The sequence below is a fragment of the Janthinobacterium woesei genome (assembly GCF_051380875.1).
Lineage (GTDB): Bacteria > Pseudomonadota > Gammaproteobacteria > Burkholderiales > Burkholderiaceae_D > Janthinobacterium.
Genome location: NZ_JBNYXW010000013.1, coordinates 57,672 through 173,014, shown reverse-complemented (window position 1 = coordinate 173,014; position 115,343 = coordinate 57,672). Strand labels below are relative to the sequence as shown.

General features: G+C 62.2%; 91 protein-coding genes and 3 tRNA genes (2 of these 94 cut by a window edge). 39 read left to right on the top strand and 55 right to left on the bottom strand.

Annotated features, from left to right (window positions below):
- On the top strand, positions 1 to 386 hold the final stretch of the coding sequence (locus ACQ4W6_RS16920; RefSeq protein WP_436568321.1) for an NAD(P)H-hydrate dehydratase. It extends 1,192 nt beyond the left edge of the window; the window shows 386 of its 1,578 coding nt (coding positions 1,193-1,578); its start codon lies off the left edge, out of view; its stop codon occupies positions 384 to 386.
- A 4-nt stretch (positions 387 to 390) separates the two neighbouring features.
- Here ACQ4W6_RS16920 and ACQ4W6_RS16915 read toward each other — a convergent pair whose 3' ends face one another.
- Positions 391 to 1,143, bottom strand: coding sequence for an ABC transporter ATP-binding protein (locus ACQ4W6_RS16915; RefSeq protein WP_436568320.1), 753 nt, complete (start codon positions 1,141 to 1,143; stop codon positions 391 to 393).
- On the opposite strand from ACQ4W6_RS16915, the gene ACQ4W6_RS16910 reads away from it, so the two are divergent.
- Positions 1,142 to 1,831, top strand: coding sequence for an arylesterase (locus tag ACQ4W6_RS16910; RefSeq protein WP_436568319.1), 690 nt, complete (start codon positions 1,142 to 1,144; stop codon positions 1,829 to 1,831). The two genes, ACQ4W6_RS16915 and ACQ4W6_RS16910, sit on opposite strands and share 2 nt — an antisense overlap.
- Before the next feature lie 69 nt (positions 1,832 to 1,900).
- Here ACQ4W6_RS16910 and ACQ4W6_RS16905 read toward each other — a convergent pair whose 3' ends face one another.
- The 11 genes from ACQ4W6_RS16905 to ACQ4W6_RS16855 all read right to left on the bottom strand — a co-directional run bounded on the left by ACQ4W6_RS16905 (position 1,901) and on the right by ACQ4W6_RS16855 (position 16,713).
- Positions 1,901 to 3,823, bottom strand: a complete 1,923-nt coding sequence (locus tag ACQ4W6_RS16905; protein ID WP_436568318.1) for a SurA N-terminal domain-containing protein — start codon at positions 3,821 to 3,823, stop codon at positions 1,901 to 1,903.
- Positions 3,824 to 4,269: 446 nt separating this feature from the next.
- Positions 4,270 to 4,346: transfer RNA gene (locus ACQ4W6_RS16900), tRNA-Asp, on the bottom strand.
- Positions 4,347 to 4,363: 17 nt separating this feature from the next.
- Positions 4,364 to 4,440, bottom strand: a tRNA-Asp gene (locus tag ACQ4W6_RS16895).
- A 125-nt stretch (positions 4,441 to 4,565) separates the two neighbouring features.
- Entirely contained in the window at positions 4,566 to 4,838 is a 273-nt protein-coding gene (locus tag ACQ4W6_RS16890; RefSeq protein ID WP_010398442.1) for an HU family DNA-binding protein, read from the bottom strand.
- 204 nt (positions 4,839 to 5,042) lie between these two features.
- Positions 5,043 to 7,454 carry an endopeptidase La gene (gene lon / locus ACQ4W6_RS16885; RefSeq protein WP_436568317.1) on the bottom strand — a complete coding sequence of 804 codons (2,412 nt, stop codon included), beginning with the start codon at positions 7,452 to 7,454 and terminating at the stop codon, positions 5,043 to 5,045.
- Positions 7,455 to 7,725: 271 nt separating this feature from the next.
- Positions 7,726 to 8,994 carry an ATP-dependent Clp protease ATP-binding subunit ClpX gene (gene clpX, locus ACQ4W6_RS16880; RefSeq protein ID WP_010398446.1) on the bottom strand — a complete coding sequence of 423 codons (1,269 nt, stop codon included), beginning with the start codon at positions 8,992 to 8,994 and terminating at the stop codon, positions 7,726 to 7,728.
- Positions 8,995 to 9,191: 197 nt separating this feature from the next.
- Positions 9,192 to 9,809: an ATP-dependent Clp endopeptidase proteolytic subunit ClpP gene (clpP, locus tag ACQ4W6_RS16875; RefSeq protein WP_436568316.1), complete on the bottom strand. Its 618-nt coding sequence runs from the start codon at positions 9,807 to 9,809 to the stop codon at positions 9,192 to 9,194.
- An 84-nt stretch (positions 9,810 to 9,893) separates the two neighbouring features.
- On the bottom strand, positions 9,894 to 11,234 hold the full coding sequence (gene tig, locus ACQ4W6_RS16870; protein WP_436568315.1) for a trigger factor: 1,341 nt from the start codon (positions 11,232 to 11,234) through the stop codon (positions 9,894 to 9,896).
- 743 nt (positions 11,235 to 11,977) lie between these two features.
- Positions 11,978 to 12,060: transfer RNA gene (locus tag ACQ4W6_RS16865), tRNA-Leu, on the bottom strand.
- Positions 12,061 to 12,427: 367 nt separating this feature from the next.
- The gene (locus ACQ4W6_RS16860) at positions 12,428 to 15,526 is read right to left on the bottom strand and encodes an efflux RND transporter permease subunit (protein WP_436568314.1); all 3,099 of its coding nucleotides are present in this window, start codon (positions 15,524 to 15,526) and stop codon (positions 12,428 to 12,430) included.
- Positions 15,523 to 16,713, bottom strand: coding sequence for an efflux RND transporter periplasmic adaptor subunit (locus ACQ4W6_RS16855; protein ID WP_436568313.1), 1,191 nt, complete (start codon positions 16,711 to 16,713; stop codon positions 15,523 to 15,525). Before ACQ4W6_RS16855 ends, ACQ4W6_RS16860 begins: the two co-directional genes overlap by 4 nt.
- Positions 16,714 to 17,005: 292 nt before the next feature.
- On the opposite strand from ACQ4W6_RS16855, the gene hpnC reads away from it, so the two are divergent.
- The 6 genes from hpnC to ACQ4W6_RS16825 all read left to right on the top strand — a co-directional run bounded on the left by hpnC (position 17,006) and on the right by ACQ4W6_RS16825 (position 22,039).
- On the top strand, positions 17,006 to 17,878 hold the full coding sequence (gene hpnC / locus ACQ4W6_RS16850) for a squalene synthase HpnC (RefSeq protein ID WP_436568312.1): 873 nt from the start codon (positions 17,006 to 17,008) through the stop codon (positions 17,876 to 17,878).
- A gap of 46 nt (positions 17,879 to 17,924) precedes the next feature.
- Positions 17,925 to 18,758 (top strand): presqualene diphosphate synthase HpnD, encoded by an 834-nt coding sequence (gene hpnD, locus ACQ4W6_RS16845; protein ID WP_436568311.1) that lies wholly within the window; start codon positions 17,925 to 17,927, stop codon positions 18,756 to 18,758.
- A gap of 4 nt (positions 18,759 to 18,762) precedes the next feature.
- A complete protein-coding gene (gene hpnE, locus ACQ4W6_RS16840; RefSeq protein ID WP_436568310.1) occupies positions 18,763 to 20,136 on the top strand; it encodes a hydroxysqualene dehydroxylase HpnE in 1,374 nt (457 codons plus the stop codon).
- Between the two features lie 130 nt (positions 20,137 to 20,266).
- Complete coding sequence (locus ACQ4W6_RS16835; RefSeq protein ID WP_436568309.1) at positions 20,267 to 20,431, top strand: hypothetical protein; 165 nt, start codon at positions 20,267 to 20,269, stop codon at positions 20,429 to 20,431.
- A 14-nt stretch (positions 20,432 to 20,445) separates the two neighbouring features.
- Positions 20,446 to 21,222: a DUF1700 domain-containing protein gene (locus ACQ4W6_RS16830; protein ID WP_436568308.1), complete on the top strand. Its 777-nt coding sequence runs from the start codon at positions 20,446 to 20,448 to the stop codon at positions 21,220 to 21,222.
- Between the two features lie 10 nt (positions 21,223 to 21,232).
- A complete protein-coding gene (locus ACQ4W6_RS16825) occupies positions 21,233 to 22,039 on the top strand; it encodes a head GIN domain-containing protein (protein WP_436568307.1) in 807 nt (268 codons plus the stop codon).
- On the opposite strand, the gene ACQ4W6_RS16820 is transcribed toward ACQ4W6_RS16825, so the two are convergent.
- Positions 22,026 to 23,276, bottom strand: coding sequence for a TIGR03862 family flavoprotein (locus ACQ4W6_RS16820; protein WP_436568306.1), 1,251 nt, complete (start codon positions 23,274 to 23,276; stop codon positions 22,026 to 22,028). The genes ACQ4W6_RS16825 and ACQ4W6_RS16820 overlap by 14 nt on opposite strands.
- A 152-nt stretch (positions 23,277 to 23,428) precedes the next feature.
- Between ACQ4W6_RS16820 and ACQ4W6_RS16815 the strand changes: the two genes are divergently transcribed.
- Positions 23,429 to 23,671, top strand: a complete 243-nt coding sequence (locus tag ACQ4W6_RS16815; RefSeq protein WP_436568305.1) for a hypothetical protein — start codon at positions 23,429 to 23,431, stop codon at positions 23,669 to 23,671.
- 46 nt (positions 23,672 to 23,717) lie between these two features.
- Here ACQ4W6_RS16815 and moaD read toward each other — a convergent pair whose 3' ends face one another.
- The 3 genes from moaD to thrC are packed head-to-tail and all read right to left on the bottom strand — an operon-like array spanning position 23,718 to position 26,708.
- On the bottom strand, positions 23,718 to 23,975 hold the full coding sequence (moaD, locus tag ACQ4W6_RS16810) for a molybdopterin converting factor subunit 1 (RefSeq protein WP_436568304.1): 258 nt from the start codon (positions 23,973 to 23,975) through the stop codon (positions 23,718 to 23,720).
- Between the two features lie 10 nt (positions 23,976 to 23,985).
- Positions 23,986 to 25,212, bottom strand: coding sequence for a molybdopterin molybdotransferase MoeA (locus ACQ4W6_RS16805; protein ID WP_436568303.1), 1,227 nt, complete (start codon positions 25,210 to 25,212; stop codon positions 23,986 to 23,988).
- A complete protein-coding gene (gene thrC, locus ACQ4W6_RS16800) occupies positions 25,212 to 26,708 on the bottom strand; it encodes a threonine synthase (protein ID WP_436568302.1) in 1,497 nt (498 codons plus the stop codon). Before thrC ends, ACQ4W6_RS16805 begins: the two co-directional genes overlap by 1 nt.
- 283 nt (positions 26,709 to 26,991) lie before the next feature.
- Here thrC and ACQ4W6_RS16795 point away from each other — a divergent pair, with 283 nt between their 5' ends.
- Positions 26,992 to 27,732, top strand: coding sequence for an AAA family ATPase (locus tag ACQ4W6_RS16795; protein ID WP_436568342.1), 741 nt, complete (start codon positions 26,992 to 26,994; stop codon positions 27,730 to 27,732).
- A gap of 172 nt (positions 27,733 to 27,904) precedes the next feature.
- Here ACQ4W6_RS16795 and ACQ4W6_RS16790 read toward each other — a convergent pair whose 3' ends face one another.
- The 3 genes from ACQ4W6_RS16790 to kbl all read right to left on the bottom strand — a co-directional run bounded on the left by ACQ4W6_RS16790 (position 27,905) and on the right by kbl (position 31,607).
- On the bottom strand, positions 27,905 to 29,317 hold the full coding sequence (locus ACQ4W6_RS16790; protein WP_436568301.1) for an L-serine ammonia-lyase: 1,413 nt from the start codon (positions 29,315 to 29,317) through the stop codon (positions 27,905 to 27,907).
- Positions 29,318 to 29,386: 69 nt separating this feature from the next.
- A complete protein-coding gene (locus ACQ4W6_RS16785; RefSeq protein ID WP_436568300.1) occupies positions 29,387 to 30,352 on the bottom strand; it encodes an NAD-dependent epimerase/dehydratase family protein in 966 nt (321 codons plus the stop codon).
- Between the two features lie 34 nt (positions 30,353 to 30,386).
- The gene (gene kbl / locus ACQ4W6_RS16780) at positions 30,387 to 31,607 is read right to left on the bottom strand and encodes a glycine C-acetyltransferase (protein WP_436568299.1); all 1,221 of its coding nucleotides are present in this window, start codon (positions 31,605 to 31,607) and stop codon (positions 30,387 to 30,389) included.
- Positions 31,608 to 31,841: 234 nt separating this feature from the next.
- On the opposite strand from kbl, the gene ACQ4W6_RS16775 reads away from it, so the two are divergent.
- Positions 31,842 to 32,417 carry a helix-turn-helix domain-containing protein gene (locus ACQ4W6_RS16775; protein ID WP_436568298.1) on the top strand — a complete coding sequence of 192 codons (576 nt, stop codon included), beginning with the start codon at positions 31,842 to 31,844 and terminating at the stop codon, positions 32,415 to 32,417.
- Positions 32,418 to 32,484: 67 nt separating this feature from the next.
- On the opposite strand, the gene ACQ4W6_RS16770 is transcribed toward ACQ4W6_RS16775, so the two are convergent.
- Positions 32,485 to 34,683, bottom strand: a complete 2,199-nt coding sequence (locus tag ACQ4W6_RS16770; protein ID WP_436568297.1) for a prolyl oligopeptidase family serine peptidase — start codon at positions 34,681 to 34,683, stop codon at positions 32,485 to 32,487.
- A gap of 424 nt (positions 34,684 to 35,107) precedes the next feature.
- Between ACQ4W6_RS16770 and ACQ4W6_RS16765 the strand changes: the two genes are divergently transcribed.
- Positions 35,108 to 36,883: a GGDEF domain-containing protein gene (locus ACQ4W6_RS16765; protein WP_436568341.1), complete on the top strand. Its 1,776-nt coding sequence runs from the start codon at positions 35,108 to 35,110 to the stop codon at positions 36,881 to 36,883.
- A gap of 114 nt (positions 36,884 to 36,997) precedes the next feature.
- On the opposite strand, the gene ACQ4W6_RS16760 is transcribed toward ACQ4W6_RS16765, so the two are convergent.
- The gene (locus ACQ4W6_RS16760; RefSeq protein WP_436568296.1) at positions 36,998 to 37,627 is read right to left on the bottom strand and encodes a 3'-5' exonuclease; all 630 of its coding nucleotides are present in this window, start codon (positions 37,625 to 37,627) and stop codon (positions 36,998 to 37,000) included.
- A 39-nt stretch (positions 37,628 to 37,666) separates the two neighbouring features.
- On the bottom strand, positions 37,667 to 38,917 hold the full coding sequence (locus ACQ4W6_RS16755) for an Hsp70 family protein (protein WP_436568295.1): 1,251 nt from the start codon (positions 38,915 to 38,917) through the stop codon (positions 37,667 to 37,669).
- 180 nt (positions 38,918 to 39,097) lie between these two features.
- Here ACQ4W6_RS16755 and ACQ4W6_RS16750 point away from each other — a divergent pair, with 180 nt between their 5' ends.
- Entirely contained in the window at positions 39,098 to 39,271 is a 174-nt protein-coding gene (locus ACQ4W6_RS16750; RefSeq protein WP_436568294.1) for a DUF3176 domain-containing protein, read from the top strand.
- Positions 39,272 to 39,342: 71 nt separating this feature from the next.
- Entirely contained in the window at positions 39,343 to 39,600 is a 258-nt protein-coding gene (locus tag ACQ4W6_RS16745; RefSeq protein WP_436568293.1) for a type 1 periplasmic-binding domain-containing protein, read from the top strand.
- A gap of 84 nt (positions 39,601 to 39,684) precedes the next feature.
- Here ACQ4W6_RS16745 and ACQ4W6_RS16740 read toward each other — a convergent pair whose 3' ends face one another.
- Positions 39,685 to 40,104: a YidB family protein gene (locus ACQ4W6_RS16740; RefSeq protein WP_436568292.1), complete on the bottom strand. Its 420-nt coding sequence runs from the start codon at positions 40,102 to 40,104 to the stop codon at positions 39,685 to 39,687.
- A 263-nt stretch (positions 40,105 to 40,367) separates the two neighbouring features.
- On the opposite strand from ACQ4W6_RS16740, the gene ACQ4W6_RS16735 reads away from it, so the two are divergent.
- From ACQ4W6_RS16735 to ACQ4W6_RS16725, 3 genes are all read left to right on the top strand, one after another.
- On the top strand, positions 40,368 to 40,580 hold the full coding sequence (locus tag ACQ4W6_RS16735) for a hypothetical protein (protein ID WP_034751103.1): 213 nt from the start codon (positions 40,368 to 40,370) through the stop codon (positions 40,578 to 40,580).
- Positions 40,581 to 40,784: 204 nt separating this feature from the next.
- A complete protein-coding gene (locus tag ACQ4W6_RS16730; RefSeq protein WP_436568291.1) occupies positions 40,785 to 41,258 on the top strand; it encodes a DUF6328 family protein in 474 nt (157 codons plus the stop codon).
- Between the two features lie 354 nt (positions 41,259 to 41,612).
- A complete protein-coding gene (locus ACQ4W6_RS16725; protein WP_436568290.1) occupies positions 41,613 to 42,830 on the top strand; it encodes an MFS transporter in 1,218 nt (405 codons plus the stop codon).
- Positions 42,831 to 42,938: 108 nt separating this feature from the next.
- On the opposite strand, the gene ACQ4W6_RS16720 is transcribed toward ACQ4W6_RS16725, so the two are convergent.
- Both ACQ4W6_RS16720 and ACQ4W6_RS16715 read right to left on the bottom strand, forming a co-directional pair.
- Positions 42,939 to 44,486: a hybrid sensor histidine kinase/response regulator gene (locus ACQ4W6_RS16720; RefSeq protein ID WP_436568289.1), complete on the bottom strand. Its 1,548-nt coding sequence runs from the start codon at positions 44,484 to 44,486 to the stop codon at positions 42,939 to 42,941.
- Entirely contained in the window at positions 44,486 to 45,316 is an 831-nt protein-coding gene (locus tag ACQ4W6_RS16715; protein WP_436568288.1) for an alpha/beta fold hydrolase, read from the bottom strand. Before ACQ4W6_RS16715 ends, ACQ4W6_RS16720 begins: the two co-directional genes overlap by 1 nt.
- Before the next feature lie 236 nt (positions 45,317 to 45,552).
- On the opposite strand from ACQ4W6_RS16715, the gene ACQ4W6_RS16710 reads away from it, so the two are divergent.
- Complete coding sequence (locus tag ACQ4W6_RS16710; RefSeq protein WP_436568287.1) at positions 45,553 to 46,833, top strand: PepSY-associated TM helix domain-containing protein; 1,281 nt, start codon at positions 45,553 to 45,555, stop codon at positions 46,831 to 46,833.
- Positions 46,834 to 46,905: 72 nt separating this feature from the next.
- On the opposite strand, the gene ACQ4W6_RS16705 is transcribed toward ACQ4W6_RS16710, so the two are convergent.
- From ACQ4W6_RS16705 to ACQ4W6_RS16695, 3 genes are read right to left on the bottom strand one after another with little or no spacing between them, the layout of a single operon-like run.
- Positions 46,906 to 48,747, bottom strand: coding sequence for a glycoside hydrolase family 15 protein (locus ACQ4W6_RS16705; protein WP_436568286.1), 1,842 nt, complete (start codon positions 48,745 to 48,747; stop codon positions 46,906 to 46,908).
- Positions 48,748 to 48,750: 3 nt separating this feature from the next.
- Complete coding sequence (gene otsB / locus ACQ4W6_RS16700) at positions 48,751 to 49,527, bottom strand: trehalose-phosphatase (protein ID WP_436568285.1); 777 nt, start codon at positions 49,525 to 49,527, stop codon at positions 48,751 to 48,753.
- Positions 49,527 to 51,815 (bottom strand): alpha,alpha-trehalose-phosphate synthase (UDP-forming), encoded by a 2,289-nt coding sequence (locus ACQ4W6_RS16695; protein ID WP_436568284.1) that lies wholly within the window; start codon positions 51,813 to 51,815, stop codon positions 49,527 to 49,529. The genes otsB and ACQ4W6_RS16695 overlap by 1 nt, the downstream gene beginning before the upstream one ends.
- 250 nt (positions 51,816 to 52,065) lie before the next feature.
- Between ACQ4W6_RS16695 and ACQ4W6_RS16690 the strand changes: the two genes are divergently transcribed.
- The 3 genes from ACQ4W6_RS16690 (at position 52,066) to ACQ4W6_RS16680 (ending at position 55,846) form a co-directional block, all read left to right on the top strand.
- Entirely contained in the window at positions 52,066 to 53,190 is a 1,125-nt protein-coding gene (locus ACQ4W6_RS16690) for a mechanosensitive ion channel family protein (RefSeq protein ID WP_436568283.1), read from the top strand.
- A gap of 60 nt (positions 53,191 to 53,250) precedes the next feature.
- Complete coding sequence (locus ACQ4W6_RS16685) at positions 53,251 to 54,546, top strand: cation:proton antiporter (protein ID WP_436568282.1); 1,296 nt, start codon at positions 53,251 to 53,253, stop codon at positions 54,544 to 54,546.
- A gap of 118 nt (positions 54,547 to 54,664) precedes the next feature.
- Positions 54,665 to 55,846 (top strand): serine hydrolase domain-containing protein, encoded by a 1,182-nt coding sequence (locus ACQ4W6_RS16680; RefSeq protein WP_436568281.1) that lies wholly within the window; start codon positions 54,665 to 54,667, stop codon positions 55,844 to 55,846.
- Here the strand turns inward: ACQ4W6_RS16680 and ACQ4W6_RS16675 are convergent.
- Positions 55,843 to 56,226, bottom strand: coding sequence for a YkvA family protein (locus tag ACQ4W6_RS16675; protein ID WP_436568280.1), 384 nt, complete (start codon positions 56,224 to 56,226; stop codon positions 55,843 to 55,845). The two genes, ACQ4W6_RS16680 and ACQ4W6_RS16675, sit on opposite strands and share 4 nt — an antisense overlap.
- A gap of 93 nt (positions 56,227 to 56,319) precedes the next feature.
- Here ACQ4W6_RS16675 and ACQ4W6_RS16670 point away from each other — a divergent pair, with 93 nt between their 5' ends.
- Positions 56,320 to 57,417, top strand: coding sequence for a DNA topoisomerase IB (locus tag ACQ4W6_RS16670; RefSeq protein ID WP_436568279.1), 1,098 nt, complete (start codon positions 56,320 to 56,322; stop codon positions 57,415 to 57,417).
- A 66-nt stretch (positions 57,418 to 57,483) separates the two neighbouring features.
- On the opposite strand, the gene ACQ4W6_RS16665 is transcribed toward ACQ4W6_RS16670, so the two are convergent.
- From ACQ4W6_RS16665 to ACQ4W6_RS16640, 6 genes are all read right to left on the bottom strand, one after another.
- Entirely contained in the window at positions 57,484 to 58,170 is a 687-nt protein-coding gene (locus ACQ4W6_RS16665) for an MgtC/SapB family protein (RefSeq protein WP_436568340.1), read from the bottom strand.
- A gap of 131 nt (positions 58,171 to 58,301) precedes the next feature.
- Positions 58,302 to 59,132 (bottom strand): ferritin-like domain-containing protein, encoded by an 831-nt coding sequence (locus tag ACQ4W6_RS16660; RefSeq protein WP_436568278.1) that lies wholly within the window; start codon positions 59,130 to 59,132, stop codon positions 58,302 to 58,304.
- 43 nt (positions 59,133 to 59,175) lie between these two features.
- A complete protein-coding gene (gene dsdC / locus ACQ4W6_RS16655; protein ID WP_436568277.1) occupies positions 59,176 to 60,096 on the bottom strand; it encodes a DNA-binding transcriptional regulator DsdC in 921 nt (306 codons plus the stop codon).
- The gene (gene dsdA, locus ACQ4W6_RS16650; protein WP_436568276.1) at positions 60,096 to 61,430 is read right to left on the bottom strand and encodes a D-serine ammonia-lyase; all 1,335 of its coding nucleotides are present in this window, start codon (positions 61,428 to 61,430) and stop codon (positions 60,096 to 60,098) included. Before dsdA ends, dsdC begins: the two co-directional genes overlap by 1 nt.
- Positions 61,431 to 61,579: 149 nt before the next feature.
- The gene (locus ACQ4W6_RS16645) at positions 61,580 to 62,212 is read right to left on the bottom strand and encodes a carbonic anhydrase (protein ID WP_436568275.1); all 633 of its coding nucleotides are present in this window, start codon (positions 62,210 to 62,212) and stop codon (positions 61,580 to 61,582) included.
- 256 nt (positions 62,213 to 62,468) lie between these two features.
- On the bottom strand, positions 62,469 to 64,607 hold the full coding sequence (locus ACQ4W6_RS16640) for a TonB-dependent siderophore receptor (protein ID WP_436568274.1): 2,139 nt from the start codon (positions 64,605 to 64,607) through the stop codon (positions 62,469 to 62,471).
- 279 nt (positions 64,608 to 64,886) lie between these two features.
- Here ACQ4W6_RS16640 and ACQ4W6_RS16635 point away from each other — a divergent pair, with 279 nt between their 5' ends.
- On the top strand, positions 64,887 to 68,387 hold the full coding sequence (locus ACQ4W6_RS16635; RefSeq protein ID WP_436568273.1) for a DUF748 domain-containing protein: 3,501 nt from the start codon (positions 64,887 to 64,889) through the stop codon (positions 68,385 to 68,387).
- A 77-nt stretch (positions 68,388 to 68,464) separates the two neighbouring features.
- On the opposite strand, the gene ACQ4W6_RS16630 is transcribed toward ACQ4W6_RS16635, so the two are convergent.
- Positions 68,465 to 70,906 (bottom strand): membrane-bound PQQ-dependent dehydrogenase, glucose/quinate/shikimate family, encoded by a 2,442-nt coding sequence (locus tag ACQ4W6_RS16630; RefSeq protein WP_436568272.1) that lies wholly within the window; start codon positions 70,904 to 70,906, stop codon positions 68,465 to 68,467.
- Complete coding sequence (locus ACQ4W6_RS16625) at positions 70,903 to 71,268, bottom strand: hypothetical protein (protein WP_436568271.1); 366 nt, start codon at positions 71,266 to 71,268, stop codon at positions 70,903 to 70,905. Before ACQ4W6_RS16625 ends, ACQ4W6_RS16630 begins: the two co-directional genes overlap by 4 nt.
- Between ACQ4W6_RS16625 and ACQ4W6_RS16620 the strand changes: the two genes are divergently transcribed.
- The 4 genes from ACQ4W6_RS16620 (at position 71,267) to ACQ4W6_RS16605 (ending at position 73,205) form a co-directional block, all read left to right on the top strand.
- Positions 71,267 to 71,923 (top strand): hypothetical protein, encoded by a 657-nt coding sequence (locus tag ACQ4W6_RS16620; RefSeq protein ID WP_436568270.1) that lies wholly within the window; start codon positions 71,267 to 71,269, stop codon positions 71,921 to 71,923. The two genes, ACQ4W6_RS16625 and ACQ4W6_RS16620, sit on opposite strands and share 2 nt — an antisense overlap.
- An 82-nt stretch (positions 71,924 to 72,005) precedes the next feature.
- Positions 72,006 to 72,623, top strand: a complete 618-nt coding sequence (locus tag ACQ4W6_RS16615; RefSeq protein WP_436568269.1) for a response regulator — start codon at positions 72,006 to 72,008, stop codon at positions 72,621 to 72,623.
- 13 nt (positions 72,624 to 72,636) lie between these two features.
- Positions 72,637 to 72,999 (top strand): Hpt domain-containing protein, encoded by a 363-nt coding sequence (locus ACQ4W6_RS16610; protein ID WP_436568268.1) that lies wholly within the window; start codon positions 72,637 to 72,639, stop codon positions 72,997 to 72,999.
- Between the two features lie 80 nt (positions 73,000 to 73,079).
- Positions 73,080 to 73,205, top strand: a complete 126-nt coding sequence (locus ACQ4W6_RS16605) for a hypothetical protein (protein WP_436568267.1) — start codon at positions 73,080 to 73,082, stop codon at positions 73,203 to 73,205.
- Positions 73,206 to 73,212: 7 nt separating this feature from the next.
- On the opposite strand, the gene ACQ4W6_RS16600 is transcribed toward ACQ4W6_RS16605, so the two are convergent.
- From ACQ4W6_RS16600 to ACQ4W6_RS16560, 9 genes are all read right to left on the bottom strand, one after another.
- Positions 73,213 to 74,421 carry an NnrS family protein gene (locus tag ACQ4W6_RS16600; RefSeq protein WP_436568266.1) on the bottom strand — a complete coding sequence of 403 codons (1,209 nt, stop codon included), beginning with the start codon at positions 74,419 to 74,421 and terminating at the stop codon, positions 73,213 to 73,215.
- Between the two features lie 111 nt (positions 74,422 to 74,532).
- Positions 74,533 to 75,195, bottom strand: coding sequence for a response regulator (locus tag ACQ4W6_RS16595; protein ID WP_436568265.1), 663 nt, complete (start codon positions 75,193 to 75,195; stop codon positions 74,533 to 74,535).
- A 21-nt stretch (positions 75,196 to 75,216) separates the two neighbouring features.
- Complete coding sequence (locus ACQ4W6_RS16590) at positions 75,217 to 77,127, bottom strand: type IV pili methyl-accepting chemotaxis transducer N-terminal domain-containing protein (protein ID WP_436568264.1); 1,911 nt, start codon at positions 77,125 to 77,127, stop codon at positions 75,217 to 75,219.
- Between the two features lie 156 nt (positions 77,128 to 77,283).
- A complete protein-coding gene (moaA, locus tag ACQ4W6_RS16585; protein ID WP_436568263.1) occupies positions 77,284 to 78,270 on the bottom strand; it encodes a GTP 3',8-cyclase MoaA in 987 nt (328 codons plus the stop codon).
- A gap of 88 nt (positions 78,271 to 78,358) precedes the next feature.
- Positions 78,359 to 79,120, bottom strand: a complete 762-nt coding sequence (locus tag ACQ4W6_RS16580; protein WP_436568262.1) for a peptidylprolyl isomerase — start codon at positions 79,118 to 79,120, stop codon at positions 78,359 to 78,361.
- Positions 79,121 to 79,135: 15 nt separating this feature from the next.
- Entirely contained in the window at positions 79,136 to 79,822 is a 687-nt protein-coding gene (narI, locus tag ACQ4W6_RS16575; RefSeq protein ID WP_436568261.1) for a respiratory nitrate reductase subunit gamma, read from the bottom strand.
- 28 nt (positions 79,823 to 79,850) lie between these two features.
- Positions 79,851 to 80,507, bottom strand: a complete 657-nt coding sequence (narJ, locus tag ACQ4W6_RS16570; RefSeq protein WP_436568260.1) for a nitrate reductase molybdenum cofactor assembly chaperone — start codon at positions 80,505 to 80,507, stop codon at positions 79,851 to 79,853.
- A 9-nt stretch (positions 80,508 to 80,516) separates the two neighbouring features.
- Entirely contained in the window at positions 80,517 to 82,067 is a 1,551-nt protein-coding gene (gene narH / locus ACQ4W6_RS16565; RefSeq protein ID WP_436568259.1) for a nitrate reductase subunit beta, read from the bottom strand.
- Position 82,068: 1 nt separating this feature from the next.
- Entirely contained in the window at positions 82,069 to 85,767 is a 3,699-nt protein-coding gene (locus tag ACQ4W6_RS16560) for a nitrate reductase subunit alpha (protein ID WP_436568258.1), read from the bottom strand.
- A 261-nt stretch (positions 85,768 to 86,028) separates the two neighbouring features.
- Between ACQ4W6_RS16560 and ACQ4W6_RS16555 the strand changes: the two genes are divergently transcribed.
- Positions 86,029 to 86,400: a ribonucleotide reductase subunit alpha gene (locus ACQ4W6_RS16555; protein ID WP_436568257.1), complete on the top strand. Its 372-nt coding sequence runs from the start codon at positions 86,029 to 86,031 to the stop codon at positions 86,398 to 86,400.
- Here the strand turns inward: ACQ4W6_RS16555 and ACQ4W6_RS16550 are convergent.
- The 3 genes from ACQ4W6_RS16550 to ACQ4W6_RS16540 are packed head-to-tail and all read right to left on the bottom strand — an operon-like array spanning position 86,386 to position 89,736.
- On the bottom strand, positions 86,386 to 87,081 hold the full coding sequence (locus ACQ4W6_RS16550; RefSeq protein WP_436568256.1) for a carbonic anhydrase: 696 nt from the start codon (positions 87,079 to 87,081) through the stop codon (positions 86,386 to 86,388). The two genes, ACQ4W6_RS16555 and ACQ4W6_RS16550, sit on opposite strands and share 15 nt — an antisense overlap.
- A gap of 16 nt (positions 87,082 to 87,097) precedes the next feature.
- The gene (locus ACQ4W6_RS16545) at positions 87,098 to 88,495 is read right to left on the bottom strand and encodes a NarK family nitrate/nitrite MFS transporter (RefSeq protein WP_436568255.1); all 1,398 of its coding nucleotides are present in this window, start codon (positions 88,493 to 88,495) and stop codon (positions 87,098 to 87,100) included.
- A complete protein-coding gene (locus tag ACQ4W6_RS16540; RefSeq protein WP_436568339.1) occupies positions 88,492 to 89,736 on the bottom strand; it encodes an MFS transporter in 1,245 nt (414 codons plus the stop codon). Before ACQ4W6_RS16540 ends, ACQ4W6_RS16545 begins: the two co-directional genes overlap by 4 nt.
- Before the next feature lie 289 nt (positions 89,737 to 90,025).
- Here ACQ4W6_RS16540 and ACQ4W6_RS16535 point away from each other — a divergent pair, with 289 nt between their 5' ends.
- Entirely contained in the window at positions 90,026 to 90,409 is a 384-nt protein-coding gene (locus ACQ4W6_RS16535; RefSeq protein WP_436568254.1) for a SirB2 family protein, read from the top strand.
- Between the two features lie 4 nt (positions 90,410 to 90,413).
- Here ACQ4W6_RS16535 and ACQ4W6_RS16530 read toward each other — a convergent pair whose 3' ends face one another.
- The 3 genes from ACQ4W6_RS16530 to ACQ4W6_RS16520 form a co-directional block, all read right to left on the bottom strand.
- Complete coding sequence (locus tag ACQ4W6_RS16530) at positions 90,414 to 91,733, bottom strand: DUF3472 domain-containing protein (protein ID WP_436568253.1); 1,320 nt, start codon at positions 91,731 to 91,733, stop codon at positions 90,414 to 90,416.
- 129 nt (positions 91,734 to 91,862) lie between these two features.
- Complete coding sequence (locus ACQ4W6_RS16525; RefSeq protein WP_436568252.1) at positions 91,863 to 93,254, bottom strand: Gfo/Idh/MocA family protein; 1,392 nt, start codon at positions 93,252 to 93,254, stop codon at positions 91,863 to 91,865.
- A 107-nt stretch (positions 93,255 to 93,361) separates the two neighbouring features.
- Positions 93,362 to 96,400 carry a TonB-dependent receptor gene (locus tag ACQ4W6_RS16520; RefSeq protein WP_436568251.1) on the bottom strand — a complete coding sequence of 1,013 codons (3,039 nt, stop codon included), beginning with the start codon at positions 96,398 to 96,400 and terminating at the stop codon, positions 93,362 to 93,364.
- 1 nt (position 96,401) lies between these two features.
- On the opposite strand from ACQ4W6_RS16520, the gene ACQ4W6_RS16515 reads away from it, so the two are divergent.
- A complete protein-coding gene (locus tag ACQ4W6_RS16515) occupies positions 96,402 to 96,854 on the top strand; it encodes a hypothetical protein (RefSeq protein ID WP_436568250.1) in 453 nt (150 codons plus the stop codon).
- 59 nt (positions 96,855 to 96,913) lie between these two features.
- Here the strand turns inward: ACQ4W6_RS16515 and ACQ4W6_RS16510 are convergent, their stop codons facing one another.
- Positions 96,914 to 99,898 carry a TonB-dependent receptor plug domain-containing protein gene (locus ACQ4W6_RS16510; protein ID WP_436568249.1) on the bottom strand — a complete coding sequence of 995 codons (2,985 nt, stop codon included), beginning with the start codon at positions 99,896 to 99,898 and terminating at the stop codon, positions 96,914 to 96,916.
- A gap of 103 nt (positions 99,899 to 100,001) precedes the next feature.
- Entirely contained in the window at positions 100,002 to 103,361 is a 3,360-nt protein-coding gene (locus ACQ4W6_RS16505) for a TIM-barrel domain-containing protein (protein ID WP_436568248.1), read from the bottom strand.
- Between the two features lie 349 nt (positions 103,362 to 103,710).
- Here ACQ4W6_RS16505 and ACQ4W6_RS16500 point away from each other — a divergent pair, with 349 nt between their 5' ends.
- From ACQ4W6_RS16500 to ACQ4W6_RS16460, 9 genes are all read left to right on the top strand, one after another.
- Positions 103,711 to 104,847 carry an AgaS family sugar isomerase gene (locus ACQ4W6_RS16500; protein WP_436568247.1) on the top strand — a complete coding sequence of 379 codons (1,137 nt, stop codon included), beginning with the start codon at positions 103,711 to 103,713 and terminating at the stop codon, positions 104,845 to 104,847.
- The gene (locus ACQ4W6_RS16495; RefSeq protein WP_436568246.1) at positions 104,834 to 105,781 is read left to right on the top strand and encodes an ROK family protein; all 948 of its coding nucleotides are present in this window, start codon (positions 104,834 to 104,836) and stop codon (positions 105,779 to 105,781) included. The genes ACQ4W6_RS16500 and ACQ4W6_RS16495 overlap by 14 nt, the downstream gene beginning before the upstream one ends.
- A gap of 5 nt (positions 105,782 to 105,786) precedes the next feature.
- Positions 105,787 to 107,130, top strand: coding sequence for a D-tagatose-bisphosphate aldolase, class II, non-catalytic subunit (locus ACQ4W6_RS16490; RefSeq protein WP_436568245.1), 1,344 nt, complete (start codon positions 105,787 to 105,789; stop codon positions 107,128 to 107,130).
- Between the two features lie 35 nt (positions 107,131 to 107,165).
- Complete coding sequence (locus ACQ4W6_RS16485) at positions 107,166 to 107,933, top strand: DeoR family transcriptional regulator (RefSeq protein ID WP_436568244.1); 768 nt, start codon at positions 107,166 to 107,168, stop codon at positions 107,931 to 107,933.
- Positions 107,934 to 107,939: 6 nt separating this feature from the next.
- Positions 107,940 to 109,034 carry an N-acetylglucosamine-6-phosphate deacetylase gene (locus ACQ4W6_RS16480; protein WP_436568243.1) on the top strand — a complete coding sequence of 365 codons (1,095 nt, stop codon included), beginning with the start codon at positions 107,940 to 107,942 and terminating at the stop codon, positions 109,032 to 109,034.
- 20 nt (positions 109,035 to 109,054) lie between these two features.
- Complete coding sequence (locus ACQ4W6_RS16475; RefSeq protein WP_436568242.1) at positions 109,055 to 110,848, top strand: MFS transporter; 1,794 nt, start codon at positions 109,055 to 109,057, stop codon at positions 110,846 to 110,848.
- 208 nt (positions 110,849 to 111,056) lie between these two features.
- Entirely contained in the window at positions 111,057 to 112,454 is a 1,398-nt protein-coding gene (gene bcaP / locus ACQ4W6_RS16470; protein WP_436568241.1) for a branched-chain amino acid transporter BcaP, read from the top strand.
- Between the two features lie 76 nt (positions 112,455 to 112,530).
- Complete coding sequence (locus ACQ4W6_RS16465) at positions 112,531 to 113,817, top strand: DUF445 domain-containing protein (RefSeq protein WP_436568240.1); 1,287 nt, start codon at positions 112,531 to 112,533, stop codon at positions 113,815 to 113,817.
- Between the two features lie 211 nt (positions 113,818 to 114,028).
- Positions 114,029 to 114,874: a universal stress protein gene (locus ACQ4W6_RS16460; protein ID WP_436568239.1), complete on the top strand. Its 846-nt coding sequence runs from the start codon at positions 114,029 to 114,031 to the stop codon at positions 114,872 to 114,874.
- 68 nt (positions 114,875 to 114,942) lie between these two features.
- On the opposite strand, the gene ACQ4W6_RS16455 is transcribed toward ACQ4W6_RS16460, so the two are convergent.
- Positions 114,943 to 115,343 carry the 3' portion of a magnesium and cobalt transport protein CorA gene (locus ACQ4W6_RS16455; protein WP_436568238.1) on the bottom strand. Its footprint extends 586 nt past the window's final position, so the window shows 401 of its 987 coding nt (coding positions 587-987); its start codon lies beyond the right edge, outside the window; the stop codon is at positions 114,943 to 114,945.

Here is a 115,343-nt window from a genome sequence, read left to right as displayed (position 1 = left end):
TGACGGTGGCCGAAGTGCAGGCCGACCGCCTGGGCGCGGCGCGCCAGCTGGCCGCGCAGCTGGGCGTGATCGTCGTATTGAAAGGTTCGGGCACGGTCATTGCCGCGCCCGATGGCGGCGTGGTGGTCAACAACACGGGTGGCCCCGCGCTGGCCACGGCGGGCACGGGCGATGTGCTGGCCGGCCTGTGCGGCAGCCTGCTGGCGCAAGGCTGGCCCGAATGGGAAGCGGCCGTCGGCGCCGTCTGGCTGCATGGCGCGGCCGCCGATGCGCTGGTGGCGGCAGGCAGCGGCCCCATTGGCCTGACGGCCGGTGAATTGATACCGGCCATACGCCAATTGATCAATGCCTTGTCAGTCGATCAGGGGCAGACCCGGCGGGTCTGACCCGTTAAACCAGCTTGCCAGCTGAAATGGTGATGGTGCGCCCGCAGCGGGCCGCAATCGAGCTGTCGTGGGTCACCAGCACCAGGGTCGAGCCCCGTTCGCGGTTCAGCTCGAACATCAGCTGGATCACGGCCTCTCCGGTGGCCGCGTCCAGGCTGCCTGTGGGCTCGTCGGCAAACAGCAGCGGCGGCTGCGTCACAAACGCCCGCGCCAGCGCCACGCGCTGCTGCTCGCCGCCAGACAGGTATTTCGGATAATGCTTCAGTCGGCTGCCCAGGTTCACTCTGCCCAGCATGGCTTGCGCTTTTTCCTTCGCCTGCGGGTCGCCGCGCAATTCCAGCGGCAGCATAACGTTTTCCAGCGCCGTCAGGTGCGCCAGCAGCTGGAACGACTGGAACACGAAACCCAGCTTTTCCTTGCGAAAACCAGCGCGGCCATCTTCATCGAGGGCGAAGATATCGGTGCCGTCGAGGATGACCTTGCCGTCGCTGGGCGTATCGAGTCCGGCCAGCAAACCGAGCAAGGTAGACTTGCCGGAACCGGAGGCGCCGACGATGGCCAGCGTCTCGGACGTTTGCACGGTAAAATCGACACCGTGCAGTATGGTCAGCTCGCCATCGGCATCGGGTACGCGCTTGGCCAGCTGGACCACTTCGATGGCCGGCTTGGCGTTTTGGCTGTTGGTTGCGGCAGGCCGCTGGGCCGCTGCTTCGGACGGGAGGAAATTGGTGGAAGTCGCTTTAGGGAATTCGGGCATGCTGATCTATCTTAAAAAATTTCGTGAACAAATAAGTTTCAAGGGCAGCCATCGCCTGCGGCGACGCACCCTGTCCTTGCTTCCTGCGGCAACCCTGCTCCTGGTGTCAGGCATGACGAACGCCTATTCTGCACCAAAAACGCTGCTGGTGCTCGGCGATAGCCTCTCGGCCGAGTATGGGCTGGCACGCGGCACGGGCTGGGTGGCGCTGCTGGAACAGCGGCTCAAGGCGCAAAAGAATGACACGCGCATCGTCAACGCCAGCATCAGCGGCGAGACCACCAGCGGCGGGCGGGCGCGCCTGCATGCGCTGCTGGCCAAGCAGCAGCCGGACGTGGTGCTGATCGAACTGGGCGCCAACGACGGCTTGCGCGGCCTGTCGCTGGCTGCCACCGAGGCCAATCTGCGCGCCATGGGCGAGGCGTCGAAGAAGGCTGGCGCGCAAGTGGTGCTGGTGGGCATGCGCATGCCGCCCAACTATGGCCGCGACTATGGCGACAAGTTTTATGCCATGTACGGCAAGCTGGCCAAGGAATGGAAGGCGCCGCTGGTGCCCTTCATGTTCGAGGGCATCGCCGACCAGCCACAACTGTTCCAGGCCGACCGCATGCACCCGAACGCGCAAGCGCATCCGGCGATACTGAAGAATATCTGGCCGCAACTGGCGCCCTTGCTGAAAGCCAAGTAAGCGCGACTATGCCGCAGGCAAAAAAATAGCCGCTCTGGAGCGGCTATTTTTATGGCTGGAAGCTACATGTTACGGCGCTTCCGGTGCTGCGGCTGGGGCAGTGACCGGCTTGACGATCTTCACTTTGGCCTTGCTCTTCAGGTACTCGACATAATCATACATTTCCTGTTGCGCCAGGATGCCGCTGATCTGGTCTTTCTCTTGCTGGCGGCGCGCTGCATCGACTTGCGCCGGCTGTTGCACCTTGGCGATACGGTAGATGCCATAGCCCAGGGCTGGCAGGTCCACGCCCACGTAGGCTGGCAGCTTGCTGGTGTCGGCCTTCATGACTTGCGCGATGGCAGCACGGTTGATACCGTCGAGCTTGCTACGCGATACCCATTGCGCGGCACCGAAACCGGTGGCATCGCCCGAGGCTTTCAAGGCGGCCAGCTTGGTTTCGCCAGCTTTTTTCGCCAGCTTTTCCGCTTCTTCCATCGTCACGCGCTGACGGATCATCGCTTCGACTTCGGCCAGCGGACGCTTGGCCGCCGGCTTGAATTCCACCACGCGGCCAGCGATCAGCACGTTTGGTGCGACGGTCACGGCTTCCGTGTTGCGCTTGTCTTTCAGCGAATCGTTCGAGAAGATGGCCGCCAGGAATTTGGCGTTGTTGAACGGCGCCTTGCCCAGTGCCGGCGATGGCGTGCGCGACAGGTTGGCGACGGTTTCCACTTTCAGCTTCAGCTTGTCAGCCACTGGTTTCAGGCTGTCCGATTGCTCGTACACGGTATTGGTGAACGTTTCCGCCATTTCCGAGTATTTCTTGGCAGAAAATTGCTTGCGCAGGTCGGCCGTGATCTCGCCGCGTACTTCGTCCAGCGCCTTGATGTGCTGTGGCTTGAGCGAGGTGACGGTCAGGATGTGGTAGCCGAAGTCGGAAGCGACGACATCGCTGATGTCGCCCTGCTTGAGCTTGAAGATTGCCGTCTCTACCGGTGCTGGCAGCGCGCCCTTGGCCACGACGTCGAGGTCGCCACCGAGTTCAGCGGAGGCTGGATCTTCCGACTTGGCCTTGGCAATCGCAGCAAAATTGGCTGGCGCCTGGCGTACTTCGGCCAGGATGGCTTCGGCCTTGGCCTTGGCGGCAGCCTTCTCGGCAGCCGATGCGTCTTTCTTGACGGCAACCAGGATATGGCTGGCGCGGCGCGCTTCTTCGGTCGTGTAGGCTTTTTGGTTCTTCGCGTAGTAGCCCCTCACGTCGGCGTCTGTGACATCGACTTGCTCGCCGGCGGCGCTATCGTCGAGCACGACGTATTCGATCTTGGCTTGTTCCGGGATTTCAAAGAACTTGCCGTTCTTGTCGTAGAAAGCCTTGACCATGGCATCCGTCACCTTGACTTCGGCGACGAACTGGGCGATCGGTAACAGCAGTTCCTGCACTTCACGCTCTTCCGAGGTGATGTCCGACAGGCGCTTGGCGACGGTGCTTGGGGCAAAAGCGGTGCCTTGCACGGCGCCGGCCAGTTGCTGCAGGGCCATGTCGCTGCGGCGGCGCGCATCGTACATTTGCGGCGTCATGCCTTGACGGGCCAGCAAGTCCTTGTAGCCTTGCAAGTCGAACTTACCATCAGGCAAGGTCAAGCCGGGGATGTCCAGCACTTCCTTTTGCAGCAAGGCATCGCTGATGACCAGGTGGCTACGGCCCACTTCGGCGGCCACGGCGCGCTCGGCGATCAGGTTGTCGAGGATGCTCTGGCGCGCTTCCGGCGTGTCAAACATTTTCTGGTTGAACTGCTCGCCCATCATCTGGCGATAGCGGTCGATCTGCTGGCGTTGCGCTTCTTCATATTGCTGCTGCGTGACCACCTGATCGCCGACCTTGGCGATGGTGTTCGCGCCGTCGCCGAAGCTCTGGTAGCCACTGATACCGACCAGTGCAAAAGACGGGACGATCACCAGCATCAAGAGAAACTGCATGAAGCGTCGATGGGTACGAATAAATTCAAACATGGTCAGCCAATTCGGGATGAGTGGATCACTATAAAAAAAGGCGAACATGCGTTCGCCTTGATTTCTTCGGCGGAATGGACGGGACAGATGTCCACTTCCCCTTTAGATTCAACAACTTGGCGCTGGAACTAAAGCAGGATTCTGACGCCCAAGCCATTATCTCCTGATTCTACAATGCCCATAGCGCTATAGCAAGAGTAAATCAGGCTGCGCGCCCTGCCCCGGCGGCCCGCACGGCGCCGCTGGCCGCATGGCAGGCATCATCGTCAAAATCGGCGTGGCGCCCAACAGCCATTAAACCCGGCAAAGCTTAAAGCGGATTTAAATGCACGGCATTCTTATTCAAAACGGCACAGGGGGAATTGAAGACAAGATGGCGCGAAGATAATCGGGCGCATAAAAGAAAAACCCGCGCTACTTATTCAGCAGCGCGGGTTTCTATATTCTGGCGGAGCGGACGGGACTCGAACCCGCGACCCCCGACGTGACAGGCCGGTATTCTAACCAACTGAACTACCACTCCTTAAGAGCGTATTTTTTTGGCGGAGCGGACGGGACTCGAACCCGCGACCTCCGACGTGACAGGCCGGCATTCTAACCAACTGAACTACCACTCCGAAAAATACACAGTATTACTTGCATTTGCATTCAGGATCGTTACTCAAAGAATCCCAACCCTGAAATCGCGGCACCCGAAAGCGCCGCCAAATGTTTCCGGTGATTGTCACCTCACCGAAGTCCGTTAGTTTACAGCATCCTTCAAAGCTTTACCAGCTTTAAATTTCGGAACTTTTGCAGCTTCGATCGTGATCGCTTCTTTGGTACGCGGATTGCGGCCGGTACGCTCAGCGCGTTCGCTGACCGAGAAAGTACCGAAACCAACCAAGGTTACGCTGTCGTTGTTTTTCAAAGTTTCCGTCACGCCGCCGATAACAGCGTCGAGTGCGCGCGCAGCGGCGGCTTTGGAAATGTCAGCTTTTTCAGCAATGTGGTCGATCAATTCAGTCTTGTTCACTAGCATCCCCAATTACAAAGGTATAAAACGTTTACCGTATCGTTGCGGCACTTATGGCACCACAGCTGTCCGGCGAAAAAAATGTGCAGGCGTATTAAACAAGCCACACTGTATATGTGTCAAGCGCTTTGGGGGCGCAATTCACGTTTCAATATAAAACAAGCGCTCTAAAAGCGCTTGTTTGGGGAAAACCAGGGTAAAACGTTAGTGTTTTACTACCTCTCCAGCCGCATCAGGCTTGGCTGCGGCGGCCGTGACAGCCTCCACTGCAACCACGTCTGCCAGTGGTTCAGGCATGCGTTCCAGGGCAATTTCCAGCACTTTATCGATCCAGCGCACCGGCACGATCTCCAGCTTGTTCTTGACGTTGTCCGGAATCTCGGCCAGGTCTTTCACGTTTTGCTCTGGAATCAAGACCGTCTTGATGCCGCCGCGATGGGCCGCCAGCAGCTTCTCTTTCAAGCCGCCGATCGGCAATACTTCGCCGCGCAAAGTGATCTCGCCCGTCATTGCCACATCGGCACGCACGGGAATGCCCGTGAAGACCGACACCATCGCCACCGTCATGGCCGCGCCTGCCGAAGGACCATCCTTCGGTGTCGCGCCTTCCGGCACGTGGATATGGATGTCGCTCTTCTCGAACACATCGGCCTTGATGCCCAGGCGCTGTGCCCGGCTGCGCACGACGGTGCGGGCCGCTTCGATCGATTCCTTCATCACGTCGCCCAGGGTACCTGTGCGGATGATGCCGCCCTTGCCCGGCATCGACACGGCTTCGATGGTCAGCAAGTCGCCGCCCACTTCCGTCCACGCCAGACCGACCACCTGGCCCACCTGATTTTCTTTCTCTGCGACACCGAAATCGTAACGGCGCACACCGAGGAATTTATCCAGGTTCTTCGAGTTGACGATGACTTTCTTGTCGGATTTCTTCAGCAGCAGCATCTTGACGACCTTGCGGCAGATCTTCGACACTTCACGCTCGAGCGAACGCACACCGGCTTCGCGCGTGTAGTAGCGGATGATGTCGCGCAAGGCCGACTCGGCCACCGAGATTTCCTCTTCCTTCAAGCCATTGTTCTTGATCTGCTTGGGCAGCAGGTAGCGCTGCGCGATGCTGGTCTTTTCGTCTTCCGTGTAACCGGACAGGCGGATCACTTCCATGCGGTCAAGCAAGGCTGGCGGAATGTTGTACGAGTTCGACGTCGCCACGAACATCACGTCGGACAAGTCGAAATCGACTTCGATGTAATGGTCGGAGAACGTGTGGTTCTGTTCCGGATCGAGCACTTCCAACAAAGCCGACGAAGGGTCGCCACGGAAATCGGCGCCCATCTTGTCGACTTCATCGAGCAGGAACAGAGGATTGCGCACGCCGACTTTCGCCAGCGATTGCAATATCTTGCCCGGCATCGAGCCGATGTAGGTGCGCCGATGGCCGCGGATTTCCGCTTCATCGCGCACGCCGCCCAGGGCCATGCGCACGAACTTGCGGTTCGTGGCACGGGCGATGGACTGCCCCAGCGAGGTCTTGCCCACGCCCGGAGGGCCGACGAAGCACAGGATAGGCGCTTTCAGCTTGTCGACGCGCTGTTGCACCGCGAGGTATTCCAGGATGCGTTCCTTGACCTTGTCGAGGCCGTAGTGGTCGCCTTCGAGCACTTTTTCCGCATTCGCCAGGTCGTTATTGACCTTGGATTTCTTTTTCCAAGGCAAGTTGACCAGCGTGTCGATGTAGTTGCGCACGACGGTGGCTTCGGCCGACATCGGCGACATCAGCTTGAGCTTCTTCAACTCGTTGGTAGCCTTGTCGAGCGCTTCCTTCGGCATCTTGGCCGAAGCGACTTTTTTCTCCAGCTCGTCGAGGTCGGCACCATCTTCGCCCTCGCCCAGTTCTTTCTGGATCGCCTTGACTTGCTCGTTCAGGTAGTACTCGCGCTGCGATTTTTCCATCTGGCGCTTGACGCGGCCACGGATGCGCTTTTCCACCTGCAAAATGTCGAGCTCGCCTTCGAGCTGGCCCAGCAGGTGTTCGAGGCGCTTGGCCACGCTGAAAATTTCCAGGATGACTTGTTTTTGCTCCAGCTTCAGGGGCAGATGGGCAGCCACCGTGTCGGCCAGGCGGCCGGCATCGTCGATGCCCGACAGCGAGGCGAGGATTTCAGGCGGGATCTTCTTGTTCAGTTTGACGTACTGGTCGAACTGCTGCACGATCGCGCGGCGCATGGCTTCGACTTCCGACTCGTCGCCCGGCTCGGACTCAAGCGGCGTCAGGTCGGCGATGAAATGCGTGGGCGCATCGCTGATGTGGTTGATACGGGCACGCTGCGCGCCTTCGACCAGCACCTTGACGGTGCCATCGGGCAACTTCAGCATTTGCAGAATATTGGCAACGCAGCCAATTTCATAGATATCGGAAGGGGACGGCTCGTCCTTCGCGGCTGCTTTTTGGGCGGCAAGCATGATGCTCTTGCCCTGCTCCATTGCAGCTTCAAGCGCCTTGATCGACTTTGGACGGCCAACGAACAGCGGTATCACCATATGCGGGAAAACTACAACATCCCGCAACGGCAATAACGGCAGTTGAGTTTGCTCAGTTAATTTGGAAGTTGTCATGGCGTACCTTATAGAAAGCGTGTTTACGATGTTGGCGCTCGCTGCCAAAACACAAGACCGGCGAGAATAATTATTTCTGTGAAACAAACATCACTGTCTATTTCGCAAAACACACCCGCATGACTCTCATTGCAGTCTCAAGAGTAAAAAAGCCACGCGCAGCTAAGCGCCGCGAGTGGCTTTTCGATTGAAGCCTGCACTGATTGATTTAAATTGTACTGCCATGCCTAAAGGATGCAAAACCCTTTTTATGCATTTAACACGGCAGCAATCAATTTTCTCCGGAGGCTTTGGCAGTCTCTTGGTAAATCAACAAAGGTTTGGCGCCGCTGGTGATGGTATTTTCGTCGATGACGACCTTCACCACATTTTGTTCGCTCGGCAGTTCGTACATGACGTCCAGCAAAGCGTGTTCCAGGATGGAACGCAGGCCACGGGCGCCCGTCTTGCGCGCCAGTGCCTTCTTGGCGATCGCATGCAGAGCGGCCGGACGAATCTCCAGTTCCGCGCCTTCCATCTCCAGCAGCTTCGAATACTGCTTGATCAGCGCATTCTTCGGCTCGACCAGGATCTGGATCAGCGCCTCTTCCGTCAATTCCGCCAGGGTGGCGATGACAGGCAGGCGGCCCACCAGTTCCGGGATCAGGCCGAACTTGACCAGATCTTCCGGTTCCGCTTGCAGCATCAGTTCGCTCGCCGAGCTTTGCGACTTGCTGCGCACGGTCGCCGAGAAGCCGATGCCGCTCTTCTCGGAGCGGTTGGCGATCACTTTCGACAGGCCATCGAAGGCGCCGCCGCAGATGAACATGATGTTGGTCGTGTCGATCTGTACGAAATCCTGGTTCGGGTGCTTGCGTCCGCCTTGTGGCGGCACGGAAGCCATCGTTCCCTCGATGAGTTTGAGCAAGGCTTGCTGCACGCCTTCACCCGACACATCGCGCGTGATCGACGGATTGTCGGACTTGCGCGAAATCTTGTCGATTTCATCGATGTAGACGATGCCGCGCTGGGCTTTCTCGACATCGTAGTTGCAGCTTTGCAGCAACTTCTGGATGATGTTTTCCACGTCCTCACCCACATAACCGGCTTCGGTCAGGGTGGTGGCGTCGGCGATCACGAACGGCACGTTGAGCATGCGCGCCAGGGTCTGGGCCAGCAGGGTCTTGCCCGAGCCGGTAGGACCGACCAGCAAGATGTTGCTCTTGGCCAGTTCGATGTCGTCTTTCTTGCCCAGGTGCTTGAGGCGCTTGTAATGGTTGTACACCGCCACCGACAGGATGCGCTTGGCAGTCTGCTGGCCGATCACGTACTGATCGAGCAAGGCCGCAATTTCTTGCGGCGTTGGCAGGTCGGATTTGGTACCGGTCACCGTCTCGATGCTGGACGTTTCATCACGGATGATGTCGTTGCACAAGTCGATGCACTCGTCGCAAATGAACACGGACGGGCCGGCGATGAGTTTCTTCACCTCGTGCTGGCTTTTGCCGCAGAACGAGCAATACAGTAATTTTTCGCCGCTAGAGGATTTTTTGTCTGACATAAGGCATTTTGGTTGGAACTGCATTAACAATATTGCAAAATCGCAAGCCGAGTGTAACTACTTGCCCCGAAAGGCAGGCACGGATGGCGCAAGGCAGCGTGCACAAGCTCCATGCTACCCGAAATAAAAGCGAAACGCCCGAACGTTTGATCGCCCGGGCGTTTACTTACGTACTTAGCAATACCGGTAGGGGCTCATCAAGCGCGGCTGGTCAACACTTTGTCGATCAAGCCATACTCGACAGCCTCGTCGGCGGACATGAAACGGTCGCGGTCGGTGTCCTTGGCGATCTGTTCGATCGACTGGCCCGTGCGCTCGGCCATGATGCCGTTCAAGCGACTGCGCAGGTAAAGGATTTCCTTCGCCTGGATCTCGATGTCGGACGCCATGCCTTGCGAACCACCGGACGGCTGGTGAATCATGATGCGCGAGTTCGGCAGCGAGAAACGCTTGCCCTTGGCACCAGCGGCCAGCAGGAAAGCGCCCATCGACGCGGCCATCCCCGTACACAGGGTCGAGACGTCCGGCTTGATGAACTGCATGGTGTCGTAGATGGCCATGCCGGCCGAAACCGAACCACCTGGCGAGTTGATGTAGAGCGAGATTTCCTTTTCCGGATTTTCGCTCTCCAGGAACAGCAGCTGGGCGACAACCAGGTTGGCCATCTGGTCATTGACCGGGCCGACCATGAAAATCAAGCGTTCCTTCAGCAGGCGCGAGTAAATATCATACGAGCGCTCGCCGCGACCGCTTTGTTCCACCACCATCGGCACCAGGCCGAGCATCTCTGTGTCCAGCGCTGGATTACGGTTCATACCTGTCATTTCATTTCCTTGTGAAGCAGTTAGGGGACGCCGTCTCAGCCTTGCGGCAATAACGGCATCCGGATACCAACTGGTTTACGCTTGTGCGTTGCTTCCCATCAGTTCGTCGAAAGCAACTGCTTTCGTCGTGACTTTCGACAGGCCCAACACGTAAGTGACGACGTTTTCTTCCAATACAAGGGCTTCGATCTCACCCAGACGACGACGGTCGCTGTAGTAGTACTTCAGCACTTCGCGTGGATCTTCGTAGCTTTGGGCGAAATCTTCGATTTGCGCTTTGACTTGCTCAGGCGTTGCCTGCAGGTTGTTGTCGCCCACCAGTTGCGACAGGATCAGGCCCAGGCGTACGCGACGCTCGGCTTTTTCTGCGAACAGTTCTGCTGGGAAGGGCACGTCCTTGACGTTCATGCCGCGCTGCGCCATGTCTTGACGGGTCATTTCGGCCAGACGCTCGGAATCTTGACCGATCAGCGTTTTTGGCACTTCCAGCTCAGCAACTTTGATCAGCGCGTCCATGACGGCTTCCTTGTTGCGTGCTTTCACGCGGCCAGCGACTTCACGTTGCAGGTTGACTTTGATGTCTTCGCGCATTTTGGCCAGGTCGCCATCGGCAACGCCCAGGGACTTGGCGAATTCAGCATCGACTTCCGGCAGGTGGGCCCATTCCAGCTTTTGCAGGGTGATGGTGAACGATGCGGTTTTGCCGGCAACGTCCTTGCCATGGTAGTCCTCTGGGAACGACAGTGGGAAAGTCTTAGCCTCGCCAACTTTCAGGCCCAGGGTCGCGGCTTCGAATTCTGGCAGCATGCGGCCTTCGCCCAGCACGAAAGCGTAGCCTTCAGCTTTGCCGCCTGGGAATTCAACGCCGTCGATAGCACCGACGAAGTCAACCGTCACGCGGTCGCCGCTGGCAGCAACTGGCTCGCCGCCATCGCCGTGTTCGCCAGCTTCGCCCTTGGTGTGGAAGTGCACGCGCTGCTTGCGCAGGATGTCGATGGTCTTGTCGATTTCGGCTTCCGACACGTCCGCTTGCACGGCTTCGATTTCAACGGCCGTCAGGTCGCCGATGGCGACTTCCGGGTACACTTCGAAGGTCGCGTCGAAAGCCAGTTCGCCTTCTGCTGCTTCTTCTTTCGCTACGATGTTAGGGAAACCGGCGACGCGCAGGTTGTTTTCGTTGGCGGCGTCGTTGAAAGCGCGGCCGACTTTGTCGTTCAGCACTTCGGATTCGATTTGGTAGCCATATTGTGCGGCGACCATTTTCAACGGCACTTTGCCCGGACGGAAGCCCGGTGCCTTAGCCGTACGGGCTTGCACTTTCAGGCGCTTCTCAACTTCCGTGCGGACGTCCGTCAGCGGGAAGGAGATCGTGATACGACGTTCGAGTTTGCCCAAGGTTTCGACTGCAGTTGCCATGTAAAAAATCGTCCAAAAAATAAACACTGTTGGTGCGAGAAAAGAAGACCCGACCCCTTGCGCCATTATTGGCGACAAGACATGGGTCCAGCTTCACTCGCTCGCATATTCATCTGTAACGTACTGCAAGCAGCACGATGGACCTGGTCTACCCGGCGCAGGGAAAACCCCCACCAGGCACCAAACAATCCGCCGCTTCCAATACTGCGACAGGGCTCCGAGCGTCCAGCCATGCTTCTAAGTAAATCGCAGGGCCGGCCATCATTCGGTAAAGCGTGGCATTATAACAAAGGACTTCGGGGAGTGGCTGGCTTTGCGGCCCGGCCACAGAGGATTCCAGCGGCGGCGAACGAGTCGCCACAACCTGGGTCTGCCCTGTCTTTACTCTTGTCCGGCATTCTTTATTTCGCCAGAGACAGGCTTTCCAGCCTGCTTCGTTCATTAGTATATGCGAACTGTCGCTCCGTCCGAAACAAAGAAATGCGCTCTTGGCGAAGATTTCGGGCAAAAACCCGTTGATTTGCCTCAATTTGGCCATTTTTTGAGCAAGCCGAGGCTAGCCCCCTGCCCTGACCCTGCATTTTGGACAGAAAACAGCGCATGCAATGGCGCGCCGAAAGGCAAGCGCAATAGGTAAGAAAAAGAAAAGTTGCCTGCAGCGAGGCACTGGCGTACGTGTCAGTAAAGATTGTCAGTAAAGACTATTTGATGGTGCTGCACTACCGGGCTGGAACAACCCGGTTTGGTGCGGATGGGGAGACTCGAACTCCCAAGCCGAAGCACTGGCTTCTAAGACCAGCGTGTCTACCAATTCCACCACATCCGCATATTTGCACTACTTGCCGCAGGCTACTCGCCTGTGGCCCCCTGATTCTAACAACTCAGGAGCATTCTGGCTACCATGGACTTGCCTGGCAAGCTTGCGGTAAAGCAAAGGCGGCATTCTACTGGATTTCCCAGAGGAATGCCGCCTTTTTTATATCTACCGGCTATAGCTAGCCCTTAGCTTCCATCCGTGCCCAACGCCACCGGTTTCTTAACCCTGAACCAGGCCGCGTACAGCGCCGGCAGGAACAGCAACGTCAAGGCCGTGGCAGGATCAGGCCGCCCATGATGGCCACTGCCCTGCGTGATCCTCCCCAGAAGACCGAGCGCGACAGGGAGATCATCGCCAGCGCGGCGGCCTTTCCCTGCTAAGCCGTGTCCTTGTTCAGCGCCACCGGCTTCTTGACCCTGAACCAGGCCGCGTACAGAGCCGGCAGGAACAGCAAGGTCAAGGCCGTGGCCAGGATCAGGCCGCCCATGATGGCCACCGCCATCGGCCCCCAGAACACGGAGCGCGACAAGGGGATCATGGCCAGTGCGGCGGCGGCCGCCGTCAGCACGATGGGGCGGCAGCGGCGCACGGCCGAGTCGATGATGGCATCCCACGGCGCCGAACCATCCTTGATGTCTTGCTCGATCTGGTCGACGAGGATCACCGAGTTGCGGATGATCATGCCGAATAGCGCGATGACACCCAGGTTAGCCACGAAGCCCAGCGGGCGGTGCAGCAACAGCAAGGCAAACGCAGCGCCCGCCACGCCCAGCGGACCTGTGAGAAACACCAGCAGGGAGCGCGAGAAGCTGTGCAATTGGAGCATCAGCAAGGTGAAAATAATAAAGATCGCCAGCGGCAGGTTTGCCGCGATCGATGCCTCCGCCTCGCCGCTGTCAGCCGCCACGCCCTTTACCGTGATGCGGTAGCCGGCCGGCAAGCTGGCGCGCAAGGCATCGAGCTGCGGCGCCAGCTGCGTCGACACCGTCGCGCCCTGGATGGCGTCGACCACGTCCGACTGCACGGTAATGGCCCATTCTCGCTTGTCGCGCCAGACCACGCCCGGTTCCCACACGAAATGCACGCGGGCCAGTTGCGAAATCGGCACGGATTTGCCAGTTGCCGTCGGGATATTCGTGTCGTTCAACACGGAAATCGTCGCCCGCTCCGCCAGTGGCTGGCGTACCTGGATATCGATCAGCTTGTTGTCTTCGCGGAACTGGCCGATGACCGTGCCCGAAAGGATGGTATTGGCCGCCTGCATCACCGTTTTCGAGGTGACGCCCAGCGCGCGCATCTTGTCCTGGTCCAGGTCCAGGCGCAGCACCTTCACCGATTCATTCCAGTTGTCGTTCACGCCCAGGGTGTTCGCATTGGCGCGCATGATGTCCTTGACCTGGTCGGCAATGGCGCGCACGCCGGCCACTTCCGGCCCCGTGACGCGAAATTGCACGGGATACGGCACCGGTGGCCCGTTCGGCAACAGTTTGACCCTGCCCCGCACTTCCGGGAAATCTTTCTTGAAGACATCGACGATTTCCTGGCGCAAGCGTTCGCGCTGCGCCAGGCTCTTCGGCAATACCACCACTTGCGACACGTTGGTCTGCGGGAAGATCTGGTCCAGCGGCAAGTAGAAGCGGGGACTGCCCGTGCCGACATAGCTGGTGACGCTTTCCACGCCGTCCAGCTTGGCCACAAAAGCTTCGAATTTTTTCACCTGCGCCTCATTCGCGGCAAACGTCGTGCCTTCGGGCGACCATAGCTCGACCATCAGCTCGGGACGGCTGGAATCGGGGAAGAATTGCTTTTCGATAAAACTGAAGCCATAGATACCCAGCGCAAAGATGGCCAGGGTGGCGGCAATGGTCGTCTTGCGCCATTCCACGCACCAGGTAACGGCGCGGCGAAAGCGGCGGAAGTTCGGCGTATCGAACAATTCATGGTCGTTATTCGCGTGCGGCTTGACTTTCAACAAGACGTAACCGATGTAGGGCGTGAAGACCACGGCCACCACCCACGAGATGATCAGGGCCAGCGCATTGACGGAGAACAGGGAAAACGTGTATTCGCCGGCCGTCGACTTGGCCAGGCCGATGGGCAAAAAGCCCGCTACCGTAATCAGCGTCCCCGTCAGCATGGGCATGGCCGTCGAGGTATAGGCGAAGGTGGCCGCGTCGAAGCGGGAAAAACCCTCTTCCATCTTGCGCACCATCATTTCGACGGCGATGATGGCGTCATCGACCAGCAGGCCCAGCGCGATGATCAGGGCGCCCAGCGAAATCTTGTGCAAGTCGATGTCGAGCAGGCGCATGCACAGGAACGTCACGGCCAGCACCAGCGGGATGGTCAGCGCCACCACCAGGCCAGGGCGCACGTCGATGCGCAGCGGTTTCGTGTGCAAACCCAGCGCGACAAAGCTGACGGCCAGCACGATCAAAATGGCTTCGATCAGCGTATGCACGAACTCGCCCACGGAAGCGGACACGGATTCCGGCTGGTTCGACACGCGCTGCAGCTCTATGCCAACCGGCAACTCGCTCTTCATGCGGTTCACCGTCGCTTGCAAGGCCTTGCCCATGTCGATGATATTGCCGCCCTTCTCCATCGACACGCCCAGGCCGATCACTTCCTTGCCATTGAAGCGCATCTTGTCCTTCGGCGGATCGGCGAATTCGCGCTGCACGGTGGCAAAGTCGCCCAGGCGGAAGGTGGTGCCGCTGGCGCGCAGCTCCAGGTTTTCCAGGTCTTTTACCGTCACCATGGCGCCCGTCACGCGCACTTGCAGGTTGTCCGTGGGCGTGACCAGCACGCCAGTGGCGTTGACGCTGTTTTGCTCGGACAGTTGCTGCACGATGGCGTCGAACGGGATGCCCAGCTGGGCGAATTTCTTGTGCGAAAAGATGATGTTGATCTTTTCATCTTGCACGCCGAACAGTTCCACCTTCGACACTTGCCCCACAGCAAGCAACTCTTGGCGCACCTTGTCCGCGTAATCCTTCATTTCCGCATACGTAAAGCCGTCGCCGGACAGGGCGAAGATGGAGCCATACGTGTCGCCAAACTCATCATTGAAGAACGGCCCCACCACGCCGGCGGGCAAGGTGCCCTTGATGTCGCCAATCTTCTTGCGCACCTGGTACCAGGCGGCCGCCGTTTCCTTGGGCGGCGCCGATTCGCGCAATTCCAGCAAGATCAAGGTTTCGCCCGGCTTCGAATAGCTGGTGATTTCATCAATATATGGCGTCTCCTGCAGTTTCTTTTCCAGCTTGTCCGTCACCTGCTCGGCCATCTGCAGCGCCGTGGCACCGGGCCAGTACGCCTGCAAGACCATGGCGCGGAAGGTGAACGGCGGATCTTCGTCCTGGCCCAGGCTGGCATAGCTGAGCATGCCGCCGATCAGCAGCACGGCCATCAGGTAGCGCGTCAGCGGGATGTGTTCCAGGGCCCAGCGTGACAGATTGAAGCCGCCCTTCATTTGGCGGCTCCTGGCGTGCCGGCGGACGCGGCAGCCGCTGCCGTTGCCGCTGCCGTTGCCGTTGCCGTTGCCGCGCCCAGGATGGACACTTTCTGGCCCGGCTTGAGCAGGTTGACGCCGGCCGTCACCACCGTCTGGCCCGCCTTCACGCCCGAGGTCAGCAGCAATTCATTGCCGGCCACGCCGCCCACTGTCACGGGCACGCGCTTCACGGCGCCGCTTTCCACCACCCACACGGAACTTTGCGATTTCTCATTGAACAGGGCCGTCAAGGGCACCTTGATTTGCGGCGTGGCCGTTTGCGAAGCGAACTGCACCACGGCCGTCATGCCCAGGCGAACTTGCGGCGCGTCCGCAATGCTGACCTTGGCCAGGTAGGTGCGCGTGGCCGGATCGGCCACGGGCGATATTTCGCGGATCTTGCCCGGCAGCGCCTGTTGCGGGTCGGCCCACAGGCGCACCACCACATCCTTGACTTGGCGCAAGGTCTCGACCTTGTCTTCCGGAATGCCGATCACGACTTCCTTCTCGCCGCTCCTGGCCACCACCACCACGGGCGTGCCAGGCGCCACCACTTGCCCAACTTCTGCCTCGATGCGCGTGACGACGCCATCGGCATCGGCCAGCAGGCTGGCATAGCCGGACTGGTTGGCCTGGCCACGGTAGGCGGCCTGCGCCGCTTCCACATTCGCTTGCGCCGCCTTGTAGCTGGCATCCTTGCTATCGAGCACGGCCTGGCTGACAAAATTTTTCTCGCGCAAGTCCTGGTAACGCTTCAGCTCGGCGCGCGCCAGATCGCGGTTCGTTTCCGCGCTGGCCAGCGCCGCCTTCGCCTGCGCCTGCGCCAGCTGCAAGTCGACGGGGTCGAGCTGCATCAGCACTTGGCCCTTCTTGACGATAGCGCCCACATCGACCTTGCGCGCAACAATCTTGCCGCCCACGCGGAAACCAAGCTGCGACGCCACGCGCGGCACGACCTCGCCCGCCAGTTCAGCACGCACATCGACATTGCTGCTAGACAACACAATGGCGCGTACAGGGCGCACGTCTTCCACTTTCGGCGCCGGCTTGGAACAGGCGGCCAACGTAGTTGCAACAACAGTGGCCAGGGCGGCGGCGGCCAACAGGCGCAGGGCAGGAACAGCAGGTGTGCCGGTCTCGCGGCGGAGGGTTTTCAGGGCAAACAAGGTATTTTCCTTTACTATTCGGGCTGTAAGATTTTTACGTGAAGAAACTTTTTGCTTGCCAACTGAAGGGAGCCAAACTTTTTCGCACGCGATATCCTTAAATTTGTGACAATATCAGCGTAGTCATGGCAAGTGGCGGCTCGCCACTTAATGACTTTCTGGTTATTAATTATAATCGCGACTAAAATTTTTAGTGACTTTTGCGTCATTAATTTTGAGACGCGCATCGTCCGGCAAAAACTGCGGCTTGTGCGGGTGCCGTACAAAACTGCAAGACTAGAGAAGTGTGTTCATGCCTGTAGACCATTACGAGAATTTCCCTGTAGCATCATTTTTACTGCCACGCCGCCTGGTGCCGGCCGTCGAAGCCATCTATGCCTTCGCCCGCAGCGCCGACGACCTGGCCGACGAAGGCGACGCCACGCCGGCCGAACGCCTGGCCGCCCTGCATGCCTACGAAGAGGCCCTGGGCCGCATCGCGCGCCAGGAAGCGCTGCCTGAGCCGATGTTCGAGCGCCTGGGCGCCGTCATCGCCACATTCCAGCTGCCACTCAAACCGTTCTACGATTTACTCTCCGCCTTCAAGCAGGATGTGGAAACGACGCGCTACGCCCATTACGAAGACGTGCTCGACTACTGCGCCCGCTCCGCCAACCCCGTCGGCCTGCTGATGCTGCACCTGTATGGCGCGGCCGATGAAGAGAATGTACGCGATTCCGACGCAATATGTTCAGCTTTGCAACTAATTAATTTCTTGCAAGACGTCGCCATCGACCAGCAAAAAGAGCGCATCTACCTGCCGATGGAAGACCTGACCCGTTTTGCCGTCTCGCCCGCCGCCTTCGAGCGGCCCGAGGCGCACGGCAAGTGGAGCGCGCTGATGCGCTTTGAAGTGGCGCGCACGCGGGCCCTGATGCTCAGCGGTGCGCCGCTGGCCCTGCGCCTGCGCGGGCGCATCGGCTGGGAATTGCGGCTGGTGGTGCAAGGGGGCTTGCGCATCCTCGAATGCATCGAAGCGGTCAATTACGACGTCTTCCGGCGCCGGCCCAAGCTCGAAAAACGCGACTGGCTGATCATTTTCTGGCGCGCCTTGCGCATGTCGCGCAAAAGCCTGCGTCAAGAGACGCAAGTAAAAACGGCTTTTCCCCCGTCGCCCACGGTGTAAGACGATAGAATAGCGGCTTCGATCTGCAACCCTTGCTCTTTTGACTATGTCTCCCGACGAATACTGCCAACAAAAAGCCGCCCAGAGCGGCTCCAGCTTCTACTACAGCTTCCTGTTCCTGCCGGCCGAGCGCCGCAAGGCCATCACGGCCCTGTACGCCTTCTGCCGCGAAGTCGATGACACGGTCGATGAATGCACGGACGAAGCCGTGGCACGCACCAAGCTGGTGTGGTGGCGCAAGGAAGTCAAGGCTATGTATGGAGGCAGCTCTTCGCACCCTGTGACGCGCGCGCTGCAGCCGCACCTGGACGTGTATAAGCTGGAAGAAAAGCATTTGCAGGCGATCATCGACGGCATGGAAATGGACTTGAACCAGACCCGCTACCTCGATTACCAGGCCATGAGCCGCTATTGCTGGCATGTGGCCAGCGTGGTGGGCATCTTGTCGGCCAGCATCTTTGGCGCCACGCGCCCGGAAACCTTGCTGTATGCGGAAAAGCTGGGCCATGCCTTCCAGCTGACCAACATCATCCGCGACGTGGGCGAAGATGCGCGCAAGGGGCGCATCTACCTGCCGATCAGCGAATTGCAGCAATTTAATGTGACGGCGGCCGACCTGCTGAACGCGCGCCACAGCGAGAACTTTGAAAACCTCATGCGTTTCCAGGTGGCACGCGCGCAAACCGCGTATGACGAAGCCTTCGCCCTGCTGCCAGCCGAGGATCGCCGCGCCCAGCGCCCGGGCCTGATCATGGCCGCCATCTACCGCACCTTGCTCAATGAAGTCGAGCGCGACGGTTATCACGTGCTGCAACAGCGCATTTCGCTAACGCCGATCCGCAAACTGTGGCTGGCCTGGAAGACCTGGGTTCGTGGCTAAAACCGTGGCAAAACACTACGCCGTCATCGGCGGCGGCTGGGCGGGCTGCGCGGCGGCCATGGAACTGGCGCGCGCTGGCCATGCCGTCACCGTCTACGAGGCGGCGCGCACCCTGGGCGGACGCGCACGCAGGGTCGAACGCGAAGGCACCATCCTCGACAATGGCCAGCACATCTTGCTGGGCGCCTACACGGAAACCTTGCGCCTGATCAAGCTGGCGGGGCAAGACCCGGACGAACTGATCCTCAGCCTGCCCTTGCAGATGCGTTATCCGCCCGGCGCGGGTGGCATGGATTTCGTCGCGCCGCGCCTGCCCGCACCGCTGCACCTGGCGTGGGCCTTGCTGCGCGCCAAGGGCTTGCAGCGGGCAGACAAGCTGTCGCTGATGCGTTTTTCCACCGCCATGCGTTGGATGGGTTGGCAACTGTATAACGATTGCACGGTCAGCGAACTGCTGCAGCGCTTCGACCAGACGGACGCTTTGTGCCGGCTGATGTGGCATCCGCTGTGCCTGGCGGCATTGAATACCCCGCCCGAGCGGGCCTCGGCGCGCGTCTTCATCAATGTGCTGCGCGACAGCCTGGGGGCGAGGCGCCGCAGCGCGTCCGACATGCTGATCCCGAAAACCGACCTCTCTGCCCTGTTTCCCCAGGCGGCCGCCCGCTATATCGAAGAGCATGGCGGCAAGGTCAGCATGGGCGCTAAGATTGCCGCCTTGCAAGCTCTGCCCGATGGCCGCTGGCAGCTCGATGACGGCGGCATCGTCGATGGCGTCATCGTGGCCACCTCGTCCGTGCAGGCGGCCAGCCTGCTGCAAGGCGTGCACGATGCGCGCCTGGATGACGCCATCGCCAAGATGCAAGCGTTGACGCCGGAAGCCATCAGCACCTGCTACCTGCAATACGATGCCAAAGTGCGCCTGGACTTGCCGCTCACTGCGCTGCTCGACGCGCCGGAAAACCAGCACTGGGGCCAGTTCGTCTTCGACCGGGGCCAGCTCGACACGCGCCATGCGGGCTTGCTGGCCGTCGTCATCAGCGCATCAAGCCATGCCGCCGAGCAAGGCCATGGGCCGTTGGCGCAAGCCATCGCCGCGCAACTGGCGCACGTCTTGCAGCGAGCGGAACTGGCGCAGCCCCTGTGGACACAGCTGATCACGGAGAAGCGCGCCACCTTTGCCTGCACGCCAGATTTACTACGCCCGGGCAACGCCAGCGGCGTGCCGGGCCTGGTGCTGGCTGGCGACTATACGGCCGGCGATGACAGGACGACAGACTATCCGGCCACCATCGAGGCGGCCGTGCGCAGCGGCGTGGCGGCGGCCAGGGCCGTTTGCGCTGGCGCAAAGACGGGCAAGGTGGGCAAAGCGTCAAAGTAGACTTGACGGTGCATCCTTCCCTGGTGTCGCTCGCCCCCGCCAAATTGCATTCTGTCGCACCGCGCTGGTGCGCTCGTGTGCGCTTCGCTACAGTCTGACCATCGCCAATCGCCACGCCACGAGGAATACCATGCACACCACCCTGCACCTGAGAAACAGCTTGAAAGCCTTGGCGCTGCTGGCGATCGTGGTATTGGCTACCTTGCTCGTCATTGACGCACAGCAAGTGCAACAGGCGCCATATGCCCCCTTGCTGCTGAGCCAGGCCAGCATGCTGCTGCCGGCACTGGCCTGAACAAGATGACTATAATGAATAACTATCTCGACGCGCTGCGGCGCGAACTGGCGGGCTTGCCACCGGACCTGGTGGCCAAGACGTTCGATTATTACGAACAGACTTTCATCGAAGGCGCGGCGGCCGGCCGCAGCGAGCAAGAGATCGCCGACGACCTGGGCGAGCCGAAGAAGATCGCCCTGACCTTGCGCAGCAGCACCCACCGCAAGGCCTTCGAGCACAAGAAAACGCCCGTCAACCTGCTACGCCTGCTCGTCTCGCTGGTGGGCCTGGCCATCTTCAACCTGTTCATGGTCGTGCCTGCCGCCGTGTATGCGGCGCTGCTGGCCACTTTATATGCCGTCGGCCTGAGCTTTTACCTGGGCGGCATCGCCATCACGGCCAGCGGCTTGTCCGGCGCCAACGAACTGGTGCTCGACGGCCCGCTGCGCTATATGTTCATCCATGACGACGATGGCGGCGATGGCGACGACCGGCGCGAAACGCGCATCACCATCGGCGACACAGGCATCGAAGTGCACAACGTGCCTGGTCCCGCCAAGGCCGAAGCGGGCGAAGCGCCAGCTGCCTCGTCGCGCATGATGGAACGGGCCGAGGCGCTGGCCGGCAGCGGCATCCGCATCTCGACCGACATGGACCGCGATGCGCGCACCACGCAAACCGTGTTTGGCATAGGCATGCTGCTGGGCGGCATCGCCATCTTCCTGCTCAGTCTGGTGGTCACGCGCTATACCTTGATCGGCATCAAGCGCTACATCGCCATGAATGTTTCCCTGCTCAAAGGTCACTAGAAAGGCTGCCATGAAACGCTTACTCAAAGTCGGCCTGTCCATGTTCCTGCTGGCCCTGGTCCTGATCGCCATGTCGTATGCGGCGCTGCGCGCCAAGGGCATCAGCAGCCCCAGCAGCGCTGCCGGCCGCGCCGTGCGCAGCGAAACGCGCCCTGTTTCGGCCAATATCACCAGCATCGACCTGGCCGGCCCCATCGACCTGGTGCTGCGCCGCGGCAGTACGCCATCGCTGAAAGTGCGCGGCGAGCAGCGTTTGCTGTCGAACGTCGATACCACCGCCGACGGCGCGACGCTGCACATCGGCCCGAAAGGCATGCTGTTCCACCATCGCCAGCCGCTGCAGGTGGAACTGGTGCTGCCGGCCCTGACCCGCGTGGAAGTGCGTGGCAATGGCGACAGCAAGATCACGGGTTTCTCCGGTGACAGTTTCATCCTGGAATTGATTGGTTCGGGCGACGTGAGCTTCACGGGCCGCTACAAGCAGGTACAAGCCACCGTCAACGGCAGCGGCGACCTCGACATCAATGCCGGCAACAGCGACAGCGTGGTGCTGGAAATGGTGGGTTCAGGGCGTATCGCCGCCAGCGGCAACACCAAGTTCCTGCGCGCCGACCTGAGCGGCTCGGGCGATATCGACGCCGAGCACCTGGCCGCCGACAAGGCCAGCGTCAGCCTGCAAGGCTCGGGCCAGAGCACGATCTTCGTGCGCGACGCCGCCAACCTGGCCCTGCGCGGCAGCGGCGACATCCACGTCTACGGCAACCCGCGCCAGCGCGATGCGCAAAAAAGCGGGTCCGGCGAGATTATTTGGCACTAACATTTTCTTCAAGCCACGCCACGGCCTGCTCGCCGGCTGCCTTGCCACCGGCCAGGCAGGCCGTCAGCAAGTAGCCGCCCGTGGGCGCTTCCCAGTCCATCATTTCCCCGGCCACGAAGACACCCGGCATGGCGCGCAGCATGCTGGCGTCGAGTCCATCAAACTCCACCCCACCGGCGCTGCTGATGGCTTCATCGATGGGGCGCGGACGCTGCAGCGTCACGGGCAGCAGCTTGATGGCGCGCGCCAGTGTTGCTTCATCGGCAAAGTCGGCAGCATCCAGGCATTCGCGCAGCAAGCCCGATTTCACGCCTTTGATTCCCAGCCGGCTTTGCAGGTGGCTGGACATGGAACGGGCGCCACGGGGGCGCGTCACTTCCTCGAATACGCGTTCGCTGCTGAAATCGGGCACCAGGTCGAGCCAGATAGTGGTGCTGCCCTCTTGCGCAATCTGCTCGCGCAAGGCGGACGACAGCGCATACATCAGGCCGCCTTCCACGCCGCCCGCCGTGACGACGAACTGGCCCTGGCGGCGCAGCAATAATCCATCCGTGTCGCGCGCCGTAATGGCCACCGTGGCCAGGTGCTCACCCGCGTAGCGGCTGCTGAAATGTTCGCTCCAGTTCACGTCGAAGCCGCAATTGGCCGGCACCAAAGACGCCACTGCCACGCCCTGCCCTTGCAGCAGCGGCACCCAGGCGCCATCGGAGCCCAGGCGCGCCCAGCTGGCGCCGCCCAGCGCCAGGATGACGGCGTCAAACTTGAACAAACGTTCGCCGTCCGGTGTGGCAAACGCCAGCTGGCCGTCTTGCCAGCCCGTCCAGCGGTGGCGCATGTGAAATTGCACGCCCGCTTCGCGCAGGCGGTGCAGCCAGGCGCGCAGCAGGGGCGCCGCCTTCATGTCGGTGGGGAAGACGCGGTTCGAGGAACCGACAAAAGTGTCCACGCCCAGGCTGTGCACCCAGTCGCGCACTTGCTGCGGGCCGAACTGGTCCAGTGCCGGTTTGAGCCGGTGCGCCTGCGTGCCATAGCGCGTGACGAAAGCCTGGTAGCCTTCCGCGTGCGTGATGTTCATGCCGCCACGCCCGGCCAGCAGGAATTTGCGCCCAACAGACGGCATGGCGTCGAACAACGCCACCCTGCCCCCCCTGTCAGCGGCCGCCTGGGCGGCCATCAGCCCGGCGGGGCCGCCGCCGATGACGGCGATGTGAAAGGGAGGAAGGCTGGAATGGGTCATGGCAGGCTGGGAAGACGGTGAAAACCCCGGCATTTTAGTCGAGATTGGCCAAATCAAGGCTTCCCGATGGCGCGAGCGCCAAAAAATGAGGCATACTGCGCTGATATGCTGCAACGATCAGCAGTTTTACATGACAACGCTAGGAGAACACTATGGGTGCAGGCTACTGGATTTCCCGCTACTTGCTGGCAAGCACGATTTTATTCATCATCCTGACGGTGGTCGAGTACAGCAAGGGCACGCCCGGCCAGGAGCAGATTCTGAGCGCGCTGGCCTGGTCGCTGGTGGCGTCGGCCATCTTCATCGGCTCGAAATACTGGCGCTACAGGAAAGCCATTGCGTGTGCGACGTGCAGCGATGCCACCGGCCGCAAGCCGAAAGCCAAGTCCTCCTGAAAAAATGGCCGCTCCAGGGAGCGGCCATTTTTTTCCGGCAGCGGTATCAGCCGCCCGTCACCGGTGGGAAAAACGCCACCTCGTCGCCGTCGGCAATCACGCTATCGGCGCCGCACATCACCTGGTTGTGCGCCATGCGCAGCGAGCGCGCCTGCGCCAGCGCATATTCCCAGTTACCGCCACGGGCGATCAGGCACTGGCGCACCTGGCCCACGGTCAGCAAGGGCTCGGCTACTTCCAGCACTTCCTGGGCCGTGCCCACCAGCTCGCGCACACTGGCGAAAAATCGCAGATTGATCTTCATCAAGGCTTCCTTAGTACAGCAATTCGTTAAACGGGATAAAGCGCAGCTTGTCGCCGCGCGCAATCGACAGCCCCGGCGGGCAATCGATCAAGCCGTCGCCCCACACGGTGGAGGTCAGCACGCCCGAGCTCTGGTTGGCGAACAGTTCCAGTTCGCCGTCGTCATTAATCTTCGCGCGCAAAAATTCATTGCGCCTGTCCGCCTTCAGGCGTTCAAAATTGGCCGTCAACTGATAGCTGCGCGGCGCCAGATTGCCCGCCACGCCTTGCAGGCGCAGGATGAACGGGCGCACGAACAAGAGGAAAGTGACAAAGCCGGAGACGGGATTGCCGGGCAAGCCGACAAAGAACGCTTCCTTCACTTCGCCGAACGCCAGCGGCTTGCCCGGCTTGACGGCGATTTGCCACATGTTCAGCTGCCCTTCCGCTTCCACGGCCGGCTTGATATGGTCTTCCTCGCCCACGGACACGCCGCCCGAAGTGATGATCAAGTCATTGCCCTCGGCCGCCTGGCGCAGTACGGAGCGCGTCGCCTCCAGGCTGTCGGGCACGATGCCCAGGTCCGTGATCTCGCAGCCGAGGTTTTCCAGCAAGCCACGCAGGGTAAAGCGGTTCGAGTTGTAGACGGCGCCCGGCGCCAGGGGTTCGCCCGGCATGGCCAGCTCGTCGCCCGTGAAGAACACGGCCACGCGCAACTTGCGCAGCACGGGCAGCTGCGCCAGGCCCACCGAAGCGGCCAGGCCCATTTCCTGGCTGCGCAAGCGCCTGCCCGCGCCCAGGATGACGCTGCCGGCGCGGATATCCTCGCCCTGGCGGCGCACCCATTCGCCCGCATGCGGCACGTGGTTTACCGTCACCACGCCGTCTGCCAGGGTGCACTGCTCCTGCATCACCACGCAATCGGCGCCGTCCGGCAGCAAGGCGCCCGTGAAGATGCGCGCCGCCGTCCCCGGCTGCAAGGGCTGGCCCACGTGGCCGGCCGCGATGCGCTGCGATACGCGCAAACTGGCCGCGCCGCTGGCGCAGTCCTGCGCACGCACGGCGTAGCCATCCATCTGCGTGTTGTCGCGCTCGGGCACATTCAGGGTCGACGTTTGCGCCGTGGCCAGCACGCGGCCATTCGCGCGCAGGGTGTCGATATGCTCGACCTGCGTCACCGGGCGCGCCGCGCCCAGCATGAAGGCTTGCGCCTCGGCGACCGTCAGCATGGGCTTGCGTTCTGCGGTAGGCGCGCCCATCACAAGAGCGTATTGGCGGCGATATACGCCTTCATCTTCTCTACATCGGCATCCATCACGATGAACTTTTGCGGCAAGTCTTCGATGTTTTCAAAGCCGTTTGGTCGTTCCGCGTCCACGCCCAAGGCTTCAAGGATGGTTTCGTTGAACTTGGCCGCCAGCGCCGTTTCCAGCACGATCATCGGCACGTTCACTTCCAGGTGTTCGCGCGCTACCTTGATGCCATCGGCCGTGTGCGTGTCGATGGTGATGCCGTAATCGTCGGCCACGTCGCGGATGGTGTCGAGCCGGTCCTGGTGCGTCGACTTGCCCGACTTGAAGCCATACTTGGCGACGAGCTTGAATTCATCGCCGTCGCTGCCAGGCTTGCCCGACAGGTCGAAGCCGCCATGCGTTTCCACTTTCGTGAATAGGGCGCGCACGCGCTCGCTATCGCGGCCCACCAGGTCGTAGACGAAACGCTCGAAATTTGACGCTTTCGAGATATCCATCGATGGACTGCTGGTATGGTAGGTTTCAGCGGATTTGCGCACGCGGTAGACGCCGGTGCGGAAAAACTCATCGAGCACGTCGTTTTCGTTGGTGGCGGCCACCAGTTTCGAGATCGGCAAGCCCATCATGCGTGCGATATGGCCGGCGCAGATATTGCCGAAGTTGCCCGACGGCACCGTAAACGAGACTTTTTGCTCGTTACTGGTGGTCGCCGCCAGGTAGCCGCGGAAGTAGTACACCACCTGCGCCACGACGCGGGCCCAGTTGATGGAATTAACGGTGCCGATCTTTTGCTGCGCCTTGAACGGCAAGTCGTTCGACACGGCTTTCACCATGTCCTGGCAATCGTCGAATACGCCTTCGACGGCGATATTGACAATGTTCGGGTCTTGCAGGCTGAACATCTGCGCCGTCTGGAAGGCGCTCATCTTCTTGTGCGGCGAGAGCATGAAGACGCGGATGCCCTTCTTGCCGCGCATCGCGTATTCGGCCGCGCTGCCCGTGTCGCCGGAGGTGGCGCCGAAGATATTGAGTTCGGCGCCTGTCTTGGCCAGCGTGTACTCGAACAGGTTGCCCAGCAACTGCATGGCCATGTCCTTGAAGGCCAGGGTCGGGCCATTCGACAGCGCCTGCAGGATCAGGGTAGTCTGGCCGCCCTTGACGACGTTTTCTTCGAGCACGCGCAGCGGCGTGATATCGGCCGCGTTTTCGCCGGCGCGGACATTCTTGTAGACAGCCTTGGTATAGGTTTTCGCCGTCAGTGCCTTCAGGTCCGCTTGCGTGATATCGGTGGCGAACTTCTTCAGGATTTCGAATGCCAGGTCGGCATACGACAATGTGCGCCAGGCATTGAGCTCGGCACCAGTGACTTGCGGGTAGTGTTCAGGGAGATACAGTCCGCCATCGGGGGCCAGGCCGCCCAAGAGGATATCGGAAAATTGCTGCAAAGAAGACTGTTGCGACTGCGATGGCGCTTTATCAGCGCGGGTAGACACGTAGTGCATAAATTTGAAGAGTCCAGTTGAGCTGAGTGCGGTTGATCATGAATGGCAGCGGATATTATAGTGCGAGCGGCCGTTCAAGGCGAATCGCGTCGTGCAAGCCGTATTTGGATGTAACAATTCGGATGTGACAATTGGAGAGCCGCGCCGTTGTCAAACCACACATAATGGCATCAGATCAAGCCAGGCGACGATGGCCGGCGTGCGCGCTGGCGTGCGCGGCCAATTTGCGCCACACTGCGCCTGTTGCCACATGGCGTGGCCATTGATGGAGTCGAAAACCGGTATGCCGCTGAGTAAAAAACCGTATCTGCAAAGCGCTGCGCTGCGCCCCGGCGCCATCGTCGACCTGGAGCGTTATCCGTTCACCATCCCGGCCATCCGCGATTTTCAGTACATGGAGTTCCACCGCGACGTGACGTTTTTCGTCGGCGAAAACGGCAGCGGCAAGTCCACCATGCTCGAAGCGCTGGCCGTGGCGCTGGGCTTTGGCAAGGATGGCGGCACGCGCAGCGTGCGTATCACGCAGCCATCGGACCAGGAATCGGGCCTGCACGCGCATCTGCGCCTGAGCAAAAGCTACAAGAAACCCGACGATAGTTATTTTTTGCGCGCCGAGAGCTTTTTCAACGTCGCCACCTACATGGACGACATGCCCGAATACCTGGAAAGCTATGGCGGCAAGTCGCTGCACGCGCAGTCGCACGGCGAAGCGTTCATGGCGACATTGATCAACAAGCTGCGGGGAAAAGGATTGTATTTGCTGGATGAACCGGAGGCGGCGCTGTCGCCCAGCCGCCAGCTGGCGGCTTTGTCCGTGATCCACCAGCTGGTGCAGGACGACTCGCAGCTGATCATCGCCACCCACTCGCCGATACTACTGGCCTACCCGCACGCGAAGATCCTGATGTTTACGGGTGGCGGCATCCACGAAGTAGCATATGAAGACACCGAGCACTTCGCCGTGACGCGCGATTTCCTGAATAATTATCCGAGAAGGCTGGAACAGCTGTTTGAGGAGGATTAAGGGGATTCGTCCTTTACACAAGCCCCCGGGACGTGACGGCGGCGCGAGAAACCGTAGCGAGCAAGCCCGATATCGCGTTGAGTAGCGCAGCTGTACCAGGGTACGGGGCCGCCGAGGTAGCGAGCAACGCCGACGCGAGAGTGGGCTGCGCAGTAGGTTTATCTCGTCGCCCTCAGCAAGCGGCGTGATTGACGGTAATTACGTGGACGGCGAGGCCGCCCAGAGACGTTTCCTTGTACTTGTCCTGCATGTCCGCGCCCGTCTGGCGCATGGTTTCGATGACTTCGTCGAGGCTGACGAAATGCGTGCCGTCGCCCTTCAGCGCCAGCGAAGCGGCCGTGATGGCTTTCACGGCGCCCATGCCATTGCGCTCGATGCAGGGAATCTGCACCAGGCCGCCGATCGGGTCGCAGGTCATGCCCAGATGGTGTTCGATGCCGATTTCGGCTGCATTTTCGATTTGCTCGTTGGTGCCGCCCAATGCCGCCACCAGGCCCGCCGCCGCCATGGCGCAGGCCACGCCCACTTCGCCCTGGCAGCCCACTTCGGCGCCGGAGATCGAGGCATTGCGCTTGCACAGCATGCCGATGGCCGCTGCCGTCAGCATGAAGCGGCGCACGCCGCCCACCGGGTCGCTGGGACGGCAGTCTTCCGCGTAATAGCGCAGTACGGCCGGGATGATGCCAGCGGCGCCATTCGTCGGCGCCGTCACGACCCTGCCGCCAGCCGCGTTTTCCTCGTTGACAGCCATCGCATACAGGCTGACCAGGTGCACGGCGTCGTGCGGCAAGTCGTTGGCGCGGTTATCGGATTCTTTCGCATCCTGCGCCAAACGCCACAATTTGGCGGCGCGGCGCTTCACGTTCAAGCCGCCCGGCAGGTTGCCCGTCGTGTGCAAGCCGTGCGCGATGCAGTCGCGCATGACGTGCCAGATGCGGTCCAGGCCTTCGTTCAATTCGGCGTCGCTGCGCTTGACGCACTCGTTCGCGCGCAGCATTTCCGGAATCGACAGGCCGCTTTCCACGCCATGTGCCAGCAACTGGTCCATCGTGTCAAACGGGAAGACGACGCGCGCGGCGGCCGCCGGTTCCACTTCGGCTTCGGCTTGCGCCGCAGTTTGAACTTCTTCGGCTTCGCGGATAAAACCGCCGCCGATCGAGTAATACACCTTGTCGACCCGGCTGCCATCGGCCAGTTTCAAGGTAAACCGCATGCCATTCGGGTGCTCGGGCAAAGACTCGCTCTTGTGCCAGATCAAGCCCGTGGCCGCCGTAAACGGCACCACGTGCGTGCCCAGCAAGGCGATTTCGCCGGCTGTCGCGATGGCGGCCAGCTTGGTGTCGACTGCATCGGGCGCCACGTCTTGCGGCGTCTCTCCCATCAGGCCGAGGATGACCGCCTTGTCCGTGGCATGGCCCACGCCCGTCAGCGCCAGCGAGCCATACAGAGCCGCCTCAACGCCCACTACCTGGTCCAGCGGACCGTATTCGACCAGAAAACGCCGCGCCGCCACCATCGGCCCCACCGTATGGGAACTCGACGGCCCGATGCCGATTTTAAACAGGTCAAATACGCTCATATCCATCAGTGTGTCTCTTTATATTAGTATGTTTTTTTATCAATGCTGATGCGTGCCTCAGGTGCATCAGGTGCTTCAGGCAGCCTTGGCCGCCTGGCCTGCATCCACGTTGGCCAGCATGTCGGTCACCATCTGCGCGACGCCGATCTGCGCCTTCCAGCCCCAGTGGGCGCTGGCCGTGCTGTCGTCCAGGCTTTGCGGCCAGCTGTCGGCAATCGCCTGGCGGCTATCCGGCTTGTAGCTGATCTTGAAGTCGGGAAGCATATGCACGATGGCTTTGGCCAGCTGCTCGGGGTTGAACGACACGCCGGCGACATTGTAGGACGAACGGATCTTGATGTGCGACACGGGAGCGTCCATCAGTTCGATGGTGGCGCGGATCGCGTCTGGCATGTAAATCATCGGCAAGGTGGTGTCCGGGCCCAGGAAGCATTCATAGCGCTCGCCGCGCAGCGCCGCATGGAAGATGGCGATGGCGTAATCGGTAGTGCCGCCGCCCGGAGGCGACTTGTAGCTGATGATGCCCGGGTAGCGGATGCTGCGCACATCCACGCCATATTTATTGAAGTAATACTCGCACAGGCGCTCGCCGGCCAGCTTGCTGATGCCGTACATCGAGGTCGGGTCCATCACCGTCATTTGCGGCGTATTGACTTGCGGCGTGTTCGGGCCAAAGGCGGCGATCGACGATGGCCAGAAGATGCGCAGCGGCTTGCCCGCTACACCGCGCTCGCGCGCCAGTTCCAGGATATTGAGTAAACCATCCATGTTCAGGCTCCACGCCTTCAATGGCGCCGCTTCGCCCGTAGCCGACAGCATGGCTGCCAGCTGGTACACCTGGGTGATGCTCTCATCAGCGATGATGTTGGCCAGGCCGTCCTTGTCCAGTACATTCAACTGGGCGTAGCGCTTGGCTTGGTACAGGTTATTCGTGCCGATGTCGCTGGCGATGACGTTGTCCGCGCCATGCTGCTGCGCCAACGCGCCCACCAACTCACTACCGATTTGGCCGTTTGCGCCGATGACTAAGATGCGTTCCATGCTATGTTCCTAAAATTCTTGTTATTTCTTGTTATTAATTGGTAGCGGTCTTGAGCAAACCCAGTTCCGTGCCCGCCTGTTTGAATGCGGCCAGCACCGTGACCAGCTGTTCGCGCGTATGCGCCGCCGACAGCTGCACGCGCACGCGCGCCTGGCCCATCGGCACGACCGGGTAGAAGAAGCCCGTCACCAGCACGCCCAGTTCATACAGGCGGGCGGCAAACTTCTGTGCCACGGGAGCGTCGAACAGCATCACCGGCACGACAGGGTGCGTGCCCGGCTTGATGGTGAAGCCGATGCGCTCGATTTCGCTGCGGAAGAAGGCCGTGTTTTCATGCAGGCGGTCGCGCAATTCCGTCGACTTGGCCAGGCGGGCCAGCACCGACAGCGAAGCGCCAGCGATCGATGGCGCCAAGGTATTCGAAAACAGATAAGGGCGCGATTTCTGGCGCAGGGTGTCGATGACTTCCTTGCGCGCCGAGGTAAAGCCGCCCATGGCGCCGCCCAGGGCCTTGCCCAGGGTGCCGGTGATGATGTCAATGCGGCCCATCACATTGTGGTGTTCGTGCGTGCCGCGGCCCGTCGCGCCCATGAAGCCGGAAGCGTGGCATTCGTCGATCATCACCAGCGCGCCGTATTTGTCGGCCAGGTCGCAGATCTTGTCGAGTTGCGCAATCGTGCCGTCCATCGAGAACACGCCGTCCGTGACGATGACTTTATGCCGCTTGCCGGCAGCAATGGCCGCCTGCAGCTGCACTTCCAGGTCGGCCATGTCGTTGTGGGCGTAGCGGTAGCGGCCAGCCTTGCACAAACGGATGCCATCGATGATGGAAGCATGGTTCAGCGCGTCGGAGATGATGGCGTCGTTTTCATCGAACAGGGGTTCGAACACGCCGCCGTTGGCATCAAACGCCGCCGCGTACAAAATCGTGTCTTCGGTGCCCAGGAAGCTGGAGATGGCTTGTTCGAGTTCCTTGTGCACGGTTTGCGTGCCGCAGATGAAGCGCACGGACGACAGACCGTAGCCGTATTTTTGCGTGGCGGCGATGGACGCTTCCTGCGTTTGCAGGTCGCCGGACAGGCCAAGGTAGTTATTTGCACACATATTGATCAGGGTACGGCCATCGTCGCACATCACTTCAGCGCCCTGGCGCGAGGCGATCACGCGCTCTTGCTTGTACAGGCCTTGCTGGCGCAGTTGATCGAGGTTCTGTTGCAGACCGCTGAAAAAGGTGTTCTTCGCTTGCTCGCTCATGATGATCCTTGTGTGTCCCTGTTGTGTGCGTGTTGTTGTGCGTGTTGTTGTACGTGTGGCGGCCGCCATAGGGGAAAAGCAGCCGCTTGACCGGTGCGCGCAGTATGCTGTACCGTGAAGCGCTGTTTGAAGTCTACACGTTTCCGTGTTTTTCCTCAAAATCCACTATGTCGAACTAAAATTCAATATAGTGGATATTACCCAAGCCTATTGAACTTTGCAAGCCAACTGCCGATGAAAACCAGCATTTCGACCAATTCTCCCCCTGAAGTAGGCGCCACCCTGCAACGGCTGCGCCTGGCGCGCGGCCTGACACTGGAGGATTTGTCGCGCATCGCGGGCGTATCGAAGTCCATGCTGTCGCAAATCGAGCGCGAAAAAGCCAATCCCACCATCGCCATCACCTGGCGCCTGGCCAACGCCCTGGGCGTGCAAATCGGCGAATTGCTTTCCAGCGCGGAAAAACCCGTGGAAACCATCCGCATCACGGACGCCCACGAAACCCCCACCCTACCCGGCGACCACGCGGGCTACGTGCTGCGCATCCTGGGGCCGATGGAGCTGGCCGGCAAATACGAATGGTATGAAGTGACCCTGGCGCCAGGCGGCGAACTGGCCTCGCAGCCACACGACCCGGGCACCACCGAGCATTTGACGGTGATTCACGGCAACCTAGAGCTGGAAGTGGGCACGGCGAAGAAAAAAGTCAAGAATGGCGGCACGGCACGCTATCCGGCCGACTTGCCGCATACCATCCGCAACCTGGGAAAAACCGAGGGCAAGGCACTACTCGTCGTCATACACAGATAGTAAGCGGCGAAAAAAAGCGCGGGCCAACTGCACCCGCGCTTTTATCCACCAGATAACGGCTAGCGCATTACTGCGCCGCCACCTTGGCCGGTTCTGCCGGTGCTGCCGGCGTCATCTTCAGCGAACGGCTGAGGAAGCCCCAGCGGTCGGCCACTTCTTCGATCTGCTTGGCCGTCGGCTTGCCCGCGCCATGGCCTGCCTTGCTGTCGATGCGGATCAGCACGGGCGCCGCGCCGCCTTGCGCTGCCTGGGCAGCGGCGGCGAACTTGAAGCTGTGCGCCGGCACGACGCGGTCGTCGTGGTCGGCCGTGGTGATCATGGTGGCCGGATAGCAGCCGCCCGCCTTCAGGTTGTGCAGTGGCGAGTACTTCACCAGCGCCTTAAACTGCTCGGCATCGTCCGACGAGCCGTAGTCAGGCACCCAGCCCCAGCCCACGGTGAACTTGTGGAAACGCAACATGTCGAGCACGCCCACTTGCGGGATGGCCGCGGCAAACAGGTCGGGACGCTGCGTCATGGCCGCGCCCACCAGCAAGCCGCCATTGCTACCGCCGCCGATAGCCAGTTTCGCTGGCGACGTGACTTTATTGGCCACCAGCCATTCGGCCGCGCCGATGAAGTCGTCGAACACGTTTTGCTTGTTCAGCTTGGTACCGGCCTGGTGCCAGGCTTCGCCGTACTCGCCGCCGCCGCGCAGGTTGGCCATCACGTAGACGCCGCCCATTTCCACCCAGGCCAGGTTGGCCACGGAGAAACTTGGCGTCAGGGAAATATTAAAACCGCCATAACCGTACAGATAGGTCGGGTTGGTGCCGTCGAGCTTCATGCCTTTTTTAGAGACGATGAACATCGGCACCCTGGTGCCGTCGCGGCTGGTGAAGAATTGCTGGCGCGTCTCGAACGCCTCCGGGTCGAAATCGACCTTCGGCTGGCGGTACACCGTGCTCTTGCCCGACTTCATGTCGTAGCGGTAGATGGTCGCTGGCGTGGTGAAGCTGGTGAACGAGTAGAACGTTTCCGTATCGCCACGTTTGCCCGCAAAGCCACCGGCCGAACCGATGCCAGGCAAGACCACTTCGCGCACCAGTTTGCCGTTCAGGTCGACGATCTTGATTTGCGTTTGCGCATCTTTCAGGTAGTCGAGCACCAGTTGGTTATTCAGCAGATTGACGGCGACCAGGGTTTCCTCGCTTTGCGGCACGATTTCCTTCCAGTCGGCAGGCGCAGGTTTACGCGTATCGATGGCGATCACGCGCGATTTCGGCGCCTTGTTGTCGGTCTTGAAGAAGAACACGGGACCGTCATTGTCGATGAAGGAATACGACGCGTCGAACTCTTCGAGCAAACCCAGCACCTTGGCATTCTTCTGGCGCAAGTCCTTGTAGAAGACGCGGTTCTTGCGCTCCGTGCCTTGCGAGGCCATGATGATCAGATAATTGCCGTCATCGCTGACGACGCTGCCGCCGAACGCCCATTCCTTCTGGTCGGGACGGTCGAAGACCAGCACGTCATCGCTTTGCGGCGTGCCGATCTTGTGGAAGTACAATTTCTGGAAGTAATTGATATCGGCCAGCTTGGTCGCTTCATTCGGCGCGTCGTAGCGGCTGTAGAAGAAACCCTTGTTGTCCTTGGTCCACGAAGCGCCGGAGAACTTGGCCCACTTGATGTGGTCCGTCAAATCCTTGCCCGACTCGATGTCGCGCACTTTCCACTCGTTCCAGTCGGAACCGGAGGCCGACGTGGCGTACGCCAGGTATTTGCCGTTCGGGCTGATCGACGTGCCGGCCAGCGCCACCGTGCCATCGTTTGAGAGGGTGTTCGGGTCGAGCAGCAGGCGCGGCGCGTCCGTCAGTTTTTTCACCGTGTACAGCACGGCCTGGTTTTGCAAGCCGTCATTGCGGCTGTAGAAGTAACGGCCGCCCTGTTTCGTTGGCGTCGTGAAACGCTCATAGTTCCACAGCTTGGTCAGGCGCTGCTTGATCGCTGCGCGCTCGGGGATGGTGCCCAGGTACGCTTGCGTCAGCTTGTTTTGCGCCGCGACCCACTCGCCCGTCTCCGCGCTGTTGGCGTCTTCCAGCCAACGGTACGGGTCAAAGATGCTGGTGCCGAAATAGCTGTCTTGCTGGTCGACTTTTTTGCTGAGCGGATACGTCACGGGCGCGCCATCGCCAGCGGGGCAGACGGGCGCGGAAGCGGTTTGTGCCATGGCATTGCCACCGAAAGCGGCCAGCAGGCTCAATATGAGGGTTGCACTACGTAATTGCATGGGTTGTTTGTCTCATTGTTGGATGTCGGGGAAAGCAGGCTGCCCAAGCAAACGCGGCGCCTGCCTATGTTGACTTTCGCCAAAAGAAATCATAGCGCGGATTGCCACTTTTAATGCACAGTTATGTGCCGGATTTGCCGTCGTTTATTTGGAAAACTATGGGGTATCACCATGCTAAAGCGCGCTTTCGGCCTGAATCGGCAAACTGGACACGACTGGGGACTCTGCGAGAAACAATATCAAAAGCAAATACGTTTCATCAAGCGGTCATAAATCTTCTTTATTATCGGCAACATGTTCATGGCCCGTCCAGCGGCCGTGCCCTCCACGCCCTCCTATGCCCACTCTCGCTCTCCCCTCCGCCCCCTCTGCACCGGTCGCCGCGACGCCCTCGAATGTGGCGTACCTGAAGCCGCCCGCCGCCATGACCATCGAAGGGACGGACGCCTTGCACGAGATCCTGGCCGGGCGCAAGCTGAGCGCCCTGTTTCAACCGATCATCCACATGCAGAGCGGCGAAATCATCGGTTATGAAGGCTTGATACGGGGGCCGTCCGACAGCCCCCTGCATGCGCCGATGAATCTGTTCAAGGTGGCGCGCGCGAACGGCTTGACCCTGGAAGTGGAACATCTATGCCGCCAGGTGGTGCTCGAACGCTTTGCCGAATTACAGCTGCCGGGCAAGCTGTTCTTGAATGTCAGCCCCGAATGCCTGTTGCTGCGCAATGCGCGCCATGGCGAAACGCTGGAATACATCGAGCACATCGGCATCAATCCGGACCGCGTCATCATCGAACTGACGGAAAACCAGCCCACCTATGATTACGAGCTGATGCGCGAAGCGGTGCTGCATTACCGCAACATGGGTTTCCAGATCGCCATCGATGACCTGGGCGAAGGCTTTTCCAGCCTGCGCCTGTGGTCGGAATTGCGGCCGGAATACGTGAAGATCGACATGCATTTCATCCAGGGCATCAATCATGACCCCGTGAAACTGCAATTCGTGCGCTCGATCCAGGAAATCGCGGAAAAGTCGGGCACCCTGGTGATCGCCGAAGGCATCGAGGCGCAGGCGGAATTGCTGGTCTTGCGCGACTTGGGCGTGGCGTTCGGCCAAGGCTACCACCTGGGCCGCCCCAACATGGTGCCGGCGCGCGCCTTGCCGGCCGAGGTGGTACAGGCGCTGGGACGCCATGGCGTGGCCGTGTATCCGCAGCGCAACAGCCTGGACAAAAATGGCGCCAGCATCCGCAAGCTGCTGCACCGCGTGGCGGCCGTCTCGCCGCAGCTCAACAATAACGAGGTGTACGACATTTTCCTGAAAGAACCGAAACTGATGATCATCCCCGTCGTTGACGACGGTGTCCCGCTGGGCCTGATCAGCCGCTTCGAGATGATCGACCACTTCGCCCGCCCCTACCAGCGCGAACTGTACGGCAAGAAATCGTGCAGCCTGTTCATGGATGCCAAGCCCCTCATCGCCGACCACGAAACGAGCTTGCAGGAACTCAGCTACACCATGGTGCAGTCAAGCGCCCACCATTTGTTCAACGGCTTCATCATTACCGAGCACGGGCGCTACCTGGGCATGGGCACGGGCCACGACCTGATGCGCGAAATCACACAGATGCAGATCAACGCGGCGCGCTACGCCAACCCGCTCACGCAGCTGCCCGGCAACGTGCCCATCAACGAACATATCGACCGTTTGCTGCACAGCGCTGCCCGCTTCTGGGTCTGCTATTGCGACCTCGACCACTTCAAGCCCTTCAACGATGTCTACGGCTACCGCAAGGGCGACGACGTGATCGAGCTGACGGGCGAGATACTCAGCGGCCATTGCGACCCGAACCGCGACTTCATCGGCCATATCGGTGGCGACGATTTCATGATTTTATTCCAGAGCGAAGACTGGGAAGCGCGCTGCCAGGCCATGCTGGAGCGCTTTGCCAGCGCCATCCCCGCCTATTACAGCACGGGCGACTGCGAACGGGGCGGCTACATCAGCGAAGACCGGCAAGGCAAGAAAGTGTTTTACTCGCTGATCAGCCTGTCGCTGGGCGTCATTAAGGTCGAAGCGCACCAGTACTACACGCACCACCAGATCGCCACCCAGGCGGCCGAAGCGAAGAAGCAGGCAAAGAAAATCCACGGCAACAGCCTGTTCCTCGACCGCCGCCAAGGCACTGGCACGGTGTAAAGACTTGAGCGAACTCAAACGAAATAATAAAATAACATCGTTTTGATGAGCCCGCTTCGAGAGAATGCGGGCCCTTGCACGCCAGGACTGGCGCGCGGCAGGACACAGCAGCAGTTAGCGGCGCGAAGGATGTTTTTGCAGGAATTGCGGCACTTTCGCCGCCGCCAGCTTGTTCAGCGACACCAGCAAATCGGCGTCGACATCGGCGATGCCGTAGTTGCTGCGCAGATGGCGGCCGATATGGATCAGCACTTGCGCCGCCACTTCCGCATCGGACTCGGCCCTGTGGGCAGCGCTCTTGAAGGCGATGCCCAGCTGGCTCGACAGCAAGCCCAGCTTGTAGCTGGACATGCCGGGAAACACGCGGCGCGACAGTTTCAGCGAACACACGAGCGACTGGTGCGCGGGCGTCAGGTTCAATCTGGCACTTTCCGCGCGCAGGAATTTTTCATCGAAACTGGCATTGTGCGCCGACAAGGCATCGCTGCCGATGAAGTCGAGCAACTGCGGCACCACCTCGGCCACGGGCGGCGCCTTGTCCACCATCGCTTGCGTGATGCCCGTCAAGCCCGTGATGAACGAAGGAATGCGCGCATTGCAGTTGATCAGGGTCACGAAACGCTGCGTGATCTGCCCGCCCTCGATGCGCAGCGCCGCCACTTCCGTGATGCGGTCGCCCATGTCGGGCGACAGTCCGGTCGTCTCGAAGTCGATCATGACGATCGGTTTGTCAAACACATGCATGGGGCGCTCTTTCTTGGCTACAACGAAGGGAGCTGATTATCAACCGAATTTGCGTACCGCGTCCAGCGCCAATCCTGCGCCAATGCTGCCGAACAGGTCGCCTTCGACCTTGCGCGCACCCGGCACCAGGGCAGCGATCTTTTCGCGCAGCAAGCGCACGCCGCTGGAGCCGCCCGTGAAGAACACGGTATCGACGGCGTCCGGCGCCACGCCCGCATCGCGCAGCAAACGCAGCACTGTTTCTTCCACGGAACCGCACAAATGGCCGATGGCTTCATCGAATTGCGTGCGTTTCAACAACAGGCTTTGCGCGGGCGAGAGACGCTCCAGCTCCAGCTGCACTTCGGCCGCGTCGGACAGGGCAATCTTGCCTTCTTCCACTTTCATGGCCAGCCAGTGGCCTGCGCGCTCGTCGATCAGCTTTTGCAAGCGCCCCATCTTGTCTTGCTCACGCGCATCGCGGCACACGTCAGCCAGCTGCACCCAGATCTTCTTGGTGTAAGCCAGGTTGATCGTATGCCAAGTTGCCAGGTTGAAATAGTAGCTCGACGGCACTTCGCTATTATTATGCAAACGGCTACCATAGCCGAGCAAAGGCATGACGGACGACAGGCTCAGGTATTTATCGAAGTCCGTGCCACCGATGTGCACGCCGCCGGTAGCGAGGATATCGTCGCGGCGCTCGGCCTTTTTCGCCCGTTCGGGCGACAGGCGCACCAGCGAGAAGTCGGAAGTACCGCCGCCGATGTCGGCGATCAATACCAGCTCTTCACGCTCGATTTGCGACTCGTAGTCAAACGCGGCGGCAATCGGCTCGAACTGGAAGGCGACGTCCTTGAAGCCGACGGAACGGGCCACTTCGGCCAAGGTGTCTTGCGCCAGCTGGTCGGCTTGCGCATTGTCGTCGATAAAGAAGACGGGGCGGCCAAACACGGCGGACGAGAATTCGCGCCCGGCGGACTGCTCGGCGCGGCGTTTCACTTCGCCGATGAATTGTCCCAGCAACATGCGAAATGGCAGCGCACGGCCGCCCACTTCCGTCTGGCCGTCGATGAGGCTGGTGCCCAGCAAGCTCTTGAGCGAACGCATCAAGCGCCCTTCATAGCCGGCCAGATAACCGGCCAGCGCCGCGCGGCCAAAACTGACTTCCTCGTCTTCCGCATTGTAGAAGACGACGGACGGCAAGGTGGTCTTGCCATCTTCCAGGCCGAGCATGGTGCTCTGCCCAGGACGTGCCCAGCCTACCGTGGAATTTGACGTGCCGAAATCGACGCCGCAAGCATTGGCCATGTCGACCCTTCCCTGAATAAAGGGGCGTTATATTATCAGAACAGGGGCCATTGCACCAGCAAAATACTTCCGGCGCGCACCACAGCGCAAGCTTGCTCTGCATCAAGGGGGCCGATGCGCACAAAAGCTACTACTGGGAAATTGACGCCGAGCAATTCGGCCAGCCTCCGGAGACCCATCGTGCCCTTGCCCCGCCTGCCCCATCCTGTCTTGCCGGCGCCCTTGCTGGCGTTCCTGGCCACTATCCTGCGCGCCGCACTGGCCGGCTGCGGCGCGTGCCGCCGCCCGGGCGCACCAGCCACTACGGCAGCGGCTCCTGCGACAGCGCCGATTGAACACGGGGCCGGCCGGTGATGCCAGTAATACCAACAAACGCGCCACTTATCAATTAGTCATATTTTTTGCAACATGAATAAGAAACTAAAGTGGGCTTGCGCAAGGTCATCGACCGCCTGGGCCGCTTCGATGCGCTCGAAGCGTCCGGCTGGCTCAGCTACGACATCATGACCCTGCGCCAGCCCGTGCAAAAGATGGCCACCGACGCCATCGCCATGCTGGGCGAGCTGATGGAGCGGAGCGGCGGCAGCGCCGAACGGCGCCGCTATTGTTCGCATCTGGTGGAAGGCAGTACGGCGAGATTGACCGGCGCCCCCGCCTACTTCGGCATGATGGCCGCCGCCTGAACGTCCGCACTTCTCATGCAAAAACTTGACACATAAAAAAACCTTACATCGCTGCAAGGTTTTTCTATTTTAAAGGCAGTCCTGTCAACCGAAAAACTTGCCCTTGAGCATATTCAAGCCCTGGCTGACCAGGTCATTGCCTTCCGGCACTTTGCCGTCTGGCGTCAACTTGTCGACCAGCTGCGGCAGCAGCGCTGCCAGGCCGCCCAGGGCCGCATCGGGCGCAACGCCAGCTTTTTCGGCGATCTGCGTGACCGTGTCGCTGCCCAGCGCATCCTTGATCTGCTCACCGGAGACGGGCGCATTGGCGCCAGTACCGATCCAGCTGGCTACTTGATCACCGAGGCCGCTTTCCTGGAACTTTTGCAGCAGGCCCGGCAAGCCGCCATGCTGGTTGACCAGCTCCATCACGCTGGCCATCAGCCCCGATGGGGCTTCCCCATCGGCGCCCTTGTTGCCCAAAGCGCCCATCGCCTGTCCTGCAAGTTGGTCTAGCAAACTCATCGTAATCTCCTGAACGCTATCAAAGTAAAGCCGCATGCGTGCGGCGTCCGGCATGGCGCAGCGTGTTCTCTGCCATGGTAAATAATTATACTATGAATAATAACAATGCTATTATTGCAATTGCAATGCTGGCAAAACGGCGGGCATGACTCTTGAATTGCCCTCCTCCATCATATTTACTTCGGCACAACATGCAAGCGTAAATTGACTGGCAACAAAAACGTGTAGAATAATTTTTCCTACTTACTGAGGAGTATCAAGATATGAACATCAATAAAGCGGTAGACAAGGCCTACGAAAAAAAGACGTTCAAGGAAATCGCCGATGCGCCCGTCGACGCGCTGCAAGGCGTGAGCGAGAAGGATGCAGAGCTGCTCAAGCAGGCATTCAACATCAAGACCGTGCGTGACCTGGCAAACCTGAAATACTCCAAATGGGCGCGCGCCATCGTCACCCTGGCCGATACGGAAGAGTAAGACTGGGCCCGGCCCCGCAAACAAACACCGTCAAGCCCGCCCCTGATGGTGGCCTTTTCCATTTTTGCAAGATTACGGCTGGCAAGACGATAGCCGTACGCCCGTCCTGGCGCAGCGCGATAGCTGCTGAAGGTGCGCCCGCCCACAGTCAGCTATGGCACCGCCGCGTAGACTGGGCGCAGTGCCATCACGAGGAGTGCCGCCATGCCGCACGTTCAACCCGGGGATGAGAATGCGCTGCAGGCGGACGAAGGCGATTTGTCCGACATGCTCAGCGAATTGCGCATCCTCTTGCCCGGCGCACAGATGCTCACGGCCTTTCTCATCATCCTGCCGTTCAACGGCGGCTTCGCCAAGATCGTGCAGGCGGAAAAGATCGTCTTCCTGCTGACGTTTTTTCTTTCCATGACCAGCCTGGTGCTGCTCAGCGCGCCAGCCATCCAGCACCGCGTGATGCGCCCGCTGCAGGATCGCGAGCGTTTCAAGCGCGTCGCCGACCGCATCATGATGGCCGGTGCGCTATCGCTGGCCCTGGCCTTCATTCTCGGCACGAACCTGGTGATATCGGAAGTCTTCGGCTACGTTGCCGGCAACGTCGCCTGCGTGCTGATGGGTGCCCTCATCATCTGCATGTGGTGGTGGCTACCCTTGCACTTAAAATACAGCAAGAAAATCTAGCCGGGCAAGAAGTCATGGACTTGCTCCACGGCATTTATGTGGCGCGACTGGGAGCGCTGCAGCAATCCTTACGCAAGCAGGCACATCAAGCAAGTCGATTCCGCTACTAGTATATTTTCTTCACTATCTATGTGGCGGCATGCCGATCTTTCTGTGTTATCGTTAACAACAAGAGCACGCGCTGTTGTGTGCGGTGCAGCATGTTTTGACCGCCTCCCGGCAGAACTTGCCCGAATCTTTTACAATATTGTCTGTGGGCAGCTCTTCTAGCCCGAAACGCCGGGCGGCTGTCACTGCGGCTGAGCCACAGCACGCTACTTCACCCAGTTTTACCCTTACCTAACTAATAAGAACATGCACGCATCCGTAGATCCATTAATTCCGCGCGTCATTGCGCCTTTTGGCGCTGGATACGCCGACCTGGCCCTGGCCCTTGGCGGCCTTGCCATCGGCACGGGCGAATTCGCCTCCATGAGCATCTTGCCCGTGGTAGCCGACGACCTGGGCACCACCTTGCCGCAGATGAGCCACATGATCAGCGCCTATGCGCTGGGCGTGGTCGTCGGCGCGCCCCTGATCACGATCTTCCTGGCGCGCATGCCGCGCCGTTTGATGCTGATCTGCCTGATGCTGATGTTCGCGGGCGGTAACTTGCTCAGCGCCATCGCGCCCAACTATGGCTTGCTGGTCGTCGCCCGCTTCGTCGCCGGCATCCCGCATGGCGCCTTCTTCGGCGTGGCCGCCCTCGTGGCAGCCGCCCTGGCCGAACCGGACAAGCGGGGCCAGGCCGTGGCACGCGTCTTGATGGGCTTGACCGTGGCGAATATCTTCGGCGTGCCGCTGGCAACCTATATCGGCCAGACCCTGGGCTGGCGCCCGGCCTTCTTGCTGGTCGCCGCGCTGGGCTTGCTGACGATGCTGATGGTGCGCATCTTCGTGCCGATGGTCGCCGCCGGTGACTCCAGCCCGCGCCGCGAACTGGGCGTCTTCCGCCGCCTGCAAGTGTGGCTGACCCTGCTGATGGTGGCGATCGGCTTTGGCGGCATGTTCGCCGTCTACACTTTCATTACGCCAACCTTGCTGGAAATTACAAAAGTGTCGCCCCTGGTCATTGCCATCTTGCTGGCCATTATCGGCGTCGGCATGACAGTGGGCAACCTGATCGGCGGCTGGCTGGCCGACCGCTCGCGCATGTGGACCATCTTCGGCGTGCTGCTGTGGAATGTCGTCGCGCTGGCCGCATTTACCTACACCAGCAGCAATGTCTGGTTGACGGCAATCAACCTGTTCGCCATCGGCGCCGGCATCGCCGTCGCCCCGGCTGTGCAAACGCGCCTGATGGACGTGGCCGGCGACGCGCAAACGGTGGCCGCCGCCCTCAACCATTCTGCCTTCAACATCGCCAACGCCCTGGGCGCCTGGGCCGGCGGCATCGCCATCGCCATGGGCATGGGCTTGCGCTCGACGGGCTGGGTCGGCGCCATGCTGGCCTGCGGCGGCATCGTCGTGCTGGGCATTTCCGTGCTGGTGGAAAACCGCAGCCGCAGCATGGGCGGCGCGCAGCCGGCTTGATGGTTTAGCTAAGCGGCCGCCTGGTCAGGCGGCCGCACGACGGGCTGGAAAGTGGCGATTTCAAGTGCCGTCAGTTGCGCCATTATTTTTATCTTGGCAATACTATCTTCACTCGGACTGCAGCATCTTTTGCAACACTGCATCAAGCTCATAAAAATCCACGGGCTTGGTCAGGTGCAAGTCAAAGCCTGCATCGGACGCCATCTTGCGGTCCTTGTCCTGGCCCCAGCCTGTCACGGCGACGAGAATGACATTCTGGCCACACGCTTGCGTTCGCAGCTGGCGCGCCACCTCGTAGCCGTTCATGCGCGGCAAGCCGATGTCGAGCAAGATCACGCGCGGCAGGAACGTTTGCGCCGCCGCAATGCCGGCCGCGCCATCGTAGGCCGTGCGCACGTCGTAGCCGAGGATATCGAGCGCCAGCGCCAGGCTTTCGGCGGCGTCGGCGCTGTCGTCGATGACCAGCACTTTTCCTTCGCGCGTGCCGGCCAGCAGGCGGCGGTTCACTTGCGCAGGCGTGGCCAGCGGCCCGGCCGGCAGCGGCAGGCGCAATTCGAAGGTGCTGCCCTGCCCCACTCCCGCACTGTGCGCGCTGACGCTGCCGCCATGCAACTCGGCCAGGCCGCGCACCAGCGACAGGCCGATGCCCAGGCCACCCTGGGCGCGCCACAGGGCTGGTTCCAGCTGCGAAAACATCTCGAAAACGCTGTCCAGGTGTTCGGCCGCGATGCCGATGCCCGAGTCGCGCACGCTGATCAGCACTGCATCGGCCGTGCAAGCGACGGCCAGCCAGATGGCGCCGTTGGCGGGCGTATACTTGATGGCATTCGTCAGCAGGTTGGCGATCATTTGCCCCAGCCGCGTGGCGTCGGCGTCGAGGCAGATGGCATGCGGCCATGGCGCCACGTGCACGCTGTGGCCCGCTTGCGCCGCCAGGGCCGCCACGCTGTACAGCGCCGCTTCCATCACGGGCGCCAGTTCCACGCTGCAGCGGCGCAACTCCAGGCGGCCCCGCGTGATGCGCGACACTTCCATCAAATCGTCGACCAGGTGCGTCATGTGGCCCACCTGCCGCCCCAGCACTTCACGCACCCAGCACAGCTGCGGGTCGTCCAGCTGTGCCAGGCGCAATACTTCCAGCACGTTGCGCATGGGAGCCAGCGGATTGCGCAGCTCGTGTGCCAAGGTGGCAAGGAACGCATCCTTGCGCCGGTCGGCGGCCGCCAACTGCAAGTTGAGCGCGCCCGCTTCCTTGCGCGCCAGCTGCAGCTGCTGTTCGTATTTGCGCCGGTCGCTGGCGACAAAGACGGCGATCTCGTCATAGCGCACACCGTCGTGTTCACGCCGCACGGCATTAAACAGCATGGGCACGGCTTGCCCCTGGTGCTGGCGCATGTCGAGCAAGACTTCCGACACGCTGCCCTGCACCTGCATCAGCGGCAGCCAGTGGGTCTGGTGGAAGACGCGCCCGCCGATGGTCAGCAAGTCCTGCAGTTTCTTGTGCCCGATCAATTCGTCCGCGGCATAACCGAGCCAGCCACAAAAGGTGGCGTTCGCCTGCAATATCAGGCCGTCGCTGGCGCACAGCAGCAGGCCACAGGCGGCGTGCTGGAACAGCGTATGGGCGTCAGGCAAGGATGGCCGGGTGTCGCGCATTACAGGTGCAGGCCGTCAAGAAAATGGCGGATGGCGCGGTAGCTGGCATCGGGCACGCTCATGTGCGGGCAATGGCCCACATTCTCGACTATGTGCAAGCTGCTGCGCGGCAGCATCTCGCGCAGATAGTTGCCCACGGGCAGTGGCGCGATGAAGTCGTCGCTGCATTGCACGATCAGCGCTGGCGTGCTGTTGTGCGGCAAGATGGCGCGGTGGTCGGACAAGAAGGTGGCTTGCGCGAAATGGCGGGCGATGGCGGGATCGGTGCGGCAAAAGCTGTTCGCCAAATCTGCACCCAGCGCCGGCTGCCCGGGCGCGCCCATGATGGCGGGCGCCATCGCGCCGGCCCAGCCCAGGTAATTGCTGTCCATGGCATTGAGCAAATCGTCAATATCGGCCCGGCTGAAGCCGCCCCGATAGCCTGCGCCCGCATCGTCGATATAGCAAGGCGACGGCGCCAGCATGACTTGCGCGGCAAACAGGGCCGGCTCGGCGATGCTGGCCAGCAAGGCACTCATGGCGCTGACGGAATGGCTGACGCAAATCACGGGGCCGCCGCCGACGGCCTTCACGATCCGGCGCAAATCTTCGCCATGGGCGTCGAGCCGCGCGTAACTATCGAAATCATAGGCACTGAGGTCGGAGGCGCCGCTGCCGAGCAGGTCGAACAGCACCGTGCGGTAGCGTAGACGAAACATCGGCTCCAGGTAGCGCCACATGGTCTGGTCGCAACCAAAGCCATGCATGAACACCATGGTCGCTGCCGTACCCGTCTGCAGCACGCCCGTGGCTGCATTGACGCGGACATTGTTCCGATCTTCTACGTGCATGCCTGTGTCATCCTTAATATTTCCATCTGGAATGTAAGTTAGCATCTTGCTAGTATTTTAGCATGCGCAATTTAAGCTAGGCCAGCAGCATTGGCGCTGGACAAATGGCGTGCCACGGCGGATAATGAGAACGATTCCCATTATCAAAATGCCGGGCCTGTGTCCGGCATTACTCTGTGCGCCAGCGTGGCGCCCGCTGGCGGCAACAAGCCGGTTTTTTTGAAGGTTTGACCTGCATGCGCGCTTTCTGGACTGTCATACACCGCTGGGCCGGCCTCACCATCGCCCTCTTCCTCATCGTTGCCGGGCTGACGGGCGCCGTCACTTCGTGGGATCACGAACTCGACGAATGGCTCAATGCCGACATCATGGAGACGCCGGGCCGCGGCCCTTTACAGCAACCATTTGCGCTGGCGCAAAAAGTGGCAAGCGCCGATCCGCGCGCGCAAGTCAATTACATGACGCTGGGCCTGGAAGAAGGCCATGCGGCCGCCTTCATGGTTCGCCCTTTGACCGACCCGGCGACGCAGCAGCCGTTCGTGCTCGGCTACAACACCGTCTACATCGATCCCGTCACGGCGCAGATCACGGGGACGCGCGATTCAGCCGCCATTTCCCTGTCGCGCCGCAGCCTGATGCCATTTTTGCGCCATCTGCACTACAGCCTGCACGTGCCCGCCTTCTGGGGCACGGACCGCTGGGGCTACTGGCTGATGGGCACCGTCGCCCTGGTCTGGCTGCTCGACAGCATGGTGGCGTTCTATCTCACCACGCCGCGCCGTTTGCGCCCGCGCGAACAAGACGAAACACCGCGCCACCGCGACGCCGCCAGCTGGTGGCAGCGCTGGAAACCGTCGTGGGTAGTGCGCTGGGCGGCCGGCGGCTACAAGCTCAATTTTGACTTGCACCGCGCGGGCGGCCTGTGGGTGTGGGCCTTCATCATCGTGATCGCCTTCACCTCGTTCTCGCTGAACCTGTACCGTGAAGTGTTTTACCCCGTCATGTCGCTGGTCTCGAAAACCACGCCAGGGCCATATGAAACGCAACAGCCGGCGCCGTATGGCGCCTACATCACGCCCGTCATCGGCTTCAAGCAAGCGGTAGACATTGCGAAAAAGCAAGCCGTACAGCGCGGCATCACCTCGCCCATCGGCGGCATTTACTACGGCGGCAATTATTCGTTCTACAACGTCTCGTTCTTTGACCCAGCCGACGAATTCGGCACGGCCGGCATGGGCCTGTCGAACCTGTACGTCGATGGCATGGACGGCACCATCATCGGCCAGCACAAGCCCTGGGAAGGCACGGCCGCCGACGTCTTCGCGCAACTGCAATTCCCCCTGCACTCTGGCCGAATCCTGGGCCTGCCGGGGCGCATCATGATGTCCTTCATGGGTCTGATGGTGGCCATGCTGTCCATCACGGGGATAGTCATCTGGGAACGCAAGCGGCGCTCAAGGCGCTTGCAGGCGCATAAGTTCAAGTCGCCCACAAGTAAAGGTCCAGCAGCAGTTTAATCAGGACAAAGCAAACTGCGGCCCAAGTCCAGCGCCCAGGCTCTTCGGGCCCGAGGCCCGCACTTAAATGGTTTAAATAGCACTATCCCACGGCGCCGACAATCGCACGGCGCAGTTGATCAAGCCCACCATCGAATACGTCTGCGGGAAATTGCCCCACATTTCGCCCGTCACGGGGTGCGTGTCTTCCGACAGCAGGCCCAGGTGGTTGCGCGCCATCAACATGGTCTCGAAGATTTTCCGCGCTTCATCCTTCCTGCCGATGCGCGCCAGGGCGTCGATGCGCCAGAAGGTGCAGATATTGAAGGCGGTTTCCGGCTTGCCGAAATCGTCGGGCGCCTCGTAGCGGCGCATGTAGGGGCCGTCGCACAAGGACGCTTCCAGCGCGTCGACGGTGGCGATGAAACGCGGGTCCATGGGGTCGATGAAGTTGACCTCCGCCATCAGCAGGACGGAGGCATCGAGGTCGCGCCCGCCCAGGCTTTCAGCGAACGCCTGGCGCTCTTCGCTCCACGCTTCGCGCAGTAGGCGTTCGCGGATCAGCACGGCGCGGCTGCTCCAGTGGTCGGCGCGGTCCGGCAAGGCCAGCTTGTGCGCTACTTTGGCCAGGCGGTCGCAGGCGGCCCAGCTCATCAGCATGGATGAGGTATGCACGCGGGCGCGCGTGCGCAGCTCCCACATGCCCGCGTCCGGCTCGGCGTGCAGTTTGAAGGCCTGGTCGCCCACCGCTTCCAGCGCGGCAAACTCGGCCTTGCCCGCCCGGTGGAACAAACGGTGATCGAGAAACGCCTGCGCCGCGCCCAGCACGATGTTGCCATACACATCGTGCTGGAAATGTTCCTGCGCCTGGTTGCCCACGCGCACGGGACCGTTGCCCCGGTAGCCGGGCAAGTGGTCGAGCGTGGATTCGGGCAACTGCTCTTCCAGCCCGATGCCGTACAGGGGCTGGATGTGGCCGCCTTTCGAGCGGGCGACGATATTCGTCAGCCAGCGCAAATACTCTTCCATGGTGCCCACTTCGGACAGGCTGTTGAGCGCGCGCACGACAAAGAAGGCGTCGCGCAGCCAGCAATAGCGGTAATCCCAGTTGCGGCTACTGCCCGGCGCTTCCGGAATGCTGGTGGTCATGGCGGCGATGATGGCGCCCGTGTCTTCATACAGCGACAGTTTCAGGGTAATGGCGGCGCGGATGACCACGTCCTGCCATTCCAGCGGCACGGCCAGGCGCCGCGTGTAGCTGCGCCAGTAGTTGATGGTTTCTTTTTCAAAGATGCGCGCCGTCTCGTCGATGCCGCCGGCTAAGGTTTCATCGGGGCCCAGCAGGAAGTTGGCCGTCGCACCGAGCACGAAATAGGTTTCACTGAGTACATAGTTGAGTGAGACATCGGTGTTCAGGCGCAAGGTTTGCTCAGGGCCCACGTAGCGGATGTGGTGGCTGCCCTGCGTGACTTGCGGCGCCAGGCGGCCCCAGTCGTAGCGGGGACGCAGGCGCACGCGGATGCGCACGGCGCTGTCCAGCGGGCGCACGCGGCGGATCAGCATCAGCGGACGGAACATGCGGTCGCGGCTGAGAAAACGGGGCGCGAAGTCCGTGATTTCCACGCCGCGCCCGTCCGTATCGTACAGGCGCGTGCGCAGCACGGCCGTGTTCGGCTCGTAAAACTGTTCGCTGCGGTCAAAATTTTCAATCTCGATGGCCCAGACGCTGCCGTTTTGCGTATCGTCGAGCAAGCTGTTGAAGACCGGGTCGCCATCGAAACGGGGCCAACACGACCAGACGACTTGGCCTGCCTGGTCGATCAGCGCGTTGAAGGCGCAATTGCCCACCACGCCGCAGTTGAGGGATGCTTGCGCGGACGGCTTGCTGGCGGCGGGCGCGTGCGCGCCGCTGGGGGTCTCATAGGAAGTTGTCATCGGCTAATCCTTGAATAGGGAGTCGGAGGCGGCCAGCACGGATGCTGTCAGCAAAACCGCGCGCAGGGCGCCCGGGCTGGCCACGCGCATAGTGGCGGCGCTGGGGCCGCTGCCCACTTTCACGCCCTGCCCGCCAATTTGTTGCACATAGGCAAAACCTGCCTCGTCGGTGGTGTCGTCGCCCGCAAACACGGGCCGGCGGCCGGCAAAGGGGGATTCATGCAGGAAGGCGGCGATGGCGCTGCCCTTGTCGGTGGCGGCCGGCTTGGCTTCCAGGACCATTTTGCCATGCAACAGCAAAACCCCTGGGCACGCTTGCACGGCCGCCGTCATTTCCTGCAGGCACAACTGCTGCAGTTCGGGCGCCAGGCGGTAATGCAGGGCCACGGCGCCCCGTTTTTGTTCCACCAGCAGGCCGGGGTGCCGATCCGCCAGCGCCTGGGCGCGCGCCAGCACAGGGGAAACGTCCGGCGTGGCCGCCACGTGCAAGGCGCCATCGGCGCCGCGCCGTTCCACGCCATGCACGCCGGCAACTGGCAAGATCAAAGGCGCCAGCATGGCATCGATCTGCTCCACGGGGCGCCCGGAAATGATGGCCAGCGCGCCGCCGTGGCGCTCGGCCAGCAGCGCCAGCGCTATCACCACGCCCGGTTCCAGGCGCACGCCGTCGGGCGTGGCCGCCAGGTCGACCAGGGTGCCGTCGAAATCGAGGAAGACGGCCGAGGCAGGATGACCCAGCAGTTGCAACAGCGCCTCACTATCGTCAATAGGCGTCTGCATCACAGCCCCTTGCGCCGCTTGATGCGGCTGTGAGCGTCGATTTTCGTCATGACCTTGTCGCGCTGGCGCAAGCGGGCCGCGTCGAGCAGCATGCGCCCGGCCCAGCGGTAGACATTGAAATGTTTCACGCGCGCGCGCATGCTTTTCATGCGTTCGCGCTGCTCCACGGGCGGCATCACCAGTGCACGATACAGGGCGTCTGCACCCTGCTCGATGTGGTAAGGATTGATGATCAGCGCTTCGTGCAATTCGCGCGCGGCGCCGGTGAACTGGCTCAGTACGAGCACCCCCATCTCGTCGTCGCGCGCGGCAATGAATTCCTTGGCCACCAGGTTCATGCCGTCATGCAAACTGGTCACCATGCACACTTCGGAAGCGCGGAAATAGCGCTGCAAGTCGTCCTGCCCGTGGTGCTCCGCTTTCAGCACGATGGGCAAGTACGCGCCGCTGCCAAAGCGGCGGTTGATGCGCTCGACCATCTTGCGCACGCGCGCATCAAAGCTTTGATATTCGTCCAGCGCGGCGCGGCTGGGGGCGGCGATCTGCACGAACGTAAAATGGCCCACCATGCCAGGCTGCTGCTCGAGCATGCGCTCGACGGCCTGGAAGCGCTCGACGATGCCTTTCGTGTAATCGAGGCGGTCCACGCCAATGCCCAGCAAGTGGTCAAACGGCAGGCCCAGTTCGGCACGGATTTGCGCGCGGCAGATGGCCACGTCGGGCTGTTCGGGATTGTCCTCGGGCCAGGCGATGGAAATTGGGTAATCCTCCACCTGCGTCATTTCGCCACCATAGAAAATGGTCGACGCTTCCGGCTCGATACGCGTTTCCAGGTAGCGGTCCACCGTTTCAAGGAAATTCTTGCGGTGAAACGGCGTATGGAAGCCTAGGATGGTGCTGCCCAGCAAGCCATCGAGGATTTCCTCGCGCCACGGGCAAATGCCGAACGATTCTGAATTGGGCCACGGGATATGCCAGAAGGTAATAATGGTGGCCTTCGGCAAGGCGGCGCGCACCATGCGCGGCAGCAAGGCAAAGTGGTAATCCTGCACCAGCACGACGGGGTTGTCCGTCTTCGCCTCGGCAATGACGGCGTCGGCGAAGCGCTGGTTGACTTTCACATACTGTTCCCAGTCGGACGAGCGGAACACGGGGCGCACGTGGGCGATATGGCACAGCGGCCACATGCCTTCATTGGCGAAGCCATAATAGTAGCCCTGCTCTTCCTCTTCCGTCAGCCACACGCGGCGCAAGGTGTAGCTGGGCTTGTCCGGCGGCACGGGCACGTGGTCGAACTTGTCCACCGTCTCGCGGTCGGCCGAACCGGCGCCGTGCGCGATCCAGGTGCCGGAACAGGCGCGCATCACCGCTTCGACCGCCGTCACCAGGCCGCTGGCGGGGCGCTGTACCGTGATGCCAGCGTCGGTTTTCGTGTGGATATACGGTTCGCGGTTGGAGACGACCAGCACCTGGTCACCCGCCAGATCCGCTTCGAGCAAGGCACGCAGCTTGTCCGGCGTCCAGTCGGACGACCAGCCGCTCTCGCCCTGGCGCTCCAGATGGTATTCCTGCAGCAGTTCGCGCAAGTCGCCGATCAGCGGCTGCATTTCCGGTGGCGGCGCGGGCGCGGCGGCGGGCGCGGCATCGGTAGTGACGGCAGGATTATTCTTCGACAGCAATTCCCCACGCAAGATGTCCTTCACGGCCGACAGCCAGCCGCGCCAGCTCAAGTGCGCCACGAACACGGTCATCAGGGAAATCAGCACGGCCAGCACGGCCAGGAAGGCAAAGATGAAACGCTTGGTATCGGTATTGCGCCGTTCGACGAAGCTCATGTCCTGCACCAGCACCAGGCGGCCCAGCTGGGAAGTATCTTGCATGACGGGCGTTTCGCTGATGTGGACCTGGCCTTGCGGCAATTGCGCCAGTGATTTGTACAGGCCGCCCGTGGAAGGCGTGCTCCAGCAGCCGATCGAGGCGGGGTATTCCAGGGATTGGTACAGCAAGTGGCCCGCGTTGTCGCAAAAGCCGATGGCGATCAGGCGTTCATCGCGCGTGGCGCCCTGGAACAGCTCACCGATGCGCTGCGCATCGTTTTCGGGCAGGTACTGGGCCAGCGAAGGCCGGAGGGTTCCAGCGAGCAATTCTGCCCGGCTGTCGAGGTCGCGCACATACCAGCGCAGGGTAATATTATCGAGCAGGGGTACTACAATATAAGCAAACAATCCCAGCACCAACGCCAATGGCAGGATGAAGCGCAAGGACATTCTCAGTGATCGTACTATCATCGATTTCCTTTGCAATAACAAAAAGCATGGCAAGTATGACTATGTTTCCATGATGGCGGCGCCCGCTAGACCTGCGCATCCATTTCCATGGCGAAACGTCAACGCCGCTTGGCGCACTGCAGCATTTTTCCCAGTATCCGCCTCCCCGCCCGCCTTATCCGTACGGCACCACACGCCCCCGCTTTTTTATATCCCCGTAAAATAGCCGGTTCCGACATCCATTTCACTCATCAACAAGGAGTTTTCGCCTATGGATCTCAGCACGTTTCACTCGCTGATGGGAGGCCCGCTGCGCTCGGCGCTGACCGTGCTCGTGTCAGCCCTGCTCGTTACCCTGGTCGCCATCGGTGTGCACCGGGCCGGCATTGGTTTACTAAAAAGGCTGGCCAATGGCCGCCCGTTCACCACCAACGCCACGCGCGTGGCCTTTCGCGCCAGCCAGCTGTGCGTGATCGTCTTTGCCCTGCGCATGGTGCTGGCCGGCGCGCCCGACGATACGCCCGGCCTGGTCGCCATGTCGCACCTGGCCAGCGTGGCGCTAATCGTGGCGTTGACCTGGCTGGCAATGCAGTGCATCGAGGCCCTTTCCATCACGATTTCCGAAGTCAATCCCGTCGACGTGGCCGACAACCTGCGCGCGCGCCGCCTGATCACCCAGGCGCGCGTACTCACGCGCAGCGCGCACGCCATCGTCGTCATCCTGGGCCTAGCCTTCGTGCTACTGACCTTGCCCGGTGCGCGCCAGATCGGCGCCAGCCTGCTGGCCTCGGCTGGCGTGGCCGGCCTGGTGGCCGGTATCGCGGCCCGACCCGTGCTGGGCAACTTTATTGCTGGATTGCAAATTGCGTTTTCGCAACCGATTCGCATCGATGACGTGCTGATCGTCAATGGCGAATGGGGCAAGGTCGAGGAAATCAAGGGCACCTACGTGGTCGTGCGCGTGTGGGACGAGCGCCGCCTGATCGTGCCGCTGCAGTGGTTCATTGAAAATCCGTTCGAGAACTGGACCCACAGCTCGTCGACCCTCTTGGGCACGGTATTGCTGTGGCTAGATTTCAGCATCCCGCTCGAGCCGCTGCGCGCAGAACTGACGCGCATCTGCGAATCTGCGGCGCAATGGGACAAGCGCGTGTGCACCGTGCAAGCCACCGATTCGAACGAACGGGCCGTGCGCGTGCGTTTTCTCATCAGCGCGCAAAATTCGGGCGAAGCCTTCGATCTGCGCTGCATCGTGCGCGAACAGATGCTGGCCTTCATTACGGCCAACTACCCGCACGGCTTGCCCCGTTTGCGCGCTACGCACGACCCGATCGAGGTGCACGAGATGCGCGAGATGCAGGCGCAGAACGATAGCGTGTCGCTCGACAAGGCATAAGGCTACGCAATACCAGCCTGCGGCGCGCTGCCCTTGCCCGCGCGCCGCTACAATCAGCGCATGAACACCACCGCCTGGTTCATCCTGATCGGCTGCCTGATGCTGGCACGCGGCCTGGGCGCGGCCAGCATCGCGCGCCTGCCCTTTACTTCGGCCATGGCTTACCTGGGCGTAGGCCTGCTGCTGGGCCCCATGTTCCTGGGCGTGTTTTCACTGGACCTGGTCAAGCAGGCGCCGCTGCTGGAAACCCTGGCCGAAATTGCCGTCCTGATCTCCCTGTTTTCGGCCGGCGTGAAAATGCCCGTGCCGTTCAGCCTGGCGCGCTGGCTGCCCTCGCTGCGCCTGGCCTGGCTGTCGATGGCCATCTCGGTGGTCCTGGTGGCCGCATTCTCTTGCCTGGTGCTGGGCTTGCCACTGGGCGCGGGCGTGCTGCTGGGCGCCATCCTCGCCCCCACCGATCCCGTGCTGGCCACCGACGTGCAAGTGCGCCATGCGGGCGACAGCGAACAGCTGCGCTTCATGCTCACCAGCGAAGCGGGCATGAACGATGGCAGCGGCTTTCCCTTCGTCATGCTGGGCCTGGGCTTACTGGGCCTGCATGAACTGGGGCCACACGGCAGCACCTGGCTGTGGCGCGACTTGCTGTGGGCCAGCGCGGCGGCCATCGCCTTGGGCGCGGCCAGCGGTGCGCTGCTGGCCTGGCTGGGCTGGCAAATACGCGCCAAGGAACCGAAACATGAAATGCTGGACGACCTGGCGGGACTGGGCCTGATCGCCCTCGTGTATGGCGTGGCCACATGGCTGCACGCCTGGGGTTTTTTGGCCGTGTTTTTTGCCGGCGTGGCCCTGCGCCAGACGGAACTGCTGCTGGCCGGCGCGCCGACAGACCGGCAAGGCTTGCTGCAGGCGGAGGAAATTCATGCCATTTCAGCAACAAAGCCGCACGACTGCGCTGTGCCGCTGACCGTCAGCGGCGAGTCCCTGGTCTTCAAGGAACACCTGGAGCGCCTGTCCGAACTGACCCTGGTATTGCTGCTCGGTGGCGCCGTCACGGCTGCCGCGTGGAATTGGCGCGCGTGGAGCGCGGGCCTGTTCCTGCTGCTGGTGGCGCGCCCCGCCAGCGTGATGCTCGGTTTGCTGGCGTCCGGCACCAGCCTGCGCCTGCGCGGACTGGCCGCCTGGTTTGGCGTGCGCGGCATCGGCTCCATGTATTACCTCTGCTATGCCATCGCGCACGGCTTGCCGCACGGCCTGGCGCGCGAACTGGCCAATATCACCATCGTCGTCATCATCCTGTCCATCGTTGCGCACGGCCTCACCGTCAAGCCCCTGCTTGCCCGCTACTGGCGCAAATAGGCGCTTGCAGGCACATGCGCGAGGCGAATGTCATTGCTACGCAGCAATGTTTTGTCAATTAAGCCTGGCGCTGCCGGAAATATTGTTAAGATAATTAAAAACGGCAAAGAGAGTAGCAATGAAACGACGAAGTATGCTGGGACTGGGCGTCTCGCTGGCCCTGCTGCAAACCGGATGCGCCGCCGATCCGGCCAGACTGGCATGGGAAAAAGACTTTGACGCCTTCATGCGCGACGGCCTGGCGCGCACGGAAACGCCGGGCATGAGCGTGGCCGTGGTGCGCGGTGAAAACACGCTGTTCGCGCGCGGCTATGGCTGGGCCGACATAGAGGCCGGCAAGAAAGCCGATGCCGACACGGTGTTTCATGTGGCCTCCGTCAGCAAGCTGGTGACGGCCACGGCCGCCATGGTGCTGCTCGAACAGGGCGCCTTCCAGCTCGACGACAAGGTCTCGGCCTACCTGGACTTCCCGCTCATGCATCCGAAGTTCCCCGACGTGCCCATCACCTTTCGCCATCTGCTGAGCCACACCTCGGGAATTTCCGACGCCGTATATGCCAAGACGCCCGCGTTTGCCGTGCAGGGCGACCCGCGGCTGCCCCTGCGCGACTTCGTCAAGGGTTATCTGTCGCGCGGCGGCGCCTGGTATGACGCGGACCTGTCGTTCGCCGCCCGGCCCGGCACGGAATGGCGCTACAGCAATGTAGGCGTAGCCCTGCTCGGCTACCTGGTGGGCCGCTTAAATCCCGATGGGCTCGACGTTTTCACGCGCGAGCACCTGTTTGAACCACTGGGCATGGACAATACGGCCTGGAGCCTGGCCGGCTTGCCGCGCCGCGCCGTGGTGGCGACGCCGTATGCGCACAAGGAGGCGGGCCTGAGGCCACTGCCCCCCGTCGGCTATCCGGACTGGCCGGCCGGCCTGCTGCGCAGCTCGGCGCGCGACTTTGCCCGCTTCCTGGCCATTTTCAGCAATGGCGGCCGGGTCGATGGCCAGCGCTATCTGCAAGATTCCACCTTACAACTGTTTTTCGCCCCGCAAGCGACCAGCCTGCCGCCAGCCGAACTTGCGGTACGCCAGGCCTTGATCTGGGTCATGCGCGACGTCGACGGCACGCCGCTGGCCAGCATGAGCGGCAACGATCCGGGCACCGCGTCCATCGTCTGCGTCGAGCGCGCCAGCAAGACGGCCGTGCTGGCCTTCGCCAACGTCAGCGCCGACAAGCAATTTCGCTCGTTTCAGAAAGAAGTCGTGCGCCGCCTGCTGGCGCATGGCGCCGGGCCACTGCCGAGAAGTTAAGCGCCGAACCAGCCGCGCAGCTTCTCGGCTGCGCGTTCCTTCACGTCAGCCGTGATATACGTGGCGACCGTGGCGACGGCTGCGGCCAGCACGGCCAAGTCGTCCGCATAGCCGATCACGGGCGTGATGTCGGGAATCGCATCGATGGGCGAGATGAAATAGCCGAGTGCGCCGTAGATGGCCGTCTTGGCCCACAGCGGCGTATTCGGCTGCTGCGCCGCGTAATACAGCCACAGCGCCTTCTCGATGACTTCGCGCCCCGCCGTCTTGGCGAACTTGACGACCTTGTCCCAGAAACTGTCCTCGGTATATTTCTTTTCGTACTGTTTATCCCCCTGCGGGGCATGGTCTTCTTCAAGATTTTTTCTTCTGCCAAACATCTGCTGCTCCTGTCTGCCGCGCACGGGCGCTACGATTGTCCACCTTAGCATAATGGCGCGCCATGCGCGCGGCGCGCAAGGTAAGCTATATAAATGGAAATATCCGCCACCACCACGGCCCGCGCCGCCGGCCTGCGCTACACGGGCGACCACCAACCCGGCATAGCGCGTCAGGGTAAGCCCGGCAAGTTCCGCTACCGCGACGCGGACGGCCAGCCCGTGCGCGATGACGCCACCTTGATGCGCATCAAAGCCCTGGCCATTCCGCCCGCCTGGAGCGGCGTGTGGATTTGCGTGCGCGCGAATGGCCATTTGCAGGCGACGGGGCGCGATGCGCGGGGCCGCAAGCAATACCGCTACCATGCGCGCTGGCGCCAGGTGCGCGACGAGGTCAAGTATGAGCGCATGCTGGGCTTTGGCCATGCCCTGCCCGCCATCCGCGCCGCCGTCGCGCGCGCCATGCAGCTGCCGGGTCTGCCCCGCGAAAAAGTGCTGGCCACCATCGTGCACTTGCTGGAATTGACGATGATGCGTATCGGCAACGAGGAATACGCGCGCACGAACAAATCGTTTGGCCTGTCCACCTTGCGCACGCGCCACGTCGATATCGACGGCAGTGCCGTGCAATTCCACTTCAAGGGCAAGAGCGGCGTGCGCCACGATATCGGCCTCAGCGACCGGCGCCTGGCGCGCGTGCTGCAGCGCATGCGCGAGCTGCCGGGGCAGGAACTGTTTCAATATGTCGATGACGATGGCGAGCGCCACGGCGTCGATTCGGGCGACGTCAACGACTACCTGCGCGAGGTGACGGGCGAAGAGTATACGGCCAAGGATTTTCGCACCTGGTCGGGCACCTTGCTGGCCGCGCTGGCCCTGCAGGCGTTCGAGCAAGTCGATTCCGAGGCGCAGGCAAAGAAAAACATCGTGCAGGCGATCGAGTCGGTGGCGAAAAAACTCGGCAACACGCCAACGATCTGCCGCAAATGCTATGTGCACCCGGCCGTGCTGGAAGCGTATCTGGATGGCAGCTTGCTCGAAGGCATGCGCGCCCGCGCACAGCAGCAATTGCGAGACGAGCTGCCAGCGCTGGCCCCGGAAGAAGCGGCAGTGCTGGCCTTGCTGCAGCAGCGCTTGCAAGCGCAGGCTGGCATCAAGCCTGGCGGCCAGGCTGGCAGTGGACGGACAACTTGAGGGCGTCGGTGTTGCAGACAGGCTAAAGGCTTCGCTGCCAGGGTCGACAAGGGTAGCGCGCTGGCGTCAGGGGGGCGAGGCGTCAGGGTCCTTGACTTGCAGCACGCCCGGCGTCGCTTCCAGGCGCTTTTGCAGGGCCAAAAATTGCACCGGCGTCACGCGCGCGAAGGTGATGACGATGTCGTCGAGTTGTGGCGCATTGTCTTTCTGGCGGATGACGAATTGCTGCACGCGCGTGGTGCCGGCGCCCAGCGCCTCGTGCAATTTGTCCAGTGACAAGGCGTCGCGCTCGGCCGTGATCAGCAACTCGCGCCGTTGCCGGCTGCCAATAAAATGCTTTTCCAGCGGTTTGATGCCCGCCAGGATGATCAGGATGATGACGGTAGCGGCCACCGCCGGCGTATACAGCCCGCCGCCAACGGCCAGGCCGATGCCGGCCACGGACCACACGCTGGCCGCCGTCGTCAAGCCGCGCACGATCTCGCCGCGCGCCAGGATCGCCCCGGCGCCCAGGAAACCGATGCCCGACACCACTTGCGCCGCCATGCGCGACGGGTCCAGCGTGACGCGCTCGCTGAGCACTTCGCTGAAACCGTAGGCGGACACGATCATGATCAGGGTCGAGCCCACACAGACCAGCATGTGCGTGCGCAAGCCGGCCACCCAAGCCAGCCGTTCGCGCTCATAGCCAATGACGCTGCCCAGCAGCGCCGAAAATACCAGCCGTCCCACCAGTTCCCATTCCGATGCCATCGCCATGCCCCCTGTGGAATGCCAGCTGTGGTCGATCCTTGGCCAGGTCGATCCTTGGCCGCTACTTGCACTGTTGCTCAAATTTACCATGTTTCTCCCCGCGCAGCCGTGGCGCTGCCAGCCACCGGTATTCAGGCAGGCAGGTCAGACAATTCCAGCTCGGAAAACCCGGCCCGGCGCCGCGCTTCCAGGTTGAACGGGCCGCGCAGGGTGGGCGCTTCGTAGCGCAGCGCCAGTTCGGCATAGGTGGCGCGCAATTCCAGGCCCCTTTGAGCGCACAGGTAGCCGTACCAGCGGTTGCCAATTTCAACGTGGCCCACTTCGTCGCGCAGGATGATGTCGAGGATGGCGGCGGCGGCCATGTCGCCCGCCTGCGCCAGCTTGGCGCGCAGCGGCGGGATCGCGTCCAGGCCCCGCGCTTCGAGCGTGCGCGGCACCAGCGCCATGCGCGCCAGCACGTCGCCGCGCGTCTTGTCGACCATTTCCCACAGGCTGTCGTGGCCGGGGAAGTCGCCATAGCTGTGTCCCAGCACCTGCAGATGCGCCTGCAGCATGGCAAAGTGCGTGGCTTCCTCTTTCGCCACGCGCAGCCAGTCCGTGTAGTATTCGGCGGGCAGGCCGGGGAAGCGCCACAGCGCGTCGAGCGCCAGGTTCATGGCATTAAACTCGATATGCGCCAACGCATGCACCAGCATGGCGCGCCCTTCCGGCGTGATCATCGAGCGCCGCCCCACCAAGCGCGGCGGCACCAGTTCCGGGCGTTCCGGACGGCCCGGCACGGCGCCGGTCGGCGCCAAAGGCGCCGTTGCGTCCAACTGCAGCGGCGCCTCGGCCATGGCCGCCACCATCGCCACCTTGGTTGCCGGGTCCGCTTCCAGCAGGCAGGCCAGCGCGCAAGCGCGCAATTCCGGCGGCGCAGTGGAGCTTGATACGGATGGGCGGGATGGGTGGGATGGGTGCATGGGTGTTCCTTCGTGCGCTGTTTTCAACAAGGGGCGCAGTGTATCAAATTGCCTGCTCCAGCAGCCAGTCCCGCAGCGCCTGCATGCGCACCGGCAGCGGTCCGCGCAGGCTAGACTCCCGATGCACCAGATAATACGCCTGCGGACTGGCCAAGGTGAAACCGCCAAACGGCAATATCAGTTGTCCGCTGTCCAGCCACGGCTGCACCAGCTGGCGCCGCCCCATGGCCACGCCCGCGTGATGGATGGCTGCCTGCGCGCACAGGTCGGCACGGTCGAAGCGCAGGCAGCGCGCGGGCAGCGCCACTGGCGGCGTCTGCGCGCCGGCCCAGAAGCGCCACTCGGCGTCCGGCGCGCAGGTGGGCCAGGCCAGGGTGTCGTGCAGCAAGGTCACGCCTGGCAATTGCTGCGGCGCATCGAGCAAGCCATGCTGGCGCGCGTATTCAGGGCTGCAGACGGGTGCCAGCCATTCATCCATCAGCTTGCGCGCCGCCAGGCCGGGAAAGCTGCCGTCGCCATAATGCAGCGCCAGATCGACCTGGCCGGCGCGAAAGTCCACGGCGTCATTGCCCACGCGCAAGTCGATGGATAAATCCGGATACCGCGCCGCAAAACCGGCCAGGCGCGGCACAAGCCAGCATTGCGCCACCGATGGGCGCGCATGCACGGTGATGCTGCCGGCCAGCGCATCGCCGCCGGCGATGGCCGCATGCAGACTGTCCCAGCTGGTTTGTAGCGCTTCAAAAATGCGCTCGCCATCGGGCGTCAGTTTCACTTGGCGCGTCAGGCGCTGGAACAGCAGCAGGCCCAGGCTGCTTTCCAGGCGGGCGATGCGGTGGCTGACGGCGCTGGGCGTGAGCGCCAGTTCCTGCGCGGCCAGCGCGAAGCTGGCGTGGCGCGCCGCCACGAGAAAGGTGTGCAGGTTGGCGAACTGGCTGGCGCTCAAAGGCGCGCCGGACGGCATCAGACGGCTCCGGCCGCCAGCAGTGCACGGCCGTGTGCCACGTAGGCCGCCATTTCCGCCTCGGGCACCATGCTGCCGCCCGTGCCCCACACCAGATGCGTGGCCGTGTCCAGGTGTTGCCGGTACTGGGGATGCGCCAGCACGGGCACGATGCCGGCGAAACCGGCCACGGCGGACGGTTCCAGACGCAAACCTTGCGTTTGCTCAAGCAGGGCCAGCAAGCGGTACAGTTCCTCGTCGCTGACGGTGGCGTAGCCATCGATCAGCCGCTGCATGGCGCGTCCGACGAAACCGGAAGGCCGGCCCACGGCCAGGCCATCGGCGGCCGTGACGTTGTCGATGCCGATATCGTGCACGCTGATCTGCTCGTGCATGCCGGTGTGCACGCCCAGCAGCATGCATGGCGAATGCGTCGGTTCGACAAACACACAGTGGACAAAGTCGCCAAAAGCCAGCTTCAGGCCAAAGGCTACGCCGCCCGGGCCGCCGCCCACGCCACAGGGCAAATACACGAACAGGGGATGATCTGCATCCACCGTGACGCCCGCTGCCGCGAACTGGGTTTTCAAGCGTTCGCCCGCCACCGCGTAACCGAGGAACAGATCGTGCGAGTTTTCATCGTCGACGAAGTGGCAAGTCGGGTCGCCTTGCGCCTGTCTGCGCCCTGCTTCCACGGCCACACTGTAGTCGGTGGCATATTCCACCACCGTGACGCCGTGGCTGCGCAATTTATCCTTCTTCCACTGGCGCGCGTCAGACGACATGTGCACGGTGGCGCGAAATCCCAGGCGCGCGCTCATGATGCCGATCGACAAGCCCAGATTGCCCGTGGAACCAACGGCAATCGCGTACTGTCCAAAGAAGGCGCGCACGGCATCGCTGGCCAGCAAGCTGTAATCATCGCCCTCCTGCAGCAGCCCTGCGTCCAGCGCCAGCCGTTCCGCGTGTTTCAGCACCTCATAGATGCCGCCGCGCGCCTTGATCGAGCCGGAAATGGGCAGATGGCTGTCCTGCTTGAGCCACAACTGGCCAGGGATCGCCACGCCGAGGTGCTGCACCAGCGCCGCCTGCATGCCAGGCAGCGGCACGACGGGCGATTCGATGACGCCGCCGCTGGCCTGCGTCTCCGGGAAAGCCTTGGCCAGATACGGCGCAAAACGCGCCAGGCGCGCACTGGCGTGTGCCACGTCGTCCGCCGTCAAGCCCACGTCGCGCAGCGCCTCTGCAGCGGGGGCGATGCGGGGATTGAACCAGCTCAAGGGCTGCAAGGCTGTCAATGCATTAACCAGGGGAAATTGCTCGCGCAAGGCGACAAGTGTGTGTTCGGGCAACATGGGCACCTCGTGACGGGATAGTCCATGATTAGACCGCATCTGGACGCTGCTGGCAAAGGATGGTTAATCAGGCAATGGATGATGGGAGATCATGTGTCATCACTTTATTGGCCAGATGGCAGGCAAACTTCCAGGCATGCCGTAGACACTTAAAGCTTCGATGCAGGGTGATCTGCGAGCGGAACAAAACGACCTGTTGACTCGTCGAGCGCATCCAAAGAACCGTTCTCGATATCGTAGACCCAACCATGAAGACTCAGGCGTTTTTGGGCAATGCCGAACGCCACTGAGGGATGGGTGCGGATGTTATTGAGTTGCGCAACAACGTTGGCGCGTACCATGCCGTCAATGCGCGCCTGTTCCGTTGGATGATTGAGCGACTCGTTGATCATGCGCGCCGCATCAGCGTGGTGCAACCAGTTCTTGACCGCTGGCATGTGGTCCAGGCAGGTGCAGGTAGCGATAGCTTTCATCGCGCCACAATCGGAATGTCCGCAAATAACGATGTCGGTAACGTTCAGGGCTGATACCGCATATTCGACCGTCGCGCTCACGCCCCCGGGTTCGGGGCCATACGATGGCACGATGTTTCCGGCATTGCGGATCACGAAAAGTTCACCTGGCTCCCGTTGCGTCACAAGTTCCGGCACCATCCTGCTGTCAGAGCATGAAATGAACAATGCCTTGGGCGTTTGTCCTGTGGCCAGTGTTTTGAACAATTCCCGGCGCGCAGGAAAAACTTCTCTTTGAAAGCGTAGAAATCCAGCAATGATGTCGCGCATAAATGAGAATGGTAATAGTTGGAAGACTTGATATTATCGCTGATTTCATATCGTTGATGCAGCCTGCCTATTGTTGACTGAGCATAGCGAAAGTGATCGTCGCCTTTCAACGATCTCGCAAGCAATTCTGAATTCTGTATAGCAACAACGCTATCCCAAATAATGCGCGCATTGTTACATCGCGTGACGGCTCCCGGCCGGCTCCCACCGTTGACAAGCTGCGCCCCATGGCGCAAGTCCATAAAGGCATCGCGCCTTACAGGTCCACCTTCATGCTCAGCTTGATGGCGCGCGGCGCGCCCGAGGCCAGGCGCGTGCCGGCGCCAGCCCAGTAGCGCTTGTCTGCGGCGTTTTCCACGTTCAACTGCCACACGACGGCCTTGTCCATCACGCGGCTCGCATAGCGCACGCCTGCGCTGAACAGGCTGACGCCGCCCAAAAACGCCTGGTTCAGGTCGTTGACGGGACGGGCGCTGTAATAATACGCGCCGCCGTTGACAGACAGGCCCGGCACGCCATCGAAGGCGTAGGCGAGGAAGGCACTGGCGGTGCGTTTCGAGGCGTTTTCCGGCGCTTTGCCGTTGTAGTCGGCGTTGATGTGCTCGAATGTCGGGTCGAGCAACTGGGCCGAGGTTTGCCACGACAGTTGGCGCGTTAATTTCCCCTGCGTGGACAGTTCCAGGCCGCGGTAGCGCTGTTCGCCGTCCGAAGTGAACACGTTGCTGCTGTTGGTGTAGTAGCCGGGACGCGTAATATCGAACAGCGCGGCCGACACCAGGGTGCCGCCCGGCGTCAACCAGCGCGCGCCCAGTTCCTTTTGCTTGCTGACGCCAGGCGCCATCTTGACGTTCTGGTTGGCAGTGCCGGTCGGGCCCGTCTCGCCCTCTTCCAGCCCGCGCGCGGTGGAAGCGTAGAACGAGATGGCTGGCGTGGCCTTGTAGATCAGGGACGCCATCGGGGTGGTCTTGCTGACGTCGTAGTGGCTGGCGCCCTGGTCGCTCTGGTAACTGCTGCGGCGCACGCCGACCACGCTTTGCCATTGCGGGCTGAAAACCATGCGGTCGAGCGCGTACAGGCCCGTGTCGCGCGTATCGAGCGCGGCCGTGGTCGGCGTGGTGGGCTTGGGACCGAACACGACATTCGTCACCGGCACGGGCTGGTACAGGTTTTGCGACGCAATCGTGTAATTGCTCTGGTAGATAGGATCTTGCGATTTATCCGTGCGCGAGGCGCCCAGGGTCAGCTCATGCGCAATGAAACCCGTGTTGAAGTTGCCGGCCAGTTCCGCGCGCAGCAAGTCCGAGGCCGTCACGCTATGCTGGATATTGCCCGTGATGCGGCCCGCGCCTGTCTCCACGGCGGCGGCATTGTTCAGGCGGAAGATCGCCAGGCGGCGGTCGCGCGCCGTTTCCGAGTGGCCCGCCTCCACCGTCAAGGCCCAGCCATCGGTGATGGCGTAATCGGCGCGCAATTGCGCATTTTTCGTCTGCGCCTCGAAATTCGACCAGTCCGGGCCGATCAGCTTGCGCGGATCGACGGCGGACGGCAAGGTGATCACACCGCTCACGGCGGCCGGCAAGGCCACACCCGCCTGCTCCGTTACCTTGCGGCGGTCGTATTCGAGGTCGGCCTTGAGCAATAATTTATTCGTCACACGCCAGTCCAGCGCCGTGGCAATGAAGCGGCGCTGGCCATTGCCGACATTATCCAGGTAGGAGCCCAGAGTGCCGCCGGCCGCGTTGATGCGCACGCCGAACTCTTGCTCTGCGCCAAAGCGGCGGCCCAGGTCGACATTCGCCATGGCACTGCCACGGTCGTCAAGGACCAGGCCCAGGCTGGTGACAGGCTTGCTGCCCGCGCGCTTGGTGACGAAATTGACCACCCCAGCCGGGGAGGTAAAGCCGTAATACAGGGCCGAGGCGCCCTTCAGCACTTCCACGCGCTCCTTGTTTTCCATGGGTACTTGCGAGAAGTTCATGATGGGCATGGAGCCGTTGAGGCGGTAATTCGTGCGGTTTTCCACGGCGATGCCGCGTATCACCAGTTGATCCCAGGTTTCGCCGCCGTTTTGCTGGCGCGTCACGCCAGCCGTATTGCGCACGGCGTCGTACAGGCCGGAAACAGCTTGCTGCTCCAGCAACTCGCGCGTGATCACGTTGACGGTCGATGGCACGTCCATGATGTTCGCACCACGGAAACTTCCCGCCTCGGTAGTGACCGGCACCAGGCCTTGCGCACGCGCACCCGTCACTTGCACGGCCTGCATGACTTTTTCATCGCCAGCCGTCAAGTCGTCCTGGCCGTTGGCCCCGTTCACCGCGAAGGCAGCGTGGGAGGCGAAGGCCAGCGACAAGGCGGCGGCCACTGGAAGTCGTTGCAAGGAAGCTGGGCGCATAAAGACGGGTCTTTCAACAGGCAATATAGATAGAAGGAAACTGTAAGTGACGCCGCATGATATCCGTAACGAGAATCATTCGCAATGTGTTTGGCGTGAATAAGTGACAATCAGTGCGATTGTGTGAATTCTCAAAAGAAAAACCATTCGCCTGGCAAGCTGTTATTACATGAACACCTTTGGAGTGGCAGACGAGGCTGCAAAGAGGCATACTGACAGTCGAGGTGCGCATGGCGCGCCATCCAACAAGATACTAACAAGATACTAAAAGGTAAGTTCGTGAACACAATCGACAAGAAAAGCGTGCAGACGAAATCATTTCGCTGGAAACGCTGGCAGCGCTGGGCCGTTGGCACGGGCTGCGTCCTGGCCGCCTACAGCGCGGCCGGCTTCTGGCTGGTGCCATATGTCATCAAGAGCCAGGTGCCCAAGTTTGCCGAGAAGGAACTGGCGCGCCAGGCCAGCATAGGCGACGTGCGCTTCAATCCATTCACCTTGCGCCTGGAAGCGGACAAGATTGCCTTGCAGGAAGCGGCCAGCACCAAAGGCGCGCCGCTACTGTCCATCGGTGCGCTGGCCGTGCAGCTGGAGTGGAAATCCATCGTCCGCCGCGCCTGGAGCCTGGCGGAAATCCGCATCACGGCGCCGCAAGCGCAGTTGATCATCACGCCGGACGGCAAGTTCAACCTGGCCGAGCTGCTGGCCACCTGGCAAAGCCGCCACCCGGAAAAGAGCGACGGCGCGATGCCGCGCCTCGTCATCGCCCACTTTGCGCTGGAACAAGGCAAAGTGGATTGGCAAGACCAGAAGGCGGGCTACGCGGACAACTTCACGCCAATCGCCTTTACGCTCGACAATATCTCAACCTTGCCCGACGCCAATGGCAGCTACAGCCTCAGCGCCGATGCGGCGCGCGGCGGCAAGCTGCACTGGCGCGGCACGGCGTCGTTGAACCCGATCCGTGGCGAAGGCGAACTGATCCTCAACGACGCGTCCCTGCCCGGCCTGGCCGCCTACCTGAAAGCCTATATGCGCGCTGAAGTGGCGAGCGGCAAGCTGTCGGCCCACCTGCCCTACGCCTTTTCCTATGCCGATGGCAAGCTGGAAGCCCATCTGAAAGGCGCCGGTCTGGCCTTGCGCGACCTGGCGCTGGTGCAAAACGGCAAGGGCAAGGGCAAGGGCGAAGCATTCACGTCGCTCTCCACCCTGGGCATCGCCGGCGTGAACGCGGACCTGGCGCGCCAGAGCGTGACGGTGGATAAAATCAACTTGTATGGCGGCAAGGTGGCCGTGCGCCGCGACAGCAAGGGCGAGATCGATGTGGCAAACCTGATGCTGCCGGGCAATCCCACCCCCACTACAGCCGCCGCCGCGACCACTCCCACCGTGCCAGCCAGGCCGGGCAAATGGAAAGTCGACTTGAAACAAGTGGCGCTGGCCAACATCGACGTTTCCGCCATCGATGAAACCGTCTCACCGGCCCTGCAACTGAGCGCCAAGCAGTTGCAACTGAGCTTGCAACTGGCCTTGCAGCAAACGCAGGCGGGAAACAGCATGGTTGTCGATGGTGCGAGTTTCGCGCTGGCAGACCTGGCCATGCAACGGGGCGCGCAAACGCCATTCAAGCTGGCACATCTGGGATTTGACGACGGCAAGATCGATCTTGCTGGCCGCACAATCCACCTGGGCGCCGTGACGGCCAGCGGTGCGCAGATCGACCTGGCGCGCAACCGCCAGGGCCAGTTTGCGATTGCGCAAAAGCTGCCCGTGTTTGTCTCCAGCAAGGCCGACAGCGGCAAGGAAACGCCGTCCGCGCCATGGTCCACCAGCATCGCCAAAGTGGAACTGAGCCAGTTCGGCGCCCGCTTCGACGATGCGGGCACGGGCATCAAGGGCACGCTGCAAGACGCGCGCCTGTCGCTGCAAAACGTCAGCAACGACTTGAAGCAGGCGCTGCCGTTTGAACTGGGCATGGGCTTGCGCGAAGGGGGATTACTCACGGCAAATGGCAAGTTCGTGCCGGGCACGGGCGCCGTCGATGCCCAGTTGAATGTAAAAAAGCTGGCCCTGGCGCCCGTGCAGCCCTTGCTGACGCAGCACCTGAAACTGAAGCTGGCGGGCGGCGCGCTCTCCGGCAGCGGCCGCCTGATGACCGGTGGCGGCGCGCCGAAAGCGCCCAAGGTGCGCTATGTGGGCGGCGTGGATATCGCCGGCCTGGTGCTCAATGAAACGGATGGCAAGCGTTTCGCCTCGTGGAAAAGCGTGCGGGCCGACAAGCTGACGGCCAGCGTGGGCCCCGATTTCCTCGACATCGCCGAACTGCGCGTGGTCGAGCCAAACGCCCAACTGATCATCGAAAACGACCGCAGCCTGAACGCGCAGCGTTTGCTGGTGAAAGCACCCGAATCGGCGCAGCCGCCGACCCCGGCGGTGGCCAGCACGAGCGCCGCCGCGCCGGCGCCGGACGCCGCCTTTCCCGTGCGCGTGCGCCGCGTGCGCCTGCAAAACGCCAAGCTCGACTTCGCCGACCTCAGCCTGCGGCCCCAGTTCGCCGCCAAGATCTATGAACTGAACGGCGTCGTCACGGGCCTGTCGACCAAACGCGATGCGCGCAGCCAGATCGAACTGGACGGCCGCATCGATGAATTCGGCCTGGCGCGGGTACGCGGACAGCTAAACCCATTCGCGCCCACCGACAACACGGACTTGAACGTGGTCTTCAAGAACGTCGACATGGTCTCCGCCTCGCCGTATACGATGAAGTTCGCCGGCTACAAGGTGGCCGAAGGCAAGATTTCGCTGGACTTGCAATACAAGGTGCGCAACCGCCAGCTCGACGGCACCAACCAGGTCGTGCTCGACAAACTGACCCTGGGCGAGCGCATCGACAGCCCGGACGCCTTGAAACTGCCTTTGGAACTGGCGCTGGCCATCCTCAAGGATAGCGACGGGCGCATCGACCTGGGCTTGCCTGTCTCGGGCGACATGAGCGACCCGCAATTCAGCTATGGCGCGCTGATCTGGAAAGCCGTGGGCAATGTGCTGACAAAGATCGTCACGGCGCCGTTCCGCGCGCTGGGCAACTTACTGGGCATCAGCGCCGACAAGCTCGAATCCATCGATTTCGATGCGGGCAGCGCCGTGCTGCTGCCGCCCGAGCGGGAAAAACTCAAGCAGGTGGCGCAAATCCTGGCCAAGCGCGAACAGCTGAAGCTGGCCGTGCCTGGCCAGTACAGCGACACGGATGCAAACGCCCTGCGCACGCAAGCCGTGCGCCGCGCCGTCGCCGCCAAGGCTGGCATCAAGCTCGACGCGGGCGAAGAACCGGGACCGTTGAACCTGGGCGAACGCAAGGTGCGCGGCGCCCTGCGCGAGCTGTACGCGGAACGCTTCGGCAAGGCCGAACTGGACAAGCAGAAGAAGGCGGCGGAGTCGGCGGCTCCCGTAGCGGCGGCAGCGTCCACGGCAACCACAACAGCCCCAATAGCCATGGCGGCAAAAATTCCCGTCTGGCAACGCCTGAGCAAGCTGATCGAGGGAGAACCGCAAGTGGCCGACACAGGCGCCTTCTACAACGGCTTGCGCGAGCAGCTGGAAAACAAGCAGCCCCTGCCTGCCGATGCCATGTCCAAACTAGGTAACGATCGCAGCAAGGCCATCCTTGCCGCCCTGCAGCAGGACGGAACGCCAGCGGCAAGAGTCAGCGCTGGCGCACCGGAAAAAACGGATGCCACGCAGGGCAAGCTGGTGGGCTTGAAGCTGGGGCTAGCGGCGAAGTAAAAAAGGGCTGCCCCGGTTTGGCGGCAGCCCCGTAGTCGGATGACGCGGGCTGGCGCCCGGCATCCGGCCTGTTCTCCCTACTTTTTCTTCTCTTCTACCCCTTCCGGCAAGGCAAACGCCACCAGGCTATCGCCCATCTTCGTGCCCAGCGAGCCGTGGCCGCCGGCCATCACCACCACGTACTGGCGGCCCGTTTTGTCGGAGACATAGCTCATCGGCGTAGCCTGGCCACCGGCTGGCAAACGGGCTTTCCACACGGTTTTTCCGTTGCGCACATCGTAGCCACGGATATAGTAGTCGAGCGTGCTGCTCAGGAAAGCCACGCCGCCGCCCGTGGTGCTGATGCCGCCCAGGCTGGGCACGCCCAGTGGCAGCGGGATAGGCACGGGAGCGCTGTCGCGCGTGGTGCCGTTCTTGTGCATCCACACTTTTTTCATGGTGCGCAAGTCGACGGCGGCGATATAGCCCCATGGCGGCGCCTGGCATGGGAAGCCCAGCGGCGACAGGAAAGGCTTGATTTCCACGGCGAAGGGCACGCCAGTCTGCGGCTGCAAGCCCATTTCCGAACCGGTACCGCCCTTCGCATTGGCTTGCGCGCGCGGCACCAGGCGTTCCAGGAAGCCCATGTAGTCAGGATTGACCAACAGCAACTGACGCCCCGGATCGACGGCCGCGCCGCCCCACTCGAAGATGCCGAGCGGGCCCGGCGAAATAATGGCGCCCTTGATCTTGCCTTCGGCCACGGTTTGCGGCGTAAACGGTCCTTCGTAGCGGTGCTGGCGGAAGATGATGCGGCAGGCCAGCTGGTCGAACGGCGTGGTGCCCCACATATCCGTTTCGCTGATATGTTTCTCCGGCAGGAAAGTGAGCGCCGAGAACGGCTGCGTGGGCGACAGCGTGTCGCCGGGGGCGGCGTTGGCTGTCGGCACGGGTTTTTCCGGCGCCGGCACCACCAGGCTGCCATCGCGCCGGTCGATCACGTAAATATCGCCCCGCTTGGTGGTCGCCACCACGGACGGCACCTGGCCTTTTGGCGTGTCGATATCGACCAGGGTGGGCTGGCCGCCGATGTCCATGTCCCAGATATCGTGGTGCACGGTCTGGTACACCCAGCGCACCTTGCCCGTCGCCAGATCCAGCGCGACGATGGCGCTATTGTATTTTTCGCCATGCGGATTGCGGTTGCCGCCCCAGGTATCGGGGGTTTCATTGCCCATCGGCACGTACACCATGCCCAGTTTTTCATCGATGCTCGACACGCCCCAGGAGTTGGGCGAGTTGTTGGTGTAGGTCTTGCCATCGGCAATCGGCGCCGTGTCGTCGGGGTTCGAGGCGTCCCAGTTCCACATCAGTTTTCCCGTGATGGGTTCATAGCCGCGGATCACACCCGACGGCTCTTCGGTGGAAAAGTTGTCGGTGACGCTGGCGGCCATCACCACCACGTTCTGCGCCACGGCCGGCGGCGACGTGGGCATCAAAAAGCCCCGTTTCTTCATGGCCATGCCGTGGTACAGGCCGATCACGCCGTTTTCGCCAAAGCTCTTGCACGCTACGCCCGTATCGGCATTCACGGCGATCAGGGTGGCGTCCATGGTGGGCGCGAAGATGCGGCGCGGGCACTCCATGCTGGCCGCTTCCGGTGCCGGATTATCCTTGGCGCGGCCCGCATTGACATCCCAGTACGCCACGCCGCGGCAGATCATGTGCTGGTAGCTGGAAGCGTCGCGGTTGATCTTCGGATCGTGGCGCCAGATTTCCTTGCCCGTGTCCGGGTCCAGCGCGATGACGATGTTGTGCGGCGTGCACAGATACAGCATGCCGTTCACTTTCAGCGGCGTGACTTCGTTGGCAATTTCTCCCGGGTCGTTCGGCCCCTTGAAGTCGCCCGTGTTATACACCCACGCCTGTTTCAGCTGCGATGCGTTCGCTGGCGTGATCTGCGCTGCCGGCGCGTAGCGGTCGCCATAGCCGGAGCGGCCATATGCGGCCCAGTCGTTGGGCGCCACGCCGGGCGCGTAATCGCCTTGCGGCGTGCCTGCCATGTTTTCGGCCGGCACTTCACCATGCAGGGTGTAATAATCCTGGAACAGGGAAAACACGCCCACGGCAGCAGTCACCACGACGGCAGCCGCTAAGGCACTCTTGCCTGCGTCACGCGGTTTCGCCCCGGCGCTCAAAGACGGAAACAGGCGGCGGTCGATGAAAGGCAGCAGCAGCCACACGGCGGCGGCGAACCAGATATCGAGGCGCGGCAGTAATTGCCACCAGTCAAATTTCACTTCGATCACGGACCAGATCAGGGTGGCAAACAGCAGCAGCGCAAGGAAAGGCTGGGCGCTGCGCCGCCCTTTCCACACTAGCGCACCGGCAACTATCATGCCGATACCGGCCACGACGTAATACCAGGAGCCGCCAAGGCTGACGAGCCAGGCGCCACCGCCGGCAAGCGCCAGCCCCAGCAAGATAAAGATGACTGCTGTGATGATTAACAAGGGTCCAGGCCGGGCAGAGACAGTCATGATGCTCCTTTACAAGGGTAAATCGGCGGCACGCACCTGCGCACCGGTTGAGGGCGAACAAGGAATGCCATTTTTTCACCAATTGGCAAAGCGTGGCACACGCCACAACGCAATATTTTCACAATGTTGCTTTTCGCCACACACCGCATGCCCATTGCTTGGGGGGACGTAGCGGCCGTGGCGGCCAGGAAAAATAAATTCTCAAATAAAAAGAATATCGTCTTAAAATGAATTAATCGTGATTTTTGTGAAAAACGTTTCATTGGCTGCAAACCATGCGCAGCAGGACGTATTGAACAGGAGTTCCAGCATGCCGCACGCCCCCTCCCGCCGCCGCGCCCCCCATAGTCAGCCACTGCCATGAGTGCCTTCATCTACACCTATCTGCTGGCCCGCTGCGACGGCCTGGCCCTGGTACGGCCAGGGTTGGCCTTGGGCGGCCTGCTGCTGTTGCTGGCTGCGCTGCTGTGGCGCCGCCCCCATTGGCGCCGGCGCGTCGCTGGCGAACCGGCCGCTGCCGGCACGCCTGGCGGCCTGCCCGCAATGCTGCAGCCGCACAGCGCCTTCCCTGCCAGGCTGGCGCCCTTGGCAGAACACCCTGCTCCGGCAGTAGCGGTAGCACCGGCGGAGCGGCGCACACCGCCATTCGAGCAGGCACGCCTGGATGCCATGTTTGGCGAAGAGCGCCATGTGCAGGGTGAAATTCTGGCCCTGTTCGTGGCCGAGACGCGCGACCGCCTGGCCGGCATCGCCCATGCGCTGCGCTGTGGCCGCCCCACGCCGGCCCGCGTGCTGGCGCAAGAGATCTTCGACGCCAGCACGGCACTGGGCTTGGGACAGCTGAAGCGGCTGGCCGCCGCCGCCGTCCATGCCAGTTTCAGCAATGACATCGCGGCGCAGCGGCGCCTGCATGGGGATTTGCTGATGGCGCTGGAAGTGCTGTCGAGTGCGGTAACGCAGCTGCAGCAGCCGCAACGGCGCGAAGAGCGGCGCAGGGACACGGAAAGCCAGCCCTGAGTCAAATTTATCAAATCTGGCAGATTTGATTTCCCGGCAGGGCCTGCGTATGATCGCTACACGCTTACCAATGTTAATTTCCATGCAAGCAACCACCGTCTGCACCACGCAGCAAGCCGCCGGGCTACTCGGCATTTCCGTCACCTCGGTGCAGCAGCTGGTGGAAGCGGGCGTGATCGAAGCCTGGAAAACCAAAGGCGGCCACCGGCGCATCCCCTTGGCGGCCGTGCTTGCCTACAAGAGCGGCTACGCACAACATAGTCAGGCGGCGCGCCCGCCACGCCCGGACAGGCAGCTCCGCGCTAATACGCCCGCCTCCATCCTGGTGATCGAGGATAATCCCATGGAGCGGACGCTGTATCAGCGACAGATCGCCTCCTGGGCCTTGCCGGCGAGTTTGCGCTTTTGCGAAAACGGCTACCAGGCGCTGATGGAAATCGCCCGCGACCAACCCGACATTCTGTTGAGCGATATCATCATGGAAGGCATCGACGGCTATGAAGTGATGCGCACCATCCTGGCCGACCCGCTGCTGGCGAACATGCACATCGCCATGCTGTCGAGCTTGCCTGTGCAAGCGCTGGAAGACCGGGGCGGCGTGCCGCCGGGCGTGGTGTTCTTTGCCAAACCCGTCAATTACGACGAATTGCGCGGCTACCTGCGCGCCTGCTGCGCGGCCCATGCGCGGCGCGGCGCCTGAGACCAGCCCGGCCATGCAGCCCTGTCGCCACATCGATCCGGCCCTGCTGCTGCGCGCCGCCTGCCAGGACCTGGCCCTGTTTCGCGCGCTATGCCAGACCTATCTCGATACGGCACCGGCCATGGCGGCGCAACTGGCGCAAGCCGTGCGCAGCGGCACGCCGCAAGCCATCGCGCACAGCAGCCACGGCTTGCGCGGCAGCGTGGCGCTGCTGGGCGCCACGGCGTTAGTCAGCCGCCTGGCGGCGCTGGAACAGCTGGCGCGCCAGCAAGAGCGCCCCGCGCCAGGCTGGATTGATGACACGGCGCTGCTGCTGGCCCAGGTGGAAACAGAAGTGCGGCGCAGCATGGCCGAGTTCCAGGGCACGCCGGATTGAAGGGTACGGCACTTGCCAATAACTATTTCATTCTCCTATGCAAGTGTTATACTTCTCTCAATTAAATGATGGAGTATACGATGATCTGGTGCCGCGACCTGCTACTCAGGGCCTTCTTGCTGGGCATGCTGCTCTTCGTCGTCGGCGAATCGCTGTCCTACTGGTCGCCGGAAATCAAGAAGCTGCTGGCCTGGCGCCCCACCTGACGCGCCCTCACCCTTCGCGCCCGTCCACTCTGGCGCGCCACAGATAAGGCGCATACACCACCAGAAACAAGGCAAACGCCAGCGACCAGCACAGCCCTGCCACCAGCAGGCAGGGCAGGCTCAGCGCCGTAGGGCCAACAGCGGCTAGCAAACGCGCCAGCGCGCCCAGCTGTATCAGCCAGTACATCCACGCCTCCGCCCTGCCCGCCTTGAGCGGACGGCCCGTGTGGCCCAGCGTGGTGCGCGTCATCATGCCAATGATCAGCCCCGCCATCGAGCCCACCGTCAGCGCATGCAGCGCGGCGCTGGCCGGCAGCCACTCCAGGCTGGCCAGCGCCAGCAGGGCAAAGCCGATGCTGATCCAGGCATACGACAGGTGCAATATCCACAACAGGGGCACGCGCAGCGTGCGTTGCGGCTGCCAGGCCAGCAGATTGGCCAGCGACATGCCGGCCGCGCACAAGGCCAGCGGCGCCGTCACCACGGCGGGGGCGCCCGCCAGCCAGGCGATGCTGGCTGCCGCCATGCACGCCACGGCCACCAATGCCCGCTTCGGGCTGGCCACCGGCGTGCTGCCGGGCGCGCCATTGCGCGTAAACATGGGGATGACGCGCGCCCCGATCACCGATTCGATCAGCACGATGATGAAGATGGCCGCCTGCACGGGCACCAATAGCGACAGCGTCAGCCAGCCCAGCGCGGCAGCGTGGTACAGGCCATTGGCCAGCGCCAGCAATGCCAGCAGAGCGACCAGGAACAGGTTGCGCGTATTGCCCGAGCGGCGCAGCACGCGGTACAGGGGCCAGGCAGCCAGCGGCAAGAACAGCGAGTCCACCAGCGCCGCCGCCAGCCCGGGGCCGCACAGCATGGCAATGCGTCCCGCCAGCCACAGCCCCGCCAGTGCCATCAACTGCGCGCCCTGCGGCGTGGGCAGCCCCGTCCAGTTGCTCCCCGCCGTGTACAAAAAGCCCACCACGACAGCCAGCGCGAAGCCGAACACCATCTCGTGCATATGCCAGCCCAGCCCCAGCTGCAAGCCGCCTTGCAGCACGCCGAAGTAACTGGCCAGCCACAGGGGAATGCTGACGGCGGCAAACAGCGCGGCGAGCAGGTAAAACGGACGAAAGCCCAGCTGCCAGACGGGGTGGCTGGCATGCCAGGGGTCGCCGCCGCGTGCGGCGCCGGGGGAAGCTTCGTTGATGGGGGTAATGGCCATGGTAGACTCGCGGTTAAAGATATATTCAATATACTACTTTAAAAGCGCAACAGCGGCCAGCGGCAAAAGGATGAGCCGACTAGCCAGTAATGGCTAGCCGGCATCTGGCTGCTACTTGCCCTGCCGGTGCTCCACCGCATACACGGCTGCCTGTACGCGGCTGTTCAGGTTGAGTTTTTTCAGCACGTTCTGCACATGGATCTTGACCGTGCTTTCGGCCAGATCCAGGGTGCGCGCGATGCCCTTGTTGCTCTCGCCGCGCGACAGGCAGTCGATGATTTCCTTCTCGCGCGGGGTCAGTTTGTCCAGCTCCGACACGGGTTCCTCGCGCCGCGTGCCCGCCTGCAGCTGCGCCACCAGCTTGCCCGTCATGGCTTCGGCGATGACCACTTCGCCGGCGGCGGCGCGGCGGATGGCGCGCACCAGGTAGTCGGCGTCGATATTCTTGATCAGATAACCGCAGGCGCCCGCGCGCAGGGCCGTGGCCAGGTCGTCGGCATCTTCGGAGACGGTCAGCATGACGATGGCCGTGTCGGGACAGTCGTGCTGCATCAGCTGCAGCGCTTCCACGCCCGACATGCCGGCCATGTTCAGGTCCAGCAGCACCACGTCAGGCTGCAGCTGGATGGCGCGCTTGATGCCTTCCACGCCATCGGCCGCCTCGCCAATCACGGCAAAGTCGGTATGGCGCTGCAGCAGCGAGCGGATGCCGCTGCGGAACAGCGCGTGGTCATCGACCAGCATGACGGTGATGGGTGTGACGGGAGTTTCCATTTTTTTACTTTCAAGTATTGGCTATGCTGCGCGCCGCTGTTCGCGCGACAGATGCAGTTCGACGGTGGTGCCGCCGCCCGGACAGGCGTGCACGTCGAACGTGGCCTCGATGCGTTGCGCGCGTTCGCGCATGATGTGAATGCCGACATGGCTGTCGCCTTTTTCCAGCACGGCGGCGGCATCGAAACCGATGCCATTGTCGCTGATCGTCAGCGTAAAGTCCTGGTCATCGGCCAGGCGCACCTCCACATGGCTCGCCTGCGCGTGCTTGCGGATGTTCGACAGCGCTTCCTGCACGATGAATAATAGCTGCAATTGCTGTTCGCGGGGGAATGGCGCGCCATCGACATCGGCCAGCAACTCGGCGGCGATGCCCGTCTGGCGGCGAAATTTGTCCAGCGCCGCGCGCAATGAGCCGATCAAATCGTCTTCCATCAGGCGGCTGCGAAAGTTCGCCAGCAGTTCGCGCACGTCTTCATAGCTTTCCTTCACGCCCGCGTGCAGGGCCGGCACGATGCCGGCCACCTCCTCGAAGCGCGCATGGCGCACCGAGTCGTCGAGCATCTGCACTTGCAAGTTGAGAAAATTGAGGCTTTGCGCGATGCTGTCATGCAAGCCTTGCGCCACCAGGTTGCGCTCTTCGGAAATGGCCATTTCGCGTTCGCGCGCGGCCAGGCGCAGGTTTTCCAGCGCGATGCCCAGCAACTGGCCCAGGGTTTCCAGCAAGGCCAGTTCGCGCGCGGAAAACACGCGCGCGTGGCGGAAATGCAGGTTGAAGAAGCCCAGGTGCTGTTCATGCGCGTGGATGTGGAAGATCGAGACGGTGACAAAGCCTTCGCGCTGGCAGTGCAATTCGTGCGTCAGGTGCGCCTTGTCGACACGGCGCATGTCGTGCACCTTTGCCACTTTCAGGTCGACGGCCGTGCCGCACAGGCAGTCGCCCACCTTCAGGCAGTGTTCGGACGCCACCAGTTCGGCGGACAAGCCGTGATGCGCCACCATGTGCAAGTTGCCCCGTTCGGCATCGAGCACGCGCACGGTCGAGCCGTCGGCCCCGAAATAATCAACGATGCGCTGCATGAAGCCGCCGCAAATCGCTTCCAGGGGCTGCGGACGCTGCAAGAAGGCCGCGCTCTCGTACAGCAGCGCCAGTTCGCGGTTGCGGTATTCCAGCGTGGCCGTCTTGCTGCGCACGCCCTCTTCCAGGTTGCCGTACAGCGCCTGCAAGCGGTCGGCCATCTGGTTGAAACCGCTGGCCAGCTGGCCGAATTCGTCATTGCTCTCGACGGCCAGGCGCACGCTGAAATCGCGCTCCTTCATGCGCTGCATGCCCAGCCTCAGCCGCGTCACCGGTTCGATAATCAGCATGAACATCAGGTAGACCATGCTGACCGTGCCCACCACGGCCATGGCCAGCAAGACCAGCTGCGAGGCGCGCAGCCAGAAGGTGCGCGCCTCGCTATCGTGCTCGATCAGGCGCACCAGTTGATCCACCTGGCCGACAAAGGTATCGGCTGCATGCTCGAACTGGCGCGCGCGCGCGGTGGTATCGGCGGCCAGCGCGGCCGGACGCAACGCGCCGCGCCAGGCCTGGCCGATGCGTTCGAACTCTATCTTGATGGTGGCGCTCGGGGGCAGGAACAAGGGCCGCTGCGGGTCGCCGTGGGCGATCTTGGCCAGGGTTTCGTCGATCAGCAGTGCTTGCTGCTGCGTCTGTTCGCGGGCATCGCTGGCGATGAGCAAGGTCAAGCGGTAGGTCTGCATGCGCAAGCGGCCCGTCTCGTTGATGGCGGCCGAACTGCCTTCGAGCTGCCACGACAGGAACAGGGTGCAGCCAATGGCCGTCAGGGCCAGCGCCAGCATGAGCAGCAGAGCACCGACGATCTTGGTCGACAGCTTCTGCCAGGAGGAAAACATCGCCTTGAATTTCATAATTTCTTTGACAAGCACACACCTAGCGTCACGACATCTGGAAAAACCGTAGCGAGCGGCAGTGATTTGTGGCCGAGAAGCGCAACTGTGCTAAAGCACAGTGAGCATCGCCGGCCGCAAAGCGCGACGCGCAGTAGGTTTGGCCAGGTGTCTATCCTATCCACCCGTCTGGGCCATGAACCTCACGATTTTATCCGGCTGCGCATTGAAGTCGTGCTGCTGCGGCTTCAGTTCGATGGCGGCGCGTATGGCCGCTTCCAGCTCGGCATCGGTGGCGCCGCCACGCAGCATGGGGCCGAAGGCGAATTTCTCTTCCTGCCCCAGGCACAAATACAGGGTGCCGTCGACGGACAGGCGCACGCGGTTGCAGCTGGCGCAAAAATGCTGCGACATGGGCGTGATGAAACCGATACTGGAACGGCCATCGGGCGTGCTCAGGTAGCGCGCCGGCCCGCCGCCCAGTTCTGCCGCCTGCGGTACCAGGCCAAACTTTTCCGCCAGGCGCTCGCGCACGGCCGATAGCGGCATGTAGCTGGCATTGCGGCCCGTACTGCCCATGGGCATGGCTTCGATCAGGCGCAAGATGAACTGCTGCTCGATGCAGAACGCGGCCATGGCCTCGATCTGGCCATCATTGACGCCGCGCATGGCCACCATATTGATCTTGATCGGGTCGAAACCGGCCGCCTTGCCCGCCATCAGGCCGTCGAGGATGGGCTGCAGGCTGTCGCGCCCCGTGATTTTCTGCATGCAGGCGCGGTCCAGCGAGTCGAGGCTGACATTGATGCGGTCCACCCCCGCCGCGCGCAAGGCCACGGCGTGCTTACCCAACTGGGTGGCATTCGTCGACAGCGACAGGTCCTGCAGCCCGGACAGCGCCGACAGCCGCTGCGCCAGCTCGGGCAGGTTGCGCCGCAACAGCGGCTCGCCGCCCGTCAGGCGCACGCGGCGCGTACCGAGACGCACGAAGATCGCCATCAGGCGTTCAATCTCGTCGAAGTTCAGCCAATCCTTCGGCTCTTCGAAACCGCGAAAATCCTTGGGCATGCAATAACTGCAGCGCAAGTCGCAGCGGTCGGTAACGGACAAACGCACATAATCTATCGATCGGCCAAAACGGTCCTGCAACTTGACGCTACTCATGACACTACTCCTGTTTCATCCTTGATTGTAACGGCTGGGGCGCGAACTGGCTGCGCCCCAGAAGGTCTAGCGAACTAGTCCTTCCGGCCTATTGCACCAGCGCACTGGCCGTGCCCTCCGCGCTGGCACCTTCCAGCTCAACGCCGGCGATGTCGGCGCGCCCCACCAGTAAATGCAAATACTGGTGCACGGCGCGCTGCCAGGCGGCGCGCGACAGCCGGTCGGCAATCTGCGCCTGCACCGCCGCATACGCGATGGCCTGGCCTTCGACCCGGCGCAGCACTTGCACGATGTGGTAGCCGAAGCGCGTTTCGAGCAAATGGCCGGCCAGCGCACCCGCTTCCAGGCGGAACAGCAGCGCATCGAATTCCGGCACGCTCTGGCCCGGCGACAGCTGGCCCAGGTTGCCCCCCAGCGCGCCGGACGGACAGTTCGAATACTGCGCCGCCAGTTCGGCAAACCTTTCTGGCGCCAGCTTCAAGGCGTCCAGCACGGCTTGCGCCGTGGCGCGCAGCAGCTCCAACGGTGCTTCCGGCGTCACCTGGAACAGGATGTGGCGCGCCTCGACCAGCGCCCCGCTGCAAAACAGCTGCGGGCGCTGCGCATAAAACGTGCGGCAGGCGGCATCGTCGGCGGGCGGCACGCGCACTTCCTGTGCAAACAGCGCCTCGATGCGGTCATCCTTGCTGTCGCCCTGCACGCCCAGGCGCTCGGCCTCGTCGAGCAGCAGGCGGCGCAGCACCAGTTCATGCACAGCCTGTTTCAACGGGTTGCCGGCACTGTCGTGATGCGGCAGTTCCAGGGCGATGTCGGCATCGTCGATATCGATGCCATTGACGGAGATTCCCATGATATTGCTCCTTTATTAGCGGCGGCGTACGAGCTGCCAGGTGCGGCCAAGATACGCAACGGCGCCGAAGCCGCTCCACACATGCACCAGACGGGTGAACGGGAAGATGACGAACAGGGTCATGCCCATGAACAGGTGCAGCTTGAAAATCAAGGGTGCATCGACGATGAAGCTGGCCGCGTCAGCGCGGAAGGTCACGATGTGCTGCGCCCACTGCATCAGCAGCACCATCATGTGGCCATCCATGTGCGAGGCCGAAACAAAGATCGACGACAGGCCCAGCAGTAAGGTCAGCAAGATCCACAGCATCACCAGCTTGTCGCCGGCCGTGGTGACGGCGCGCAGGCGGTCATTGCCGAAGCGGCGCGCCAGCAAAATCAGCAGGCCGACCAGGCACAGGCCGCCCATCACGCCGCCGGCCGCCATGGCCACGCCCTGCTTCAGGCTATGCGACACGCCCAGCGTATCCCACACCCAGACAGGCGTCAGCAAGCCTGCCGCATGGCCAAACAGCAGGCCGATGATGCCGATGTGGAACAGGATATTGCCCAGGCGCAGGCTGCCACGGTGCAGCAACTGGCTGGAATCGGACTTCCACGTATATTGCTCGCGGTCGAAACGGATCAGGCTACCCAGGAAAAAAATGGCCAGCGCAAGATATGGATAAATGCCATACACAAATTGATGCAAGTAATTACTCATGATGTATTCCTCTTCATGCGGACGCCGTTCAGGCGGCGCGCCGTGGCTGCGGGTGAAAATGCACGGGATGGACGCCGCCCGGCGCCGGGCGCAGCAGCGGCTCGACGCCGTCGGCACCAGGGCCGAAGGTTTCCAGCGCCTCGTCCATGTCGCGAATCGGCGGCTCGGCCAGCATTTCGGCCGCCACCGGGCTCAAGCGTTCCAGCACCGTGAAGACAGGGGCATAAGGACTGCCATTGGCCGTCAGCTTGCGCCCGATGTGCGCCAGCACGTGGACGGCGTCGCCCAGCAGGCGACCGGCCGTCTCGCCATCGAGCTGCGCCAGGAATTCCAGGAACAGGGGCACGAAGTCGGGCAAGTCGTCGCCTACCATCTGCAGGCCATGGCGCTTGTACTCTTCCATCAGGTCGACCATGGCCTGGCCCCGGTCGCGCGATTCGCCATGGATATGCTCGAACAGATGCAGCGAGTGCGACGGATTGCGGTCAAACGTGGCCACGTACTGCTGCTGCAGGTCGATCAGCTTGCTGTTGCCCAGGTGCGCCAGCAGCGGGCTTACCAGCGCTTGCCACTCGGGCGTGGCGGCCAGCGCCGTCTCAAGCTGCGGCAGGTGCGCGATCAGTTCAGGCTCGGGATACAGCAGCAGGCGCGAGAGGATGTGATAGTGGTTCATCGGGTTGTTCATATCGGTTCCTTAAGCGCCTGGCGCCGTTTTGCGCGACTTCGGCATCTGCATGAAGATGGCCGAGCCGTGTTTTTTCTTGCCGAACAAGGTCGGCTCGCTGGTGCCGTCGGAGCAGCCATTGCCGAAACTGAAGCCGCAGCTGCCCTTCTCGTTGAAGCTGTCCTCGGCCATTTCCTTGTGGCTGCTGGGGATCACGAAGCGGTCTTCGTAGTTGGCGATGGCCATGATGTGATACATGTCTTCCACCTGCGCCTTGGTCAAGCCCACCTGCTTGAGTACCGTCAGGTTTTCTACTTTGTCGACGGTCTTGCTGCGCATGTAGGCGCGCATGGCCAGCATGCGGTCCAGCGCCGAGACGATGGGCGGCTGGAAGCCGGCCGTCAGCAAATTGGCCAGGTACTGCACGGGAATGCGCAAGCTTTGCGTATCGGGCAGCATGCCGTTGACGCCCAGCTTGCCCGATTCGGCGGCGGCCTGGATCGGCGACAGCGGCGGCACGTACCACACCATCGGCAAGGTGCGGTATTCCGGATGCAACGGGAACGCCACCTTCCACTCGACGGCCATTTTGTAGACGGGCGACTTCACGGCAGCATCGAGCCACAGGTCGGGGATGCCCTGGCGGCGCGCCTCGGCGATGATGGCCGGGTCGTGCGGATCGAGGAACAGATCGAGTTGCGCCTGGTACAGGTCCTGCTCTTGCGGGACGGAGGCGGCAGCTTCAATCTTGTCGGCGTCATACAGCAGCACGCCCAGATAGCGGATGCGGCCCACGCACGTTTCCGAGCACACGGTAGGCTGGCCAGCCTCGATGCGGGGGAAGCAGAAAGTGCATTTTTCCGCCTTGCCGGACGACCAATTGTAGTAAATCTTCTTGTACGGGCAACCGGAGATGCACATGCGCCAGCCGCGGCACTTGTCCTGGTCGATCAGCACGATGCCGTCATCTTCGCGCTTGTAGACGGAGCCAGACGGGCAAGAGGCCACACAGGTAGGGTTCAGACAATGCTCGCACAGGCGCGGCAAATACATCATGAAGGTGTTTTCGAACGTGCCGTACATCTCCTTTTGCATGTTGTCGAACAGTTTATCCTTGCTGCGCTGGGCAAATTCGCCGCCCAGGTCATCTTCCCAATTCGGGCCCCACTCGATCTTTTCCATCTTTTTCCCCGTCAGCACGGAGATCGGACGGGCCGTCGGCGGCGTCTGCGACAGGGGCGCGCTTTGCAGGTGCTCGTAGTCGTAGGTGAACGGCTCGTAGTACTCGTCGATGGCCGGCAGGTTCGGGTTGGCGAAGATATTGGCCAGGATTTTCAAACGGCTGCCCTGGCGCGGCTCGATCTTGCCCGCATCCGTGCGGCGCCAGCCGCCATTCCACTTGTCCTGGTTTTCCCACTGCTTCGGATAGCCGATACCCGGTTTCGTCTCGACGTTGTTGAACCATGCGTACTCGACGCCGTCGCGGCTGGTCCACACGTTCTTGCACGTGACGGAACAGGTGTGGCAGCCGATGCACTTGTCCAGGTTCAGCACCATGCCGATTTGCGCTCTGATTTTCATACTATGCTCCTTCTTCCTGCAACGGGCCTTCGAGCCAATCAACCTTGTTCATCTTGCGCACCAATACGAATTCATCGCGGTTGGAGCCCACCGTGCCGTAGTAATTGAAGCCATAGGCCAGTTGGGCGTAACCACCTATCATGTGCGTCGGCTTGGGCACGGCGCGCGTGACGGAGTTATGGATACCGCCCCGCTTGCCCGTCATCTCCGCGCCAGGCACGTTGATGATTTTTTCCTGCGCGTGGTACATCATCGTCATGCCGGCAGGGATGCGCTGGCTGACGACGGCCCGCGCCGTCAGGCTGCCGTTCACGTTGAAGACCTCGATCCAGTCGTTGTCGACGATGCCGGCCGTTTTCGCGTCGATTTCCGACAGCCACACGTGCGGGCCGCCACGCGACAAGGTCAGCATGCGCAGGTTGTCCGAATACGTGGAGTGAATGCCCCACTTCTGGTGCGGCGTCAAAAAGTTCAGCGCCAGTTCCTTGTTGCCGTTCGGCTGGGTGCCCAGCAGCGCTTCCGTCGTCTTGGTGTTGATGGCCGGCTTGTACACGCACAGCCCTTCGCCAAAGTCACGCATCCACAGGTGATCCTGGTAGAACTGCTGGCGGCCCGTCAGGGTGCGCCAAGGGATCAGTTCATGCACGTTGGTATAGCCGGCCGTGTAGCTGACTTCTTCGCTTTCCAGGCCAGACCAGGTGGGCGAGGAAATGATCTTGCGCGGCTGCGCCTGCACATCACGGAAGCGGATGCTGTCATGCTCGCGCGGCAGCGCCAGGTGCGTGTGCTCGCGCCCCGTGATGGCTGACAGCGCCGCCCAGGCCTTGACGGCCACGTGGCCATTCGTTTCCGGCGCCAGCGTCAGGATCATTTCTGCCGCATCGATGGCCGTATCGAGGCGCGGCTGGCCCTTGGAGACGCCCTCTTCCAGCACCGTGCGGTTGATGCCGCGCAATACCTCGACTTCATGCCCGGTTTTCCAGGAAATGCCCTTGCCGCCGTTGCCGATGGTTTCCAGCAGCGGTCCGATCGAGGTGAACTTCTTGTAGACGTCGCGGTAATTGCGTTCGACTACCGTCATGTTCGGCATGGTCTTGCCAGGAATGGCTTCGCATTCGCCGGCGCGCCAATCCTTGGGATCGAAAGGCTGGCCCAGCTCGCCGGGCGTGTCGTGCATCAGCGGCGTGAGGATGATGTCTTGCTGGGTGCCCAGCAGCTCGCCGCCGATTTCCGAGAATTTCTCGGCGATGCCCTTGTAGATTTCCCAGTCCGACTTCGATTGCCACAGCGGCTGCACGGCTTCGGACAGCGGGTGGATGAACGGATGCATGTCCGACGTGTTCAAATCATCCTTTTCATACCAGGTGGCCGTCGGCAGCACCACGTCGCCATACAGGCAGGTGGTCGACATGCGGAAGTCCAGCACCACCAGCAGATCGAGCTTGCCTTCGGCAGCCGGGCGCACCTTGACCTGCTGCGGTTTCAAACAATCGTCTTCATCGCTGAGCAAGCCATTCTGCGTGCCCAGCAGGTACTTCAGGAAGTATTCGTGGCCCTTGCCCGAGCTGCCCAGGATATTCGAGCGCCAGACAAACATATTGCGCGGGAAGTTGGCCGGGTTGTCCGGGTCATCGCACGAGAACTGCAGCTGCCCAGCCTTGATCTGGTCCAGCGCATACGCGGCCGGTGCCTGGCCCGCTGCGGCGGCGGCCTTGGCCACTTCCAGCGGATTCGTTTGCAGCTGCGGCGCCGATGGCAGCCAGCCCATGCGCTCGGCCTTGGCGTTGTAGTCGAGCAGGGTCAGGTCGCCCGTGCCGCTGGCCGCCGATGGCGAGGCGATATCGCCCGTTTCCAGCTTTTCATGGCGCCATTGGCTCGTGTGCGCATAGAAGAACGAGGTGCCGTTCATCTGGCGCATCGGGCGCACCCAGTCCTGGGCGAAGGCCAGCGGCGTCCATCCCGTTTGCGGACGCAGCTTTTCCTGGCCAACGTAATGGGCCCAGCCGCCGCCCGACTTGCCGATACAGCCGCACATCATCAGCATGTTGATGATGCCGCGATACGTCATGTCCATGTGGTACCAGTGATTCAGGCCGGCGCCCACGATGACCATGCTCTTGCCGCGCGTCTGGTCGGCGTTTTGCGCGAACTGGCGCGCTACGGTGATCACATCGGCGCGCTTGACGCCCGTGTGCTTCTCTTGCCATGCCGGGGTGTACGGCACGTCGTCGTCATAGCTTTCCGCCACATTGGCGCCACCGAGGCCACGGTCGATGCCGTAGTTGGCCAGGGTCAGGTCGAATACGGTGGTGACCAGGCCAGTCGTGCCATCGGCCAGGCGTATCATCTTGACCGGTACCTTGCGCAGCAACATATCGGCTGCATCCTTGCCGCCAAAGTAGGCAAAACCCACTTCGGTGACGGCGTCGCTATCGTTGATCAGCGAGAGCATCGGCACGATGGGCGCGCCGCTGCCGCCCGCCTTTTGCTCCAGGTTCCACTTGCCCGACTCGCCCCAGCGAAAGCCGATGGAACCAGCAGGCGCCGTAATCGCCCCCGTGGTTTCGTCGATGACGAGGGTCTTCCATTCCGGATTGTTGGTCTCGTCGAGGTTGTTGTCCAGGTGCGAAGCGCGCAGGAAGTAGTCGGGCACCAGCGTGCCGTTATGCTCTTTCAGTAACACCAGCATGGGGAAATCCGTGTACTGGCGCGCATACTCGCGGAAGTAGTCGCTCTGCCCTTCCGAATGGAATTCCTTGAGGATCACATGGCCCATGGCCAGCGCCAGCGCGGCGTCCGTGCCCTGCTTGGGCGCCAGCCAGATATCGCCGAACTTCACCATTTCGCCATAGTCGGACGAGATGGCCACGGTTTTCGTGCCCTTGTAGCGCACTTCCGTATAGAAGTGGGCGTCCGGCGTGCGCGTCATCGGCACATTCGAGCCCCATACCATCAGAAAGGTCGAGTTGTACCAGTCAGCCGATTCCGGCACGTCCGTCTGCTCGCCCCACACTTGCGGGCTCGCTGGCGGCAAATCGCAGTACCAGTCATAAAAACTCAGGGCCACGCCGCCGATCAGCGACAGGTAGCGCGTGCCGGAGGCGTAGCTGACCATGGACATGGCGGGAATCGGCGAGAAGCCGACGATGCGGTCCGGGCCGTATTTCTTGATCGTCAGCGCATTCGCGGCGGCGATGATTTCATTCGACTCTTCCCAGGTGGCACGCACGAAGCCGCCCAGGCCGCGGATGGATTTGTATTGCTGCGAGCGCACGGGGTCCTGGCTGATCCAGTCCCAGGCCGTGACGGGGTCCATGGTCTTGCGCGCTTCGCGCCACATTTCCATCAGACGGCCGCGCACCATCGGGTACTTCACGCGCTGCGCCGAATACACGTACCAGGAATAGCTGGCGCCGCGCGGACAGCCGCGCGGCTCATGATTCGGCAGGTCAGGACGGGTGCGCGGGTAATCGGTTTGCTGGGTTTCCCAGGTGATCAGGCCATTCTTGACATACACCTTCCAGCTGCACGAGCCGGTGCAGTTCACGCCATGCGTGGAACGCACGATCTTGTCGTGCTGCCAGCGCTGGCGGTAGGCGTTTTCCCACGTGCGGTCTTCATCGACCACGGTGCCATGGCCGTTCGAGAACGGCTCGGCGGGCTTGCTAAAAAATTTAAGACGGTCCAGAAAGTGACTCATGCTACCTCCACACATGCGCCGCAGGCAGCGGCGCCAGGTCATTAAAACGCTGCAAGCAGGATGGCTCAAGCGTCGATGAACCCAGTCTAACGACGGGGGCGCTGCGGCGGTATTGGCAAGAAGTCGGTTTCGCGCACCAGGAATGCATAGGCGGGTAGTCACCGGGATAGTCACTAATGCCTATGGGCGCAGCCGGCGCGCTGCGGTATATCTACAGGCCACGATTAAGCATCTACTTCAACTGAAACAAAGAGGACCAGCATGACCATTACCGACTACGCCAGCCTGCTCCATAGCGCCCGCACGCAAGATCAGCCACAACGGCTGCTGTTTACCTTTACCCAGGCACAGGCGCAGCCTGGCGGCCATGGCAAATCGCTCACGCCCGTGATGTGCGCCGACAAGCTGCCCGATGAACTGGGCAGTTTTGACGCTTTGAAAGAGGAGTCCAGGCAGATGCAGACGCACTGGGACGTGGTCTTCGTGGCGGGACTGACGGGCCGAGACGGCCAGCCGCCCCCATCGCAGGAATGCGAGGCGCCGCTGCGCGCCATGGTGACGGCCATCGAGCAAGGCCGCATCGACACCTTGCTGGCGTTTGACCGCAGCGGCGATTTGCTACGTTTTAATTGAGTCCGGCCACGGGCGCTCGTGCAAATGGCGCGCCCGCTCGATAGGACAGACCAGCGGCAAGAATTGCTGCTGGCGCGCCGAATACGCCATCAGTGCACCGCTGTCGATATCAAAATACCAGCCATGCAGTTTCAATAAGCCCTGCTCCACGCGGCGCTTCAGCCACGGATAGGTCAGCAAGTTGTCCAGCGACTGCAATATGCTGGCCAGTTCGCAGGCATGGTGCTGCTCTTCCGATGAACGGTGCGCCAGGTCGCGCCGCACGCGCTGCGCCACCGGTTCGGCGATGCGCATCCACTGCCCGACGAAGTCCGTTTCCTGCCCTTCCGGGCGCGGTTCCGGCTGCAGCAGCGCCCGGATGCCGCCGCAGCGCGCATGCCCCAGCACGATGACCCTGGCCACTTCGAGCTTGCAGACGGCAAACTCGATGGCCGAGCTGACGCCGGGCGGCGCGTCGGGCGTGCACGGCGGCACCAGGTTGGCGATATTGCGCACGACGAACATGTCGCCCGGGTCGCTGCCCGTCAACAGCATGGGATCGACGCGCGAATCGCAGCAGCCGATCAGCAAGGTGCTGGGCCGTTGCCCTTCGCGCAGACTGTCATACAGTGTCTGCGGCTCGCTGAAATACTGCTGCTGAAACAGGCTGAAGCCGTTGACGAATTTTTCCAGTTCTTCCATGACATCCTCAGGCGCCTTAGCACGGCATGGCAGCGTTCTTGCGCGCATAGCACCACCAGGTGATGGCAATGCAGCTGACATAAAAACCGATGAAGCACCACAGGGCCGCGTCCGGGCTGCCCGTCAGGGAAATCGAGGTGCCATAGCTTTTCGGGATGAAGAAGGCGCCATACGCCGCCACGGCCGACGTAAAGCCCAGTACGGCCGCGCCTTCCTTGTTGGCATCGACGACGGCTTGCTCCTGTGCCGCCTTGCCCTTGCCGGCGGCAGCGCGCTGATGCTCGGTCAAAAAGATCACGGGGATCATGCGGAAGGTCGAGGCGTTGCCGATGCCCGTGCCCGCGAACAGCAGCATGAACATCCAGAAGAAGCCGCCGAAGTTGCCAAAGCTGCTGCCTCCAGCGCCAGCCTGCGGCATGAAGTGCAGCACGCCCAGCACGGCAACTATCATCAGCAGGAACGACCATAGGGTGACGCGGGCGCCACCCAGCTTGTCGGAAATCACGCCGCCGGCCACGCGCGCCAGCGCGCCCACCAGGGGACCTAAAAACGCGTAATCGAGCGGATTCACGTCGGGGAACTGGATCTTGATCAGCAGCGGAAAGGCCGCCGAATAGCCGATGAAGGAGCCGAAGGTGCCCGTGTACAGCCAGCACATGAGCCAGTTGTGCTTGCGCTTGAAGATCACGGCTTGCTCGGAAAACGAGGCCTTGGCCGAGGCCAGGTCATTCATGCCGAACCAGGCCAGCAAGGTGGCAAGCGCAATGAAAGGTACCCAGATGAAACCCGCGTTCTGCAACCACATCTGTTTGCTCACGCCGTTCTTGGTCCAGGTCATCGCCTCGCCGCCCCAGGCGCCGAAGACGGCGAACATGATCACCAGCGGCACGACGAACTGCACCACCGACACGCCCAGGTTGCCCAGGCCCGCGTTCATGCCCAGTGCAAAGCCTTTGCTCGCCTTAGGATAGAAAAAGCTGATATTGGCCATCGACGAGGCGAAATTGCCGCCGCCGAAGCCGCACAGCAGGGCCAGGATCAGCATGGTCGGATAGCCCGTATTGACATCCTGCACGGCAAGGCCGATGCCGATGGCGGGAATCAGCAGCGACCCAGTAGAAATGGCCGTCCAGCGGCGCCCGCCGAAAATCGGCACCATGAAGGAGTAAAAGATGCGCAAGGTGGCGCCGGACAGGCCCGGCAAGGCCGTCAGCCAGAACAACTGGTTGTTACTGTAGGTGAAACCGATATTGGGCAGGTTCACCACCACCACGCTCCACACCATCCACACGGCGAACGCCAGCAGCAGCGCGGGAATGGAAATCCACAGATTGCGCCCGGCCGTGGCCTTGCCACTCGTTTTCCAGAAGCTCGGCGATTCGGGCTCCCACGTATTGATCATGTAACGGCTCATGTTGATGCTCCTGTGAGTTGATTGCTTGATGCCGCGCGTTGCGGCTTGAATGAAAAATGCATCCAGACGAGGGAGACGCAGACCGTGCCGTACAGCAGCATGAAGGCGCTCGAACGTACGCCCGTCAGGTCGACCAGGGCGCCGAACATCACGGGCAGGATGAAGCCACCCAAGCCGCCGGCCAGGCCCACCACACCCGAGACGGCGCCGATGTTGTCGGAAAAATCATCGCCGATGAACTTGAAGACGGAGGCCTTGCCGACGGCCATGGCGATGCCGACGATGAACAGCAGCACCGTGAACCACAGCGGCGACAGGCCGATATGGAAGGCGAGCGGCCCCGTGACGGTTTCCACCACCATCTGCGTTTGCGGATACGACAGCAGGAAAAAGCACACCCAGCACACCCACATCACGGCCCAGGTGACTTTCGCGGCGCCGTATTTGTCGGAAATCCAGCCGCCCAGTGCGCGCAGCACGCCGCCCGGCAGCGAGAAACAGGCGGCCAGCAGTGCCGCATGGCGCAAGTCGAAGGCGTATTCGGTCACGTAGTACTTCGTCATCCACAAGGCCAGCGCCACGTAGCCGCCGAACACCACCGAGTAGTACTGGCAGTAGCGCCACACGCGCGGGTCTTTCAGCACCTTCATCTGCGCCGAAAAACTTTCGCCGGACGGCGCCAGGTGCGATTTGTCGGTGTAGGAAAACAGCCAGAAGATGATAGCCGTGGCCAGCATGGCCACCGCATACACCTTGGGCAGCATTTGCCAGCCGAAGGCGGCGACGATGCCCGGCGCGACGAACTTGGTCAGCGCGGAACCGGAATTGCCGGCGCCGAAGATGCCCATGGCCAAGCCGCGCCGCTCCTTTCCGTACCAGCGCGCCACATACGGCGTGCCGACGGAAAACGAGCCGCCCGCCAGGCCGACGAACATGCCCAGCAAAAGAAAATGCCAGTACGCGGTGGCGTAGGAAATCAGGTAAATCGGCACCACGCTGGCCAGCATCAGCAGGAAGAAGACACGGCGTCCGCCATATTTGTCCGTCCAGATGCCCAGCGGCACGCGCACGAGGGAGCCGGTCAGCACGGGCATGGCCGCCAGCAGGCCGAATTGCGTCTCGCTCAAGCCCAGGCTGGTCTTGAGCGGGATGCCCAGTACGGCAAACATCATCCATACCGCGAAGCAGATCGTGAAGGCGAAGGTACTGCTGATCAGCACGGACACCTGCTTGCGCCGCATGCCCGGTTCATTTGTGCTGCTATTACTGTTCTTGTTAGTGCCATCTAGGGTAGCCACGATGTTTCTCCATGAATGCACTGGCCGTCTGGCCAGCCGTCCCGACCAGCTTACGTGGCCCCCGCCGATGGCACTATCGGCCACAGGGTCATTCTGGGAAGGCAATCTGGATAGGCGTATCGGCAAAAGTGACTAGGCCAACGTGCGCCAGGCTAGGCTGGATGGCGGGGATGGTGAAAATGGGCAAAGGCGGCTATGCTGGCGCCACCATCAACGCCCGCACAACAAGCACATGGATTACCTGAGTCTCAAGCACTTTCACATGGGCTGCGCCGCCGCCAGCGGCGCGCTGTTCCTCTTGCGCGGCGCCTGGATGCTGCGCGCTTCGCCAAGGCTGCAGCAGCGCTGGGTGAAAGTGCTGCCGCACCTGGTCGACACGGCCTTGCTGGCCAGTGCCATCACCCTGGCCGTGTGGAGCGGCCAGTCGCCGGGCAGCCAGCCGTGGCTGGCCGCCAAGTTGTACGCCCTGCTCGGCTACATCGTGCTGGGTACGATCGCCCTGAAACGGGGCAAGACGCCCGCCGTGCGCGGCGCCGCGTTTGCGGGCGCCGCGCTGCTGTTTGCCTACATCGTCGCCGTGGCCATCAGCAAGCAGGTCTGGCCTTTGGCCGCCTGAACATTTACTGCATCGGCAAGGTCGCCACGTCGACGGCCGGCGCCTGGCCCGTGGCCGGCCGCGTGAAGTTCTGATTGGTTTTCACATATGCGGCGAAGAAGCCGCCGTTACGCAGGTAGAACTTGCCGTCTTCCAGGCCGCCCGCGTAGTCCATGCGCTGCGCATTGGTGACCGTGGCGTCGCCCGTGAAGCGCCCTGCCGTCACTTCCGACCACGCTCCCGACGCATTCCTCGCCCACTGGTTGCCAAGCTGCACGCGGCGCTCCGTGTAGCCCTTGGTATCGATGAAATTCTCCAGGAAGGAATACACGCCCGTCAGGTAGGTGCTGGTGGCCGGCCGCTTCCAGGTGGCGATGTAGTTCCACTTGCCCGTTTCCGGCGCAAAGAACCAGGCCGAGTAATCGCTGCCGCCATTGCCGTCTGGCCGCGCGCGCGTGATGAAGCGGTAAGTCGTGCCAGCCGCCCAGTTATATGACAGATAGGTCTGGCCGCCTGTACCCTCGCCGCCAAACCCGTTGTCGACCACCCCTGCGCCCTTGCTGACCAGCGTGGTCTTGGCGCCATTGTCGGCATCCCAGACGGAGAACAGTATCCAGCGTTCGCTGGCCGATTTCACCTGGATGCCCATGTAGCCCTGGCCAAACCCGTTCGCCATGAAGTAGGAGCCGATGGCGTCCTGGCCCACCGGTATCGTCATCTCATTGTAGAAATACTCGGTATTGGCCGGCACCGTATAGCCCATGTGCACGGACGGTCCGCGCCGCGACCAATAGTAATTGGCGGGGTCGTTGGCATAATTGAGCGTGGCGGCGGAGGTCACCTTCAGCGCCGAAACGTCGCCAAAATAGCCGCCCGCCTTGCTCACGCCGCGCAAGTCCACCTTTACATAGCCCGGCGCGGCCACATTCACGGTGCCCACCGCATAGGTCTTGCTGTCCGTACCGGCCAGATTCACGTCGAAGGGATTGCCATCAACCGTCACGCGCACCACGCTGCTGGTGCTGCCGGCCAGTTTGGCGTCCAGCGCCACGGTGACGGGGCCGGCCGCGTCGACGCGGAAGTAGGCGCTCGTCACCGTGTTCGGGCTGGACCAGTTGGCCAGGCCATTGTCGTTGACCAGTTCTTCCGCGTTGGCATCGGCGCTGGTGATGAAGGCGTTGCCGGCCAGGGCCACGGTGACGGGCGTGCCGACCACCGGTGGCAAGCTAACATCAGATTTGAGCACGCCGTCCGGCGTGCCTGCGCTACTACTGCTGCCGCAGGCGGCCAGCAGCATGGGCAAGGAAGAAAGGACTGCGTAGAGTAATGAGCTTCGGTGTTTCATCGACGTCTCCTGGTGGTATGGCTTGCGACGGGCGAGCAAAGGCCTGCGCACCTGCGCCGCAGTTGAAAAAACGGGGATAGATAGAAAAAACCCGCTACGGCAGCAAGTGCGGTAGCGGGTTGTCAGTACTTAGTATTTATCGTCGAAGGCAAAGATCGGTTTGCGCGATTTCCACTGGCCGCCCGTGAAGTCCGGGAAGTCCAGGGTCTGGAAGTTGGCAGCGATCGATTGCTCGGACAGGGGCGTGATGGCGCTCCAGGTCACAGCGTCGTAGATATCGATCGGCATCGGCGCGTTGGCCTTCAATGCTTCAACAAAGGCGTGGATGACGAAGAAGTCCATGCCGCCGTGGCCTGCGCCTTCGGCTTTCGCAGCGTACTTGCGCCACAGCGGGTGCTCATACTTGTCCTGGTAAGCCTTGAAGTCGTCCCACTGGTGCGGCTTGCTGACGCCTTCAATATGGATGGAGTTATTCACGTCCATCCACAGGCCGTCCGTGCCTTGCACGCGGAAGCCCAGCGAATACGGGCGCGGCAGGCTGGTATCGTGCTGCAGGATGATGGTTTCGCCGTTTTCGCACGCCAGCGTGGTGGTGACCACGTCGCCCAGCTTGAACTTCACCTTGGCGTTCGCATGCTGCGCGCCGCCCGGCTGGTTGACGATATAGTCGTGCAAGCCGCGCGCCTTGGTGGCGAAGGAGTTGATGCGCGTGAAACGGTTGCCGCGGTTGATGTTGGTGTACATGGCGCACGGGCCGATGCCGTGGCTCGGATACAGTTCGCCATTGCGCTCGACCGAGTGCTGCGTGCGCCAGCGCGCTTCCGACCAGCCTTTTTCGCCGAATTCAACGCCGCCGCTATACGGCTTGGCCGGATCGCCGCTGTTGAATTTGACGACCCGCAGATCGTGCTGGTAGCCGCCCTGCAAGTGCAGCAATTCGCCGAACAGGCCGGCGCGCACCATTTGCAGCGCGGCCATCACGTCGCGGCGGAAGCACACGTTTTCCAACAACATGTACGGCGTGCCTGTCTTGAGCTGGGTGTTCAGCACATCCCAGTGGTCTTGCAAGGTGATGCCGGCCACCACTTCGCAAGCGACGGCAATTTTCGCCTGCATGGCCGCGATCGCCATCGGCGCATGCAATTCCCACGGCGTGGCGATGATCACGCCATCGAGGCCGCCCGCGTCCAGCATGCGCTTGTACGCTTGCGTGTCGCGGTCTTCGCCATACGTGCGCGGACGCGGCTTGCCGGCTTTTGCCACCTGGCCCAGGGCATGCTTGAGCATGAGCGGGTCGATATCGCACAGGGCGACCACTTCCACGTCGTCGCGGCGCACCAGTTCAGTCAGCAGCACCTGGCCACGCATGCCGGTGCCGATCACGGCCAGGCGGACCTTGTCGCGGCCTGCAGTTGGTGCCGCTACGGCGCCAGTGGGCAGCAGTGCGCTGCCAGCCATGGCGCCACCGGCCAGAGCTGCACTGGTGGACAGGAAATTGCGTCGATTGAATTGTGTCGTCATTTGTCTCTTCTCACTCCGTTGGTAATTACCGGGCGCCCGCCGTGCCGGCACGGACGCCCATGGATGCTGCATTACATCTGATTAGTACGTGTATTTAGTACGTGTATTTAGTACGTATATTCCGCCGTGAAGCGCACCGAGCGTGGTGCCATGCGGCCGGCCACCTGCAGATAGGTGCTGGCGATGGCACCCTGGTCTTCACGCGTTTCGTTGTAGCGAGTCACGGTCTTGCTGTTGAACACATTGAATACGTCCACTTTCAGGCTCAGGCCTTTTACGGCGCCAGGAGTATAGGCCACATTCATGTCCAACTGGGCTTGCCATGGCATGCGGCCCTGGCTGCCGCGCGGCGCCGGCTTGCCGTCGCAATAGAAGTAGCTGGAACCGTAGTCGTTTTCAAAGCGCAGGTCGTTAGGCAATTCGCCGATGCAGTTGCGCGGCGAACCGGAGATCAGCGACAGGTTCGCGCCCACCGTCACGTCAGGGATGACTTGCATGAAACCATACGCCTTGAATGCGTGGCGATGGTCGCCCGGCAGATAGCCATAGGCGTTGTACATCAGCTCCTTGTGATCGTCACTGACCGTCAGGCCCACATCGCCACCACCGATGGTGTCCGTCTGGCCTTCCATATTGCCCTTCAGGCCAGACAGGGTGTAGGTCAGCTTGCCGTACCAGCCGTTCGTGTATGGGTGCTCGACGAACAGGTTCAAAGCGCGGTAGGTGCGCGATGGCAGCGGATTACCCCACTCTGCCGCCGAGATATCCACGCGGCGCAAACCCTTGCCGTCGTCGAAGTCCACCATCAGGCTATTGTCGCGGCCCGGGTTGATGATGGCGCACTGGAAGCCGCCCCAGTGGCTGGTGTCGACGCTGTTGCGCGTGGCCCAGGCTTGCAGCGGACGCTCATCGCAGACATCGTCGTTGGTATCGTTCATCTTGCGGTACAAGACGCTGGCGCCGACCACCAGTTTCTTGCTCAGGGCGCGCTCGAAACCCAGCGAGATTTCGTCTTGCGACAATGGTTTCAGGCCGATGGCCGTCACTTCGCGCGCATCGCGGCTCTGGCCGTAGGCGTTGTTGGCCGAATACGGCTTGCCTATCGCATGCAGGCCCGTCGGCGCGCCTGTGACCGGATCGACGCCCGTATAGGTGTACAGCTCGCTGGTGGCCAGGAAGGGGCTGGCCATATTGCTCGACAGGTTAGATGGCACCGGCAAGTGATAACGGCCACCGTTGGCGAAGAATTTCAGGGTGCCGTCACCCAGGTAGTCCCAGGTGGCGCCCAGGCGCGGAGCGATCATATTGCGCTGCGAAATGAAGGCTACGCCATCGCTGCTGTAATTGGTGAACTGTTCGCGGCGCAGGCCCAGGTCCAGCAGTACCCGTTCCGTGACCTGGTAGTGATCCTGGATGTATTGCGCCGATTGCACGCTGGTCGGCGTGGCCAGGTTGGCGTTGAGGTCCTTGCTGACGTAATAGCCTTGCGCGCCATAACCGCCGCCCTGGGCCGGCGTCTCAAACGCACCGTTGATGGCGCGGTTCGGATCGCTGGCCTTCTTGTAGCTCCAGCGATAGCCGCCGGCCAGGCTCAAGCCCACCTTCGACTCCACGTCGATGCGGTCGATACCGCCGCGCAGCGAGTGCTTGCCCAGCTTATATTCCAGATCCAGGCGCTTGGCCTTCTGGCGGTCTTCCGATGACGGATCGACCAGGGTGCCCGTCACCGTCTGCGGATTGGCATAGCTCAAGCCTGGCACCTGGGTCGACACACTCGACGACGTTTGCGCCAGGCTTGAATCGTAGCCATTCGGCGTGCGGTTGTGCGAGGTGCGCGATTGCCCCATCATGGCTGTGACGGTCAGATTGTCCGTCAAATAGCCCGTGTACTTGAAGATGTCGACATTGGCGCCTGGCGCGGCCGATGAGCCGCAGCAGTTGGTGGTGCGCTCGCCTTTGCCAGACTGGATACCGTTGCTCGAATGCGTGTCGTAGCTGTAGCCATAGGACGCGCTTTCCGTTCTGGTGCGGTCAAACAGCTTGGTATATTCGAAGTGATGATCGTCCGTCAGGTTGTAATCGAGCTTGGCCGTCATGCGGTCAACCCGACTCTGGCTGACGCTCCAGCCGCGCGCCAGGGCGGTGCCCGCGTCGGCGGTGGCGCCGACGGACTGGCCGTCAGTGCGTGTCTGTTCCAGCGCAACGAAGGCGAACAGCTTGTTCTTGATCAATGGACCGCTGCCATACAGGCCCACGACCTTGCTGGTGCTGCCATTGTCGCGGTTCCAGTACTGCAGCTTGCCATCGGTTTTCGGATTGGCGCCCGTGTTCGGATAATACGTATTTTCCGGCTCGCCCTTGAGCGAATGGGGAATGTAGGAAACCTTGCCACCGAATTCAAACTTGTTGCCGCCGCTCTTGGTGGTGATGTTGATCACGCCGCCCGTGGAGCGGCCAAATTCCGAACCATAGCCGCCCGACAGCACTTGCAGATTGGAGATGGCGCCAAATGGCAGTTCCGACGCGCCCACCTGGGTCAGGATGTTGGTGATGGGGAAGCCGTTGACATAGAACGCGTTTTCCGACTGGCCCGAGCCGCCGATGGACGGGGCACTGCCATACACGCCGTTGGTGCCGCGCGCCACGCCCGGCGTCAGCTGCACGATGGAGGCAACGTCGTTACCCACCGGTAGCGCCTTCAATTCCTTGGCCGTGAAAATCACGCCATTATTCGTGTTCGACACGTCGATCGGGTTGCGCGAAGCGCGCACCGTGACGGTTTGCGCCTGACCAGCAGCGCCGGCATTGGCCGGGCCAAAGTTGGCTTCCGCGCCGGCGCCGATCAGGGCCTCGACTTCCTGCGATGCTTCCACGCTGCCGGCGCGCAGCACGCGCACCGCATAGCGTCCTGGTGGCATGGAGTTGGCCACATAGCGGCCCGACGCATCCGGGGTCAGTGTGCGCTGCACGCCTGTCGCCAGGTTTTCCAGTACCACGGTGGCGCCAGCCGGCGTGGTCACTTCGCCGAAAATGGTACTGGTGGCGTTCGACTGTGCCCAGGCCTGGCCTGGCACGCCGGCCGCCAGTGCGATCACGATCGCGGCGGCGCGGCTGATGTCGCGCAATTTGAGTCGGGTGCTATGCATAATGGTCTCTCCGTCTATATCGAGGGTTATCAGCGCCCTCCCCGCTCCAGAGCGAAGCTGTGGGGGACGCCATTCTTATGGTGATCAGTCAGCCGGTGCGGCCATGCAGCCGCACCTTCCGAAAATCAGTCTGACATCGGCTGATTTCCGTTTCCTTGGGAATACTTTAAAAAGAAAAATAAGTATCGTCAATAAAAAGAAAGTATCACCACAAATTATCTTCAAAATCATCAAAAAAATGCCGTTTTATCTTTCGTTTTGCCATTATTTTTCATTCTATGCTTTCGCTATCGTGGTATGGCAGATACATGCCAATGGAAAAAAGGTGGCTTCATGGCGGGAATCAACAGAACAAAGCGGTGAAAATTGCCGCACAGCGCGACTATCGCACCTATTTTTCTTTCGATTTTCTTTCGTATCCGATATTTCGAAATGTAAAATTTTTACTCTTTAGGTATTAACGGGTGCCGCCGCCATTACCTGAGCGGCGGCGGACCCGGTCATCGCCAGGGCTTAAAAGAACTTGTAGCTGGCCGAGAGGGCAAATTGGCGGCCGAACAGGTTTTGGCTATGGTTGTAGCCTTCCCAGCCATTCGGGTCGTAGTAAGGCTGCTTGTTGAATGCATTTTTCACGTTCAGGCCAACGTCCAGATGCTTGATCGGCTTCCAGCTGAAGACCAGGTTGACCGTGGTGTACGACGGCGCACCCTTGCACTGGCCAGCCGGCAGGGCGACGGATGCGGCGGTACAGTTTTCCGGCGTGTTTTCCGTATCCCAGGGACCATACGCCCAGCGTGTCTTGCCCGAGTAGTTGACAAACACGCTGCTGACGAAGTTGCGATAACTCCAGTCGGCATTGACGGTAGCGCGGTAGCGCGGCGAATCATAGTAGCCAACGTTGTTGCCGGTAAAACCCGTGCCGTCTTCGCTATTGTAGGTTTCGCGCTTGCGGATGGTCGCTGCAATGCCGGTGCTCAGCTTGCCCATGTCGCCAAGCGAGAAACGCGTGCGGGCATCGATGTCCACGCCGTCGATCAAGGTGCGGCCGCGGTTCGAATAGGAGTTGATCAAGCCGCCCAGGTTGCCCACCGAATAGCTCGGCACGCCACCGGCGCACACGCCCGTGTTGGCAGGATTGGCGCACATCGCCGCCACCGCCGCCATGTTGCCGCGGTCAGCATCGGTCAGTTCGTTGCGGATGGCGCTGGAGGTGCCGGCCAGGCTCGGACCGTACTTCTCCACCAGCTGCGTAAACAGCTCATTGAAGTCCTGGCGCACGATTTCATCGCGGCGGTACACGAACCAGTAGTCGACCGAAATGCTGACGTCCTTGGCCGGCTGCATGACCAGTCCCAGCGTCGAGATCTTTGCCTTCTCGGGACGCAGGTTCTGGTTCGGCGGCGTCAAGCCGCCCACCGTCGTCGAGCAGTTCGAGTTCAGCAGGCTCTTGCCCAGGTCCGCGTCCGTCGCCACTGTTGACTTCATCAAGGCACGCGCCATGGCGTTCGTTTCATCGCAGCGCACCGTGTCGCGTATGCCGCCAACTTGCGCAAAGACGCCGCCCGTGCCCGATTCAGCCAGGTTAGGCGCGCGGAAACCTTCGGAATACGTGCCCCGCAACATCAGGTCGGGCCGCGCGCGCCATATCACGCCCAGCTTGGGCGCCAGGTTGGCCGAGAAATGCGGGTATTTATCCACACGCGCGGCCGCATTGACCTCCAGCGTGTCGCTGAGCGGGATGACCACTTCGCCAAACACTGCCGCGATGGTGCGCCGGCCGTCGAACCAGGAGCCACCCTGCTGCGTGATCAAGCCGTTGGCCGCATCCGCATTGCCGGGCGTGAGGAAGCTCTCGCGCATCACGTTGGTGCCCACGGCGGCGCGCACTTCGCGCCCGCCCAGCTTGAACAGGGTGCCTTCCAGCTTCGCATCCCAGGTCATCAGCTTGGTCCAGGACTCGATGGCAAAGGTCGGGTAGGCGCCACGCAAGAGCGCCGCATTGGCCTCGCTGATTTCGCCGAATTTATACGCAGGATTGTCCGAAATGTAGGTTCGGCCGCTGACGGGGTCTTTCGTAAACGGGCCAAACGCCTGCTCGAAACCCTTGATATTGATATTCGCCGTCTGGAACAAGGTGGAGTGGCTGCCCGCCACGCTGAGCGCCGTTTCAAAATCCCAGCCGCCGCCGATGCTGCCGCGCAGGCCAACCAGCGCACGGTAATTTTCATCGATATTCTTTTGGCCGAAGTGGCCGGTCGCATCCTGCAGCAAATAATTCAAGCCCGCCGCGCCACCCATCTTGGCCACCATGTCGGCATCGAGCTTGCCTTTCAGGTAGACGTTGTTCGGGCTCAGGTACGGCGTGGCAAAGGTGTTCAAGGTATTGCCCGTGTTGCGCGCAAACCAGTTGCTCGTACTGCCGCTATTGAAGCTGGACGGACCGTTTTCACCGCGCATCTGGATGTGGGTGTAGGCGCCTTCCGCAAACGCTTCCATGTCGCCACCGAGTTTTACGCGGCCACTGAGGTAGGCCGTGGCACGCTCCGATGTCGGCCCCGTATCGAGCTGGTTGGGCAGCGTATTCCAGATGCAGCGGGTGCCCGACGCCTCGGTGACGCTATTGTTGCAGCCATTGACTGCGCGCTGGGTGCGGGCATTGTTGTTGGCCTTGTCGAAGACAAAGAAGGTACCGGGGTTCATCACGCCCGGTTCGCTGCCCTTGCCGATGCGCATATTCGGAATGAAATTGGGGTTATTCTCATAGAAATACGCGGGACGCTTCTGGTAGGTGTCGGCCAGCGCAATGCGGTCGCGCTGGTAGACATTGACCGAACCGTAGACGTTATAGCCGTCGTTCTCCAGGTCGCCCACGCCATACAGCAAGCTGGCTTGGCGCTCGCCAAAGGCCTTGACGCTGGGTGAAAACTCGCTGTTGGCGCGCGCTTCGAGTCCCTGGTAGCTCTTTTTCGTGATGACATTGATAACGCCAGCGACGGCGTCCGAGCCGTAGACGGCCGAGGCGCCGTCCGTCAGGATTTCCATGCGCTCGATCGCTGCGGCCGGGATGGCGTCGATGTTGACGAACATGGTCTGGAAGCCGGCCGGCGCGCCATAGAACGACAGGCGGCGGCCATTTAACAGCACCAGGGTGCCCTGCGCGCCCAAGCCACGCAAGTTGGCCTGCGAGCCGCCGTCCGAGCCCGTAAACATCGAGCGGAAGTCTTGCTGCGCCGGACGGGCGGCGGGCAGGTTGTCGAGCACCTGCAGCAAAGTGAGCGCGCCCATGTTTTCAATCTGCTTCGCATTGATCACCTGCACCGGCGAGGCGGTTTCGGCGTTGATGCGCTTCAGGCTCGATCCCGTCACTTCGACGCGCGCCAGCTTCTCTTCCTTCCTGGCGTTGTCGTCCTGTTCGTCCGCAGCAAGCGCCGTGGAGGCCAGCGCAGTGGATGCCAATCCTACCGCCACCATCGCGGCCATCAATTTTTTCAAATGCATTCCCAACTCCTCTTTTTATAAGTGATTTGTTTTCGTAAGGCTGCAAGAGCCCCTCCCCGGTCCGAAGAGGGGCTCATTTTTAGTGAAGTGAAGAGTGGTGTGGTTAGCGCGGCTTGACGGTCGCGCCTTCCGTGCCGGTCAATACGGCATTGGCCCAGTTGCCGCAAACCTGGGTTGGCTGGGCGCCACGCGCGCCCAGGGTACGCAGGCTGAGCTGGCTCAGGCCGCGCACATCGATTTCGGGCTTGACTACCCCCGGAGCCGTGACCAGGCCGCTGTCGTACAGCAGGCGCTCACCGCTCCATACCTGGAATTGCAAGCCACCCGCACTGCGGCAGCTATCGTCCACGCCCAGGTCGGCGCGCAGCAGATTCCAGTTCCCCGCCAGCTGCAAATCAATGCGGCTGGCAGGCCCGACACCGAGGCCCTTGCGGAACCACAGGCCGTTCATGCGCATCTCGGCAGCCTTGCCGGCTGGACGATCGCGTACAACATGCGCAATGTTTTTCGGCAGCGCCAGGTCCGACAGATAGCGCTGCACCTCTTCGCCTTCGTCCACGCGGTGCTCCAGCACGCGAAATTGCGACAAGGTGATGGGCGCCACGTCGGTCGCCAGCGCTGCGTCGTACGCGCGCGCCACCGGCCCGGCTTGCGCCGCCGTGACCATTGGATCAGTGCCGGCCGCGCCATCGCCTTCCGGATTTTGCGTGCTCATCACACGGAAACGCAGCAAGCGCCCCGCCGTGGCCGGGAAATTGATGGTCTGTGTGCCTTCCTGCAGCTTCAAGGTGCCACGCTGCAAAGGCGCGCCCCACTCGCCGTTGTTGTCGCCGATGTAAATCTCGTAGTCGCGCACCTGGCCATGTTTCCAGTGCTGGTCGTTGCGCGGCGCCAGTTCGATGCCATCGACCAGGCGCCGCTCCGTGAAGCCGATCACCCATTCATGCGGGCCGCTCTTCACGGCCGGGCTGCGCACGGTGCGGAACCAGGTTTCCGGCTTGCCATCGAAGGCGTTTTCCAGCGCATAGCCGCTTTCTTCGGCCGGACGCGCCACCACCTGCATGGCGTCGGCCGCCAAGGCGCGCCCTGGTACGGGGGCGGCCGGGAAGTCGGCATCGATCCTGGCCACGGCCAGCGCACCATCGACCTGCATGCTCAGGGGCTGGCCGATATCGTGCGCCGCCACTTTCACGTGCAAGGTGCCTTGCCTGTCGGCGGCGTCGAAGAACCAGCCGTCAGCAGCCTTGTCGTAGGCAGCACGCTCGCTCATTGCGGCAAGCAATCGTTCACCAGCCTTGACAGCTTGGGGCCGCTGGCCCGCCAGCATGCGCAGCGCATAGCCACGGCGCGCTTCCTGGCCCGCGTACTGGCCCTCGACGGCGCCGATGTCGATGCGCACGTCGCCATCCTTGGCATGCATGCGTATCACCTGCTGGCTGAAGGCGCCGCCCTGGTACTGGCGCGTGTTGCCGTCATCTTCATACAGGGTGTACTCCGAATCGCCGTGCGGATACACGTCGAGCGTCAGTTGATCCTTCCGCTTCTGGCCGTCGTACAGCATTTCCGGATACATGGGCAAGATGGCGCCGCCGCGCACGAACACGGGCAGTTTCTCCAGCGTTACCTGCATGTCCAGGTCGCGGCCCTTGGCGCCGGCCGTGGCCTGGCGGCCATCCCAGTAGTCGTACCACGTGCCCTGCGGCAGGTGGATGCCCTTGCGCCAGCCACCGCTGACGGCCTGGCTGCGGTAGACAGGCGCCACCAGCACGTCGCGCCCCAGCAGGAACTGATATTTATACGCTTCCGTGTAGGCTGCCGGGTCTTGCGGGTAATCCCACATCAGTCCCCGCACCAGCGGTGCGCCCGTCTGCTCGGCTTCGCGCACCAGCGTGTACATATACGGCGTCAAACGCATCTTGAGCTTCAGGTAGCGGCGGTTGATGTCGCGGTATGGCTCGTCAAACCACCACGGATGCTTGCGCTCGGCCGCGGCCCAGCCGGACATGCCCATCAGGACGGGCGTAAAGCTCTTCCACTGCAAGTCGCGCAGATAGGTTTCCGGGCTGCCGCCGAAGATGGCATCGACGTCGCCGGACGCATACGCCTGGCCCGACAGGCCCGAGCCGATCAGGGTAGGAATGTGCCAGCGGATGTAGTCCCAGCTGGCGCTCTGGTCGCCCGTCCACGCCACCGCATAGCGCTGGATGCCGGCCCAGCCCATCACCGTCCACAGGAACGGACGGCTGTCGGAATTGTTCAAGATGCCGTCATAGGCCGACTTGTTCGCATCCATGGCGAACTGGTAGCCCTTGCCCGTCCAGGCCACGTCCAGCTTTTGCACGCGGCTGCCCGCCTGGCCCACTTCCCAGGCGATCTTGTCGACGCCGTTTTCCGTCCACAGGCCCGTGCGGAAGCCGTAGCCGGCCAGGCCCTTCACCGTTTCCGGCAAATTCGTGTAGCCGCAGCCGTAGCCGTCGTTGGGTAGGATCCAGCCGCCCGGCATGTCGTTTTCGCGATACTTGCGCGCCACCGTTTCCACCACGTCCAGCGTCTTGCCGGTGGCGCCATCGGTCCAGCCTTTCGGCACGGAACCGGGTTTTTTCACATTGTCGCCATCGTTGTAGCAATCGGCGTCGCCGTATTCCAGCGCCCAGCGGGGCAGCATGCGCGCGCGGCCCGTCAAGTCCGTGTAGCGGGCGACGACGTCGCGCAAGTCCTTGCCGACAAAGAAATACGCGTCGAAACGGCCTTCGGCGTGCTGCAGCGAGACTTGCTCCTTGTCGCGCAAGTCGTAATTACCGTCCGACCAGGTGTTGCGCAGCACGCCCCAGCCACGCGAACTCATCAAGAATGGCGCGGGATTTGGCCGGTCACCCTCTTCCCAGCCTCCCGAGTAGGACACGGGCACTTGCTTGCCCTTGAATTCGAAGCGGCCATTTTGCTGGCCGCCGCCAAAATAGCGCTCGCCCGGCGCGCTGGTGAGTACCTGCACGCCCTGCTTGTCGTCCAGCGACAAAGGCTGCACTTCGCGCCACAGCGGCACGCTATCGCCGGCGCGGAACAGGGTAAAACGCAAGGGCTTGCGGTCGATGCGCAGGCTCAAGGCCTCGGTGCTGATAAGGATATGGTCGGCCTGTTCGCTGATTTTATACGCCACTTGCGCGGCCGGCTGGCCGACGACGATGGGCGCGGCCTTGTCGCCGGGGCCCGTCAAGCCGGACTTTGGCCCGGCCCAGATGCGCAGCACGTCCGTTTGCGGCAGACTGATACGCAACTGTACGCCCGTGTCGCTGCGCAGGTCCCAACCCAAGCCCTCGCCCTTGGCCACGTCGGCCGCATGCACGGCGGAGAGGCTTTGCAGATTGCCGATCGGCGCGGCATGCACGCCATGCGCGGCCAGCGTGGAGAGCGCAGCGAGAACACAGGCAGCGATGGCGCGGCGGGGAAGCAAAAGTGGTTTCATCTGGTGACTTTCAGAAATATCGATACGATGGAAATACTTTAAGAAGAAAAATAAATATCGTCAATGAAAAGAAAGTTATTGCGCAAACATATTCAAAAAATGCCCAACTGTGGCGCATTTATCTTCCGTTTCACCAAAAGGTCACAAACAATACTTTCGTTATCGTCGCATTTCAACGACAGGCCATGCCGAAGCAGGCTTTTTTGTGGCGCACCATCCCCATTGGATGCCGACAAAACGACATTATTTCGCAAGTAATCCAATAATTTACTTTCGTTTTACTTTCGTATTTGACTTTTCGAAAATTAGTATTTATGCTTTCTCACAACAAACACTTTACTGACACTCCATGACTACCCTTCTTCAGCGTGACATTCAATCCTGGCGCGACATCGGCGGCCTGCATACGGCCGAGGAGATCGCCCACCAGCCGGCCATCTGGCGCGCACTCGCCACCATTTTGCGCAGCGAGCAAGCCAGCCTGGCCGCCTTCCTGGGCGATGCGCTATCCAATCCACAGCAGCGCGTCATCCTGACCGGTGCCGGCAGCTCGGCCTATGTGGGCGAGATCGTCGTCGATGAACTGAACAAGAGCTGGCCGGCGCAGATCCGCGCCATCGCCACCACCACCTTGCTGACGCATCATGAGCTGTACCTGGAAGCGGCTGCGCCCACGCTGCTGGTGTCGTTTGCCCGCAGCGGCGACAGCCCGGAAAGCCTGGCCGCCGTGGAGTTGCTGCGCCAGGTCGTGCCCGGCGCGCGTTTCCTCAACATTACCTGCAATGCGGACGGCAAGCTGGCACGCCAGGGCGCCAATGACGCCAACACGTATAACTTGCTGATGCCCGCTGGCAGCTGCGACCGCGGCTTCGCCATGACCAGCAGTTTTACCAGCATGCTGCTGGCCGCCCTGTGCGTACTGGGCCAGGACACGGACCTGGGCCGCCTGGAAAGCCTGGCCAGCCTGGGCGAACAAGCCTTGCGCGACTGGTCCGCCCCCGTGGCGGCACTCGGCTCACAGCCCGTGCAGCGCGTGGTCTACTTGGGTAGCGGTCCGCTGGAAGCGCTGGCCAAGGAAGCGGCATTGAAAATCCTGGAATTGACGGGCGGACGCGTGATGGCGATGGCAAATACGGCGCTGGGTTTCCGCCACGGCCCGAAATCGGCCGTCACCAAGGAGTCCCTGGTGATCCTGCTGCGCAGCAGCAAGCCGCTGGCGCGCCAGTACGAAGACGATTTGCTGAAGGAACTACAGCGCGACAGCGTGGCGCAAACCTGCCTGACGGTGGGCATCGGCGGCGACATCGCGGCCGACGCGCCGGCCTGGCCCGACGCCTGGCTGGCCCCGCTGTGGCTGCTGATGGCGCAGCAATACGCGCTGCACCAGTCCGCGCTGCTGCAACTGCGCCCCGACAATCCATTCGCCGGCGGCATCGTCAACCGTGTCGTGCAGGGCGTCACCATCTATGGCCATGACCAATTCTAAGCAAATGCAAGGTTTCCACGGCATCGACATCGGCGGCAGCAAGATAGAACTGGTTGCCTTTGAAGACCGCGATGGCGTGCTAGTTGAGGCGTTCCGCGAGCGCGTTGCCACGCCTGGCGATGATTTTGCCGCTTTCGTGCAAGCCATCCTTGATCTGGTGGCGCGCGGCGACGCAGCCCTGGGCATGGCGGCGCCCGTGGGCATCGGCTTGCCCGGCGTGATCGACAGCGCCAGCGGCCGCCAACTGAGCTCCAACGTACCGGCCCTGAACGGCCGCCTGGTGGCGCAAACCTTGCAGCATGCCTTGCAGCGCCCTGTCGCCATCGGCAACGATTGCCAGTGTTTCGCCCTGTCGGAAGCGCAGGGCGGCGCGGCCGACAACTATGCCACCATGTTCGGCGCCATTCTCGGCACGGGCGCCGGCGGCGGCTATTGCGTGGGCGGCCAGCTGCTGCGCGGCTTTAACGGCGTGGCCGGCGAATGGGGCCACTGGAGCCTGCCCGCCACGCTGCTGGCGCAACATGGCTTGATGGACTACGCCTGCCCGTGCGGCAAGCAAGGCTGCCTGGAACGCTATGTCTCCGGCCCCGCCATGAGCAAATTGCACGCGCATTTTGGCGGCGACGGTGCCGAGCCGCTGGCCATCGTGGCCCGCGCCAACACGGGCGACGCCGTGGCCGAGCGCACGGTCGCCGTGCACCTCGATTTGCTGGGCCATGCGCTGGCTGGCCTGGTACTGGCCTACGACCCGCACGCCATCGTGCTCGGTGGCGGCCTGTCCAAGCTGCCGCACCTGTACGACAAACTGCCGGCCGCCGTGAAGCGCCATTTGTTCCCCGGCGTGCAAGTGCCGCCCATCCTGCCGCCCCGCTTTGGCGACGCCGGCGGCGCGCGCGGCGCGGCGCTTTTGATACGACAACATACGAAGGCTTGAGAACAATGAACCAAGTGGAACACCCGATTTTGACACTTTCGCCTATCCAGCAAGTGATCAAGGCGCACCGCCGCGGCGAACGCGTGGGCCTGTACGCCGTCTGCTGCAGCCACCCGAGCGTGCTGCGCGCCGCCATGCGCGTGGCGCTTGACTACGACACCGTGCTGCTGGTCGAAGCGACCTCGAACCAGGTCGACCAGTTCGGCGGCTACACGGGCATGACACCAAACGTCTTCCGCGACACGATGCTGGCACTGGCCCAGGAACAGGGTTTCCCGGCCGAGCGCCTGGTGCTGGGCGGCGATCATCTTGGTCCGAACACCTGGCAGCACCTGGACGCGGCCACCGCCATGGATCACGCCGACACCCTGATCGCCGCTTACGCGTCGGCCGGTTTCCACAAGATCCACCTCGATTGCAGCATGCGCTGCGCCGACGATCCTTTGCTGCTCGACGATGAAACCGTGGCCGCCCGCTCGGCGCGCCTGTGCCGCATCGCCGAAGCGGCTGCTGCCGCGGCCGGCTTCGCGCCGCCCGTCTACGTGATCGGCACGGAAGTGCCGGTTCCAGGCGGCGAAGCATCGCTGGCGCAGGCCGGCGCCGTCACCAGCGCGCAAGCGGCGCGCCGCACGCTCGATGTGCACCGCAGCGCTTTCCTGGAAAATGACTTGCACTGCGCCTGGCGCCGCGTGATCGCCATGGTGGTGCAGCCGGGCGTTGATTTCGATCAAAGCAGCATCGAGCATTACGACGCGCCGGCAGCGGCCGAACTGTCGGCCTTCGTTGCCGAGCAGCCAGGCCTGGTGTTTGAAGCCCACTCCACCGACTACCAGCGCGAAACGGCACTGCACGCCATGGTGCGCGACCATTTCGCCATCCTGAAAGTGGGCCCGGCCGCCACCTTTGCCCTGCGCGAGGCGCTGTACGCGCTGTGCCAGATCGAGCAGGAACTGCTGCCGGCATCCGCCACCTCGCAGCTGATGCAGGTGCTCGACGATGTGATGGTGGCCAAGCCGAAGAACTGGATCAAGCATTACCTGGGGTCGCCAGACGAGCAGCGCCTGATGCGCCGCTATGGCTTGAGCGACCGTTGCCGCTACTACTGGGGCGAGGGAAAAGTGGCCGCCGCCGTCGAAAAACTGCTGGCCAACCTGCAAGGGCTGGCGCTTCCACTGCCCTTGTTGAGCCAGCATTTGCCGGAACAGTACCTGGCCGTGGTGCAAGGCAGCCTGAAGGCGGAAGCGCCGGCCTTGATCGAGCACAAGATCGGCAGCTTGCTGGCGCAATATGCGCGCGCCTGCAACCGCAATGCGGCGCTGCCAGCCATTGCCGAAGCAGCAATCTGTTAAGCTCGGTATTTTCATTTTTTACTGAACCCGCCACCATGCGAAATACCAGCCAACGCCGTGAATCCATCCTCCAATTGCTTGCCCAGCAGGGCTCGGTGCAAGTGACCGATTTGGTGGACAGGCTCGGCGTGTCCGCGGTCACCATCCGCAGCGACTTGAATGCGCTGGAAGCGCAAGGCATGGCCAGGCGCAGCCACGGCGGCGCGACCCTGACGCGCACGCCGCCGCTTGAACACACGATACGCCAGAAGGATGCCCTCAATCACGAGCAGAAGGAGCGCATCGGCGCCTTCGCCGCGCGGCTGGTGGAACCGGGCGACAACATCATCATCGACTCGGGCACCACCACCATCTCGCTGGCGCGCCATTTGCGTGACGCGACCGGCGTGACGGTGGCCACGAATGGCCTGAACATCGCCTGGGAGCTGGCCGACGCGCCCGGCGTGGACTTGATCCTGACGGGCGGCCTGCTGCGCAAGCAGTCGCTGTCGATCCAGGGCAGCCAGGCCGAAACCTGCCTGCAAGCCTACAGCTTCGACAAGCTGTTCCTGGGCGTCGATGGCTTCGACCTGCAGTTTGGCGTGACCACACACGACGAATTGGAAGCAAGCCTGAACCACAAGATGGTGGAACGGGCCAAGAAAATCATCGTCCTCACGGACGCCTCCAAGTTCGGCCGCGTCAGCCTGCACCGCATCGTGCAACTGGACCGCGTCGATACCGTCATCACCGATGCCAGCATCAGCCAGGAATACCGCGAAGGTCTGCAAAAGCTGGGCATCGAACTTTTTATAGCGGAATAATCAAGCATGTTAAGCGGCAGAATCCTTACCCCATCTGGCTGGATCACGGGCAGCATCACTTTTGACCAGCGTATCGTCCAGATACAAGAAGACCCTGCCGCCGACAGCGCGCTGACCATCCTGCCCGGCTTCATCGACCTGCACGTGCATGGCGCGGCCGGCGTCGACATCATGGAAGGCGGCGACGCCGGCGCCACCGTGGCGCAAGTGCACGCGCGCCACGGCACCACGGCCCTGCTGGGCACCACCCTGACAGCCAAGGAGCCGTCGATTCGCCGCGCCCTCGAAGGCCTGGCCGGCGTCATCAGGCAGCGCCCCGAAAACGGCGCGCGCATGCTGGGCGTGCATCTGGAAGGCCCGTTCCTGAACCTGCACCGCCTGGGCGCGCAGCCGCCCGACGTGGTGCAGGCCAGCCTGGCGCTGGTGCAAAGTTTTCACGCCATCGCACCCATCAAGGTATTGACCATGGCGCCGGAAATCCCGGGCCACCTGGAACTGATTCCGCAACTGGTGGCGATGGGCATCCGCGTGCAGATCGGCCACAGCGCCGGCACGTATGACGACGGCGTGGCTGCCCTGAAAGCAGGCGTGTCGGGCTTCACTCACCTGTACAACGGCATGACGGGCATGACGCACTACGACCCGGGCATGGTGGGCGCGGCGCTGGCGCACGCCGAATATGCGGAAATCATCCCCGACCTGCAGCACGTGGCCAAAGGCGCCCTGCGCGCGGCACTGCGCGCCATTCCGCGCCTGTACGGCGTGACGGACGCCACCTCGGCCACCGGCATGCCGGACGGCGAATATGGCCTGGGCACGCAGCGCGTGTATAAATGCATGGGCTGCGTGCGCCTGGCTACGGGTTCGCTGGCCGGCAGCGTACTGACCATGGACCAGGCCCTGCGCAATTTCGTCGACCTGGGCCTGGACCTGGCCGACGCCTCGAACCGCTTGTCGCTATACCCCGCCGATTACCTGGGCGAATCCGAACGGGGCCGCCTGGCGCCCGGCGCCTGGGCCGACATCGTCGTCCTCGATTCCAATTTACAGCCAGTGTCCGTCTTCGTTGAAGGCACGGCCATCGATCTTTCCAACCGCTAGACCCCACTTCCGGAGTTTTCATGCACGACAAGTCACACAAGGCCCCCGTGTGGGCCATGCGCTACCTGCTATTTATTGCCGGCATGGGGGGATTGCTGTACGGCATAGACATCGGCATCATCGCCGGCGCCCTGCCCTACCTGGAATCGACGGCCTCGGTGGCCTGGAAACTGACGGCTCAGCAGCTGAGCTTTATCGTCGCCGCCGTGCTGCTGGGCTCGGTCCTGTCGTCGCTGTTTGCCGGCGCCCTGGCCGACCTCCTGGGCCGGCGCTGGGTGATGGCCCTGGCCGGCGTCCTGTTCAGCGCCAGCATCCCCCTGATTGCCCTGGCCGACGGCTACACGCCGCTGCTGCTGGGCCGCTTGCTGCAAGGCATCAGCGGTGGCTTGATCGGCGTCGTCGTGCCCCTGTACCTGGCCGAATGCCTGCCCGCGCAGCAGCGCGGACGCGGTGCGGCCCTGTTCCAGTTGCTGCTGACCATCGGCCTGGTGGCCGCCGCCCTGATCGGCCTGGTACAGGCGCAGACGGTGGAAACGGCTACGCAAGCGGCGCACGCGCTGCCGGAAGTGGCCCGCGCCGCCGCCGTATTCGCGGCCAAGGACCACGCCTGGCGCAGCATCTTCTGGGTCTGCCTGACGCCGGGCCTGGTGTTTACCGTCGGCAGCCTGCTGCTGGCCGAATCGCCACGCTGGCTGGCCCGTCGCGGCCGTGTCGAGCAGGCACGCCAGTCGCTGCTGCGCACGCGCCTGCCGGCCGTTGCTGAAATGGAGCTGCGCGAAATCCTCGATACACCCGAGAATGCGGCCAAAATCAGTGGCAAGGCCAATGTACGCGACCCGTTGCTGAGCCGCCGCTACGTGCTGCCCTTCCTGCTGGCCTGCCTGATCCTCGCATGCACGCAGGCGACGGGCATCAATTCCATCCTCGCCTATGTCGTCAACATCCTCAACCAGGCGGGCCTGTCCGGCGCCTCGGCCAACATGGCCGACGTCCTGTTAAAAGTGCTCAACGCCGTAATGACGGTGGTGGCGGTGCTGCTGGTGGACCGCAAGGGCCGCAAATTCCTGCTGATGCTGGGTAGTGGCGGCATCATCATCTCGCTGCTGGCGGCCGGATTGCTGTTCCGCAGCGCCGAAGCGAACCTGGCCGACGTGCGTCCGGCGATCGCCGCGAGGATAATATCGAACGGCCTGGCCCTGCAGCTGGACACGACGACCCTGCAATCGCTGGGCGCGGCCGCCGACGGCACGCCGCAGCAACTGACCGTCGCCTATGCCTACGGCCCGTTCACCAACGTGAAGAGCTTGCGCAGTGACGACCCCGTGCTGCGCCAGGTGAGCATCGCCCGTGGCGACGCCGTGCAGCCAGACAGCGTAATCGGCATGTTTTTCCGCAAACTGCATCTGAACCCGTTTGCCGACCCGGCCGCCGGGCGCGAAGCGCCGCTGCGCATCGAGAAGGCCAGCCTGGGTCCCGTGCCCTCGTCCACGCATGGCTGGCTGGTGGCCATCGCCATCTGCGTGTTTGTTTCCAGCTTTGCCGTGGGACCGGGCGTGTGCGTATGGCTGGCCCTGTCGGAACTGATGCCAACGCGCATCCGCTCGAACGGCATGAGCATCGCCCTGCTGGTGAACCAGTTCGTCTCGACCGTGATCGCCGCCATCTTCCTGCCGACGGTGGGCTTGCACGGCTATTCCACCCTGTTCTTCTTCGGCGCCGGCTGCACCGTGCTGTACTTCCTGGCCGCTGCATTCCTGTTGCCGGAAACCAAGGGGAAAACATTGGAGGAAATCGAAGCCCATTTCGCCAGGTAGTCATTGCCAGAACCAACAGCACTCTCCTTTTCGCCCCGGGCTACCAGCCTGGGGCATTTTTTTAACAGGATGCCAACTTGTACGGCTGGCGTGCATGGCGATATACAGAATTCCTTCTAGAATGGCGGCCGCCTGGGCTAGAATCTGGCTGCGTCGTGCTGCCCACGAGGCGGCAATGGCGCCATGACAAAAACACACAGGAGAGACAGTGAGCTTATTTAGAACCAAGAATCTGGATGACATGATTGCCCACAGCAAGAAACCGGGAGGACTGGCGAAGGTGCTGGGGCCGTTCGACCTTGTGCTGATGGGCATCGGCGCCATCGTCGGCACCGGTATTTTTGTCTTGACGGGCACGGGCGCGCTGACGGCCGGCCCCGCCCTCTCGCTGTCGTTTGTCGTCGCCGCCGTCGCTTGCTGCTTCGCCGCCCTGTGCTATGCAGAATTCGCCTCCACCGTGCCGGTGGCCGGCTCCATCTACACCTATAGCTACGCCACCCTGGGCGAGCTGGCCGCCTGGATGATAGGCTGGGACTTGCTGCTCGAATACGGCCTGGCCGCAGCCGCCGTCTCCGTCGGCTGGTCCGGCTATTTCCAGTCGCTGCTGTCGGGCTTTGGCATCGCCCTGCCCGTGGCCCTGACGGCCGCGCCGGGCGCCTTGCCCGGCGTGACCACCTTTATCAACCTGCCGGCGCTGGTCATCATGTTGCTTCTTACGGCCATGCTGGGCTGGGGCGTGCGCGAATCGGCGCGCCTGAACAACATCATGGTGGCCATCAAGGTGGGCGTGGTGCTGCTGTTCATCATTTTTGGCGCGCGCCACGTGCAGCCGGCCAACTGGCAGCCCTACATGCCGTTCGGCTACCACGGCATGCTGAGCGCAGCCGCGCTGGTGTTCTTCGCCTTCATCGGCTTTGACGCCGTCACTTCGGCCGCCGAGGAAGTCAAGCAGCCGTCGCGCGACTTGCCTATCGGCATTATCGGCTCGCTGGCCGTGTGCGCCGTGCTGTACGTGGTGGTCTCGGCCATCATGACGGGCATCGTACCCTACCAAAAGTTCCTCGGCGTCGACCATCCCGTCTCGCTGGCCCTGCAATATGCGGGCGAAAACTGGATCGCCGGCTTCGTCGACCTGGGCGCCATCCTGGGCATGACCACCGTCATCCTGGTAATGGCCTTCGGCCAGACGCGCATCATCTTCGCCATGTCGCGCGACGGCTTGCTGCCACGCCGCCTGTCGAGCGTGCACCCGCGCTTCCACACGCCGTTCTTCGCCACCTGGCTGGTGGGCATCGTGTTTGGCCTGATCGCCGCCGTGATCCCGCTCAACATCCTCGCTGAACTGATCAACATCGGCACGCTGGCTGCCTTCACCATGGTCTCGATCGCCGTGGTGGTACTGCGCAAGAAGCGCCCCGACCTGCCGCGCGCCTTCCGCTGCCCCGGCGTGCCCTACGTGCCAGCGCTGGCCGTCCTCATGTGCCTGGGCTTGATGACCTTCCTGAGCTGGGTCACCTGGCTCGCCTTTGGCATCTGGCTGGTGATCGGGCTAATCATCTACTTCGGCTACGCGCGCAAGCGTTCGCTGCTGCACACAGCGCAGTAAAAAATCACCCCGGCGACATATTCTGTCGCTGCCGCAGTTAAGATGGCGGTCTCGCAACCAACGCGGACCGCCATCCATGCAACGCTCCCCCGACCTCATCGAACAGCTGGACCGCAGCACGGACCAGCTCAAGCGCGCGCGCCTGCGCAGCATGCAGCTGCTGGCCGTGGGCTTGCTACTCTTGGCGGCGCTGGTCTTTGCCGTGGCCCGCTCGCAGCGGGGCGGCCATCCCGCCTGGGGCTATGTGGAAGCGTTTGCCGAAGCGTCGATGGTGGGGGCGATTGCCGACTGGTTTGCCGTCGTCGCCCTGTTCCGCCATCCGCTCGGCATCCCGCTATGGCATACGGCCATCATCCCGAACAGCAAGGCGGAGATCGGACGCAGCCTGGGCGCCTTCGTGGAAAACCATTTCATTACCGAACAAGGTATCGCCGAGCGCATCGTGCAAGCCGACCCGGCCCAGCGGCTGGGCGCCTGGCTGGATGATAGCACCCACGCGCAGCAGCTGGGCATGGCCAGCGCGGGCGTCGTCAGACAGCTGCTGTCGATGGCCGACCACGAAAAACTGGGGCAGCTGCTGCGTGACCAGGCCAGCAGCTACCTGGGGCAATTGAACCTGTCGGACGTGGCCGCCGACTGCATCGATGCGCTGATCGCCGACGGCAAGCCGCAGGAACTGCTGGACTTCCTGCTCGACCGGGGTGCCGCCTACCTGGACGATGACAGCCACCACGCCGCCATCGGCGACTTTGTGCTGGGCGCCTTCCAGATCGAGAACGCGCTGATCAAGAAGGCCTTGAAGGCGTATGAGCCGCGCATGATCGCCTCGCTGCAAAAATTTTCCATCGCCGTGCGCATCGCCCCCGACCACCCGCTGCGCCAGCGCATCGCCGGCTGGATCGCCGACAGCGCGCTGCACTTGAAGGCCGACCCGCATTGGCAAGAGACGGTGCGCCGCTACCAGTTGCAGCTGATCGCCAGCGACACGGTGCAAGCCATGCTGGGCGAGCTGTGGGACAATGTCAGCGCGCGCCTGCTGGCCGACCTGCACGGCGAGCAGCCAGTGCTGGCGCAAGCCATCGCCAGCCTGGCGCGCAACACGGGCAAGGTGCTGGGCACGGACTTCCATGCGCGGCAATGGCTGAACGACGCCATCGTCGCCGGCAGCGCTACGCTGGTGCGCCGCTACCGGGGCGAAGTGGGCGCCTTCATCGCCAGCCGGCTGGACCTGTGGAGCAAGGAAGAAATGAGTAGCCGCATCGAGCTGGCCATCGGGCGCGACCTGCAATTCATCCGCATCAACGGCACCGTCGTCGGCGGCCTGGCCGGCCTGCTGATTCATGCCGCCAGCCAGGCGTTTTAGGCAGCATGCTCCCTGCTCCCTGCTGCTGGCACGGCGCATTTCCAGCAAACTTGATGTAGATCATAATTTTTTGAACCAGCTCTTGCTACCCTGTAAAAAATAGCAGGGAAGCCCACATGACGATCAAGCAAGAGAGCCGACAGCGCTGGCGCCGCCAGCCATGCGCTGCAGCCTTCAATCATCCCCTTTCCCCACCTGACAGGACGACGCCATGCCCTACACCACACTGCTGGTCCATGTAGACAATTCATGCCACTGCGCGCCGCGCATCCGCCTGGCCGTGCGCCTGGCGGTCGCCGAAGGAGCGCACCTGATCGGCTCGGCCATGAGCGGCATCTCGCGCTATGCGTATGGCGGCGGCGTCAACGCGCTGCAGTTTGCGCCGGCGCAAATGCAGGCGCTGCGCAGCCAGGCCAGCGACGCGCTGCATGACTTCGAGCGAATCGCCCGGGAAGAAGGCTTGACCAACTATGAAACGCGCTTCGTCGACGACGACGCGCAAGGCGCGCTGCTGCTGCAGGCGCGCTATTGCGACGTGCTGATCCTGGGCCAGACGGACCCGCAGGACACGCCCTCGCGCGTCATCGCCGGCACGGCCGAGTACCTGATGCTCCATTGCGGCCGGCCCGTGCTGATGGTGCCGCACGCGCCCGCCCCGTCCCAGGCCAGCACCGGCCAGCGCCCCCTGCTGGCCTGGGACGGCAGCGCCGAAGCGCTGCGCGCCATCACCGATGCGCTGCCGCTGCTGGGCCGCGCGCAGCAGGTCACGCTGGCCGTGATCAATTCGCACGCGCAGCCGGCCGCGCATGGCGAACAGCCGGGCGCCGACCTGGCCCTGTACCTGGCGCGCCACGGCGTCAACGTGGACGTGGTACAGCACGACACGCCGCCGGGGCAGGATGTGGGCGCGGCCCTGCTTGCCATGGCGGCACAACGGCAGTGCGACTTGCTGGTGATGGGCTGCTATGGCCACATGCGCCTGCGCGAAGCGCTGCTGGGCGGCGTCACGCGCACCGTGCTGCAAGAGATGAACTTGCCGGTGCTGGTGTCGCACTAGCACCGCTGGCCGAGGCTTGCCGGCAGGACACTCCTACGGCGGTGGTAGTGGCGCAACAGTCGGCGGGACTACAGCCAGCCTTCGCGCTTCAAACGCCGGTGCAGCCAGTAACAGCCGGCGGCAATGACGACGATCACGGCCGGATAACTGCCGCGCCATTTCAGCTCCGGCATGAATTCAAAGTTCATGCCATACAGGCTGAAGACCATGGTGGGCACGGCCAGGATGGCGGCCCACGCAGCCAGGCGCTTGACGACCTCGTTCTGGCGTAGCGAGATTTGCCCCAGCGCCACCTGCATGGCGGAATTGACCATTTCACGCATCTGGCCCGCCGTGTGCGTGACGCGCTTGACGTGATCGAGAATGTCGCGGTAATAGATGCGGTTTTCCTTGGGCACGATGTCGCCATGGAAACGGATCAGCTGGGTGCAGATCTCGTGCAGGGGATTGACGGCCGCGTCGAGTTTGA

Coding starts and splice junctions, on each gene's coding strand:
- hpnC (WP_436568312.1), top strand. CDS start 17,006: ATGCCTGTAGACCATTACGAGAATTTCCCTGTAGCATCATTTTTACTG.
- ACQ4W6_RS16545 (WP_436568255.1), bottom strand. CDS start 88,495: ATGAGCCGTTACATGATCAATACGTGGGAGCCCGAATCGCCGAGCTTC.
- ACQ4W6_RS16550 (WP_436568256.1), bottom strand. CDS start 87,081: ATGGAAGAACTGGAAAAATTCGTCAACGGCTTCAGCCTGTTTCAGCAG.
- ACQ4W6_RS16600 (WP_436568266.1), bottom strand. CDS start 74,421: ATGGCCATTACCCCCATCAACGAAGCTTCCCCCGGCGCCGCACGCGGC.
- ACQ4W6_RS16640 (WP_436568274.1), bottom strand. CDS start 64,607: ATGCGCCCAGCTTCCTTGCAACGACTTCCAGTGGCCGCCGCCTTGTCG.
- ACQ4W6_RS16665 (WP_436568340.1), bottom strand. CDS start 58,170: ATGGCATCGGAATGGGAACTGGTGGGACGGCTGGTATTTTCGGCGCTG.
- ACQ4W6_RS16765 (WP_436568341.1), top strand. CDS start 35,108: ATGACCATCGAAGGGACGGACGCCTTGCACGAGATCCTGGCCGGGCGC.
- ACQ4W6_RS16610 (WP_436568268.1), top strand. CDS start 72,637: ATGCAGCCCTGTCGCCACATCGATCCGGCCCTGCTGCTGCGCGCCGCC.
- ACQ4W6_RS16820 (WP_436568306.1), bottom strand. CDS start 23,276: ATGACCCATTCCAGCCTTCCTCCCTTTCACATCGCCGTCATCGGCGGC.
- moaA (WP_436568263.1), bottom strand. CDS start 78,270: ATGAGTAGCGTCAAGTTGCAGGACCGTTTTGGCCGATCGATAGATTAT.
- ACQ4W6_RS16830 (WP_436568308.1), top strand. CDS start 20,446: ATGAATAACTATCTCGACGCGCTGCGGCGCGAACTGGCGGGCTTGCCA.
- ACQ4W6_RS16555 (WP_436568257.1), top strand. CDS start 86,029: ATGACCATTACCGACTACGCCAGCCTGCTCCATAGCGCCCGCACGCAA.
- ACQ4W6_RS16535 (WP_436568254.1), top strand. CDS start 90,026: ATGGATTACCTGAGTCTCAAGCACTTTCACATGGGCTGCGCCGCCGCC.
- ACQ4W6_RS16690 (WP_436568283.1), top strand. CDS start 52,066: ATGGATCTCAGCACGTTTCACTCGCTGATGGGAGGCCCGCTGCGCTCG.
- hpnD (WP_436568311.1), top strand. CDS start 17,925: ATGTCTCCCGACGAATACTGCCAACAAAAAGCCGCCCAGAGCGGCTCC.
- ACQ4W6_RS16605 (WP_436568267.1), top strand. CDS start 73,080: ATGATCTGGTGCCGCGACCTGCTACTCAGGGCCTTCTTGCTGGGCATG.
- ACQ4W6_RS16710 (WP_436568287.1), top strand. CDS start 45,553: ATGCGCGCTTTCTGGACTGTCATACACCGCTGGGCCGGCCTCACCATC.
- ACQ4W6_RS16740 (WP_436568292.1), bottom strand. CDS start 40,104: ATGAGTTTGCTAGACCAACTTGCAGGACAGGCGATGGGCGCTTTGGGC.
- clpX (WP_010398446.1), bottom strand. CDS start 8,994: ATGTCAGACAAAAAATCCTCTAGCGGCGAAAAATTACTGTATTGCTCG.
- clpP (WP_436568316.1), bottom strand. CDS start 9,809: ATGAACCGTAATCCAGCGCTGGACACAGAGATGCTCGGCCTGGTGCCG.
- ACQ4W6_RS16815 (WP_436568305.1), top strand. CDS start 23,429: ATGGGTGCAGGCTACTGGATTTCCCGCTACTTGCTGGCAAGCACGATT.
- ACQ4W6_RS16715 (WP_436568288.1), bottom strand. CDS start 45,316: ATGCACGTAGAAGATCGGAACAATGTCCGCGTCAATGCAGCCACGGGC.
- ACQ4W6_RS16775 (WP_436568298.1), top strand. CDS start 31,842: ATGAAAACCAGCATTTCGACCAATTCTCCCCCTGAAGTAGGCGCCACC.
- ACQ4W6_RS16825 (WP_436568307.1), top strand. CDS start 21,233: ATGAAACGCTTACTCAAAGTCGGCCTGTCCATGTTCCTGCTGGCCCTG.
- ACQ4W6_RS16580 (WP_436568262.1), bottom strand. CDS start 79,120: ATGGGAATCTCCGTCAATGGCATCGATATCGACGATGCCGACATCGCC.
- ACQ4W6_RS16755 (WP_436568295.1), bottom strand. CDS start 38,917: ATGGCCAATGCTTGCGGCGTCGATTTCGGCACGTCAAATTCCACGGTA.
- ACQ4W6_RS16630 (WP_436568272.1), bottom strand. CDS start 70,906: ATGACTGTCTCTGCCCGGCCTGGACCCTTGTTAATCATCACAGCAGTC.
- ACQ4W6_RS16905 (WP_436568318.1), bottom strand. CDS start 3,823: ATGTTTGAATTTATTCGTACCCATCGACGCTTCATGCAGTTTCTCTTG.
- ACQ4W6_RS16795 (WP_436568342.1), top strand. CDS start 26,992: ATGCCGCTGAGTAAAAAACCGTATCTGCAAAGCGCTGCGCTGCGCCCC.
- ACQ4W6_RS16595 (WP_436568265.1), bottom strand. CDS start 75,195: ATGGAAACTCCCGTCACACCCATCACCGTCATGCTGGTCGATGACCAC.
- ACQ4W6_RS16515 (WP_436568250.1), top strand. CDS start 96,402: ATGGTCTCTCCGTCTATATCGAGGGTTATCAGCGCCCTCCCCGCTCCA.
- ACQ4W6_RS16790 (WP_436568301.1), bottom strand. CDS start 29,317: ATGGATATGAGCGTATTTGACCTGTTTAAAATCGGCATCGGGCCGTCG.
- ACQ4W6_RS16620 (WP_436568270.1), top strand. CDS start 71,267: ATGAGTGCCTTCATCTACACCTATCTGCTGGCCCGCTGCGACGGCCTG.
- moaD (WP_436568304.1), bottom strand. CDS start 23,975: ATGAAGATCAATCTGCGATTTTTCGCCAGTGTGCGCGAGCTGGTGGGC.
- tig (WP_436568315.1), bottom strand. CDS start 11,234: ATGGCAACTGCAGTCGAAACCTTGGGCAAACTCGAACGTCGTATCACG.
- ACQ4W6_RS16485 (WP_436568244.1), top strand. CDS start 107,166: ATGCGAAATACCAGCCAACGCCGTGAATCCATCCTCCAATTGCTTGCC.
- ACQ4W6_RS16705 (WP_436568286.1), bottom strand. CDS start 48,747: ATGACAACTTCCTATGAGACCCCCAGCGGCGCGCACGCGCCCGCCGCC.
- ACQ4W6_RS16730 (WP_436568291.1), top strand. CDS start 40,785: ATGCCGCACGTTCAACCCGGGGATGAGAATGCGCTGCAGGCGGACGAA.
- ACQ4W6_RS16520 (WP_436568251.1), bottom strand. CDS start 96,400: ATGCATAGCACCCGACTCAAATTGCGCGACATCAGCCGCGCCGCCGCG.
- ACQ4W6_RS16725 (WP_436568290.1), top strand. CDS start 41,613: ATGCACGCATCCGTAGATCCATTAATTCCGCGCGTCATTGCGCCTTTT.
- ACQ4W6_RS16615 (WP_436568269.1), top strand. CDS start 72,006: ATGCAAGCAACCACCGTCTGCACCACGCAGCAAGCCGCCGGGCTACTC.
- narI (WP_436568261.1), bottom strand. CDS start 79,822: ATGAGTAATTACTTGCATCAATTTGTGTATGGCATTTATCCATATCTT.
- ACQ4W6_RS16720 (WP_436568289.1), bottom strand. CDS start 44,486: ATGCGCGACACCCGGCCATCCTTGCCTGACGCCCATACGCTGTTCCAG.
- ACQ4W6_RS16685 (WP_436568282.1), top strand. CDS start 53,251: ATGAACACCACCGCCTGGTTCATCCTGATCGGCTGCCTGATGCTGGCA.
- lon (WP_436568317.1), bottom strand. CDS start 7,454: ATGACAACTTCCAAATTAACTGAGCAAACTCAACTGCCGTTATTGCCG.
- ACQ4W6_RS16770 (WP_436568297.1), bottom strand. CDS start 34,683: ATGCAATTACGTAGTGCAACCCTCATATTGAGCCTGCTGGCCGCTTTC.
- ACQ4W6_RS16495 (WP_436568246.1), top strand. CDS start 104,834: ATGACCAATTCTAAGCAAATGCAAGGTTTCCACGGCATCGACATCGGC.
- ACQ4W6_RS16695 (WP_436568284.1), bottom strand. CDS start 51,815: ATGATAGTACGATCACTGAGAATGTCCTTGCGCTTCATCCTGCCATTG.
- kbl (WP_436568299.1), bottom strand. CDS start 31,607: ATGAGCGAGCAAGCGAAGAACACCTTTTTCAGCGGTCTGCAACAGAAC.
- ACQ4W6_RS16670 (WP_436568279.1), top strand. CDS start 56,320: ATGGAAATATCCGCCACCACCACGGCCCGCGCCGCCGGCCTGCGCTAC.
- ACQ4W6_RS16480 (WP_436568243.1), top strand. CDS start 107,940: ATGTTAAGCGGCAGAATCCTTACCCCATCTGGCTGGATCACGGGCAGC.
- ACQ4W6_RS16465 (WP_436568240.1), top strand. CDS start 112,531: ATGCAACGCTCCCCCGACCTCATCGAACAGCTGGACCGCAGCACGGAC.
- ACQ4W6_RS16645 (WP_436568275.1), bottom strand. CDS start 62,212: ATGCGCGACATCATTGCTGGATTTCTACGCTTTCAAAGAGAAGTTTTT.
- ACQ4W6_RS16675 (WP_436568280.1), bottom strand. CDS start 56,226: ATGTTTGGCAGAAGAAAAAATCTTGAAGAAGACCATGCCCCGCAGGGG.
- ACQ4W6_RS16785 (WP_436568300.1), bottom strand. CDS start 30,352: ATGGAACGCATCTTAGTCATCGGCGCAAACGGCCAAATCGGTAGTGAG.
- ACQ4W6_RS16460 (WP_436568239.1), top strand. CDS start 114,029: ATGCCCTACACCACACTGCTGGTCCATGTAGACAATTCATGCCACTGC.
- ACQ4W6_RS16915 (WP_436568320.1), bottom strand. CDS start 1,143: ATGCCCGAATTCCCTAAAGCGACTTCCACCAATTTCCTCCCGTCCGAA.
- ACQ4W6_RS16510 (WP_436568249.1), bottom strand. CDS start 99,898: ATGCATTTGAAAAAATTGATGGCCGCGATGGTGGCGGTAGGATTGGCA.
- ACQ4W6_RS16500 (WP_436568247.1), top strand. CDS start 103,711: ATGACTACCCTTCTTCAGCGTGACATTCAATCCTGGCGCGACATCGGC.
- ACQ4W6_RS16505 (WP_436568248.1), bottom strand. CDS start 103,361: ATGAAACCACTTTTGCTTCCCCGCCGCGCCATCGCTGCCTGTGTTCTC.
- dsdA (WP_436568276.1), bottom strand. CDS start 61,430: ATGTTGCCCGAACACACACTTGTCGCCTTGCGCGAGCAATTTCCCCTG.
- ACQ4W6_RS16760 (WP_436568296.1), bottom strand. CDS start 37,627: ATGCATGTGTTTGACAAACCGATCGTCATGATCGACTTCGAGACGACC.
- ACQ4W6_RS16910 (WP_436568319.1), top strand. CDS start 1,142: ATGCTGATCTATCTTAAAAAATTTCGTGAACAAATAAGTTTCAAGGGC.
- ACQ4W6_RS16540 (WP_436568339.1), bottom strand. CDS start 89,736: ATGCGGCGCAAGCAGGTGTCCGTGCTGATCAGCAGTACCTTCGCCTTC.
- ACQ4W6_RS16560 (WP_436568258.1), bottom strand. CDS start 85,767: ATGAGTCACTTTCTGGACCGTCTTAAATTTTTTAGCAAGCCCGCCGAG.
- ACQ4W6_RS16660 (WP_436568278.1), bottom strand. CDS start 59,132: ATGCACCCATCCCACCCATCCCGCCCATCCGTATCAAGCTCCACTGCG.
- dsdC (WP_436568277.1), bottom strand. CDS start 60,096: ATGCCGTCCGGCGCGCCTTTGAGCGCCAGCCAGTTCGCCAACCTGCAC.
- ACQ4W6_RS16530 (WP_436568253.1), bottom strand. CDS start 91,733: ATGAAACACCGAAGCTCATTACTCTACGCAGTCCTTTCTTCCTTGCCC.
- ACQ4W6_RS16805 (WP_436568303.1), bottom strand. CDS start 25,212: ATGGGCGCGCCTACCGCAGAACGCAAGCCCATGCTGACGGTCGCCGAG.
- ACQ4W6_RS16625 (WP_436568271.1), bottom strand. CDS start 71,268: ATGGCAGTGGCTGACTATGGGGGGCGCGGCGGCGGGAGGGGGCGTGCG.
- narH (WP_436568259.1), bottom strand. CDS start 82,067: ATGAAAATCAGAGCGCAAATCGGCATGGTGCTGAACCTGGACAAGTGC.
- ACQ4W6_RS16475 (WP_436568242.1), top strand. CDS start 109,055: ATGCACGACAAGTCACACAAGGCCCCCGTGTGGGCCATGCGCTACCTG.
- narJ (WP_436568260.1), bottom strand. CDS start 80,507: ATGAACAACCCGATGAACCACTATCACATCCTCTCGCGCCTGCTGCTG.
- ACQ4W6_RS16590 (WP_436568264.1), bottom strand. CDS start 77,127: ATGAAATTCAAGGCGATGTTTTCCTCCTGGCAGAAGCTGTCGACCAAG.
- ACQ4W6_RS16680 (WP_436568281.1), top strand. CDS start 54,665: ATGAAACGACGAAGTATGCTGGGACTGGGCGTCTCGCTGGCCCTGCTG.
- ACQ4W6_RS16735 (WP_034751103.1), top strand. CDS start 40,368: ATGAACATCAATAAAGCGGTAGACAAGGCCTACGAAAAAAAGACGTTC.
- thrC (WP_436568302.1), bottom strand. CDS start 26,708: ATGCACTACGTGTCTACCCGCGCTGATAAAGCGCCATCGCAGTCGCAA.
- otsB (WP_436568285.1), bottom strand. CDS start 49,527: ATGCAGACGCCTATTGACGATAGTGAGGCGCTGTTGCAACTGCTGGGT.
- ACQ4W6_RS16860 (WP_436568314.1), bottom strand. CDS start 15,526: ATGAAGGGCGGCTTCAATCTGTCACGCTGGGCCCTGGAACACATCCCG.
- ACQ4W6_RS16835 (WP_436568309.1), top strand. CDS start 20,267: ATGCACACCACCCTGCACCTGAGAAACAGCTTGAAAGCCTTGGCGCTG.
- ACQ4W6_RS16490 (WP_436568245.1), top strand. CDS start 105,787: ATGAACCAAGTGGAACACCCGATTTTGACACTTTCGCCTATCCAGCAA.
- ACQ4W6_RS16525 (WP_436568252.1), bottom strand. CDS start 93,254: ATGACGACACAATTCAATCGACGCAATTTCCTGTCCACCAGTGCAGCT.